Annotated in this window: 77 protein-coding genes, 6 tRNA genes, 1 rRNA gene and 1 pseudogene; 23 read left to right on the plus strand and 62 right to left on the minus strand. The window is 56.1% G+C overall.

What is annotated here, in order from left to right; genetic code table 11:
* Nucleotides 1-338 precede the first annotated feature (338 nt).
* From hemG to pepQ, 4 genes are read right to left on the minus strand one after another with little or no spacing between them, the layout of a single operon-like run.
* Entirely contained in the window at nt 339-890 is a 552-nt protein-coding gene (hemG, locus tag CRO87_RS19060) for a menaquinone-dependent protoporphyrinogen IX dehydrogenase (RefSeq protein WP_097164507.1), read from the minus strand.
* Nucleotides 891-901: 11 nt separating this feature from the next.
* Nucleotides 902-2,353: a Trk system potassium transporter TrkH gene (gene trkH, locus CRO87_RS19065; RefSeq protein WP_097164508.1), complete on the minus strand. Its 1,452-nt coding sequence runs from the start codon at nt 2,351-2,353 to the stop codon at nt 902-904.
* Between the two features lie 40 nt (nt 2,354-2,393).
* A complete protein-coding gene (locus tag CRO87_RS19070) occupies nt 2,394-3,008 on the minus strand; it encodes an IMPACT family protein (protein WP_097164509.1) in 615 nt (204 codons plus the stop codon).
* Complete coding sequence (gene pepQ, locus CRO87_RS19075; RefSeq protein WP_097164510.1) at nt 3,008-4,339, minus strand: Xaa-Pro dipeptidase; 1,332 nt, start codon at nt 4,337-4,339, stop codon at nt 3,008-3,010. Before pepQ ends, CRO87_RS19070 begins: the two co-directional genes overlap by 1 nt.
* 188 nt (nt 4,340-4,527) lie before the next feature.
* Here pepQ and fadB point away from each other — a divergent pair, with 188 nt between their 5' ends.
* Nucleotides 4,528-6,717 carry a fatty acid oxidation complex subunit alpha FadB gene (gene fadB, locus CRO87_RS19080; RefSeq protein WP_097164511.1) on the plus strand — a complete coding sequence of 730 codons (2,190 nt, stop codon included), beginning with the start codon at nt 4,528-4,530 and terminating at the stop codon, nt 6,715-6,717.
* A gap of 9 nt (nt 6,718-6,726) precedes the next feature.
* A complete protein-coding gene (fadA, locus tag CRO87_RS19085) occupies nt 6,727-7,890 on the plus strand; it encodes an acetyl-CoA C-acyltransferase FadA (RefSeq protein WP_097164512.1) in 1,164 nt (387 codons plus the stop codon).
* A 117-nt stretch (nt 7,891-8,007) separates the two neighbouring features.
* Here fadA and fre read toward each other — a convergent pair whose 3' ends face one another.
* Nucleotides 8,008-8,709, minus strand: coding sequence for an NAD(P)H-flavin reductase (fre, locus tag CRO87_RS19090; protein ID WP_097164513.1), 702 nt, complete (start codon nt 8,707-8,709; stop codon nt 8,008-8,010).
* Between the two features lie 40 nt (nt 8,710-8,749).
* Complete coding sequence (gene ubiD, locus CRO87_RS19095; RefSeq protein WP_097164514.1) at nt 8,750-10,234, minus strand: 4-hydroxy-3-polyprenylbenzoate decarboxylase; 1,485 nt, start codon at nt 10,232-10,234, stop codon at nt 8,750-8,752.
* 173 nt (nt 10,235-10,407) lie between these two features.
* Here ubiD and rfaH point away from each other — a divergent pair, with 173 nt between their 5' ends.
* Nucleotides 10,408-10,896, plus strand: a complete 489-nt coding sequence (gene rfaH / locus CRO87_RS19100; protein ID WP_097164515.1) for a transcription/translation regulatory transformer protein RfaH — start codon at nt 10,408-10,410, stop codon at nt 10,894-10,896.
* A 2-nt stretch (nt 10,897-10,898) separates the two neighbouring features.
* Here the strand turns inward: rfaH and tatD are convergent, their stop codons facing one another.
* From tatD to udp, 9 genes and pseudogenes are all read right to left on the minus strand, one after another.
* Nucleotides 10,899-11,681, minus strand: coding sequence for a 3'-5' ssDNA/RNA exonuclease TatD (gene tatD, locus CRO87_RS19105; protein WP_097164516.1), 783 nt, complete (start codon nt 11,679-11,681; stop codon nt 10,899-10,901).
* A 40-nt stretch (nt 11,682-11,721) separates the two neighbouring features.
* On the minus strand, nt 11,722-12,498 hold the full coding sequence (tatC, locus tag CRO87_RS19110) for a Sec-independent protein translocase subunit TatC (RefSeq protein WP_097164517.1): 777 nt from the start codon (nt 12,496-12,498) through the stop codon (nt 11,722-11,724).
* A 2-nt stretch (nt 12,499-12,500) separates the two neighbouring features.
* On the minus strand, nt 12,501-13,037 hold the full coding sequence (gene tatB / locus CRO87_RS19115; RefSeq protein ID WP_097164518.1) for a Sec-independent protein translocase protein TatB: 537 nt from the start codon (nt 13,035-13,037) through the stop codon (nt 12,501-12,503).
* A 3-nt stretch (nt 13,038-13,040) separates the two neighbouring features.
* Nucleotides 13,041-13,304 (minus strand): Sec-independent protein translocase subunit TatA, encoded by a 264-nt coding sequence (tatA, locus tag CRO87_RS19120; protein ID WP_097164519.1) that lies wholly within the window; start codon nt 13,302-13,304, stop codon nt 13,041-13,043.
* 76 nt (nt 13,305-13,380) lie between these two features.
* Nucleotides 13,381-15,021 (minus strand): ubiquinone biosynthesis regulatory protein kinase UbiB, encoded by a 1,641-nt coding sequence (gene ubiB / locus CRO87_RS19125; RefSeq protein WP_097164520.1) that lies wholly within the window; start codon nt 15,019-15,021, stop codon nt 13,381-13,383.
* Complete coding sequence (locus CRO87_RS19130) at nt 15,018-15,623, minus strand: SCP2 domain-containing protein (RefSeq protein WP_097164521.1); 606 nt, start codon at nt 15,621-15,623, stop codon at nt 15,018-15,020. The genes ubiB and CRO87_RS19130 overlap by 4 nt, the downstream gene beginning before the upstream one ends.
* 12 nt (nt 15,624-15,635) lie before the next feature.
* Entirely contained in the window at nt 15,636-16,391 is a 756-nt protein-coding gene (ubiE, locus tag CRO87_RS19135) for a bifunctional demethylmenaquinone methyltransferase/2-methoxy-6-polyprenyl-1,4-benzoquinol methylase UbiE (RefSeq protein ID WP_097164522.1), read from the minus strand.
* A 181-nt stretch (nt 16,392-16,572) separates the two neighbouring features.
* A pseudogene (gene rmuC / locus CRO87_RS19140) lies at nt 16,573-17,910 on the minus strand (DNA recombination protein RmuC); the annotation flags it as partial.
* Between the two features lie 138 nt (nt 17,911-18,048).
* A complete protein-coding gene (gene udp / locus CRO87_RS19145; protein WP_097164523.1) occupies nt 18,049-18,810 on the minus strand; it encodes a uridine phosphorylase in 762 nt (253 codons plus the stop codon).
* Between the two features lie 256 nt (nt 18,811-19,066).
* On the opposite strand from udp, the gene CRO87_RS19150 reads away from it, so the two are divergent.
* Nucleotides 19,067-19,873: a dienelactone hydrolase family protein gene (locus CRO87_RS19150; RefSeq protein ID WP_097164524.1), complete on the plus strand. Its 807-nt coding sequence runs from the start codon at nt 19,067-19,069 to the stop codon at nt 19,871-19,873.
* 99 nt (nt 19,874-19,972) lie between these two features.
* Here CRO87_RS19150 and metE read toward each other — a convergent pair whose 3' ends face one another.
* Nucleotides 19,973-22,234, minus strand: coding sequence for a 5-methyltetrahydropteroyltriglutamate--homocysteine S-methyltransferase (metE, locus tag CRO87_RS19155; RefSeq protein WP_097164525.1), 2,262 nt, complete (start codon nt 22,232-22,234; stop codon nt 19,973-19,975).
* 117 nt (nt 22,235-22,351) lie between these two features.
* On the opposite strand from metE, the gene metR reads away from it, so the two are divergent.
* The gene (gene metR / locus CRO87_RS19160) at nt 22,352-23,305 is read left to right on the plus strand and encodes an HTH-type transcriptional regulator MetR (RefSeq protein WP_097164526.1); all 954 of its coding nucleotides are present in this window, start codon (nt 22,352-22,354) and stop codon (nt 23,303-23,305) included.
* Here the strand turns inward: metR and CRO87_RS19165 are convergent.
* A complete protein-coding gene (locus CRO87_RS19165) occupies nt 23,193-24,092 on the minus strand; it encodes a carboxylate/amino acid/amine transporter (protein ID WP_097164527.1) in 900 nt (299 codons plus the stop codon). The genes metR and CRO87_RS19165 overlap by 113 nt on opposite strands.
* A gap of 183 nt (nt 24,093-24,275) precedes the next feature.
* On the opposite strand from CRO87_RS19165, the gene CRO87_RS19170 reads away from it, so the two are divergent.
* Entirely contained in the window at nt 24,276-25,085 is an 810-nt protein-coding gene (locus CRO87_RS19170; RefSeq protein WP_097164528.1) for an EAL domain-containing protein, read from the plus strand.
* Here the strand turns inward: CRO87_RS19170 and yigL are convergent.
* Entirely contained in the window at nt 25,072-25,878 is an 807-nt protein-coding gene (yigL, locus tag CRO87_RS19175) for a sugar/pyridoxal phosphate phosphatase YigL (RefSeq protein WP_097164529.1), read from the minus strand. The genes CRO87_RS19170 and yigL overlap by 14 nt on opposite strands.
* Nucleotides 25,879-25,908: 30 nt before the next feature.
* Nucleotides 25,909-26,901 carry a lysophospholipase L2 gene (gene pldB / locus CRO87_RS19180; RefSeq protein WP_097164530.1) on the minus strand — a complete coding sequence of 331 codons (993 nt, stop codon included), beginning with the start codon at nt 26,899-26,901 and terminating at the stop codon, nt 25,909-25,911.
* Nucleotides 26,902-27,011: 110 nt separating this feature from the next.
* Between pldB and rhtB the strand changes: the two genes are divergently transcribed.
* Nucleotides 27,012-27,632, plus strand: coding sequence for a homoserine/homoserine lactone efflux protein (gene rhtB / locus CRO87_RS19185; protein WP_097164531.1), 621 nt, complete (start codon nt 27,012-27,014; stop codon nt 27,630-27,632).
* On the opposite strand, the gene rhtC is transcribed toward rhtB, so the two are convergent.
* The 3 genes from rhtC to pldA form a co-directional block, all read right to left on the minus strand.
* Complete coding sequence (gene rhtC / locus CRO87_RS19190; RefSeq protein ID WP_097164532.1) at nt 27,633-28,253, minus strand: threonine export protein RhtC; 621 nt, start codon at nt 28,251-28,253, stop codon at nt 27,633-27,635.
* A 64-nt stretch (nt 28,254-28,317) separates the two neighbouring features.
* Complete coding sequence (gene recQ, locus CRO87_RS19195) at nt 28,318-30,147, minus strand: ATP-dependent DNA helicase RecQ (RefSeq protein WP_097164580.1); 1,830 nt, start codon at nt 30,145-30,147, stop codon at nt 28,318-28,320.
* Between the two features lie 65 nt (nt 30,148-30,212).
* A complete protein-coding gene (gene pldA / locus CRO87_RS19200; RefSeq protein ID WP_097164533.1) occupies nt 30,213-31,082 on the minus strand; it encodes a phospholipase A in 870 nt (289 codons plus the stop codon).
* Nucleotides 31,083-31,229: 147 nt separating this feature from the next.
* Here pldA and yigI point away from each other — a divergent pair, with 147 nt between their 5' ends.
* The 4 genes from yigI to CRO87_RS19220 all read left to right on the plus strand — a co-directional run bounded on the left by yigI (nt 31,230) and on the right by CRO87_RS19220 (nt 34,463).
* Nucleotides 31,230-31,697 (plus strand): acyl-CoA thioesterase YigI, encoded by a 468-nt coding sequence (gene yigI, locus CRO87_RS19205; RefSeq protein WP_097164534.1) that lies wholly within the window; start codon nt 31,230-31,232, stop codon nt 31,695-31,697.
* A gap of 51 nt (nt 31,698-31,748) precedes the next feature.
* A complete protein-coding gene (gene rarD, locus CRO87_RS19210; RefSeq protein ID WP_097164535.1) occupies nt 31,749-32,642 on the plus strand; it encodes an EamA family transporter RarD in 894 nt (297 codons plus the stop codon).
* A 110-nt stretch (nt 32,643-32,752) separates the two neighbouring features.
* A complete protein-coding gene (locus CRO87_RS19215) occupies nt 32,753-33,745 on the plus strand; it encodes a fatty acid desaturase (protein WP_097164536.1) in 993 nt (330 codons plus the stop codon).
* Nucleotides 33,729-34,463: a phosphate/phosphite/phosphonate ABC transporter substrate-binding protein gene (locus CRO87_RS19220; RefSeq protein WP_097164537.1), complete on the plus strand. Its 735-nt coding sequence runs from the start codon at nt 33,729-33,731 to the stop codon at nt 34,461-34,463. The genes CRO87_RS19215 and CRO87_RS19220 overlap by 17 nt, the downstream gene beginning before the upstream one ends.
* Here CRO87_RS19220 and corA read toward each other — a convergent pair.
* The 8 genes from corA to CRO87_RS19255 form a co-directional block, all read right to left on the minus strand.
* Nucleotides 34,441-35,391, minus strand: coding sequence for a magnesium/cobalt transporter CorA (gene corA / locus CRO87_RS19225; protein ID WP_097164538.1), 951 nt, complete (start codon nt 35,389-35,391; stop codon nt 34,441-34,443). The genes CRO87_RS19220 and corA overlap by 23 nt on opposite strands.
* Before the next feature lie 149 nt (nt 35,392-35,540).
* Nucleotides 35,541-35,597 (minus strand): YsgD/CorL family protein, encoded by a 57-nt coding sequence (gene ysgD, locus CRO87_RS22970; RefSeq protein ID WP_366509402.1) that lies wholly within the window; start codon nt 35,595-35,597, stop codon nt 35,541-35,543.
* A 148-nt stretch (nt 35,598-35,745) separates the two neighbouring features.
* On the minus strand, nt 35,746-37,908 hold the full coding sequence (gene uvrD, locus CRO87_RS19230) for a DNA helicase II (RefSeq protein WP_097164539.1): 2,163 nt from the start codon (nt 37,906-37,908) through the stop codon (nt 35,746-35,748).
* 64 nt (nt 37,909-37,972) lie between these two features.
* Nucleotides 37,973-38,689, minus strand: a complete 717-nt coding sequence (gene yigB / locus CRO87_RS19235; protein WP_097164540.1) for a 5-amino-6-(5-phospho-D-ribitylamino)uracil phosphatase YigB — start codon at nt 38,687-38,689, stop codon at nt 37,973-37,975.
* Complete coding sequence (xerC, locus tag CRO87_RS19240) at nt 38,689-39,591, minus strand: tyrosine recombinase XerC (RefSeq protein ID WP_097164541.1); 903 nt, start codon at nt 39,589-39,591, stop codon at nt 38,689-38,691. Before xerC ends, yigB begins: the two co-directional genes overlap by 1 nt.
* Complete coding sequence (locus CRO87_RS19245) at nt 39,588-40,295, minus strand: DUF484 domain-containing protein (protein ID WP_097164542.1); 708 nt, start codon at nt 40,293-40,295, stop codon at nt 39,588-39,590. Before CRO87_RS19245 ends, xerC begins: the two co-directional genes overlap by 4 nt.
* Nucleotides 40,292-41,116: a diaminopimelate epimerase gene (dapF, locus tag CRO87_RS19250; protein ID WP_097164543.1), complete on the minus strand. Its 825-nt coding sequence runs from the start codon at nt 41,114-41,116 to the stop codon at nt 40,292-40,294. Before dapF ends, CRO87_RS19245 begins: the two co-directional genes overlap by 4 nt.
* Nucleotides 41,117-41,152: 36 nt before the next feature.
* On the minus strand, nt 41,153-41,356 hold the full coding sequence (locus CRO87_RS19255; protein WP_097164544.1) for a lipoprotein: 204 nt from the start codon (nt 41,354-41,356) through the stop codon (nt 41,153-41,155).
* A gap of 138 nt (nt 41,357-41,494) precedes the next feature.
* Between CRO87_RS19255 and cyaY the strand changes: the two genes are divergently transcribed.
* Nucleotides 41,495-41,818, plus strand: a complete 324-nt coding sequence (gene cyaY, locus CRO87_RS19260; RefSeq protein ID WP_097164545.1) for an iron donor protein CyaY — start codon at nt 41,495-41,497, stop codon at nt 41,816-41,818.
* Nucleotides 41,819-41,921: 103 nt separating this feature from the next.
* On the opposite strand, the gene cyaA is transcribed toward cyaY, so the two are convergent.
* The gene (cyaA, locus tag CRO87_RS19265; RefSeq protein ID WP_097164546.1) at nt 41,922-44,468 is read right to left on the minus strand and encodes a class I adenylate cyclase; all 2,547 of its coding nucleotides are present in this window, start codon (nt 44,466-44,468) and stop codon (nt 41,922-41,924) included.
* Between the two features lie 334 nt (nt 44,469-44,802).
* On the opposite strand from cyaA, the gene hemC reads away from it, so the two are divergent.
* From hemC to CRO87_RS19290, 5 genes are all read left to right on the plus strand, one after another.
* Nucleotides 44,803-45,744: a hydroxymethylbilane synthase gene (gene hemC / locus CRO87_RS19270; protein WP_097164547.1), complete on the plus strand. Its 942-nt coding sequence runs from the start codon at nt 44,803-44,805 to the stop codon at nt 45,742-45,744.
* On the plus strand, nt 45,741-46,481 hold the full coding sequence (hemD, locus tag CRO87_RS19275; RefSeq protein ID WP_097164548.1) for a uroporphyrinogen-III synthase: 741 nt from the start codon (nt 45,741-45,743) through the stop codon (nt 46,479-46,481). Before hemC ends, hemD begins: the two co-directional genes overlap by 4 nt.
* A gap of 21 nt (nt 46,482-46,502) precedes the next feature.
* Nucleotides 46,503-47,696 (plus strand): uroporphyrinogen-III C-methyltransferase, encoded by a 1,194-nt coding sequence (hemX, locus tag CRO87_RS19280; RefSeq protein WP_097164549.1) that lies wholly within the window; start codon nt 46,503-46,505, stop codon nt 47,694-47,696.
* Between the two features lie 2 nt (nt 47,697-47,698).
* Nucleotides 47,699-48,895, plus strand: a complete 1,197-nt coding sequence (hemY, locus tag CRO87_RS19285) for a protoheme IX biogenesis protein HemY (protein WP_097164550.1) — start codon at nt 47,699-47,701, stop codon at nt 48,893-48,895.
* A 173-nt stretch (nt 48,896-49,068) separates the two neighbouring features.
* The gene (locus tag CRO87_RS19290; RefSeq protein ID WP_097164551.1) at nt 49,069-50,274 is read left to right on the plus strand and encodes an MFS transporter; all 1,206 of its coding nucleotides are present in this window, start codon (nt 49,069-49,071) and stop codon (nt 50,272-50,274) included.
* A 469-nt stretch (nt 50,275-50,743) separates the two neighbouring features.
* On the opposite strand, the gene CRO87_RS19295 is transcribed toward CRO87_RS19290, so the two are convergent.
* The 19 genes from CRO87_RS19295 to trxA form a co-directional block, all read right to left on the minus strand.
* Nucleotides 50,744-50,820 (minus strand) — tRNA-Pro (locus CRO87_RS19295).
* Nucleotides 50,821-50,861: 41 nt separating this feature from the next.
* Nucleotides 50,862-50,947: transfer RNA gene (locus CRO87_RS19300), tRNA-Leu, on the minus strand.
* Nucleotides 50,948-50,968: 21 nt separating this feature from the next.
* Nucleotides 50,969-51,044: transfer RNA gene (locus tag CRO87_RS19305), tRNA-His, on the minus strand.
* Between the two features lie 56 nt (nt 51,045-51,100).
* Nucleotides 51,101-51,177: transfer RNA gene (locus CRO87_RS19310), tRNA-Arg, on the minus strand.
* Between the two features lie 102 nt (nt 51,178-51,279).
* Complete coding sequence (locus CRO87_RS19315; protein WP_097164552.1) at nt 51,280-52,665, minus strand: amino acid permease; 1,386 nt, start codon at nt 52,663-52,665, stop codon at nt 51,280-51,282.
* 203 nt (nt 52,666-52,868) lie between these two features.
* Nucleotides 52,869-53,609 carry a lipopolysaccharide N-acetylmannosaminouronosyltransferase gene (gene wecG / locus CRO87_RS19320; protein ID WP_097164553.1) on the minus strand — a complete coding sequence of 247 codons (741 nt, stop codon included), beginning with the start codon at nt 53,607-53,609 and terminating at the stop codon, nt 52,869-52,871.
* 11 nt (nt 53,610-53,620) lie between these two features.
* Nucleotides 53,621-54,967, minus strand: coding sequence for an ECA oligosaccharide polymerase (wzyE, locus tag CRO87_RS19325; protein ID WP_097164554.1), 1,347 nt, complete (start codon nt 54,965-54,967; stop codon nt 53,621-53,623).
* Nucleotides 54,964-56,043, minus strand: a complete 1,080-nt coding sequence (locus tag CRO87_RS19330; protein ID WP_097164555.1) for a TDP-N-acetylfucosamine:lipid II N-acetylfucosaminyltransferase — start codon at nt 56,041-56,043, stop codon at nt 54,964-54,966. Before CRO87_RS19330 ends, wzyE begins: the two co-directional genes overlap by 4 nt.
* On the minus strand, nt 56,040-57,290 hold the full coding sequence (wzxE, locus tag CRO87_RS19335) for a lipid III flippase WzxE (RefSeq protein ID WP_097164556.1): 1,251 nt from the start codon (nt 57,288-57,290) through the stop codon (nt 56,040-56,042). The genes CRO87_RS19330 and wzxE overlap by 4 nt, the downstream gene beginning before the upstream one ends.
* Nucleotide 57,291: 1 nt before the next feature.
* A complete protein-coding gene (gene rffA / locus CRO87_RS19340; RefSeq protein WP_097164557.1) occupies nt 57,292-58,422 on the minus strand; it encodes a dTDP-4-amino-4,6-dideoxygalactose transaminase in 1,131 nt (376 codons plus the stop codon).
* A 4-nt stretch (nt 58,423-58,426) separates the two neighbouring features.
* Nucleotides 58,427-59,101, minus strand: coding sequence for a dTDP-4-amino-4,6-dideoxy-D-galactose acyltransferase (gene rffC / locus CRO87_RS19345; protein ID WP_097164558.1), 675 nt, complete (start codon nt 59,099-59,101; stop codon nt 58,427-58,429).
* On the minus strand, nt 59,079-59,960 hold the full coding sequence (rfbA, locus tag CRO87_RS19350; RefSeq protein WP_097164559.1) for a glucose-1-phosphate thymidylyltransferase RfbA: 882 nt from the start codon (nt 59,958-59,960) through the stop codon (nt 59,079-59,081). Before rfbA ends, rffC begins: the two co-directional genes overlap by 23 nt.
* An 18-nt stretch (nt 59,961-59,978) precedes the next feature.
* Nucleotides 59,979-61,046, minus strand: coding sequence for a dTDP-glucose 4,6-dehydratase (rffG, locus tag CRO87_RS19355; RefSeq protein WP_097164560.1), 1,068 nt, complete (start codon nt 61,044-61,046; stop codon nt 59,979-59,981).
* Nucleotides 61,043-62,305, minus strand: coding sequence for a UDP-N-acetyl-D-mannosamine dehydrogenase (gene wecC, locus CRO87_RS19360; protein ID WP_097164561.1), 1,263 nt, complete (start codon nt 62,303-62,305; stop codon nt 61,043-61,045). The genes rffG and wecC overlap by 4 nt, the downstream gene beginning before the upstream one ends.
* On the minus strand, nt 62,302-63,432 hold the full coding sequence (wecB, locus tag CRO87_RS19365) for a non-hydrolyzing UDP-N-acetylglucosamine 2-epimerase (protein WP_097164562.1): 1,131 nt from the start codon (nt 63,430-63,432) through the stop codon (nt 62,302-62,304). Before wecB ends, wecC begins: the two co-directional genes overlap by 4 nt.
* A 56-nt stretch (nt 63,433-63,488) precedes the next feature.
* On the minus strand, nt 63,489-64,535 hold the full coding sequence (wzzE, locus tag CRO87_RS19370) for an ECA polysaccharide chain length modulation protein (protein ID WP_097164563.1): 1,047 nt from the start codon (nt 64,533-64,535) through the stop codon (nt 63,489-63,491).
* 20 nt (nt 64,536-64,555) lie between these two features.
* Complete coding sequence (wecA, locus tag CRO87_RS19375) at nt 64,556-65,647, minus strand: UDP-N-acetylglucosamine--undecaprenyl-phosphate N-acetylglucosaminephosphotransferase (RefSeq protein WP_097164564.1); 1,092 nt, start codon at nt 65,645-65,647, stop codon at nt 64,556-64,558.
* A gap of 225 nt (nt 65,648-65,872) precedes the next feature.
* The gene (gene rho / locus CRO87_RS19380) at nt 65,873-67,132 is read right to left on the minus strand and encodes a transcription termination factor Rho (protein WP_097164565.1); all 1,260 of its coding nucleotides are present in this window, start codon (nt 67,130-67,132) and stop codon (nt 65,873-65,875) included.
* A gap of 329 nt (nt 67,133-67,461) precedes the next feature.
* Nucleotides 67,462-67,791: a thioredoxin TrxA gene (gene trxA / locus CRO87_RS19385; RefSeq protein WP_097164566.1), complete on the minus strand. Its 330-nt coding sequence runs from the start codon at nt 67,789-67,791 to the stop codon at nt 67,462-67,464.
* Between the two features lie 151 nt (nt 67,792-67,942).
* Here trxA and rhlB point away from each other — a divergent pair, with 151 nt between their 5' ends.
* Nucleotides 67,943-69,217, plus strand: coding sequence for an ATP-dependent RNA helicase RhlB (gene rhlB, locus CRO87_RS19390; RefSeq protein ID WP_097164567.1), 1,275 nt, complete (start codon nt 67,943-67,945; stop codon nt 69,215-69,217).
* 7 nt (nt 69,218-69,224) lie between these two features.
* Nucleotides 69,225-70,712, plus strand: a complete 1,488-nt coding sequence (gene gppA, locus CRO87_RS19395; protein WP_097164568.1) for a guanosine-5'-triphosphate,3'-diphosphate diphosphatase — start codon at nt 69,225-69,227, stop codon at nt 70,710-70,712.
* A 35-nt stretch (nt 70,713-70,747) separates the two neighbouring features.
* On the opposite strand, the gene rep is transcribed toward gppA, so the two are convergent.
* Entirely contained in the window at nt 70,748-72,772 is a 2,025-nt protein-coding gene (gene rep / locus CRO87_RS19400) for a DNA helicase Rep (protein WP_097164569.1), read from the minus strand.
* Between the two features lie 83 nt (nt 72,773-72,855).
* On the opposite strand from rep, the gene ppiC reads away from it, so the two are divergent.
* Complete coding sequence (gene ppiC / locus CRO87_RS19405; RefSeq protein ID WP_097164570.1) at nt 72,856-73,137, plus strand: peptidylprolyl isomerase PpiC; 282 nt, start codon at nt 72,856-72,858, stop codon at nt 73,135-73,137.
* A gap of 79 nt (nt 73,138-73,216) precedes the next feature.
* On the opposite strand, the gene ilvC is transcribed toward ppiC, so the two are convergent.
* Nucleotides 73,217-74,692 carry a ketol-acid reductoisomerase gene (ilvC, locus tag CRO87_RS19410; protein WP_097164571.1) on the minus strand — a complete coding sequence of 492 codons (1,476 nt, stop codon included), beginning with the start codon at nt 74,690-74,692 and terminating at the stop codon, nt 73,217-73,219.
* A 152-nt stretch (nt 74,693-74,844) separates the two neighbouring features.
* Between ilvC and ilvY the strand changes: the two genes are divergently transcribed.
* Nucleotides 74,845-75,735 (plus strand): HTH-type transcriptional activator IlvY, encoded by an 891-nt coding sequence (ilvY, locus tag CRO87_RS19415; RefSeq protein ID WP_097164572.1) that lies wholly within the window; start codon nt 74,845-74,847, stop codon nt 75,733-75,735.
* Here ilvY and ilvA read toward each other — a convergent pair.
* The 6 genes from ilvA to ilvL all read right to left on the minus strand — a co-directional run bounded on the left by ilvA (nt 75,732) and on the right by ilvL (nt 82,281).
* Nucleotides 75,732-77,276, minus strand: a complete 1,545-nt coding sequence (gene ilvA, locus CRO87_RS19420) for a threonine ammonia-lyase, biosynthetic (protein ID WP_097164573.1) — start codon at nt 77,274-77,276, stop codon at nt 75,732-75,734. The two genes, ilvY and ilvA, sit on opposite strands and share 4 nt — an antisense overlap.
* A 2-nt stretch (nt 77,277-77,278) precedes the next feature.
* Nucleotides 77,279-79,129, minus strand: a complete 1,851-nt coding sequence (ilvD, locus tag CRO87_RS19425; protein WP_097164574.1) for a dihydroxy-acid dehydratase — start codon at nt 79,127-79,129, stop codon at nt 77,279-77,281.
* 60 nt (nt 79,130-79,189) lie between these two features.
* Nucleotides 79,190-80,119, minus strand: a complete 930-nt coding sequence (locus CRO87_RS19430; RefSeq protein WP_097164575.1) for a branched-chain amino acid transaminase — start codon at nt 80,117-80,119, stop codon at nt 79,190-79,192.
* A gap of 17 nt (nt 80,120-80,136) precedes the next feature.
* Complete coding sequence (gene ilvM, locus CRO87_RS19435) at nt 80,137-80,400, minus strand: acetolactate synthase 2 small subunit (RefSeq protein WP_097164576.1); 264 nt, start codon at nt 80,398-80,400, stop codon at nt 80,137-80,139.
* Nucleotides 80,397-82,043, minus strand: a complete 1,647-nt coding sequence (ilvG, locus tag CRO87_RS19440) for an acetolactate synthase 2 catalytic subunit (protein WP_097164577.1) — start codon at nt 82,041-82,043, stop codon at nt 80,397-80,399. The genes ilvM and ilvG overlap by 4 nt, the downstream gene beginning before the upstream one ends.
* 139 nt (nt 82,044-82,182) lie before the next feature.
* On the minus strand, nt 82,183-82,281 hold the full coding sequence (gene ilvL / locus CRO87_RS19445) for an ilv operon leader peptide (RefSeq protein ID WP_001311244.1): 99 nt from the start codon (nt 82,279-82,281) through the stop codon (nt 82,183-82,185).
* 326 nt (nt 82,282-82,607) lie between these two features.
* Here ilvL and CRO87_RS19450 point away from each other — a divergent pair, with 326 nt between their 5' ends.
* Nucleotides 82,608-84,128, plus strand: a complete 1,521-nt coding sequence (locus CRO87_RS19450; RefSeq protein ID WP_097164578.1) for a YifB family Mg chelatase-like AAA ATPase — start codon at nt 82,608-82,610, stop codon at nt 84,126-84,128.
* Between the two features lie 25 nt (nt 84,129-84,153).
* On the opposite strand, the gene CRO87_RS19455 is transcribed toward CRO87_RS19450, so the two are convergent.
* Nucleotides 84,154-84,492, minus strand: a complete 339-nt coding sequence (locus tag CRO87_RS19455) for a DUF413 domain-containing protein (protein WP_097164579.1) — start codon at nt 84,490-84,492, stop codon at nt 84,154-84,156.
* 118 nt (nt 84,493-84,610) lie between these two features.
* Between CRO87_RS19455 and hdfR the strand changes: the two genes are divergently transcribed.
* Complete coding sequence (gene hdfR / locus CRO87_RS19460; protein ID WP_097164581.1) at nt 84,611-85,432, plus strand: HTH-type transcriptional regulator HdfR; 822 nt, start codon at nt 84,611-84,613, stop codon at nt 85,430-85,432.
* 89 nt (nt 85,433-85,521) lie between these two features.
* Here hdfR and CRO87_RS19465 read toward each other — a convergent pair.
* From CRO87_RS19465 to rrf, 3 genes are all read right to left on the minus strand, one after another.
* Nucleotides 85,522-85,597, minus strand: a tRNA-Trp gene (locus CRO87_RS19465).
* Between the two features lie 53 nt (nt 85,598-85,650).
* A tRNA-Asp gene (locus tag CRO87_RS19470) sits at nt 85,651-85,727 on the minus strand.
* A 54-nt stretch (nt 85,728-85,781) separates the two neighbouring features.
* Nucleotides 85,782-85,897 (minus strand): 5S ribosomal RNA (gene rrf / locus CRO87_RS19475).
* Nucleotides 85,898-86,042 lie beyond the last annotated feature (145 nt).

Genomic DNA, 86,042 nt, shown 5'->3' on the forward strand with positions numbered 1-86,042 from the left:
TTACGTATGTTCACTCAGAGACTTGGTATTCATTTTTCGTCTTGCGACGTTAAGAATCCATGTCACTTTGAGTGCCCACACAGATTGTCTGATAAATTGTTAAAGAGCAGTGAAACGCGGCTTTCGCTCGCCGTTTCGAGGTCCCGTATAATACGTTTTCCTCATTCAGAGTCAAGCGTTTATTTTCGCTTTTCTCTGTCAGAATTTCCGAAGAAACCCTGCTGACCCGGCGGCTTGTTTGCCGTTGTTCCGTGTCAGTGGAGGCGCATTATAGGGAGTTATTCTGAGACGGCAAGTCTAAATTCAAAAAAACTTTCTGACTGCTTAAATTCCAGGCTTTACGCTGGTTTTACGCCCTGATTGCGCACAAGTTGAGCGATTTCACGGGCGAAATGGGCAACCTGCCCCCAGTCGGTATACACCACTTCTTTACTCGTATCGGTTTCACCGCCCGTCATTTTCATAATCAGGCGGATCATCATGCGGTCATACCAGCTATAGCGAGGGTAACGCAGCGCTCCGGCAAAGACGGCACAGTGGTCAGGTTCCCATGGCGAAGCCAGCAGGAACTTGCGGGTATAGTTATTCGTTTGCGGGGTACGTTTTTCTGGTTTGCGTGCGACAAGGTTCACGGAATAGAAAGCGCTAGGTAGCTGCTTAAGCGCCTGCTGATGCTTTTTAACAAAGCTTTCCAGCGTGGAATGGAAATGCCCGTAGCGGATCGATGCCCCGATCACCACGCCATCATACTCCTGCCAGTCAATGCTCTCCGCGCGATGCAGGTTAACAACGTCCACGTCGAAGGCTTGCTCTTTTAATTCTGAAGCGAGCGAAGCCGCAATCTCACGCGTTTGCCCATCCCGGGTTGAAAAGAGAATCAATATTTTCACAAACGCTCCTGTTACTCGCGCCAGAAAGTCGGTGTAAAGAGCACCAACAAAGTAAAGACTTCCAGACGACCAAACAGCATGTTGGCGATCAGGATCCATTTTGCCACGGGATTCATGCTGGCGAAGTTATCCGCCACCACGCCCAACCCAGGGCCGAGGTTATTGAGCGTTGCCACGACGGAGGCAAAAGCCGAGAAATCATCAACGCCCGTTGCAATGATGGCCAGCATACTGACGATAAACACCAGGGCGTAGGCAGAGAAGAACCCCCACACAGCTTCGAGTATGCGTTCCGGCAGTGCACGGTTGCCAAGCTTGATGCTGTAAACAGCATTTGGATGCACCAGACGTTTTAATTCGCGATTCCCTTGCTTAAAGAGAAGCAGAATACGAATAACCTTCAGGCCACCGCCCGTCGAACCAGCACAGCCGCCGATAAAAGCTGAGCATAAAAGCAGTACAGGCAGGAACAGCGGCCAGCGCGCAATGCTGTCTGTGGTGAAGCCTGCGGTCGTTGCCATCGACACTACCTGGAAGAACGCCTGGTTAAGCGTCGTGAGCGCTGAGTTATAGACATCATGCAGGAACAGCACCAGCGTACAAATGATCACCAGCGTCAACTGCACGCCGATAAACATGCGGAATTCCGGATCGCGCCAGTACACCTTCAGGTTACGACCGCTTAATAAAGAGAAGTGCAAGCCATAGTTACAGCCAGAGATCAGCAGGAAGATAGCAATAATCGTGTTGATGGTCGGACTATTGAAGTAGCCCACGCTGGCATCGTGTGTGGAAAAGCCACCGATGGCGATAGTCGCAAAACTGTGCCCAATAGCGTCGAACGCTGGCATACCGGCAAACCACAGTGCCAACGCACAGGCGACGGTCAGCAGAACATAAATGAGCCACAGCGTTTTTGCCGTCTCGGCGATTCGCGGGCGCATTTTATTGTCTTTCAGCGGCCCCGGCATTTCTGCGCGATAGAGCTGCATCCCACCCACGCCCAGTATGGGCAGGATGGCCACCGCCAGCACGATGATCCCCATCCCGCCAAACCATTGCAGCATCTGGCGGTAGAAAAGAATCGCATGAGGAAGCGAATCCAGCCCCACAAGCGTGGTGGCACCTGTCGTTGTCAGGCCTGAGAAAGATTCAAAGAAAGCATCAGTGATGGTCAGGTTCGGCTGTTCAGCAAAGATAAACGGCAACGCACCCACGCTGCCCAGCACGGTCCAGAACAGCACGACGATAAGAAACCCTTCGCGGGATTTCAGTTCGCCCTTTTGCCTACGGTTCGGCCACCACAGCATTGAGCCAATCGCCAGCGCAACGAAGAACGTCTGGGTAAATGCCCGCCCGGCCCCGTCTTTATAGATAAGCGCCACCAGTCCAGGCACAATCATGGTGCCTGAAAACAGAATGACCAGCAGGCCAACGATTCGGGTTATGGCACGAAAATGCATCTCTGCCGCTTCCTTTGATAAGCAAAAAGTAGACCGGGGATTATTCGTCAATCCTGCGCAATTGCAATGAACCGCGACTAAAATCCGCCAGCTTTGCGGAGAAAGCCGTCAGTTCGGCCTGCGGAAGTGCCACCCGTAGATGCACATCGGCCTGATAATCACTGCTGACGATTTTTCCGGAAAATTGCGCCAGAAGCGCCTCGATACCGGACAATTGTCCGTACTCGCACTGCAAAGTATATTCGGTCAGCGGCGTCTTGCGCTGAGTCGTGAGTTCAGCCAGCGCCTGATGCACGCCGCCGCCATAGGCCTTCACCAGGCCACCGGTGCCCAGCAAAATCCCACCGTAGTAGCGAACCACCACGGCGGTGATTTCACCGACACCACTTCCCATCAGCTGCGCAAGCATCGGCTTGCCTGCCGTCCCGGCCGGTTCTCCGTCATCGGAGAAACCAAGCTGTTGCGAATCGTTGGGCGGCCCCGCGACCCACGCCACGCAGTGGTGGCGCGCATCCGGGTGCTCTGTCCTGACCGATTCAACAAACGCCTTCGCCGCTTCCACGCCTTCGGTATGGGCGAGTAGCGTAATGAAGCGGCTTTTCTTGATCTCTTCGACCACGGTTACCGGCGCGGCCGGGATCAGCCAGCTCTCCATCAGGCCAGCTTCTGATCCCGGGTCATGTTCTCCACGCTGTTTTCGTGGATCACGACGTTATCTTCGATACGGATACCACCGAACGGCTTCATCGCATCAATCTTCTGCCAGTTGAAGTGCTTGCTGAACTGCCCTTCACGCCATGGCGCCAGCAGGGATTCAATAAAGTAGATGCCCGGTTCGATGGTCAGCACCATGCGAGGTTGCAGAATACGGGTGCAGCGCAGATAAGGATATTTCGACGGAGCCGCCAGATGCGTGCCGGTATCATCCTGCATGAATCCAGCCACGTCATGCACCTGCAGGCCCAGCGGATGACCGAGGCCGTGTGGCATAAACGGCCCGGTGAGGTCGTTTTCGACCATCGCTTCTTCGCTCATATCAGTCAGAATCTGGTGCTTACGCAGCAGTTTAGCGATGCGCTGATGGAACTGAATGTGGTAGTCAACGTAGCTCGTACCGGCTTTCAGGGTGTCGATAAGCGCCAGCTGTTCGGCGTTCACATCTTTGATCAGCTGAGCAAATTCGGTATCGCTGTTGCCCGCCCAGGTGCGGGTTAAGTCTGCAGCGTAGCCGTTGTACTCGGCACCGGCATCCAGCAGGAAGCTGCGCATTTCAGACGGCGCGCGATGATCCAGTTTGGTGTAATGAAGAACGGCAGCGTGCTCGTTCAGCGCGACGATATTGCCGTAAGGCACGTCAGTATCGCGGTGGCCAGTTGCCGTCAGGTACGCCTGGTTGATATCAAACTCACTCATCCCGGACAGGAACGCTTCATGCGCGGCTTTATGTCCGTTCACTGCCGTTTTCTGCGCTTCACGCATGCAGGAGAGTTCATAATCGGTTTTGTAAGAGCGGTAGTAGTGCAGGTAATCCATTACCGCTTTCGGGTTGATGTTTGCCGCCGCAATGTCCAGACCCAGCGCGCGTTCCGCCACTGGCCCGATGTACGCAATGTTGCCACGCGCCGCAGGCAGCTGGCTGCCAATGCCGTCCGCTTTCGGCAGGGCGATCACTTCAATATCTTCCGTCCAGAAAGAGGACGGCAGCGGTTCCACGTTGTGCCAGTAATCCACCGGCAGATAGAACCACAGCTTCGGTTTGTTCACGCCGTCCACCAGCAGCCAGCAATTTGGCACCTGGGTAACAGGCACCCACGCCTTGAACTGCGGATTCACCTTAAACGGATAAGCGTGATCGTCCAGAAAGACGTTGAACAGCTCGCCAGAGTGAATCAGTAAGGCATCAAGCTTGAACTTTTCCAGGACGTTACGCGTGCATTCCTGCAACGTAGCAATATGATTCTTATAGAGTGTGGCCAGTGAGTCCATGTTTTATCCTTCTCTTTTTTTGACGCGAATTCCCGCATCTTAGCACATCGGTTTCAGCCTGCGTGATTTCTGCCGAGCGTGATCCAGACGTCATTTTCTTAATGAGTAATTTGCATTTTATTAACATAAAATCCACACTCCGTTTCATCTGGTAAGACCAGTAACTTTGCTGGATTCAGGAGACTGACATGCTCTACAAAGGCGACACCCTGTACCTCACCTGGCTGGAAGATGGCATTGCCGAACTGGTGTTCGATGCCCCCGGCTCGGTCAACAAGCTTGATACCGCCACCGTGGCCAGCCTTGGCCAGGCGCTTGACGTCCTCGAAAAACAGCAGAATCTGAAGGGCTTGCTGCTGCGCTCCGAAAAAGCCGCGTTTATCGTCGGCGCGGATATCACCGAATTTCTGGGCCTGTTCCAGGTACCTCAGGAACAGCTGAGCCAGTGGCTGCATTTCGCCAACAGCGTTTTCTGTCGTCTGGAAGACCTGCCTGTCCCGACCATTTCTGCCATTAATGGCTACGCGCTGGGCGGCGGCTGTGAATGCGTGCTGGCGACGGACTACCGTCTGGCGACGCCGGACCTGCGCATTGGCCTGCCGGAAACCAAACTCGGCATCATGCCTGGCTTCGGCGGTTCTGTTCGCTTGCCGCGCCTGCTGGGTGCCGACAGCGCGCTGGAAATCATTGCCGCCGGTAAAGATGTGGGTGCCGAAGAAGCGCTCAAACTCGGCCTGGTCGATGGCGTAGTGAAACAGGAAAAACTGCGCGATGGCGCTATCGCTATTCTGCGTCAGGCCATCAGCGGCGATCTGGACTGGAAAGCCAAACGCCAGCCGAAGCTCGACCCGCTGAAGCTCAGCAAAATTGAAGCCACCATGAGCTTCACCATCGCCAAAGGCATGGTGATGCAAACGGCTGGCAAACATTATCCGGCCCCGATCACCGCCGTGAAAACCATTGAGGCCGCTGCCCGCTTAGGCCGCGATCAGGCGCTGGTGCTTGAAAACCAAAGTTTTGTCCCGCTGGCCCATTCAAATGAGGCCCGTGCGCTGGTTGGCATTTTCCTGAACGATCAGTTCGTCAAAGGTCAGGCGAAGAAACTGACCAAAAACGTCGAGACCCCGAAACAGGCCGCCGTGCTCGGCGCCGGGATCATGGGCGGCGGCATTGCGTATCAGTCCGCCTGGAAGGGCGTGCCGGTCATCATGAAGGACATCAACGATAAGTCGCTGACCCTCGGGATGAACGAAGCCGCCAAGCTGCTGAACAAACAGCTGGAGCGCGGAAAAATTAATGGCCTGAAGCTGGCAGGCGTGATCTCCACGATTCATCCAACCCTCGACTACGCCGGATTCGATCGCGTGGACGTGGTGGTGGAAGCCGTTGTGGAAAACCCGAAAGTGAAAAAAGCGGTACTGGCCGAAACGGAAGAGAAAGTCCGTCCGGATACCGTGCTGGCCTCTAACACCTCCACCATTCCTATCGGTGAACTGGCAAGCGTCCTGCAGCGTCCGGAAAACTTCTGCGGTATGCACTTCTTCAACCCGGTGCACCGTATGCCGCTGGTTGAAGTGATTCGCGGGGAGAAAACCTCGGACAAAACCATCGCCAAAGTGGTCGCCTGGGCGAGCAAAATGGGCAAAACGCCGATTGTGGTCAACGATTGCCCGGGCTTCTTCGTCAACCGCGTGCTGTTCCCATACTTTGCCGGTTTCAGCCAGCTGCTGCGCGACGGCGCCGACTTCCATAAAGTCGATAAAGTGATGGAAAAAGTTTTCGGCTGGCCGATGGGCCCGGCCTATCTGCTGGACGTGGTCGGCATTGATACTGCGCATCATGCCCAGGCCGTTATGGCCGCCGGGTTCCCGCAGCGTATGCAGAAGGATTACCGTGATGCCATCGACGCGCTGTTTGAAGCCAGCCGCTACGGGCAGAAAAACGGCCTCGGCTTCTGGCGTTATAAAGAAGACAGCAAAGGCAAACCGAAGAAAGAGGAAGACGCCGCCGTTGAAGCGCTGCTGGCAGAAGTCAGCCAGCCGAAGCGCGACTTCAGCGACGAAGAGATTATCGCCCGTATGATGATCCCGATGGTCAATGAAGTGGTGCGCTGTCTGGAAGAAGGCATTATTGCCAGTCCTGCGGAAGCCGATATGGCACTGGTGTACGGCCTCGGCTTCCCTCCGTTCCACGGCGGTGCCTTCCGCTGGCTGGATACACTCGGCAGCGCGAAGTACCTCGATATGGCGCAGCAATATCAGCACCTCGGCCCGCTGTATGAAGTGCCGGAAGGCCTGCGCAGCAAAGCGCGCCACAACGAAGCATATTATCCACCGGTTGAGCCTGCCCGTCCGGTGGGTGAGCTGAAAACGGCTTAAGGAGTCACAATGGAACAGGTTGTCATTGTCGATGCAATTCGTACCCCGATGGGCCGTTCAAAAGGCGGCGCATTCCGTAACGTGCGTGCGGAAGATCTCTCCGCACACCTGATGCGTAGCCTCCTGGCGCGCAATCCATCTCTGGATCCGGCGGCGCTCGACGACATTTACTGGGGCTGCGTGCAGCAGACCCTGGAGCAGGGCTTCAACATCGCCCGTAACGCTTCCCTGCTGGCTGAAATTCCCCATTCCGTTCCAGCGGTGACCGTGAACCGTCTGTGCGGATCCTCTATGCAGGCGCTGCATGATGCCGCCCGCATGATCATGACCGGCGATGCGCAGGCTTGCCTGGTCGGCGGCGTTGAGCATATGGGCCACGTGCCCATGAGCCACGGCGTAGATTTCCACCCTGGCATGAGCCGCAGCGTGGCAAAAGCCGCGGGCATGATGGGCCTGACCGCAGAAATGCTTTCGCGCCTGCACGGCATCAGCCGTGAAATGCAGGATCAGTTCGCCGCCCGCTCTCACGCCCGGGCCTGGGCCGCAACGCAGTCAGGTGCATTTAAAAATGAAATCATCCCGACCGGTGGACACGACGCCGACGGCGTGCTGAAGCAGTTTAGCTACGACGAAGTGATCCGTCCGGAAACCACGGTCGAAGCACTCTCCGCGCTGCGCCCGGCTTTCGACCCGGTCACCGGCACTGTCACCGCAGGTACCTCTTCAGCGCTTTCCGACGGTGCCGCCGCAATGCTGGTCATGAGCGAAAGCCGTGCTCGCGAGCTGGGGCTGAAAGCCCGCGCCCGAGTGCGTTCGATGGCTGTGGTCGGCTGCGATCCGTCAATTATGGGCTATGGCCCGGTTCCGGCCTCGAAGCTTGCGCTGAAGAAGGCAGGACTGTCGGCCAGCAATATCGATCTGTTTGAAATGAACGAAGCCTTTGCTGCCCAGATCCTGCCGTGCATTAAAGATCTGGGGCTGATGGAGCAGATCGACGAGAAGATCAACCTCAACGGCGGCGCGATCGCACTCGGCCACCCGTTAGGCTGTTCCGGGGCGCGCATCACGACAACGCTGCTGAACCTGATGGAACGCAAAGACGCCCAGTTTGGTCTGGCGACGATGTGTATCGGTCTTGGTCAGGGGATTGCGACGGTGATTGAACGCGTCTGAAAAAACAGAAGCCGGGGCAATGCCCCGGCTGCGAAAGCGTAATGCGTAAGAGTAAAACTGTTTAGTTGCCGTTTTTCCCGCCTGTCAGGGGCGGGTTTTTTATTTCTGCGGCAAAGATCAGATAAACGCGAAGGCGTCGCCAAACAGGCGATCTTCACGCGCGCCGCGCTCATTGCAGAACAGGTCCCGGGCGATTTTCGCCATTTCGAAACGGCCAGCGATATAGATGTCGTGCTCTGCCAGCGTGCCGTAATCCTGCAACACCGCAGTCAGTACGGTGCCGGAACGCCCGCGCCAGCCCTCTTCCGGCTGCTCAACCACAGGTTCAACGCGCAGATTCGGATGAGTCACGCTCAGCGCTTCCAGCTCAGAGAGATCGTACAGATGCTTCTCTTCACGCCCGCCCCAGTAAATCGCAATTTCACGGTTTGGGTTTTGCGCCAGCGCGGTCAGCAAAATGGAACGCACGTAGGAGAAGCCAGTTCCGCCAGCAATCAGCACCAGCGGACGCTCTTCATCGTCACGCAGCCAGGCTTCACCGTGAGGCATGTCGACAACAATTTCACGCTCTTTGAGAATTCTGTCCATCACTGCCATCGCGTACAGATTCAGCTCGGAGGCGCCAATGTGCAGTTCGATGCTGTTCTGTTCGGCAGGCGTAGATGCCAAGGAAAACGGGCGCTTATCACGCTCGTCCATCACTACCATCAGATACTGGCCCGCGCGGAAGGAAAAGGCCGCTTCCGGTTCTAATCGAACGCGGTATACCGTGTCGGTAATGGCATCTACCGAAGTGACTTTACAGCTTAAGGTTGTCATGCGCTCCCTCTGTCGGGTCTGTAAGCAAATACGGCGGCGCTCAGGCGCTCTTACCGTCGTTAAAGATGGCCAGTTCATCCCAGATGGCGTCAATACGCGCCGTCACCTCGGGATCTTTTTTGATAGGACGTCCCCACTCGCGTTGGGTTTCGCCAGGCCATTTATTCGTGGCATCCAGCCCCATTTTTGAGCCCAGACCGGAAACCGGCGAGGCAAAATCCAGGTAATCAATTGGCGTGTTTTCTACCAGTACCGTATCACGGGCCGGGTCCATACGCGTGGTGATGGCCCAGATAACGTCGTTCCAGTCTCGCGCGTTCACGTCGTCATCGCAGACAATCACAAACTTGGTGTACATGAACTGGCGCAGGAAAGACCAGACGCCCATCATGACGCGCTTGGCGTGTCCGGCGTACTGTTTTTTCATCGTCACAACGGCCAGGCGATAGGAACAGCCTTCTGGCGGCAGATAAAAATCGACAATTTCCGGAAACTGCTTTTGCAGAATCGGTACGAACACTTCGTTCAGCGCGACGCCCAGCACAGCCGGTTCATCCGGCGGACGACCGGTATAGGTAGAATGGTAAATGGCATCTTCACGCTGGGTCACATGGGTCACGGTAAACACAGGGAAGCTGTCCACTTCATTGTAGTAACCCGTGTGGTCGCCGTAGGGCCCTTCCGGTGCCATCTCGCCCTGTTCGATATACCCTTCCAGCACGATTTCAGCGCTGGCAGGCACTTCGAGATCGTTCGAAAGACATTTCACTACTTCGGTTTTGGTGCCACGCAGCAGGCCCGCGAAAGCGTACTCGGAAAGCGTGTCCGGTACTGGCGTGACTGCGCCAAGAATGGTTGCCGGATCGGCGCCCAGCGCTACGGAGACCGGGAAGCGTTCACCCGGATGCGCCGCACACCACTCCTGGAAATCCAGCGCGCCGCCACGATGGGAGAGCCAGCGCATAATCAGCTTATTTTTGCCGATGAGCTGCTGGCGATAGATACCCAGATTCTGGCGCTCTTTATGCGGCCCACGCGTCACCGTCAAACCCCAGGTGATCAGCGGAGCGGCATCTTCCGGCCAGCAGGTCATAATCGGAATGCGGGTTAAATCGACTTCTTCACCCTGCATCACTTTTTGCTGACAAGGCGCGCCGCGCAGGCGTTTGGTCGGCATGTTCAGCACCTGCTTAAACTGCGGCAGCTTGTCGAACAGGTCACGGAAGCCTTTTGGCGGTTCCGGCTCTTTCAGGAAGGCCAGCAGTTTTCCCACTTCGCGCAAGGCGCTGACGTCTTCCTGGCCCATGCCCAACGCCACGCGCTTAGGTGTGCCGAACAGATTGCACAGCACAGGCATGTCGTAACCTTTCGGGTTTTCAAACAGCAGCGCCGGGCCACCCGCACGCAGAGTACGATCGGCAATCTCGGTGATTTCCAGATGAGGATCAACCGGCAGGGAGATGCGTTTGAGTTCGCCCTGCTGTTCCAGCTGTGTCAGAAAGTCGCGTAAATCGTGGTATTTCATGGGTCAGTCATGGCCTCTGTGTAAGCGCCTCATTATACGGCCTTCAGCCGCGGGATGCTGTAATTTTGTTAAATTAGCGTGAAGCTCTGACACCTGTAAACGGCGACAAACCCTTTCGCTATCGGGCCAGGCTTTTGTTATGCTTTCCCACAGATCCACGGAAAAGAGCCATTATGCAAGCCTGGTATTTACTGTACTGCAAACGTGGGCAACTTCAGCGTGCCCAGGACCATCTTGAACGCCAGGCAGTGAATTGCCTGATGCCGACTATTGCGCTGGAAAAAATCGTCCGGGGCAAACGCACCACCGTGGATGAACCTTTATTTCCCAACTATCTGTTCGTGGAGTTTGACCCGGAGGTCATTCACACCACCACCATCAATGCCACCCGCGGCGTCAGCCATTTCGTTCGCTTCGGTATGCAGCCCGCGACGGTGCCTTCAGATGTTATTCATCAGCTCTCCATCCATAAACCGGAAGGGATCACCGACCCTGAAACACCCTATGCGGGGGACGATGTGGTGATCACCGAAGGCGCATTTGAAGGCTTACAGGCTATTTTCACCGAGCCAGACGGCGAAGCACGCTCTATGCTGCTGCTTAATCTGCTGAATAAACAGGTTTTACAGAGCGTCAAAAATACCGACTTCCGCAAAGTCTGAGCTCAAAAATCTATCCCAAACAGCGTCTTCACGTTTTGATCGAGGGAATCGGACAGCGTCTGCGCATCTTCACCACGCCATTCAGCGACGCGTTGCAGAATATGCGGCAGATGCGCAGGTTCGTTCCGCCGGGACGAAGGTTTTGGCGACAGATCCCGCGGTAACAGCCAGGGTGCATCGGTTTCCAGCAGCAGCCGCTCAGCAGGGATCAACGGCAGCATTTCCCGCAGCTCAAGACCGCGACGCTCATCGCATACCCAACCGGTAATGCCGATGTACAAGCCGTGAGCCAGACACTCCTCAAGCTCTTCCCGCGTACCGGTAAAGCAGTGCAGCACCGCACCGGGCAGCTTTCCAGACCAGGGCTTTAACAACGCCATAAATCGCTCATGCGCTTCGCGACAGTGCATAAAGACCGGCATATTCAGCTCCGCCGCCAGTGCCAGCTGAGCGTTGAATGCCGCTTCCTGCTCCTGTGGCGTGGAGAAATTGCGGTTGAAATCGAGCCCACACTCCCCCACTGCCACCACGCCGGGCAACTGAGCCAGACGACGAATCTTCTCCTCCACCTCAAGGGACCAGCTACTGCTGTCGTGCGGATGGACGCCCGCCGTTGACCAGCAATGTGCATAGCGCCGGGTCAGCTGCTGCGCTGCTTCACTCTCTTCGAAGTTGGTGCCGGTTATCAACATGCCCTTAAGGCCTGCTGAATTCGCCCTGGCAACGACCTCGTCACAATCGCGGGAAAACTGGGAACTGGTGAGGTTAACGCCAATATCAAACATGGTGACTCCCATACAACAACCGCCCTTTCGGGCGGCTGGATTACTCTTCTTTTTCGGCGGCTTCGTCTTCTGCAGCGGCGTCTTCATCACGCGATAGTCGTTTGCCGGTATAGAAGCGAGCGAAGAAAATGCCCACTTCAAACAGGCAATACATCGGGATCGCCAGCAGCGTTTGGGAGAACACATCCGGCGGCGTAAGCAACATCCCGACCACAAATGCCCCGACCAGAACGTACGGGCGCTTCTTGCGCAGATCGTCCGGCGTGGTTACACCAACCCAGCACAGCAGCACGATGGCAACGGGCACCTCAAACGACACCCCGAAAGCCATAAACAGCGCCATAACGAAATCGAGGTAGCTGCGAATGTCCGTTGAAACCTGCACGCCAATCGGCGCGGTGTGCGTCAGGAAACCAAACGCCAGCGGGAAGACCACAAAGTAGGCGAACGCCATACCAATGTAGAACAGCAGCGTACTGGACACCAGAAGAGGGACAACCAGACGGCGCTCGTGCTTATACAGCGCAGGTGCAACAAAAGCCCATACCTGATACAGAATGACGGGTGCCGAGAGGATCACCGACACCATGAACGTCAGCTTAATCGGCGTAAAGAACGGCGAAGCAACGTCGGTGGCGATCATCGTTGCGCCTGCCGGCATCTGGTTGATCAGCGGTGCAGACACCAGCTGGTAGATGTCGTTAGCAAAATAGACCAACGCCAGGAAAATAACGAATACCGCAATAATGCAGTTGATGAGGCGCTTGCGCAGCTCAATCAAATGCGAGATCAGCGGTTGAGTCTCTTCTACGCCCATGGTTACGGTTTTTCGCTGTTTGCAGGAGATGAATCAGTAGCCGGAGCGGCTTTCGGCTTAATGTCAGAAACCACCGTTTCCGGTACTTTCTCAGCAGGCTCTGGAGAAGCTGCGGGTGCCTGGGGTTCCGCGCTGGCCTGATGTTCCGCCGTCACCGGCGTGACGCCTTCGCGCTGCGCCTCGCTCCCCTTCACTACCGGGTTGAGGATGGTGTTCGCTTCGTCACTGGTGCGCTCAGCATCGTGCTGGCTGTAAGAGCGTTTCATGGATTCAGCGGCTTCACGCAGTTCGTCCATCGACTCTTTCAGCTCAGGCGAAAGATTACCGAGACTCGCCTTTTCAACCTTTTTCAGGCTGTCCTGGAACTCCTGGAGCTTGAGCTCCTGAGCCAGCTCGTTTTGCACCGTCGTGGCCAGCGAGCGTATTGCCCTGATCCAGCCTGCGACGGTTTTCACAGCTACAGGTAAACGCTTTGGCCCAAGGACAATCAGGCCAATCACGAAGACCAGTATCAGTTCACTGAAACCAATGTCGAACACGAATTACACCTGCTCTTTATCGTGGCGTTTTGCATCGTCTTTGCTGGCGTCATCCTGCTTTTCGGAGAGTGATTTCGCAGGGAAATCAGCGTCCTGTGCGGATGTCTCTTTCTTGTCCTGCTTGTCGTCTTCATCACCCATGGCTTTTTTAAAGCCTTTGATAGACGCACCCAGGTCAGAACCCAGCGAGCTCAGCTTCTTCGTCCCGAAAAGCAGAACCACAATCACGACGACAATCAACAACTGCCAAATACTGATACCACCCATACTTACTCCTCCGTGTCAGATGATAATGAAAATAGTGGCGTGTAGCTTACACGCCCGTCTCTGAATGATGCAAAAATCAGCGGCTTTTAAACCACCCAAGCAGCCAGACTACGATCCCCGCGCCCATCAGCCCGGTGGGCTGATAGCCTAAGTCGGGTCGGGCGATCATTAATACCGTTCCGCTAAGTAAGAAAACGGCACCCACGCCAAACAGATAGCGGGATTGCCCCTGTCGAACGCGGCCGGAACCCAATTCGTGAGCGATTTTATCAATGCTTCGCTGAAGACTTTTGCCCTGGCGCAAGCTGTCGTAAATCAGCTCCGGCATTTCTGGCATTTTCTCGATCCAGAACGGCGCTTTTTCTTTAAACGCACGCACCAGAGCCGGGATGCCCACCTGATCTTTGAGCCACGACTCGAGGAAAGGTTTCGCTGTCTTCCACAAGTCTAACTGAGGATAGAGCTGGCGTCCTACCCCCTCAACGTAAAGTAGTGTTTTCTGGAGTAAAACCAACTGCGGCTGCACTTCCATATTAAAACGACGCGCCGTGTTAAACAGATTCAGCAGAACGTGGCCGAACGAAATCTCCGCCAGCGGCTTCTCAAAGATAGGCTCGCAGACGGTACGGATAGCGAATTCAAACTCTTCCACGTTGGTGTCTGGCGGCACCCAGCCAGAATCCACATGCAGCTCTGCCACTTTGCGGTAATCGCGATTAAAGAAGGCGATAAAGTTTTCGGCCAGATAGCGCTTATCGTCTTTGTTCAACGAACCCACGATGCCGCAGTCGATGCCGATATACTTTGGATTTTCCGGGTGCTCATAGCTGACAAAAATGTTTCCCGGGTGCATGTCTGCGTGGAAGAAGCTGTCGCGGAACACCTGGGTGAAGAACACCTGCACGCCGCGCTCGGCCAGCAGTTGCATGTTGGTGTTTTGCTTTTCCAGCATCTCGATATCGGACACCGGAATGCCGTAAATGCGCTCCATCACCAGCATGTCTTCACGGCAGTAGTCGGAATAGACTTCCGGCACGTACAGCATCGGACTGTCTTCAAAGTTGCGGCGCAGCTGGATGGCATTGGCCGCTTCGCGCAGCAAATTCAGCTCATCGAGCAGCGTTTTTTCATATTCCCGAACCACTTCCTGCGGACGCAGGCGACGACCGTCTGGTAGCAGGCGTGGCACCCAGCGAGCCAGGCGGTAAATCAGCTTCATGTCTGCTTTGATGACCGGCAGGATATCCGGGCGGATCACCTTGATGACCACCTCTTTGCCGTTCTCTTTCAGGCGCGCCGTATGCACCTGGGCAATAGAAGCCGAAGCCAGAGGCTCAACCTGAAAATCATCAAACCAGCTTTCGACGGGAATATCGCCCATCGATTTTTCGATTTGTTGCTGGGCGAGCCTGCCGTCAAAGGGTGCGACACGATCCTGCAACATGGCGAGCTGATCGGCGATAAGCGGCGGGAAAAGATCGCGGCGGGTAGAAAGCATCTGCCCGAACTTGATCCAGACCGGGCCAAGCTCCTGCAGAGCCAGGCGCAGGCGTTCGCCTAACGGCTTATTTTTGTGGCGGTTGGGCATCCAGAACAGCATCCGCCGCCAGACTCGCAGCGGCAGGGTGATACGCATTTTGGGAATGAGCTCGTCGAGCCCGTAACTCAAAAAGGTGTGGATGATAAAATACAGGCGCCGAATTTCCCCTGGCGTCATTTCCCCTCCAGTTTTTCCAGCCGCTTTGTTAACGCCTCTGTCGCGCGCACAACGGCAGCACTCTCTTCAGCAAACCAGGCAATTTCCAGCGAACCAGGCGCCATACGCCACTCTTCGGTAATCACTTCAGAGACATAGCGTTGCTGGCGTTGCAGGCCGCGCTGCAGAAACTTAGCGCCCCCGCGCAGCACTTTGCTGACGCCTTCAGCGGCAATATCACCGGTGTAAGGAGCCAGCAGCTCGGCCGGGTCAAACTCGGCTAAATCAGCCAGGGCGACAACGTTTTGCACCACCTGAAGATCGCCCTGCACTTCCAGATCGCCTGATTTAATCAAGGTGGTGAGCTGCTGACGATTTCGCAGCTGTGGCAGCACGCCGATACGCGTAGTCACCGTGCAGTCAGCCTCACCTTCCCACGCGCTCAGCACGTCAATTTGCTGCTCGCTGAAAACCAGCACCAGCGGCGAGGTGAACTCTTTCAGTTCGATACGCAACACCTTGCCCAGCAAACGCTGTCGGGCCGGTTTTAGCGCCCGATCGCGCCACAGAAATCGGTTGAGCGCACTCTCAATGCCTGCGGTGACCAACGGTTGAAAAGGCATGGCAAACTCCTGTCAGAACTTATAACCGCGATGCAGCGCGACGATACCGGCCGTCAGGTTGTAGTAATCCACGTTTTCAAAACCCGCTTCCTGCATCATCGCCTTCAGCGTGTCCTGATCGGGATGCATGCGGATAGATTCCGCCAGATAGCGGTAGCTTTCGCCATCTTTCGCCACGATTTCACCCACCTTAGGCAGGACATGGAAAGAATACGCGTCGTAGGCTTTGCTCAGTGGATCAATAATCGGTTTGGAGAACTCCAGCACCAGCAGGCGTCCACCCGGTTTCAGCACGCGGTACATTGAGCGCAGCGCTTTGTCTTTATCGGTAACGTTACGCAGGCCAAAAGAGATGGTGATGCAGTCAAAGGTGTTGTCCGGGAACGGCAGCGCTTCGGCGTTGGCCTGAACGTACTCGACGTTGCCAATCACGCCGATATTGCGCAGCTTCTCACGGCCCATTTTGAGCATGGATTCGTTGATATCCGCCAGCACTACGCTCCCGGTTTCACCGACCAGACGCGAGAACTTCGCCGTCAGGTCGCCCGTACCGCCCGCCAGGTCCAGCACCTTCTGACCGCGACGCACGCCGCTGCAGTCAATAGTGAAGCGCTTCCACAAGCGGTGGATCCCGAACGACATCAGGTCGTTCATGACGTCATACTTAGCGGCAACAGAATGGAAAACATGTGCCACCATGTCCTCTTTCTGCGATTTCGCGACCGTCTGGAAGCCAAAGTGCGTCGTGTCCTGTGAATCCTCAACCATCTCAATGCCTGCCCTTGAAGAAAAGATTCCCCGGAGTGTAACAGATTGAGCGCATTTCCCCTACGCCTCAACCGTGCCGCGACACCCGCAGAGCCTCATCTTGAAGGGACTCTTCCGGCGCAGCTAAATTGTCTTCAATATCATTGCGCGCCACGCGTTCCGGGCCGTGAGTCGTCTCATCGGCGGTCGCCTGCTCCACTAAATCGGGATTAATCTCACGCTTCACCTCCACGCCCAAATCGCGGAACGACTCAGCCTGAGCCAGCAGATTGCCGCGCCCGGATGCCAGTTTTTTCATCGCCTGGCGGTAGTTATCCTGCGCCTTGTCGAGCCCCTGACCGATGGCAGACATATCGTCCACAAACAGGCGCATTTTGTCGTACAGACGGCTCGCACGGTCCGCAATCTGCTGCGCGTTGCGGCTCTGGTGTTCATAACGCCAGAGGTTGGCAATGGTGCGCAACGCCACCAGCAAAGTGGTGGGGCTGACCAGCATGATGTTGTTTTTCAGCGCTTCGGTGATGATCTCCGGCTGCCTGTCGATTGCGAGGAGGAACGCTGGCTCAACAGGGATAAACATCAGCACGTAATCGAGCGAACGTAGCCCCGGAAGCTGCTGGTAATCTTTGCGCCCCAGCAGGCGAATGTGGTTGCGGATGGAGGCGATGTGCTCTTGCAAAGCGGCTTCGCGGGTATATTCGTCTTCCGCATTAAAGTAGCGTTCATAGGCAACCAGCGTCATTTTGGCGTCGATCACTACGTCCTTACCCTGCGGCAAACGCACAATCACATCAGGCTGCATGCGGGCGCGGGCTTCGGTTTCGATACTGACCTGAGTCTGGTACTCATAGCCTTCACGTAGCCCCGAGGCTTCCAGCACGCGCGTTAGCACCACTTCGCCCCAGTTGCCCTGGGTTTTGTTATCCCCTTTCAGGGCTTTGGTGAGGTTCACGGCTTCCTGCGTCATCTGCGCATTCAGCTGCTGAAGATTGCGGATCTCGTGGGACAGCGTGTGGCGCTCCTGAGCCTCTTTGCCGAAGCTGTCCTGCACCTGACGACGGAAGCCATCAAGCTGTTCACGCAGCGGCGTCAGCAGGCCATGCAAACTCTGACGGTTCTGTTCATCCACGCGACGATTGCTGTGTTCAAAAATACGGTTGGCGAGGTTTTCAAACTGCTCGCTCAGGCGCTGCTCGCTGTTGATCATTTGGCGGATTTTGTCTTCCGCATGCAGCTGGGTGGATTCGAGACGGGTGGTGACTTCGCGCAGATCGGCTTCCAGCGAGGTATTAATCTCCCGCAGGCTGCGCAGCTCGTTGTTCAGCAGTTCGCATTCGTCGCGCCAGTGCGCATGCTGGGCCAGCTGCTGCCTGGCGCTGCTGAGGTCCAGCTCCAGTTCGTGCCGCTCTTCAAGGAAATCGGCCCGCAGCCTGTCGGTCTGGGCTTTGGTGGCCAGCCAGCCAAACACGCCCCCGGCCAGCAGTGCGACCACTGCGCTAATGATGATTGAAATGTCCACCGCTCCCCCTGGGTCAACGACTTACCGGCACAACATAGAATTGTGCTGTATAAACGTCCAGTTGGAAAGGGCTTTCCTGCGAGGAAGCACGCAAAAAGAAAGGCCGAACGCGTCGGCCTTTTCTCGGGGAGAGGAAAACTAGAGCAGGCGACGGGCCGCTTCAACCACGATTTTCACCGCGTGGCTTTCCGTTTTCTTCATGGTTTCCGCATTCGGAATTTCTTGCTGGGTGCGGTTCACAATGACGCCCGCCACCATCCCGGCACGCAGACCCTGGCTGGAGCACATGGTCAGCAGCGTGGCGGATTCCATCTCATAGTTCATGACGCCCATGGACTGCCACTCTTCCATAGAGCCTTTGTAGCGGTTCACCACGCGGCCTGAGAAGGTGTCATAGCGTTCCTGGCCCGGATAGAAGGTGTCAGAAGAAGCTGTCACGCCGATGTGAGTGGTCGCGCCCACAGCTTTTGCGGCTTCCACCAGCGCGGTCGTACAGGCGAAATCGGCAACCGCCGGGTATTCCATTGGCGCGAAGTGCAGGCTCGCACCATCGAGGCGTACGGAGGCGGTGGTGACCAGCACGTCACCCACATTAATGTTTGGCTGAATGGCGCCAGTGGTGCCGACGCGCAGGAACGTGCGGATACCGAGCTGGGCCAGTTCTTCTACTGCAATGGAAGTAGATGGGCCACCGATGCCGGTTGAGCAGACGATAACCGGTTTGCCGTCCAGCTCTGCACGCCAGGAGGTGAATTCACGATGTGATGCCAGCTTGACCGGCTTGTCCATCAGCGCGGCGATCTTTTCCACACGCTCCGGATCGCCCGGGACGATAGCGAGCGTGGCTCCCTGCAAATCACTTTTGGTGAGGCCGAGATGAAAAACATCAGACTTAGACATATAAAACTCCTCTCTGGATCGGTTTGTCAGCAGAAGCAAAAACGCACTTTACCGAAGCTTACGGCATAATTTAGTGACAGCCATCACTCTGAGTGAAAATGATTGCATTGAATTTCTGTTGAAAAGTGATTTACATCACATTAACAAGTGATAACGATAACCACTGCACATAAGATAGCCGTTTTCTGGCACTGTGAATCGTTAACCTGCGGGCTATAGTTACTTTTGCGCTAATTACACTGGTACGGAGAATGCCATGACCGAAAAAACTGGCTTTGCACCTGCTGCTGCCCCTCACGCCACGACGGCGGTTCATACCTCTGATGCCGCTATTGTCGCGGGCGAAACGTCGATTCCTTCTCGCGGCGAAAATATGCCTGCGTATCACGCCCGCCCAAAAAACACTGACGGTCCGCTACCGGTGGTGATTGTGGTGCAGGAGATCTTTGGCGTGCATGAACATATTCGCGATGTTTGCCGCCGTCTGGCCAACGAAGGCTATCTGGCGATCGCGCCAGAGCTCTATTTCCGCCAGGGCGATCCGAATGATTACGCCGATATCCCGACGCTTTTCAGCGGGCTGGTAATGAAAGTCCCTGATGCTCAGGTGCTGTCCGATCTCGATCACGTCGCCAGTTGGGCCTCACGCAACGGTGGCGATGCTAACCGCCTGCTGGCAACCGGCTTCTGCTGGGGCGGACGAATTGCCTGGCTGTACGCCGCACATAACCCGCAGCTCAAGGCCGCCGTGGCCTGGTACGGCAAACTGGTGGGCGAAAAGTCGCTGAATTCGCCAAAACACCCGGTGGATGTGGCAACCGATCTTACCGCTCCGGTACTTGGCCTGTACGGCGGCCAGGACACAGGCATTTCACTTGAGAGCGTAGAAACCATGCGCCAGTCGCTGCGGGCCGCCAATGCGAAGGCAGAAATCATCGTCTACCCGGACGCCGGACACGCGTTTAACGCCGACTATCGCCCGAGCTACCACGAGGAGTCCGCGAAAGACGGCTGGGAAAGAATGCTGGCGTGGTTTAAGCAGTACGGCAATAAAAAAGCGTAAAAGCAAAAAGCCCGGTGGCGGCTGAGCCTTACCGGGCCTGGGATGATTTGCACCTTCCAGTAGGCCGGCACCGCCCGGCAATACAGTTCCTCTATTCCTCTATGCCTGGCGCAAATTCTGCGCCGCCTGCACCATATTCGCCAGCGCGGCGCGGGTTTCAGGCCAGCCACGGGTTTTCAGACCGCAGTCCGGGTTCACCCACAGGCGCTCGGCTGGAATACGCTGGGCGGCTTTCTGCAACAGGGCTTCAATCCACTCGACGCTGGGCACGTTCGGGGAGTGAATGTCATACACGCCCGGCCCGATTTCGTTCGGGTAGTCGAACTCTTCGAACGACTCCAGCAGCTCCATGTCGGAACGAGAAGTTTCGATGGTGATCACGTCCGCATCCAGCGCGGCAATGGAATCCATGATGTCGTTAAACTCGCAGTAGCACATGTGGGTGTGGATCTGCGTTTCATCCTTCGCCACGGCGGCGTTGATGCGGAAGGCTTCGACGCCCCACGCCAGATAGGCGTCCCAGTCGCTGCGCTTAAGCGGTAATCCTTCACGCAGGGCAGGTTCGTCAATCTGGATGATGCCGATGCCCGCGTCTTCCAGATCCGCCACTTCATCACGCAGCGCCAGCGCAATTTGTTTGGCGATGGTTTCGCGGGAAACGTCTTCGCGCGGGAATGACCAGCAGAGAATAGTCACCGGGCCGGTCAGCATGCCTTTGACCGGTTTGTCGGTCAGGGACTGGGCGTACTTCGCCCACTCCACGGTGATGGCTTCCGGGCGGCTGATGTCGCCGATAACCACTGGCGGCTTCACGCAGCGCGAACCGTAGCTCTGCACCCAGCCGTTCTGGGTGAAGACGAAACCGTCGAGGTGTTCGCCGAAGTATTCCACCATGTCATTCCGCTCGGCTTCGCCGTGTACCAATACGTCCAGACCTAAGCGCTCCTGCTCGGCAATCGCCTGCTTGATGTGCTCAGCGATCCCGGTGCGATAGTGATTGGCATCCAGCGTCCCCTTTTTGAAGTCCAGGCGCAGGCCACGGATTTCAGTCGTCTGCGGGAAGGAACCGATGGTCGTCGTTGGCCAGGCTGGCAGCTTAAAACGCGCCCGCTGAGCTTCAGCACGCACTTCATACGCATTTTCACGCTGGCTGTCTTTGGCGACGATCGCCGCCAGGCGTTTTTCCACAGCGGCATTATGCACGCGGGTGGAGTGACGACGAGCCTGAATCGGCGCGCTCCATTCGCTAATCGCTTTGGTGTCACCGCTGTTCAGCGCATCGCGCAGCAGGGCCAGCTCTTCGCATTTTTGCAGGGCGAAGGCGAACCAGCTTTTTACTTCTGCATCCAGGCGAGTTTCGACGCTCAGGTCTATCGGGCTATGCAGCAGCGAGCAGGAAGAGGCCACCCACAATTCACGTTTGCCGACGATGTCTTTAATTTGTGCATATTTTTCTGTCAGATCGGCACGCCAGACGTTCCGGCCGTTGACCAGTCCGGCGGAAAGTAACCAGCCATCGGGCAGGCGCCGGTGCAGCTCTGCCACATCATCTTTGCCGTGAACCAGATCGACATGCAGGCCCTGCACCGGCAGCGCAGTAATAGTGTCCAGGTTTGGCGTCACGCCCTCAAAATAGGTGGTCAGCAGCAGCTTCGTTTTGCCCTGCAAGGCTTCGTATGCGGGCTGGAAAGCATCGAGCCACTCACGCGGCAGTTCGAGCACCAGAGCAGGCTCGTCAATCTGCACCCACTCCACGCCTCGTCTGGCGAGCTCAGCCAGCACCTGCTGATAAACAGGCAGAATGTCTTTCAGCAGGCTAAGGCGGTCGAACTGCTCGCCTTTCACTTTGCCGAGCCACAGATAAGTTACCGGGCCGAGCAGCACAGGTTTCACCTTATGACCCAGCGCCAGCGCTTCGTCCACCTCATCCAGCAGCTGCGTCCAGGTCAGTTTGAACGCCTGTCCTTGAGTGAACTCCGGAACCATATAGTGATAGTTGGTGTTAAACCATTTGGTCATTTCTGCCGCTGCCGCAGGTTCACCCGTTGGTGCGCGACCACGGCCGATGCGGAACAGAGTATCGATATCCACGGATCCGTCTTTGTTCTGATGACGAGCCGGCACGTTGCCTAACAGCAGGCTGGTGGTCAGAACATGGTCGTACCAGGCGAAATCGCCCACCGGCAGCAAATCCACCCCGGCCTCTTTTTGCTGTTGCCAGTGACGGGTGCGCAGCTCGCGCCCGGCGTTCAGCAGTTCTTCACGGGAGAGGTTGCCTGCCCAGTAGCTTTCCTGAGCTTTTTTCAGCTCGCGGCGCAGTCCAACGCGAGGAAATCCGAGGGTATGGTTTTTGATGGTCATATCGTTGCCCCTTGAGGAAATTCGTTATTTAGCCGTCCAGATGTTTACACATCCATAATTGGCAGTTACTGTATATTCCTCAAGCGCAACATTTTCATGCCGAAGTGAAGGACTTTCATGATCGAAATTAAACACCTGAAAACGCTGCAGGCGTTGCGGAACAGCGGTTCGCTTGCAGCAGCGGCGGCCATGCTGCACCAGACGCAGTCGGCGCTTTCACACCAGTTCAGCGATCTGGAACAGCGCCTTGGCTTCCGGCTTTTTGTGCGTAAAAGTCAGCCGCTGCGCTTTACGCCGCAGGGCGAAATTCTGTTGCAGCTGGCCAATCAGGTATTACCGCAAATCAGTAGTGCGTTGCAGGCCTGCAATGAGCCGCAGCAGACAACCCTGCGCATTGCCATTGAGTGCCACAGCTGCATCCAGTGGCTGACGCCCGCCCTGGAAAACTTCCGCGCAGTCTGGCCGCAGGTGGAGATGGATTTCAAATCCGGCGTAACGTTCGATCCGCAGCCTGCCCTGCAACAGGGCGAGCTGGATATCGTCCTGACCTCCGACATCCTGCCGCGCAGCGGCCTGCACTATTCGCCGATGTTCGATTATGAAGTGCGCCTGGTGCTGGCCCCGGATCACCCGCTGGCGACGCGGGCGCGCATTACGCCTGAAGATATCGCCAGCGAAACGCTGCTGATATACCCTGTGCAGCGTAGCCGACTGGATATCTGGCGGCACTTCCTGCAACCGGCAGGCGTGAGTCCGTCGTTGAAAAGCGTGGATAACACGCTATTGCTGATTCAGATGGTGGCCGCGCGGATGGGCATAGCGGCCCTGCCGCACTGGGTTGTGGAGAGTTTTGAGCGCCAGGGTCTGGTGGTGACCAAAACCCTGGGCGAAGGATTGTGGAGCCGACTGTACGCCGCAGTGCGCGATGGCGAGCAGCGTCAGCCGGTCACAGAGGCGTTTATTCGCTCAGCGCGGAACCACGCCTGCGATCATCTGCCGTTTGTGAGGAACGCGGAGCGACCCAACGGCGATGGACCCACAGTGAAGCCACAATCACCAGCGCCCCTGTGATAAAGCTCGGCCAGTGCGGCTGCTGTTGCCAGATAGCGAGATTGACCAGCAGGCCCGCAGGTACGTGCATGTTATTCATGATCCCAAGCGTTCCGGCGTCCACCTGGGTGGCGCCGTAGTTCCACATAAAGTAGCCAATCCCGGAAGCCGCCACGCCAAGCCAGACCAGAATGCCCCACTGCAGCGTTGTCGTCGGCAGTTTGTTTGGGTTGCCGAGCAGGAACCACGCCACTACCGCCACCAGAAACGCGCCCATATAGAACCAGGCAAAGGCGTTGTGCTGCGGCATCGGATGGATCTCCATCAGGCGCTTGTAACCCACCATGCCGATGGCAAAGCTGATGTTGGACAGCTGCACCAGCAGCAGACCCGTCCAGAAATGCGGACTGACGTGGTCATAACGAATGATCGCCGCCCCAAGAACCGCCAGCCCAGCGCTCAGCAGATAGCCCCATCGCAGCCTGCGCTTACTCATCAGGTCATAAATCAGCGTGATATAGAGCGGGGTCAGCACGGTAAAGAGCAGGAACTCCGAAACGGTCAGATACAGGTAGGCACGGAAGGCCAACAGATACATGATGCCAAGCTGCATCGCACCCACCAGCATGTACATCAGCAGCACGCGCAGAGACTGCGAGCGTGCCCGCAAAAACGGCAGGAAAACCAGCGCCGCGAGGCCTACTCGCATCAGCACGGAAAAACAGCTGTCGACGCTGCCGGCCAGGTATTCGCCGATAAGGCTGAAGGAAAACGCCCACAGCACGGTGGTGATAATCAGTAACGCCACGTTGAGACTCTCTCAGGTTAGTGAGCGCTCATTGTAGCGGAGTCCACGGTTGACAACTGGACAAATAAAAAGCAGTCGTATTACGCAGTGGTCTTTTCCCGGCATTAAATAAGCCATTACTGATGGTTAAACATCCTTTTTAAGGGAATACTTGGTCCTCTTCCCCCTCAGGAGCGTGTCAGGATGGACCCTGTGATCGACGGCAGTTTTATTCCGCTCTTTCTGACTCAGCTGAATGCTTCACGCGCCAGGCTGAAAAAAGCGATTCACACCCGTCAGCTGGAGATGTGGTACCAGCCGATTGTTCAGCTGGATACCGGCCGCGTGGTGGGCGCTGAAGCCCTGGTTCGCTGGCCGCAGCCGGACGGCAAGCTGCTCCCGCCGGACTGTTTTATCCCCTTCGCGCGCGAAACGCAGCTGCTGAGCACCATGACGCAGTGGGTTATCGGCCAGGTATTTAACGATCTGGGCGCATGGCTGCGCCAGCATCCTCAGCACTATATCTCCATTAATATTGAACCTGACGATCTGCAGTCCGCCGACCTGCTGTCACACCTGGCACTGCTCTGCCAGGGTTATGGCGTACGCCCCCAGCAGATCACGCTGGAGATCACCGAAAGCAGCATGATCGATCCGCAGGTTATCGCCCCGATGGTCGAACGCTACCGCCGCGCCGGGCACGCCATCTATCTGGACGATTTTGGCACCGGCTACGCTAATCTGAATTACCTGCAGGCAGTGACCTTCGACGTGCTGAAAATTGATAAGACGCTGATCGACCCGCTGCCGGGCAAAAGCCTGTTGCCGCAGGTGATTGCGCTGGCGCGGTCGCTGTCGCTGGAGCCACTGGCGGAAGGCGTTGAAACGCAGGCGCAGGCCGCGTGGCTGAAGTCCCACGGCGTGAAATACGCCCAGGGCTGGTTATACAGTAAAGCCCTGACCAGCAGGGCTTTTATTCACTGGTGCGAACCGCGCTGCGTTACGGCTGATTAAGATACAGACGGCGCAGGTAGTGCGGGACGGCGTCATCGGCGTTGCTGCCAATCACTTCCAGTTCAGGGTGTAAATCTTTCAGGCGCTGATGCGCATTTTCCATAATGCAGCCTTTGCCTGCCATGGAGAGCATTTCGGCATCGTTCATGCCGTCGCCAAACGCGACGCAGTCCTGCAAACCGTAACCCATCATTTTCGCCACGGCCTCCAGCGCGTGCCCTTTCGACACGCCGCCCGCCATCACTTCCAGACAGGTTAAGGTTGAGAAGCTCACGTTCACCCGATCGCCCCAGCGCGCATTGATGGCCTGCTCCAGCGGCAGCAGCACCTCATGGTCTGGCGACGTGAAGAAGACTTTGCTGACGCCTTCCGCTTCCAACAGGCCCGGCTCATACAGGGTGTAGTTGAAAATCGCTTCCTTGAAGAAACGCATCTCTTCCGGACGGTGGCGGTTCATAAACCATTCGTCATTGCGATAAACATTAGTGACGATATCCGGATTGTTATGCACCACGCCAAACAGGTCGGAGGCGATGTCGGTATCGAGGTTATGGGCAAACACCAGATTGCCGTCGGTGTCATGCACGCGGGCACCGTTGGAGGTGATCATAAACGCCTGGATGCCCAGGCCGTCGCGGATCTGCCCAACGTCAATATGGTGGCGGCCGGTCGCGAAGACGAAATTCACGCCTTTCGCAGTCAGCAGTTGCAGAGTTTCTTTGGTATAGGGAGACAGACGATGGTCGGGATTAAGCAGCGTGCCATCTAAATCAGACGCAACAACCTGGTACATAGAAAATTTAACCTCTGGGTAAGAGCAGCATTAATTATGTCGATCAAAAAACTCGACGATGGTCTGGAGCGCGACTGAGCGCATATCGTCCTTTTCGAAAAGGATCTCATGATAGGCACCTTGTATGACAAGCGGGCTGTCGCTTTCACAAGGTTTGCCCGCCGCGGTGCGAAGCTCGCAGTAGCGGTTGTGCATGCGGTTGTCCACCACCCGCTCTTCTTCTGCCTGAATCAGCAGCGTGGGTAAGTCATCATCCGCCGCCCCCGCCAGGATCTGTTCTCCGGCAAGCACGCCTTCACGCACCCAATGATACGTTGGCCCGCCGACGCGAATATAGGGATTATCCGCATAGAAGCCCAGGTTTCGCCGGTAGCGCTCCCGGCTGTGGGTCAGGATATTCATGCCAAACGGCAGCGCGTGCCAGCGCCCGGTGCCCATGGCGTAGCTCTCTCTTATCCGCCGATGGCCCTCGGCAAAATCGAGAATGTGCCGCACCATCCAGTCGGGCAGGCGCATTATGATACCGAACATTGGCGCGCAAAGCGCGAGCGCATCGCACTGCTGAGGATTGTTACGGGCAAACAGCGTAGCAATCGCGCCGCCCATGGAATGCCCCAGAATGTAGCGCTTGCGCCACGGGCCTGGCTCAACTTCCTGCTGCCAGAAGGCGGTGAGATCGTCGACGTAATCGCTGAAATTCACCACGTGCCCGCGGTGGCTGTCATTGAGCATTCGCCCCGACAACCCCTGACCGCGGTGATCGATGATCAGCACGTCAAAACCGCTGTGGAACAGATCGTAGGCCAGTTCGGCGTATTTCACATAGCTTTCGATTCGCCCCGGGCAAACCACAATCACCCGATCGTGATTTTCGGCGCGAAAGCGGACAAAGCGCACTGGAACCGTGTCCACGCCTGTAAATTCAGCCTCTTCACGCTGGTGCCAGAAGGTATTCAGCGGCCCCATGGTGAACGCGGCATACGCGTTTTCTCTTGTTTTCCAGTCCATTTTCTGCCGAAACATCGGCTATCCACCCTTGCTTGCCGCGGAAGATCGTATTTTGAATGGCGTGACATACAACACCTGCACAATAGCGTATTGTGGCATAAAACCAGATATTTCGGGAGTTTCGCATGACCTTTGAGTGGTGGTTCGCATACCTGCTAACGTCCATAATCTTGAGTCTTTCCCCCGGCTCCGGGGCCATTAACACGATGACCACCGCCATCAATCACGGCTATCGCGGTGCGGCCGCGTCCATTGCCGGGCTGCAAACCGGGCTCGGCATTCACATCGTGCTGGTTGGCGTCGGGCTGGGCACGCTTTTTTCCCGCTCCGTGCTGGCGTTTGAAGTGCTGAAATGGGCGGGTGCGGCGTACCTGATCTGGCTTGGCATTCAGCAGTGGCGTGCTGCGGGTGCGATCGATCTCAATACCGTTGCGAAAACCCAGACGCGTGGGCATCTGTTCAAACGCGCTGTATTTGTGAATCTGACCAACCCGAAAAGCATCGTGTTTCTGGCCGCGCTCTTTCCGCAGTTTATCGTGCCGCATCAGCCTCAGGTGATGCAGTACGTGGTGCTTGGCGTGACCACCATTGTGGTCGATATCATCGTGATGATTGGCTACGCGACGCTTGCCACGCGCATTGCAGGCTGGATCAAAGGCCCTCGGCAGATGAAGGCCCTGAATAAGATTTTCGGTTCGCTGTTTATGCTGGTTGGCGCGCTGTTGGCTTCCGCGCGCCATGCCTGATTAGCGGGAGATGATGAGATGGATGCCGAACCCGGCAAACAGGGTACCGGCCACGCCGTCAATCCACTTGGCCATGCGCTGATAACCGCGGCGCATGGCGGGCATCGCAAACAGACTCGCCACCACGGTAAACCACGCGAAGGTTTCGACGATAATCAGCAGGAAAATGCCCCAGCGCTCTGCGCCACCAATATCATCGCCGACGAACAGGGAAAATACCGAGCCAAAATAGATAATGGCTTTCGGGTTGGCGAGGTTGGTGAGCAGCCCTTTCAGGAAACTTTTGCCGCCCTGCGCCAGCTCCACTTCCGGGGCTTCCACAGGCGCTTCGCTTTTCTTCAGCGCGCCGCGCAGCATCTGATAGCCCATCCAGCACAGATACAGGCCACCGCCGACCATAATGATGTTGTGCAGCCAGGCCATTTTTTCGAGGATCAGATGCAGGCCGAGCAGCGCCACACCTGCCCAGACCATAACGCCTGCGGTAATGCCAAGCACGCCCATCATCGCTTCTTTACGGGAGCGGCTAACTGCGGTCTGTGACACGAAGAAAAAGTCCGGGCCCGGGCTCATCAGCGCAATCAGATGCACCATTGCCACGGTAAGAAAAAGCATCAGCATAGAAATAACTCGCGGGGGGAATGATTCAGTGAGTGATTATCCTGACACTTTTTTGTTCGTTTGCCTACTCCTCATCATCGCCATCGACGTGAGAACGAATCAGCGCAAGAAACTCCTGCCCAAAGCGCTCCAGCTTGCGCACGCCCACGCCGTTGACGCTGAGCATTTCGCCAGGGCTGGTCGGCATCTGTTCGGCCATCTCGATAAGCGTGGCGTCATTGAACACTACGTAAGGCGGAATGTTCTCTTCGTCGGCGATGACTTTACGCAGCTTGCGAAGTTTGGCAAACAGCTTACGGTCGTAATTTCCGCCGTAGGATTTCTGCGCCACGCGTGGCTTGAGCGCCAGCATACGCGGCACCGCCAACTGCAGCGGCGTTTCGGCACGCAGGACGGGACGCGCAGCTTCGGTGAGCTGTAGCGCCGAATGCAACGCAATGTTCTGCGTCGCAAAACCAAGATGAATCAGCTGACGAATGACGCTCACCCAGTGCTCGTGGGTTTTATCGCGCCCCATACCGTAGACCTTGAGTTTGTCATGGCCCATTTCACGGATGCGCTGGTTATTGGCTCCGCGCAGCACTTCCACCACGTAGCCCATACCAAAGCGCTGGTTGACGCGGCCAATGGTTGAAAGCGCAATCTGCGCGTCGTTCACGCCATCGTACTGCTTCGGCGGGTCGAGGCAGATATCGCAGTTGCCGCACGGCTCCTGACGCCCTTCGCCAAAGTAGTTGAGCAGCACCAGGCGGCGGCAGGTTTGCGCTTCTGCAAAGGCGCCCATTGCATTGAGCTTATGGCGTTCAATGTCCTGTAGCTGCCCGGCAGGCTTCTCTTCGAGACAGCGGCGCAGCCACGCCATATCAGCCGGATCGTAAAAGAGCATCGCTTCCGCAGGCAGGCCATCACGCCCGGCGCGGCCCGTTTCCTGATAGTAGGATTCGATGTTGCGTGGGATGTCGAAATGCACCACGAAGCGCACGTTCGGCTTATTGATACCCATGCCGAAAGCCACGGTCGCCACCACGATTTGCAGATCGTCGCGCTGGAAGCGTTCCTGCACGTCGGCGCGCACGTTGTTTTCAAGCCCTGCATGATAAGCGCCCGCGCTGATGCCACGGCTTTGCAGACGTGCGGCTGTGTCCTCCACCTTCGAGCGGCTATTGCAGTAAATGATGCCGGATTTGCCGCGCTGCTCCTGCACGTAGCGCATCAGCTGATCGAGCGGCTTGAACTTCTCCATCAGCATGTAGCGGATGTTTGGGCGGTCGAAGCTGCTGATCTGGATATAAGGATCGTTCAGGCCCAGCAGGCGGACGATATCGCTGCGGGTGGTGTCGTCCGCCGTGGCGGTGAGCGCCATAAACGGCAGCTTCGGGAAGCGCTGGCGCAGCTGGCCGAGTGCGGCATATTCAGGGCGGAAATCGTGGCCCCACTGAGAAATACAGTGTGCTTCATCGACCGCCAGCATCACCGGGTTCCAGTGACCAAGGGTGTCGAGGAAGTTGTCGAGCATCAGGCGCTCGGGGGCGATATAAAGCAGACGGATTTTACCCGTACGGCAGCCCGCCATCACTTCCTGCTGCTGCTCACGGGTCTGGGTCGAATTGAGACAGGCCGCCGCCACGCCGTTGGCGAGCAGCTGATCGACCTGGTCCTTCATCAGCGAAATCAGCGGCGAGACGACCACCGTCAGGCCATCGAGCACCAGCGCGGGGATCTGATAGCACAGGGATTTTCCGCCGCCGGTCGGCATCACCACCAGACAGTCGCGCCCTTCGAGCACCGTCTCAATAATGGTTTCCTGCCCCGGGCGGAACTGCTGGTAGCCAAAGGTTTCCTGCAAAACCTGCCTGGCCAGCGTTACCTGATTCATCACTTCCGCCTGCGTCACGCTCACCCCAATCCTGAAATAAAAACAGGCGCTATTTTCAGCGCCTGAGGCTCAGAGTGCAACGATTAAAACAGATCGTTGAGCATTACGCCGACGCCGACGCGGGTCTGATTGAAGTTGTAATCAATCAGCGACTCGCCGTAACCGCTATAGACCTGAGTGTAGAGACGCATATGTTTCGTCACCGGGTAGCTGATACCAAGCTCTGCGCCGCCGTAGCCGGTGTTCCAGTTGTACTGGCCTTTGGCGCTCAGCACCGCTTCGCCCAACTGATAGCCGACCTTCAGCTGGTAGTAGCCCATGTATTTGGTGATATCCGGGTTGTCGTCGGTGTCGCCAATCACAAACCACGGCTTCACTTCGACCATCAGGTTGCCGTTTTGCGCCATCAGGCGGGTGTACATGCGGTTCCAGCTGCGCGATGTCGGGTCGGAACGTCCGTTCGAATCGTGGTTATAGCCGACTTCGACATCCCGTAGCGTCCAGTCACCCAGACGGTAATCGGTGGCAAAGCCGACGAACAGCTGCGGCTCATAGTTGGTTTCGCGGAATGGGGAAGACTCCTCGGTGTTCGAGAGCTGCCACCACGACTTTTGCGTGTAGGACGCGCCAAGGACGGAGTTATCGCCAAAAATTCCGCGCCAGATGGGGAACGCCAGGCTGAGCTGATACTTCACCTCATCCTTACGCGCATTGTCCGACCAGTTATAGGTCTGGATCGCTTCTTTATTGATGTCGCTGCTCCAGGTGTAGAGCAGATAGTTGGTGTCGTACGGATAGAGCGTGAACGGATTGTCGTGCTCCTGGAGTAAGTTCGCAATGATACTGCCGCGCACGGCGGGCGCATCATGCACATCCTTAATCGTCGCTTCCTGCGCGTAAACGCTAAGCGGCAGTCCTGCTACTGCCAGTAACCATCCCAGCCTGGTTTGCATTGCAAAAATTCCCCTGAAAATGCTGAATAATTATCCGGCCCATTCTACAGACTTCTGCCTGCCATTGAGTGGTTATCGTTTCTGAAAGTAGCATTCAACATTTCATAGGCATAAAATCAACATTTCATTAACCAATGGAAAGGTGTTATGTCCCGAGAACTGAGCGCCGAAGAAGCGCTAAAACTGGTCGGCGATATTTTTGTCTACCACATGCCGTTCAACCGCGCGCTGGGGCTGGAACTGGAGCGCTATGAAAAGGCTTTTGCACAGCTCAGCTTTAACAATCAGCCAATGATGGTCGGCAACTGGGCGCAAAGTATTCTGCACGGCGGCGTGATTGCCTCGGCGCTGGACGTGGCGGCAGGCCTGGTCTGCGTGGGCAGCACGCTCACCCGCCATGACACAATTAACGAAGATGAACTGCGCCAGCGCCTGTCCCGAATGGGCACCATTGATTTGCGCGTTGATTACCTGCGTCCGGGCCGCGGCAACCGTTTTACAGCGACCGCCAGCCTGCTGCGAGCGGGCAATAAAGTGGCCGTGGCGAGAGTGGAATTACACAACGAAGAGCAGCTCTACATTGCCAGCGCCACCGCCACTTATATGGTGGGTTGAAGGCGTAAAATCAGGTAAAATCGGTTTACTTTTTTGTAACGGATTTTACCCATGGATGCTAAACAAACGCGGCAGGGCGTACTTCTCGCTCTTGCCGCTTATTTTATTTGGGGCGTGGCACCCGCCTACTTCAAGCTAATTCATTACGTACCCGCCGATGAGATCCTGACGCACCGCATCATCTGGTCGTTTTTCTTTATGGTGGCGCTGATCTCCATCAGCCGCCAGTGGGCCGGCATCAAACGCCTGTGCCAGACACCGAAAAAAATCCTCTGGCTTGCCGTCTCCGCCGTGCTGATTGGCGGCAACTGGCTGCTGTTTATCTGGGCGGTGAACAATCAGCACATGCTGGAAGCGAGCCTTGGCTACTTTATTAACCCGCTGGTGAACGTTGTACTGGGGATGATTTTCCTTGGCGAGCGCTTCCGCCGTATGCAGTGGCTGGCGGTGATCCTGGCCGCCTGCGGGGTGCTGGTTCAGCTCTGGACGTTCGGCTCCCTGCCGGTTATTGCCCTGGGGCTGGCCTTCAGCTTTGCGTTCTATGGCCTGGCCCGTAAAAAAATCGCCGTCGATGCGCAGACCGGGATGCTGGTCGAAACCTTGTGGCTGCTTCCCGTGGCAGCGATTTACCTGTTCGGCATTGCCGACAGCGCCACCAGCCATATGGGCAGCAACCCGTGGTCGCTAAATCTCCTGCTGATGGCGGCAGGCGTGGTCACCACTATTCCGCTGCTGTGCTTCACCGGCGCGGCGACGCGACTGCGGCTTTCCACCCTGGGCTTCTTCCAGTACATCGGCCCGACGCTGATGTTCCTGCTGGCGGTAGTGTTTTACGGTGAAACCCCGGGCGCGGATAAAATGGTCACCTTTGCCTTCATCTGGGTCGCCCTGGCCGTCTTCGTGATGGACGCGATTTACACCCTGCGCCGCACGCCAAAAGGCTGATGCTCAAGGCTTTGCCGGTTTCCGGCAAAGCTCTTGCGGTAAAATTCTTTGTGATTTCAAACGGCTTCTCACATCTTCAGCGCATGAACCCTTAACGATGTGAAAGCCGGATGTTGCTCCCCAATACAGATAAACGCGCCGCCTGGCTCGACGACGAACAGCGTCAGGCCGTACACCTCCTCGCCAGAAGCTGGCTGTGGCGCAGCGAACTGCCCACCTGGCTGCTGATGGGCGTGATTTATAGCGGCTGGTTTACGACGCTTATCTTTCACGCCACGCTGGGGCTGTTCGCTTCCACCGCGTTACTTATCCTCTTCACCACCTGGTATATGTCCTTTCAGCACGAGCTGATTCACGGCCACCCGACACGCTGGCCGCGCGTCAATCAGTTGTTCGGCCTGCTGCCGCTGGCGGTGTGGTATCCGTTTGGCCTGTATCGCGATTCTCATCTCGCCCATCATCGCAATCAGCTGCTGACGGTGCCGGGTGAAGATCCGGAAACCTATTACTTCTCCGCCGGGCGCTGGCAGCGATTCAGCGAGTGGCAGCAGCGCGTAATCCACCTGCGTAATACCTTTCCTGGTCGCCTGCTGCTGGCACCGCTGCTGGATATCGCTGGCGTGCTGGCGGGCATGGTGACGTCATTTCGCCAGGGAGATCGCCGTGCCATCACCATGTGGCTGGTGCACTTTTCGCTTTTGGGGTTGCTCTTCGCATGGCTGACGCACCATGGGTTCTCCGTGTTCTGGTATCTTTTGGCGGTCAGCTATCCGGCGCTGGCGGTGACCAAAGTGCGTTCGTTCCTCGAGCACCGCGCGGCAGACGATCCGCTCGCCCGCTCCGCCATTACCGAAACCTCGCTCCTCTGGCGTCTGCTGTTTTTAAATCTGAACTATCATTCGGTACATCACGATTTGCCGGGCGTGCCCTGGTACGGTTTACGCAAAGTGTGGCTGCGAGACAGAGCCCGCTACGCCGAGCGCAATCAGGGTTTCGTGGTGAAGGGCTATCGCGAATGGTGGCGTAATTACCGGTATCGCCCGGTGGACGTCACCGTCCATCCGTCAGGCAGCGGAGAAAATCAGCATGAGCGCCAGGATTAGCTTTCCAATGTACGACATTTTGCCTGCCGCCACCGACGCGCTGGCAAACGCCGTGCTGCGCCATTTTCCCGATGCACATTTTCAGCGCCCGAAGGAACTGCTTTCACACTGGCGTGATGACGATATGCTGCTGAGCCAGACCTGCGGCTATCCGCTGGTCACGCTGCTGCCGGAGGTTCAGGTGGTCGGGCAGTTTCACTACACCGCTCCGGGCTGCGAGGCGGGAAACTACCGCAGCAAGCTGCTGGTCAGGCAAGAAGGCAAAGGGAAAACGCTGGTCGATTTCCGCGGGCGCGTGGCCGCCGCCAACTCTTCAGATTCACAGTCGGGCTATCACGCACTGCGAAACAGCCTCGGACACGACGACACATTTTTTCAGTCAATTGTCTGGAGCGGCAGCCATCGCCAGTCGCTGGCTTTGCTGCAAAGCGTAAAGGCGGACATCGCTGCGATTGACTGCGTCAGCCTGACGCTCTTTGAACGTTATCTACCGCAGGTGCTCTCTGGCCTGACAACAATCGGTGAAACGGCACTCACGCCGGGCCTGCCGCTGATTACCTCAAAGCACACTTCAGCCGCAACGCTCGCGACTTTGCGGGAAGTTTTAGGCAGCCTGGCAAGGGAGAAGGAGATAGCAGAGCCGTTGCTCATCGGCGGCTTCAGTCCTGCAAGCCGCCGTGATTACGACGTGATACTTAAAGCCAGTTCTTGCGCTTAAAGTAGAGGTACGGCGCGAGGCCCGCGAGGATCATCACCACAATCGCCGCCGGGTAGCCGAAGCTGAAGTGCAGCTCGGGCATAAACTCGAAGTTCATGCCGTAGCTTGAAGCCACCAGCGTCGGCGGCAGGAACACCACGGAAACCACCGAGAAGATCTTGATGATGCGGTTCTGCTCGATGTTGATAAAGCCCATCGCCGCCTGCATCAGGAAGTTCACCTTCTGGAACAGGGATTCGTTGTGCGGCAGCAGGGATTCGATATCTCGCAGAATCTCACGCGCCTGCTCCAGCTGTACCGCCGGCAGACGCGCTTTGCGCACGAGGAAGTTCAGCGCGCGCTGGGTATCCATCAGACACAAACGCACCTTCCAGCCGATATCTTCCAGCTCCGCCAGGGTGGAGAGCGCTTCGTCGTACTCGTCGCCCTGATGGCCTTCCATGATCACCCGGCTCAGCTTTTCCAGATCGCTGTAGATGTTTTCAATTTCATCCGCCAGCTGTTCGATTTTGGTTTCGAACAGATCCAGCAGCAGCTCGAACGCGTTGCCGTCCACCATCTCCTGGTTGCGGGCTCGCATACGATACAGGCGGAAAGCAGGCAGCTCACGTTCGCGCAGGGTAAACAGACGCCCTTCGCGAATGGTGAACGCCACGGTGGAGTTCCCCGCGTGATCGTCGGCATCTTCAAAGAAGAAGAAGGAGTGAATGTGCAGCCCGTCTTCATCTTCAAAGAAACGGGCCGACGCTTCGATGTCTTCCAGTTCAGGGCGTGTTGCCAGGTTCTGACCGAGCTCTGTCTGTACGCGGTTACGTTCTTCGTCGTCCGGCTCCACCAAATCGACCCAGACAGAGCTGCCCAGGTGTTCGATGTCATCGGACTCAAGACGCGTTAAGCGATTGTTTTCCAGTTGAAATGCGCTCAGCATGACCGGGACTCCCAATGCAAAAAATGATCGGACAGTACGTTGGGCACACAGAAACAATGGGGGTTTCAGACCATTAAGCCTGACTCAGAGCGACGGGAGAAACGCGTGTCGCTGACAACCTCTAAGGCCATCAGCGTTGGGTGATAGCCTTAGGAGTTGTTCCTGGATTGCAGGAAGTTGAGCCAGCATCTACTGGGTGTGTCCAAGGTATCAGTCCTCTTAGCGTAATCGTGGGCGCATGTTACGCCAGCCTAAATGCAGCGTCAACACGCAACGAAACGCCAGAGAAGTTTTCATCCCCTCTGGCCTGTAAGATTAGCAGAACGTTACAAATTTATGATGATTTTCTGAAAGTTACACGTTTTCGAGACGCGCGTAGGCGGCCACCAGCCATTTGATCCCCTGACCCTGGAACGCTACCTGCAAACGGCTGTGCTCGCCGCTGCCTTCCAGATTCACGATGGTGCCTTCGCCGAATTTCGCGTGGCGCACACGCTGGCCGAGCTTGTAACCGGTGTCGTTTTCCGCCATCGGCGTGCCCATGCGCTGATGGCTAACCGGGCGGCTGACCGTGGCGCGCAGACGGACTTCCTCCACGCAGGCTTCCGGCAGCTCGCCGATAAAGCGCGACGGACGATGATAAACCTCTTTGCCGTACAGACGACGGGTTTCCGCATACGTTAGCGTCAGCTTCTGCATCGCACGCGTCACGCCAACGTAGGCCAGGCGGCGCTCTTCTTCCAGACGCCCGCCTTCATCAAGCGACATCTGGCTCGGGAACATCCCCTCTTCCATGCCGACGATAAACACCTGCGGGAACTCCAGCCCTTTCGCCGAGTGCAGCGTCATCAGCTGCACGGCGTCCTGCCAGGTGTCCGCCTGCCCTTCCCCCGCTTCCAGCGCGGCGTGGGAAAGGAATGCCTGAAGCGGCATTAAATCTTCTTCTTCGTCGTTGTAGCTGAACTGGCGCGTTGCCGTCACCAGTTCCTCTAAGTTTTCGATACGGGTCTGGCCTTTTTCGCCCTTCTCCTGCTCGTACATCATGAACAGGCCGGAATCTTTTATGACGCGGTCGGTCTGCACGTGCAGCGGCATGTCTGCCGTTTCCTGGGAGAGCGCTTCGATAAGCTCCATAAAGCGCTGTAACGCGCTGGCCGCACGCCCGGCGAGGGCCTTATCTTTCAGCAGCTCACGGCACGCCTGCCACAGAGTCAGCTGACGTTCACGCGAGGTTTGGCGTACGACGTCTAACGTGCGATCGCCAATGCCGCGCGTCGGCGTGTTAACCACACGTTCAAACGCTGCATCGTCGTTGCGATTGGCAATAAGACGCAGATAAGCCAGCGCGTCTTTGATTTCCTGACGTTCGAAGAAGCGCATGCCGCCGTAGATGCGGTACGGCATGCTGACCTGCAACAGCGCCTCTTCCAGCACGCGCGACTGGGCGTTGCTGCGGTAGAGAATGGCGCACTGCTCCAGCGCACCGCCGTTGTCCTGCCAGGTTTTGATGCGGTTCACCACGAAGCGGGCTTCGTCGAGTTCGTTGAAGGCGCAATAGAGTGAAATCGGTTCGCCGTCGACGCCATCGGTCCACAGCTTTTTGCCGAGGCGCCCATTGTTGTTTTCAATCAGGGCGTTGGCGGCGCTGAGGATATTGCTGGTCGAGCGGTAGTTTTGCTCCAGGCGGATGGTTTCCGCGCCGGGGAAATCATTGAGGAAGCGCTGGATGTTTTCCACCTGCGCGCCACGCCAGCCGTAGATCGACTGGTCATCGTCGCCAACGATCATTACTTTGCCGGTGTCGCCCGCGAGCATGCGGATCCAGGCGTACTGAATATTGTTGGTGTCCTGGAACTCGTCGACGAGGATGTTGGTGAAGCGTTCGCGGTAGTGCTGCAGAATGTGCGGCTTGTTGAGCCACAGCTCATGGGCGCGCAGCAGCAGCTCGGCAAAATCCACCAGCCCCGCGCGGTCGCACGCTTCCTGATAGGCCTTGTAAATACTCTGCCAGGTCTGTTCGACCGGGTTGCCAAAGCTCTGAATATGATGCGGGCGCAGGCCTTCATCTTTCTGCCCGTTGATGTACCACATCGCCTGACGCGCGGGCCACTGCTTCTCATCGAGGTTCATCGCCTTCATCAGGCGCTTCAGTAAACGCAGCTGATCTTCGCTGTCGAGGATCTGGAAATCCTGCGGCAGATTGGCGTCCAGATGATGCGCACGCAGCAGACGGTGCGCCAGCCCGTGGAAGGTGCCGACCCACATCCCGCCCTGAGATGAACCCATCAGCTGCGCGATACGATGACGCATTTCCGCCGCCGCCTTGTTGGTGAACGTCACCGCCATGATCGAATAGGGCGAGCAGTTCTCCACGCTTTGCAGCCAGGCGATGCGGTGGACCAGCACGCGTGTCTTGCCACTGCCTGCCCCTGCCAGCACCAGCAGGTTAGTGCGGTTGGCCGCTACGGCTTCGCGCTGTTTGTCATTGAGGCTGTCGAGCAGGTAAGAAACGTCCATTGGCACCGCCGGAGAAAGTCGGGGTTCCACGAACCCCTGTTAATATATACAGAGTTACTGGTGATTATATCAGCGTGGTGAGGGATGCCAACCGCGAAATTTCGATGTGTGGCAGCAGGCGGCTGTCGTGGATTTGCATCAAATCGCCGTCAAGAAGGTTGATCCAGCAAGCCTGCATCCCGCAGCGAACGGCCCCGGCGACGTCCGTCGTCAGATCATCGCCAACGTGCAGGATCTGTTCCAGCGGCACGTCTAAACGTTCTGCCGCCAGATGGTACATGTCACTGAACGGCTTCGAACGCCCGTCCGGGCCCGCGCGCAGGACAAACTTAAAATAGTCGTTCAGGCCGAACAACTCAGGCTGCGCGTTGCCGTTGGTTATCGCCACCAGCGGCCATTTCTCTGCAAGCTTCGCCAGCGTGTCATGGGTTTCCTGCGGCACGTCAATGGCGCTGCGCCATCTGGCGAAGTTCGCCATCGCCGCGTTGGCGCCCACGTCGGCTTCGCTGGCGGAAAGCCCGGCGTTGAGCATCGCCTGCTCGACTGCCCGGCGACGCCATTCGGTCACGTCGTGGTAAATCTCCGGTTCTGACTGACGCAGCGCGGTGCGCAGCTGCTGAAAATCACTGTTTTCAAGCTCACTCAGGGCGGGATGGTAGCCGCGAACGAAGGCCAGAGACTCTTTCTCCGTGCGGCGGATGACCTGGCGGTTGTCGTAGAGCGTGTCGTCAAGATCGAACGTCAGGGCAGCAATCTGGCCCAATGGACGGTAAAAACGCATTATTTCCCCCGTTTCGCGCGTGGATGCGCCTGGTCGTACACCGAGGCAAGGTGTTGAAAATCAAGATGGGTATAGATTTGGGTGGTCGACAGATTGGCGTGCCCGAGCAGCTCCTGCACGCCTCGCAGATCGCCGCTCGATTCCAGCATGTGTGTGGCAAAAGAGTGGCGCAGCTTGTGCGGGTTCACGTGGCTGTTCAGCCCTTGCTTGATGCCCCACTCCGCGAAGCGCTTCTGCACGTTGCGCGCCGAAATACGCTTGCCGAGCTTCGACAAAAACAGCGCATCTTCTTCCATGCCAAACAGCCCGCGTAAATCCAGCCAATGCTCAATCCAATGAACAGCATTGCGGCCAATTGGCAGACGGCGCTCTTTGCTGCCCTTGCCCATCACCCACACTTCGCCGGACTCCAGATCGAGATGCTTCAGATCCAGCCCCACCAGCTCCGATAAACGCAGGCCCGCGCCATACATCACTTCCAGCATCGCGCGGTCGCGTACCGCCAGTGGGTCGTTGAGATCAATATCCAGCAGACGGTTCACGTCGTCGACGTCGATGTTTTTCGGCAGATGGCGCGCGGCCTTCGGCGCAGAAACGGCTTTGGCCGGGTTGGCCGGAAGCTCACCCTGGCTGACCATCCAGTCAAAGAAGCTACGCAGAGCAGAAAGACGTAATGAGAGGCTGGCCGGACTCAGGCCTTTACGGCGGCTGCGCACGGCAAAACCACGCACGATAGCCACATCGCACTGCTGCCAGGTCGCAATCCGCATCTCTTCCGCCAGCGCAATGATGGTGTCGAGCTGACGCTGATAGTTGAGTAAGGTGATCGGGCTGAGCTGGCGTTCAACGCCAAGATAGCGCAGGAAGCGCGTGGTAGGTTCCGTCAGCGCAGAGAGCGTCATACGCGCTCGACCCAGCGCTCCAGCAAACCAGGCAGCAGCAGGGAAATTTCCTGCAAAAGGTGCGTGCCCTGGCCCGCCTGATAGTGTTGCGCATCGCGGCTGCTGAACAGCATCACGCCAAGATCGCCGTCGCTGCCGAGCATCGACATGGCCACTGAGCCAATCGCCTTCGCTTCAGGCATCATCACCAGCAGCTCCGGGCCGTTCAGAGAGCCCAGGAAGTGCCGCTCGTGGCCTAAGCGCTGAATACGGATGGGTTCGAACGCCTGGCGCGACAACGCCAGCTGAGTAAATTTAGACGGTGCGCCAATGCGCCAGCGATCGGCAAACAGACGCACGGTGGCGCCCGCAAGCCCAAGTTCACGTGCCCAGCGGTGAAAACGATTGAGCATGTCATCAAGGCTTTCGGCCGCCGCCAGCCGCGTTTGCAGCTCCAGCAGACGGTAGAACAGGCTTTCGTTGGCCGTCGCCTGCTCCACCAGCAGCGACATGTTCTCTTCCAGCGCATTGATGTGATTTCGCGCGCGCGCCATGTGCCACTCAACCAGCGACACCGTGCCGCGCACCGGATGCGGGACACGCATCTGCTCCACCACCGGCGCGTTGCGGATGAAAAATTCAGGATGTTGCAGCAGATAATCGACCACCGCCCGATCGTCGAGCGAGTTCAGTTCTGTCAGCTGCTCTTCCCCTGGCTGTTTCATAAATGAATAAATCCGTCGTAGACGTGTGCCGCCGGGCCAGTCATAAACAGCGGCTGACCCGCTCCCTTCCAGGCGATATCTAGCCGACCGCCTGGCAATTCCACGCGTACCTCTTCGGCCAGCAGGCCCTGCTGAATGCCGACAGCAACCGCTGCACAGGCACCGCTGCCGCAGGCCTGAGTTTCCCCCGCGCCGCGTTCATAAACGCGCAAACGGATATGGTTGCGGTTTACCACCTGCATAAAGCCGATATTGGCACGTTCCGGAAAACGCTCATGGCTTTCCAAAACTGGGCCTAATGTTTCCACCGCGGCGGTGTCGACGCTGTCGACCTGAACCACACAGTGCGGATTGCCCATTGAGACTACGCCGCACAATACTGTCTGTTCGGCCGCACGCATAATATAGGTCTTTTCCGCTTTGTTAGCGCGGAACGGCACCTGAGAAGGCTCAAAGTTAGGCTCGCCCATATTCACCCGCACCAGGTCGTCATCGGTAACGCTTAATACCATGCGCCCGTTGGCGGTGCTGACGCGAATGTCACGTTTATTGGTCAGGCCTTTGATTCTGACAAAACGGGCAAAACAGCGCGCGCCGTTGCCGCACTGCGACACTTCGCTGCCGTCGGCGTTAAAGATGCGGTAGTGAAAATCGAGGTCCGGATCGTAAGGCGGTTCAACCACCAGCAGCTGATCGAACCCGACGCCAAGATGCCGATCGGCCAGGCGGCGGATCAACTCCGGAGAAAAGAACACATTCTGCGTTACCGCATCGACGACCATAAAATCATTGCCAAGGCCGTGCATTTTAGAGAACTGCATCATTGACTCCACCCATGCAGAAAAAAGGCCTTTGGATCAGTAGTTCACCTGGGTCGGGCCGCCGTTGTCGCCACGATCGTTGCGGGTCGGCTCGGTGCTCTGGGTTCCCGGATTGACCGGTTTCGTTGGCGGTGCAGCCGTTTTATCTGCCGGCGGGAAATAGAGCGGCCCCTTCAGGCCACACCCTGCCAGGGTCGTTAACGCAGCCAAAAGGATCAGCGGTCGAAAGAGATTGTTCATGCTTAGCGTGCCTGTGGTTAATGCTTTCTGCTTTCTATCATCGCAGGAGAAGACGTAAAAGCAAGCGTTTAGCACCTGACTGCAACCGGAATTGTTTCGCGTTATACTGCCGCCATCACCTGATAATGGAAAAGAACAATGAACGACAGTGAATTTCATCGCCTCGCAGACCAGCTGTGGATGACCATCGAAGAAAGTCTCGATAACTGGGATGGCGACAGCGATATTGATTGTGAGATTAACGGCGGCGTGCTGACGCTAAGCTTCGAGAACGGCAGCAAAATCATCATCAACCGCCAGGAGCCGCTGCACCAGGTGTGGCTGGCAACCCGCCAGGGTGGCTATCACTTTGATCTGAAAGGAGATGAGTGGATTTGCGATCGCAGCGGTGGGCGATTCTGGGATCTGCTGGAACAGGCAGCGACGGCGCAGGCCGGGGAAGATGTCAGTTTCCGTAGGTAAACTGCAAAAACCTTCTTTATATGAAGGTTTTTTAGTATTTGCTCCCTCTCCCTGTGGGAGAGGGTCGGCAGAGGGCATCAAACAGCAGGGGACGACTAAGAGACTAAGAGAAGTACTGCTGTAACAGCGGTGCCGCGGCATCCTGATTTGCAGGCGTGACGGCCGCAACGGCCTGAGCGCGGAACGGAATGACCTGCGCACGGTTGTCCACTTTCACAATCTGATAGAACTGCGGCAGGTTGAAGTTGATAAAGCTTGAACCGTAGGTGAACCGGTCGTGCGACGAGGAGTAGAAGCGGCTGACGTCGCGCACCAGCTCCTCTTTGCTACCTTCGCAGTGGTGATAAACCTCCGCACGGTTGCTCTCATCCAGAATGTAGATGTTGAAGCCGTTGTCATCGCTGGTGTCTTCGAAGAAGAACTGAATGATCCCTTCGCTGGCAAACCCGTCCACCACCGGCGGCAGCTGAACGTGGTTGGTTTCCACCTGCACCGACAGCCCATGCAGCTTGTTGTGGGAAATCGCGCCGTAAAACTCTATAGCATTTTCCAGTTTCTGCACGGAAACGTTCAGGCGTTCGAAGAACAGGCCCCAGGTTTGCCCCGCCACGCGCAGCGCTTTGAAGCGCCCGGTTTCCTGACGGGTGCTGGAAAGGCGCAGCTCAATACACTCTGAAACCAGCTGCTGGACGCGGGTACGGATCAGGCCACGCAGGTGCTGGCTGTAGCAGAAGACTTCGACGCTGTCCGGCGGCGCAGCATCCTGATGCATTTTGCCGAGGATGGTTTTCAGCGCTTCAATCATCGCCTGCTCGCCGTTGAAGTGCAGCGTACGCACTTCGTTCCACGAGTTGCGGTAGAGCAGATCGACGCTGCCCACCAGGCAATTCTGTTCTTCGCCAAAGCTGAATACGTCGAGCTTACGGAAATCGAAATGCACAACCTGATTGCGGAACGCCGCGGTCGGGTCATATTCAAGGTTGACGATAATCGCCAGATGACGAATTTCGCACGGGCTGTAGAGCGCTTTTGGCGTTGGTGCCGGCAGGCGCAGCGGGAAGTGGTGCGACACGTCGGCCACCATCTCCTGCAGCTTGGCCAAATCGGCAATGCCGTTGCCCTTAATAAACAGGCGGGTACGGGACGTCAGCAGGCCGTTGAACCAGGCCCACGCCACCAGTTTATTAAGATAACGGTTATATTCCAGCGGCTGATGACTGACGATCGATTCCATGTTCGGCGCACGGTTGTAAAGATACCAGCCTGTGCGGTTGGCACGGCCCGGCGGCACATGGATAAAGGTCAGATTCGGCTCGGAAAGGTCGGGGGAAATCTGCGGATTCACCAGCGTGACTTTCCCCGGCAGTGCTTCGAATGCGGCGTACAGCTTGCGGGTCAGCACGCCGATGTCCTGCGGGCTGGCGGAAACGCTGAGGTTGTTGCGGCGCGCGAAGCGAATCAGATTGCGGTAGCTCTGCATCATCGCGTCGAGCAACTCGTTGTGCGCGTCACGCACTTCGTCAATCTTCCAGTTAGCGCGGTTATCGAGCATCGACAGGCGCTCTTCGCTCCAGCCCCAATCTTTCACTAACTGACCAACAACTTCACGACGCCAGCCTACACAAGCGCGCTCGCGGCTCAGTTTTTCACACACTTTCAGGTAGAAACATCGACGCACCAAATCCAGACGGGTGGTGTCATCAATGGCCTGCAGATAATCGGTGACGCGTTCAAGCATCATGCAGTACGGATCGAGCCCGAAGGAGACAATCTCGCCGTCGTGCAGGCGCTGTTTAATGTCTTTCGCCAGCAGGCGGCTGTTCGGGTATTCCCAGGAATAGGCTTCGAGCAGCAGGGTCTTCAGCACCGCTTTGTACGGTGAGTCGATGCTTTTATACAGCTGCCACAGGCTCGCGCCGAAGTACTCTTCCGCGGAGAGCGTGCTCAATCCGCCAAGGTCGAGCCATTCGTTTGGCGTCAGCACGCCCTGGGCATAGAGCTTCATGACGTACTCGTCGTAGTGCTCTTCTTCTTCGCAAGGCACCATATTCCACAGAATACGTTTGCCCGCGAGGCGCACGGCGGTACGGTAAAATTCGTCGAGCAATAAAATATGCTGCGTGGAGCCGCAGTCTTCACCGCCGAGGCTGCCGCTTTCGTTGTGACGGAAACGGTTTTCGTCGATCAGGAAGAAGCTGACCTCGACGCCAAGCGACGCGGCCCAGCTCTCCAGCAGGCTACATTTACGCTGCAGCAGCTGGCGCTCTTCGTTATCAAGCCAGGCCTGATGACAAACCCAGATATCAAGATCGGAAGAACAGCTCTGGCCAACAGAAGAGGTGCTGCCCATGGAGTAGACGCCGGTGATCGGCAGTTCACCTTTGGCGGTGTCCTGACGCGGCATACCGCGGTGCAGTTCCAGCTCATCAAGGTAGTGGCGTTGGGTTTCATCAGGCGTGTAGAGGCAAATGCCTTTGGGTACGTTACCGTCGAGGTAACCCGGCATCAGCGGATGGTGGTAGTGAAGCAATGTCGGCAGAAGACTGTAGACCTGCTGAAAAGCCGGCCCCATGGCAGCAAGCGCGCGATCCACACGCAATTGATTGATGGCATCCAGTCTCTGTTTCAGTGTCTCAATATAGAGGTACAAGACATATCGCCTGATGTTAAACCTGAGTACTGCAAGGCGGTGTAAGGCCTGGAATACGAAGGCTTTTAGAATTTCAACAAGAACCGCTACCGTCAGTCGCCATGATGGTGGTGGTGCGGGCTAACAAACGGTTTAAAACGTGATCAATTTAACACCTTGCCGTTTGACCGTAAAGAAAGTTGCGCTACTCATTAGTTTAGCACCGATTAACGGCTGTAAATTCTTCGCCACGCCTTGGCTCGCCTGAATTTCAGATTTTCAAAAAACTCGAAAACTAACATCCTTATAGCAACAATGTTAGGATGGCTGGCGGACGATAACGACGGTAACAAGCATGTTAGACAAAGTTTTAAGAATTGCCACACGCCAAAGTCCTCTCGCACTTTGGCAGGCACATTATGTGAAAGACAGGCTGATGGCGTGCCATCCAGGGCTCAGGGTTGAACTGGTGCCAATGGTCACGCGAGGCGATGTGATCCTTGATACGCCCCTGGCAAAAGTCGGTGGTAAGGGCCTGTTTGTCAAAGAGCTTGAACTTGCGCTGCTTGAAAACCGCGCCGATATCGCCGTGCATTCGATGAAGGATGTCCCCGTGGAATTTCCACAGGGACTTGGCCTGACAACTATCTGCGAACGCGAAGATCCGCGTGATGCGTTTGTCTCAAACCACTTTGATTCCATCGACGCCCTGCCGCCAGGCAGCGTGGTTGGCACGTCAAGTTTACGCCGCCAGTGCCAGCTGGCCGCCGAACGTCCGGATCTGCAGATTCGCTCTTTACGCGGCAACGTCGGTACGCGCCTGAGCAAACTCGATAATGGCGATTATGATGCGATTATTCTGGCAGTGGCCGGGCTGAAGCGCCTGGGTCTCGAAGACCGCATTCGACAGGCGCTTTCGCCTGAGCAATCCCTCCCTGCCGTTGGCCAGGGCGCGGTCGGCATTGAATGCCGCCTCGACGACGAACAAACCCACGCGCTGCTCGCTCCGCTCAATCATGCGGATACTGCCGTGCGCGTTTGCGCCGAGCGTGCGATGAACACCCGCCTCGAAGGAGGCTGTCAGGTGCCAATTGGCAGCTATGCTGAACTGAACAACGGTGAAATCTGGCTACGTGCATTAGTTGGCGCGCCGGATGGCAGCCAGATGGTACGCGGTGAACGTCGCGGCCCCGCCGATCAGGCTGAAGCCTTGGGCATTTCGCTGGCGGAAGAGCTGCTGAATAACGGAGCCCGCGAGATCCTCGCCGACGTCTATAACGGAGAAGCGCCCGAATGAGTATTCTGGTCACTCGCCCGTCTCCCCAGGGAGAAGAACTTGTCAGCCGCCTGCGCGCGCTGGGGCGAGAGGCCTGGAGCTTTCCGTTAATTGAATTTACCCCCGGTCGCGAGCTGGCAACGCTTTCCGGGCATCTTGCGGATGTAAAGGAAGGTGATTTGCTTTTCGCCCTTTCGCAGCATGCCGTCGAATTCGCTCACGCGCACCTGCAACAACAGGGGAAAAGCTGGCCGCCTGCGCCAGGCTATTTTGCCATCGGGCGAACCACTGCCCTCGCGCTGCATAAAGTCAGCGGCATTGATGTTCGCTACCCGCTCGATCGGGAAATCAGCGAAGTCTTGCTACAATTACCGGAATTACAAAACGTTGCAGGAAAGAAGGCGCTTATCTTGCGCGGCAACGGTGGACGAGAGCTGCTTGGCGAAACGCTGCAAAGCCGCGGTGCGTACGTGACGTTTTGTGAATGTTACCAGCGCAGCCCACGTCATTATGACGGGGCGCAAGAAGCCATGCGCTGGCAATCCCGCGGCGTGACCCGACTGGTCGTGACCAGCGGTGAAATGCTGCAACAGCTTTGGGCGTTAATCCCACAATGGTATCGCGAGGGTTGGTTGTTAAACTGCGAACTGCTTGTGGTGAGCGAGCGTCTGGTGCAACAGGCCCGGGAGTTGGGCTGGCGGAATATCAGGGTGGCCGATAGCGCCGACAACGACGCGCTGCTGCGTGCTTTACAATAACTCTCAACATTGGAAGCCATAATGACGGAACAGAAAGAGAACGCCGCCGTGGTTGAAGAGACCAGGGAGGCCGTGGACACGACGCCACAGCCAGAAAATACGGAAAAAAAGAGCGCTGAGAAGAAAAACGGCAGCAGTAAAGCCCCTCTGGCGCTGAGCGTAATCGCGATTGCTATTGCGCTGGCCGCGGGTGCGGGCCTTTATGGCCTGGTGAAGCAGCAGGGTACCAGCCAGACGTCTGCCAATGACACGCTGGGCACTCAGGTCACCGCCCTGCAAAAAGCGCAGGAATCGCAGAAAGCAGAGCTGGAAGGCGTGATCAAACAGCAGGCAGACCAGCTGACGGCCGCGAAACAGCAGCAGGATGCGATGGCGAAACACCTTGATGAGCTGCAGCAAAAAGTCGCCACCATTTCCGGCAGCGATGCCAAAACCTGGCAGCTGGCGCAGGCCGATTTCCTCGTCAAACTGGCGGGCCGCAAGCTGTGGAGCGATCAGGACGTTACCACCGCCGCCGCGCTGCTGAAAAGTGCCGACGCAAGCCTGGCGGACATGAATGACCCGAGTCTGATTAACGCCCGCCGCGCAATCACCGAAGACATCGCCAGCCTCTCCGGCGTGGCGCAGGTCGATTACGACGGCATCATCCTGAAAGTGAATCAGCTTTCAAATCAGATTGATAACCTGCGTCTGGCGGACAACACCGACGACGATTCCCCAATGGATTCTGACAGCGGCGAGCTTTCAAGCTCCCTCGGCGAGTGGCGCGTCAACCTGCAAAAGAGCTGGCAGAACTTTATGGACAGCTTTATCACCATTCGTCGTCGTGACGAAACGGCGGTACCGCTGTTGGCACCGAATCAGGACGTTTACCTGCGCGAAAACATTCGCTCACGCCTGCTGGTGGCCGCTCAGGCAGTGCCACGTCATCAGGATCAAACTTACAAACAGGCGCTGGATAACGTCTCCACCTGGGTTCGCGCGTACTACGACACCGATGATGCCACGACCAAAGCCTTCCTCGATGAGCTGGATGCGCTGAGTCAGCAGAGCATCAATATGGACGTGCCGGAAACGCTGCAAAGCCAGGCGATTCTGGAAAAGCTCATGCAGACACGCGTGCGTAATTTGCTGGCGCAGCCGTCTGTTACACCAGGTGCCGAACCTCAGGCTGAAGCTGCACCTGCCGCCGCCGCCGCACCGCAGGGAGAATAAGTATGTTGAAAGTATTATTGCTCTTTGCACTGCTGATCGCCGGGATCGTGATCGGGCCGATCGTCGCCGGACACCAGGGCTACGTGCTGATCCAGACCGACAACTACAACATTGAAACCAGCGTCACCGGCCTGGTGATCATCCTGATCCTGACCATGGTGGTGCTGTTCGCCATCGAATGGCTGCTACGCCGCATCTTCCGCACCGGGGCGCACACCCGTGGCTGGTTTGTCGGCCGCAAGCGTCGCCGCGCTCGGAAGCAAACCGAGCAGGCGCTGTTGAAGCTGGCAGAAGGTGATTACCAGCAGGTTGAAAAGCTGATGGCGAAAAATGCCGATCACGCAGAACAGCCGGTGGTGAACTACCTGCTCGCGGCAGAAGCCGCCCAGCAGCGCGGGGACGAAATGCGCGCCAATCAGCATCTGGAGCGAGCAGCAGAAAGCGCCGGTAACGATTTGATCCCGGTCGAAATCACCCGCGTTCGTATTCAACTGGCCCGTAACGAAGATCATGCGGCACGCCACGGCGTAGATAAGCTGCTGGAAATCTCTCCACGCCATCCGGAAGTGCTGCGCCTGGCCGAACAGGCCTACATCCGTACCGGCGCCTGGAGTTCGCTCCTCGACATCATTCCTTCCATGGCGAAAGCCAACGTGGGTGATGAAGCGCATCGTGATGCTCTGGAACAGCAGGCCTGGATTGGGCTGATGGAGCAGGCGCGTGCCGATCAGGGCAGCGATGGCCTGCGCGAGTGGTGGAAAAACCAGAGCCGCAAAACCCGCCAGCGCATTCCGCTGCAGGTCGCCATGGCCGATCACCTCATTGAGTGTGACGATCATGACACCGCCCAGCAGATCATCATCGACGGCCTGAAACGCCAGTATGACGATCGACTGCTGCTGCCGGTACCGCGCCTGAAAACCAACAATCCTGAACAGCTCGAGAAAGTGCTGCGCCAGCAGATCAAAAGCGTTGGCGATCGCCCACTGCTGTGGAGCACGTTGGGTCAGTCGCTGATGAAGCACGGCGAATGGCAGGAAGCGACCATCGCCTTCCGTGCCGCGCTAAAACAGCGCCCGGATGCGTTTGACTACGCCTGGCTTGCCGACGCACTCGATCGCCTGCATCAGCCGGAGGAAGCAGCGACTATGCGCCGCGATGGGCTGTTGCTGACGCTTCAGAACAACCCTCCTTCCTGAGTGATTCTGTGACAAGGGGCCGATAAGGCCCCTTTCTTTTTTCCGCATCCCGTGCCAAAGTTTCCGCTCTGCTTCCTGCCTGCGAGCTTCCCAATGTAACGATTTCTTAGCTCTGTCCGTTTTCACTCACGCGTTTCATTGCGTGGATAACGCTTTGCTGGAGATCGTCTCATATGAATTCTCTGCTGTTTGCGCTGCTGCGCGCACTGCGGAGCCATGCCTGGTTTCGTCTGCTGGCTTGCGCTTTTGTTTTGTCGTCGCTGGGTAATGGCCTGACGCAGGTGGTGGTTTTTGGCCAGCTCCTGCGCTGGCAGGCTTCGCCCACTCTACTAACCCTTGCCTGGCTTTTGGCCACCCTTCCCGGCTTTCTGGGCAGTCTGGCTGGCGAAAGGCTATGTCGTACTTTTCCGCCTTTGCAACTGCTTCTCCTTTGTGAACTGCTGGGCCTGTTCGCGCTGGTTATGCCATGGCAGGGAATCAATCTGCACAACATCCCTTTGCTGCTGGCCGTTCAGTCCGTTGAGTCACTCCTTGGGGGAATGGCATGGCCCGCTCTGGCGCTGACGTTTAAGCGCGGGCTGAGTGCGGAGGAGCTTCCGGCAGCCACCGCGATGGAAAACATGATCTTCGCCTCCCAGGTTTTGCTGGGTACCGGCATGGGCGTGCTGCTGTTCGGGCGAGTTAGCCCGCAGACGCTGCTGCTGGTTGATGCCCTTAGCTTTGTCGCCGCTGCGTGGCTACTGTGGCTTGCTTCACGGCAAACAACCATGCTCCCTGAAACACAGCAACATGCAGCCATGGTGTCGCCGCAATGGGAGACATTGAGCATCGTGCAAAAGCGGAGTCTGTTGCTGTTACCTTCGCTCGCGGCCGTTGGCGCTCCCGCTATGGCACTTTTGCCTGCCCTGGCCCAGCAAATGCGGCCGGAGGACAGCGCCGGCCTGGCATTACCGCTACTGTTCAGCCGCAGCCTGGGGCAACTTTGCGGACCAATGCTGCTTAACAGCCAGAAGATGGTGGAATATACCCGTCGTAATCACCTGCTGCTGGGCTGCCTGGCGCTGTTTCTGCTGGCTTATATCTTAATGCCCACGCTGTCAGCTTTTACCGGCGCGTCGCTGGCGGCGATTTTCATCGCGCATCTGGCATCAAACGTGGTTTTCGCTCTGGGAACATTCGGCGTGCTGCATCAGTTCGATGAGAAGGAGGTTTCGGGAGCCAGCGCGAAAGCCTGGCGATGGCAAACGATCAGCGCAACCATCACAACCTCCATTGCCGTTCTGCTGACGGGTATGCTTGGGGCAGTTCACACACTCTGGTGTGTTTCATTTTGCTCGTTGATTCTGGTGGGAGGAATTCTATTCCGCTACCGGAATTAACCCATAAAAAAACGCCTGCTCTGAAATCAGGGCAGGCGTTAAAACAGGTCTGATTGACAACAATTGGTGCTTCACTCAACGTTATGTCCATGGTGTCTGATGAGGCCGAAGCGACATCTGTCGGTGGACGATAAGCACCGTAAACGGCTCTGCGTCATTCCTGGATTTATGAGGCGTAAACGCGAACATAAGAGATGGAATGAGCATCTACACGGATATTATTGCACAGGTTATGCCACTCTTGCACCCCTGAATATCAGGGAGTTAAGGTAATTCAGATAAATGGAGATGTCGCTGAATAGCGACGCCAGAATAATAAAAATATGAATCAACTTAAAATCAGAGAATTAGATGTCGCCATACGGAGACATATTTCCCGGACAAGAATGACCGGAAAGAAAAGTTTATATCGTAGGAAGAAAATCTGAGTTCAGAATAGAAAAAACCCCGCCGAAGCGGGGTTCAAAATTGGTCGGCGAGAGAGGATTCGAACCTCCGACCCACTGGTCCCAAACCAGTTGCGCTACCAAGCTGCGCTACTCGCCGATGTACTGCTTTTTGAATTTTCGTTCAATGCTTTAGAGTTATGGTGCGAGGGGGGGGACTCGAACCCCCACATCCTAAGGACACTAACACCTGAAGCTAGCGCGTCTACCAATTCCGCCACCTTCGCATGCCACAAACTCTTAAATAATGGGGTGGCTAATGGGATTCGAACCCACGACAACTGGAATCACAATCCAGGGCTCTACCAACTGAGCTATAGCCACCACTGCAAATCTTTTCTACGCGGTCATAAACCACCGCAGCTCCAGCACCGGGTAAATGGTGCGCCCGACAGGATTCGAACCTGAGACCTCTGCCTCCGGAGGGCAGCGCTCTATCCAGCTGAGCTACGGGCGCTTAGCGCCGTTGCGGGGTCGGATAATACGGGCTTCGTGCAAAGCTGTCCAGTCTCTTTTTAAAGAAATTTTCCGTTTGGTTATGCTTTGCACGTTTTGCTGCTTAATCCTGCGAATTATGGGCTTCGCCAGCCTGTCCCAGGCGTAAAACCTTGTACAGCGCTGTCACCACCGCCAGGAAGATGATCCCGACAAACAGCGACATGCGCGTATCTTCGTTGAACCCCATGCCGATCAGCACGCAGATCAGGAACGCCATCGTCAGATAATTCGTCCACGGGAACAGCACCGAGCGGAACGGATGGCTGAGCAGCGCCTGCTTGTGCGCTTCACGAAAGCGCAGCTGGCTAATCAGGATAACAAACCACGGCACCATGCCCGGCAGCACGCTGGCGCTGTAGACATACACAAACACCCGCTGCGGGTTGGGAATAATGTAGTTCAGGCACGACCCCAGCAGCAGAACGACAATGGACACCGCAACGCCCATCACCGGCACGCCATGGCGCGACACTTTCGCCATCGCCGCAGGCAGTTGACGGTTCTTCGCCAGGGCATACAGCATGCGGCCACAGCTGTACATGCCGCTGTTACAGCCGGAGAGCGCCGCCGTCAGTACCACAAAGTTAATGATGCCTGCCGCCGCAGTAATACCGATTTTGGCGAAGGTGAGGACGAACGGACTGCCGTTGTTGCCAATCTCATTCCACGGAAAAATCGTGACGATAACGAAGATGGCGCCCACATAGAAAATCAGGATACGCCAGAGCACTTTGCCCACCGCGCTACGCAGCGTGACCTGCGGGTTTTTCGCTTCCCCGGCGGTGATGCCAATCAATTCAACACCCTGGTACGACGCAACGACGATGCAAAGCGCGGTCAGAAAGCCTTTCCAGCCACCAGCAAAGAATCCACCGTGTTCGGTCAGGTTACCAAAGCCAATGGCGTGCCCGCCGTTGCCAAAGCCAAAGAAGATCACGCCGACGCCGATCACAATCATCACGATAATGGTCGTCACTTTGATCATCGCAAACCAGAACTCCAGCTCGCCATACAGACGTACGGCCGCCAGGTTTGCCAGCCCTACCAGCGCCACGGCGATCAACGCAGGTATCCACTGCGCCATTTCGGGGAACCAGAACTGCGTGTAGACGCCAATGGCGGTGATTTCGGAAATCCCTACGGCCAGCCACATAAACCAGTAAGACCAGGCGGTAAGATAGCCGAAGAACGGGCTCATATATTTGTGGGCGTAGACAGCGAATGACCCGGTGACGGGCTCGAGGAACAGCATTTCGCCCATTGAACGCATGATAAAGAACACAAACAGGCCAGCAATGATGTAGGCCAGCAGCACCGACGGGCCTGCCCATTTCAGGGTGCTTGCCGAGCCCATAAACAGGCCAACGCCGATGGTGCCGCCAAGGGCAATTAACTCAATATGTCGCGCTTCCAGCCCTCGCTGTAGCACCGGTTGTTTCTCTGCCATAGATCCTCATGTGTTCGCAATTTTCCGGTCGATGCCGGTTATTGTTATCAGCAGTTTTATCTGCCATTTAGCCTCCGAAACGCATGCTTGCGCAGGCCTCAGGGGGGCGAATGGTTAAATAAAATAGGTGAAATGGCAAACAAAGTATTAAATATACGAATGTATTGCACAAATGATGTGCAATACATTTTTAACGGAGAAGATCAGAGCTGGCCGGTATAGTGCCAGCGAAGGTAGCGCAGGAGGCGTAGCTGACGAGTGATGCGGCTCGGTTGCGAAAGCAGGCGATAGAGCCATTCCAGGCCCAGCTTTTGCCATATTTTCGGTGCCCGCTTAACGTGGCCGGTGAAGACGTCATACGTTCCGCCGACGCCCATGTAGAGCGCTTCAGGATGCACCAGGCGACAGTCGCGCATAAAGATTTCCTGCTTCGGCGACCCCATGGCGACGGTGACAATTTTCGCCCCACTGGCACGAATGCGTTCAAACAGCTCTTCACGCGCCTCTGGTTTAAAGTAGCCGTTCTGGCTGCCCGCAATATTCACATTCCACTGCTGACGGAGCTTTGCCTCCGTTTGCGCTAACACTTCGGGCTTTCCGCCGACCAAAAACACCGGCGTACCCTCCGCACCAGCCCGCGCCATGAGCGCTTCCCACAAGTCGGCCCCCGCCACGCGCGAAACGTTGGCCTCAGGGTATTTCTTGCGAATGGAACGCACCACGCTGATGCCGTCAGCATATTTAAACTCCGCGGCGTCGATCAGCGTGCGGACTTCGGCGTTGTCTTCCGCCGTCAGCACTTTCTCGGCGTTGATTGCCACCAGCGTGCCTTGTCGCATTTCACCATCGGCATAGAGGTAGTCCAGCGCATGCTGCATATCGCGCCAGCCGATAAGCTGCATGCCGCGCACAGTATAAAGCGGCGCGGCGGTTGAATCCGTCATGTGTTTCCTTTTCAAACCAGAGGTTGTGGCTGTGACCTTGCGCGCTTATGAATGAGCCCGGCGCTGTCCAGCAGCCAGTAAAGCAATTTGGCGACCAGCAGGCACAGCCCGAAAATCACCAGGAAAAAGACCACGCGGGAGACGAACGAATCGAGTCCCTCACGGGCCAGCACAATCATGTTGAAGATAGCGCCAAAACAGAAACTGTGCAGAATTGCCGCTTTATAGCGGTTCGTTTCACGGTTGCCCAGCAGGTAAAGCCAGTCAAACCATTTAATAATCAGCCCGACCACCACGGCGCCTAGCGGGATAAACCAGCCGCCGCCCATCACCAGCAGCGAGCCAATCAGCGTTGGGGAGATAGCCAGCCCCGAGTGGTTGTTCAGCACTTCCCAGGTGAAGTAGTTGGCGGTGTTCAGCACCACGCCCGGGCGGTCTGGCCACAGCCAGGTAGGGATAAACACGTAGAAATCACGCACGATCGGCGCGAGGCCCTGGAAATCGATTTTGTCGTAGTTTTGCAGCAGCAGCGCGAGGTTTTCCCACGGTGAGAAAGTGTCGCGGGTCAGATAGAGGAACGTGTAAAACGCCTCATCACCGCTGACGTTCAGGCCGTAGCGCTTCAGTGCCAGCCAGAACATGCCGACGATGCCCAATACACCCGCCGCCACCAGCATCCACAAAGAGATCCAGCCACGAATAATGCCGATAAACAGGAAGATGGCGAAGGCGATGATGATGTTCGCGCGAGTCCCACCGACGATGACATAGGTCAGAAGGCCGAATGCCACGGTGCTGACCAGAAAGAACAGCCACGCTTTGCTGTCCTGGCGCAGGAAGTACACCACCAGCATCGCAGGAATAAAGAAGTAGAAGAAACGCTTCAGGGCCACGCCAGAGACTTCGCTGGAGAATATCTGGCTGTAGGAGTGCAGCTTGAACAGCAGGAAGCCGTTATGCATAAAGAAGATGCCGACGCTCACCAGCGCAATCAACGCCAGAAGACACCCTGTGAGATGGGTTTCCACCCGGTTCATGGTAAACAGCGGGCGACGCTCAACCTCACTGCGCGCCGCGCGCAGCCGCGTTTTATACGCCACGTAATACATGGCATAGAAGCACGCCGCTGAGAGCTGCGCCTGGAGCAGGATTTCAGGCGGCGCGATACCGACGTCAAAGCGAAACACCAGCGTCATCGACAGCGGGAAACCGAAGAAAAAGGTCAGTAAAAACAGCAGGGAGAAGAATACGTTAAAGTTAAAGCGCACGCGGCGAAACTCGAAGTACGTCAGCGTTGCGATAAACAGCGATGAAAACAGCCAGACCACAAACAGGCCGGTAAACTGAATCAGGCTCATTGCGCCTCTCCTGCTGCAATCTGCAGCGCGCGATGCCACGGTTGAAGATAGTTTGGACGGAAAAACGCAATCGCTGTTTTATCGACGCTGGCCAACTGGCGTTGAGCTTCACGCACAACGGCGACATCCAGCGTATCGGTGGTAAACAGCACCGGAATATGCTGCTCCGTCATATCCTGCCAGAACGGATTTTCCCGATTTAGCACGCAGGGAATCCCCGCCTGAATCAGCAGGCAAAGCGTACCAATGCCCTGCTGGCGCGGGAAGAGGAAATAGCCGAGGTCGCAGCGGCGTAGCAAGGCAAGATATTCATCAAATTCCAGCTTCTCACTAAGGATATGCAGGTGCCCGGCGCTGAACAATGCTTCGCCTGCCTCACGCACTTCTGCAATGTAGCCGTCGTTATTAGCAGGATAGCCCATCGGCACGATCACGTTCACGGTATCGCCAAACTGCTGATAAATGGCTTTTAGCGCGGCGATATGATCGTTACTGCGATCGCCGGAGTTGCCTACCAGAATCGTCAGCGTGGCCGTGTCGCGCAGTTCCGGTGCCATCGCGTTCAGCGCAGGATCCATTCTTGTGGGGAAATAGAGAAGCTCTTCCCGCACATGAGGATGCGCTTTCGCAAAAGTATTTAAATCACCACGTGTGGCAAACACGCAGCCAACGCGCCCCTGCGCGAAACGGCGAAGCGGGTAAAACAGACGGAACTTCAGGCCACGGGAGACTTCGTACAAATCCGCTCCCCAAACGTGCCAGTTAAACTGCGCGGGCTTGATACCACCATTCAGCAGCGCCAGCCACAGCCCGGTATTAAACTGACCATGAAAGAAGAAACGCTGCTGGCGATTTGCCCGGGCTTTAGCCACAACCGCCGTCGCCAGCGCTTTCTTATCCTTAAAAAAATGCAGCGAAAGGTTTGGCGCCGCGGGACGCAACGCGCTTTCCTCGCCTACGACCATAAACTCGCGCGCATGCCCGCTGTCCGCGGCCAGTTCTTCGCTGAAAAACCGCAGGACGGTCTGGTTGTGGTGCGGGATATCCGATCCCAGTACGTGTATCAGTGCAGTCATGCCCGTTTACGCCAGATTAAAAATACGCTGCTACAGAGCGCAAAATAAACAATATAGGTGGCCATATAGGCCTGCGCGGCACCCAGTGCGCCATGCGCCGGGATCAGCCAGTGTGAAAACGCGGTCAGCAGCGTGAACTGGCTGATTTCCGTCAGAATGTAGAACCGCAGCGAGGCTTTGGCGATCACCAGGTAGCCGTAGACGTAAGCGCCTACTTTCAGCACATCACCGACCAGCTGCCACGCGAAGAGATCGCGCATGGCGGTGAACTTAGCGGAAAACAGCAGCCAGATGGCGAAGTCCCGCAGCAGCCAGACCGTCAGGCTTGCTGCCGCCACGGCCGGAAGCACAAACCTCAGCGCTTTGCCGATTTCGCGGGTGATGTCCGCTTTTGCCGTCAGGCGCGCTAACGTAGGCAGAAGATAGACGCTGAACGAGGCAGTGATGAACTGCAGATAGGCATCGGAAATACTGCTGACGCCCTGCCAGATCCCCACCTCATCCCAGTTGTAGTGCGCCGCCAGCAGGTTTCGCATCATCACGTAGGCCACAGGCAACGTCACCGAGGTTATCAGTGCCATCAGGGTAAATTTACCCAGTTGCCCGGCATAGAACGCATCCCAGCGCGGCTTCAAATACGCTAACGGAATGGCTTTGCGCTTCGCCAGCATGATGCCAGCCGGCAGCACCACCAGCGCAGGCACCAGCGCCAGGCCGAACAATGCGCCTTCGTAACCGCCAAGATGCCAGCTTAGAAAATAGGCCGCGACGCCAATAAGACTCCCGGCAATCAGCGCCAGCGCGTTGCCGGACGCATCGCGAAAGCCCTTCAGCAGCGCCAGCAGCAGGTTTGCCCAGGCGATGCCCATCTGCACCAGCGCGACCAGGCGCACCAGCCCCTGATAATGGGTGTGCCCGAACAGCCCCTGGCTAATAGGCGCGGCGGCGAGGACGAAAATGACCGCCAGCAGCGTCGAGAAGCCCAACACCATCGCCGACGAAGTGCCGACCACTTTGCGCAAATGATCGGGGTCGTCGTGATACTGCGCCACATACTTGGTGACGCCGTTGAAAATCCCCGCGCCAGCCAGCACGCCAAGCACGGTCACCAGTTGGCGGAAGTTACCTGCCTGCCCAACACCCGAAGGGCCATACGCGACGGCGAGCAGTTTAACAACCAGCAGGCCCGCACCGATTTTGACCAGCGTACTGGCCGCGGTCCAGACTGAAGCTTTTGCCAGCGACATTTCAGGCGAAGTAGCTTAGCAGGGAATTAATGACCGTACGCTGGTTCACCACCGTCAGGTTGTAGAACAGCGGCAGGCGGAGCAAACGCTCACTTTCCTGAGTGGTGAAGCGGTCTTCGCCATGGAATGCGCCAAACGCTTCACCAGCGGGTGAAGAGTGCAGTGGAATGTAGTGGAACACCGCCATGATCTCGGCTTCTTTCAGCCACGCAATCAGCTTGCCGCGATCGGCCTCGTCACGCAGTTTGATATAGAACATGTGTGCGTTGTGAACACAGTCTGCCGGAAGGATTGGCAACTCAATGCGCCCGGCATCCGCCAGAGGTTTCAGCGCATCGTAGTAGGTCTGCCACAGGCTGAGACGCTGCTGGTTGATGCGGTCTGCAGCTTCCAGCTGTGCCCAGAGATAGGCGGCCTGCAAATCGGCCATCAGGTAGCTTGAACCGATATCGCGCCAGGTGTATTTATCAACCTGCCCACGGAAAAACTGGCTGCGGTTGGTGCCTTTCTCACGAATCACTTCGGCGCGTTCCACCAGCTTGCGATCGTTAATCAACGTCGCTCCGCCCTCACCGCCCGCGGTGTAGTTTTTGGTTTCATGGAAGCTGAAACAGCCGATATGGCCGATAGTCCCCAGCGCGCGGCCTTTATAGGTCGACATCACACCCTGAGCTGCATCTTCCACCACAAAAAGATCATGCTTTTTCGCGATCGCCATGATGGTGTCCATCTCACAGGCCACGCCTGCGTAATGCACCGGCACGATGGCGCGGGTTTTATCGGTGATTGCCGCTTCAATCAGCGTCTCGTCGATGTTCATGGTGTCTCGGCGAACATCAACAAAGATGATTTTTGCCCCACGCAGCACGAAGGCATTGGCGGTAGATACAAAGGTGTAGCTCGGCATGATCACTTCGTCACCGGGCTGAATGTCCAGCAGCAGCGCTGCCATTTCCAGCGAGGCGGTACAGGATGGCGTCAGCAGGACTTTGGCGCTGCCGAAACGCTGCTCCATCCACTGCTGACAGCGGCGGGTAAAGCCGCCGTCGCCGCACAGCTTGCCGCTGCCCATGGCAGATTGCATATATTCAAGTTCTGTACCGACAACCGGCGGAGCATTAAAAGGAATCATCGTGTCACCTGTAGAGCCAGTAAGCGGTGCTTTCGAGCGAAGCACCGCTTTGAATGTAACGGTTAAGCGCTGCGGTGTTGCCCATCTGGGTGCTCACCCGCAGCGTTGTCAGTTGTCGCGAGTACGCCCAGCGTGCAGCGGCCTGCATCAGGATTTCTCCGGCGCCACGCCCGGCCAGCAGCCCGATACGGGCTTCGCCGTCATTGAGCTGGCGCAAAGAGACAAAAGCGCGAATATCGGCGCTATCGTCACGGAAAATCAGACATTCATGGTCGAACGTGCCACGAACGGCATTTTCGATCCACTGTGCATAGAAACGACCACTGGCATCCGCGTCATACCACGGCGCGCGAAAGCGGCTTTGGGAAAACGCCTGCGCCGCAAGCTCACGCAGTCGGGGGATATCCTGTTCTGTGGCTCTTTCTGCCTGGGGATCGGTGCCGTCCGTCACCTCGAGTTTAAAATCGACTTCGCCTTCCACCAGCTGAAAACCGAGCTGCTGCAACGCATCCAGCCAGTCCGTCTGCTGAGCAGGAATTTTCACCTGCACGCGCGGGAAGTTAGCCAGTGCTTCGGCACGCAGCTCGGGCGCATCGTCGCTGATGTGCAAAATCGCGCTATCGATGCCGAAAAACTCACTCTCCCACTTGAGGGGATTAATACTGGCGCGGACGGGCACGGAGCAGCTCCAGAAGATACTGGCCGTAGCCGGTTTTCGCCAACTGATTCGCCGCGCGTTTTACGCCCTCGTCATCCAGCCAGCCGTTGCGCCAGGCGATTTCTTCCAGGCAGGCAATTTTGAACCCCTGGCGTTTCTCCACCGTTTGCACAAAGGTACTGGCTTCAATCAGGCTGTCATGGGTGCCGGTATCAAGCCACGCAAAACCACGGCCAAGTAGCTCTACGGTCAGCTTGCCATCGTCGAGATACATCTGGTTGATGGAGGTAATTTCAAGCTCGCCGCGCTCGGAAGGCTTCACGCGCTTCGCATACTCCACCACGTTGTGGTCGTAGAAATAGAGGCCAGTGACCGCCCAGTTAGATTTCGGCTGCTTTGGCTTTTCTTCCAGCGAAATCGCCCGGAAGTTATCGTCAAATTCAACAACGCCAAAACGCTCTGGATCCATCACCTGATAGCCAAACACGGTTGCGCCTTCGGTACGCGTCGCCACGCTGCGTAATTTCGGGCTAAAGCCCTGTCCGAAGAAGATGTTGTCGCCCAGCACCAGGCAAGAAGGCTCTCCGGCAAGGAAAGTTTCGCCGATGATAAAGGCCTGCGCGAGACCATCCGGGCTGGGTTGTTCAGCATAGGTCAGCGCAATACCAAACTCCGATCCGTCGCCCAGCAGTCGCTGGAAATAGCTTTTGTCTTCCGGCGTGGTGATGATAAGAATGTCACGGATCCCCGCCAGCATCAGCACCGACAGCGGATAGTAAATCATCGGTTTGTCATAGATGGGCAGCAGCTGTTTTGACACACCGCGGGTGATGGGATGCAGTCGGGTGCCGGAGCCCCCGGCGAGAATAATGCCTTTCATATGTCCTCCCAGGGCGTATTAGCCCTTCAGGCCGAGACGTTCGCCCTGATAGCTGCCGTCCAGCACCTGTTGCCACCAGGACTGATTCTCGAGATACCATTGCACGGTTTTGCGCATGCCGGTTTCAAACGTCTCTTCCGGCGTCCAGCCCAGCTCACGCTCAATTTTGCTGGCGTCAATTGCATAGCGAACATCGTGCCCGGGTCTGTCTGTGACAAAGGTAATCAGATCCTCGTAGCGCTCTACGCCTTCCGGCTTGTGCGGCACCAGCTCTTCGAGCAGCGCACAAACGGTGCGCACCACATCAATATTCTTGCGCTCGTTATGTCCGCCGATGTTATAAGTCTCGCCCACAGCGCCTGTCGTCGCTACGCGATACAGAGCTCTGGCGTGATCTTCAACATAGAGCCAATCGCGAACCTGAAGCCCGTTACCATAAACCGGCAGGGGCTTGCCCGCCAGCGCATTAAGGATCGTCAGCGGGATAAGCTTTTCAGGGAAATGACAGGGGCCGTAATTATTGGAACAGTTGGTGACCAGCGTCGGCAAACCATAGGTTCGCAGCCAGGCCCGTACCAGGTGATCGCTGCCGGCTTTCGAGGCAGAATATGGGCTGCTTGGCGCATAAGGCGTAGTTTCCGTGAAGAAATCATCGCTGCCGTGCAGGTCGCCATACACTTCATCCGTGGAAATATGGTGGAAACGAAACGCCGCTTTCTTTCCGGCGTCCAGCTCACTCCACCAGTTTCGTGTCGCTTCCAGCAGCTGGTACGTGCCGACGATATTGGTTTCGATAAATGCCGCAGGCCCATCGATAGAGCGATCGACATGGCTTTCTGCCGCAAGATGCATAACGCAATCTGGCTGATATTGCGCAAAAACCGCGTCCAGGGCAGCCCTGTCGCAAATATCAACGTGCTCGAAGGCAAAACGCTCGCTTTGTGCCACGGAAGCCAGCGAGGCGAGATTTCCAGCATAGGTCAGCTTATCAATGACGACGACACTGTCCGACGTTTCGTTGATGATATGTCGCACAACGGCAGAGCCAATAAATCCCGCTCCGCCGGTCACCAGAATCTTTTTCAACGCCAGACTCCTTTGGTATCAACCACAAACGCCTGCGAGATATTTTCACCGCTGACCGCCTTAAACTGCTGGTGATCAACCAGCATTACCAGCACGTCGGCCTGAGCCAGCGCATCGTCGAGCGATGCGAGCGTGGCTTTTCCTGCCAATTTTTTCGGCAGCTGATGCACGTTAGGTTCAACCACCAGCGTTTCACCGCCGTGCCAATTGGCAATCAGCGTGGCAATTTCCATCGCCGGGCTTTCGCGCAGGTCATCAATATTGGGCTTGAACGCCAGACCAAAACACGCAACGGTGATTTCGCTGGCTCGTTTACCGCTGGCTACCAGGCAGTCCGCTACTTTGGCTTTCACCTGATCCATGACCCAGTGTGGTTTGTGATCGTTCACTTCCCGGGCAGTACGAATTAAGCGCGCCTGCTCAGGGTTCTGCGAAACGATAAACCAGGGATCAACCGCGATGCAGTGCCCACCGACGCCAGGGCCAGGCTGCAGAATATTGACGCGCGGATGACGGTTTGCCAGGCGAATGAGCTCCCAGACGTTGATGCCCTGATCGGCGCAGATAAGTGACAGCTCGTTTGCAAAAGCAATATTGACGTCGCGGAAGCTGTTCTCGGTGAGTTTGCACAGCTCGGCGGTGCGTGCGTTGGTTACCACGCATTCGCCTTCGAGGAAAATGTTGTAAAGCTCGCTGGCCCGCGCAGAGCATACCGGCGTCATCCCACCGATCACGCGATCGTTTTTGATGAGTTCAACCATCACCTGCCCAGGCAACACGCGCTCCGGGCAGTAGGCGATATTCACATCAGCCTGCTCGCCCGCCTGCTGCGGGAAGGTCAAATCCGGGCGCATCTCCGCCAGCCACTGCGCCACCATTTCAGTCGCGCCGACCGGCGAGGTGGATTCGAGAATCACCAAAGCACCTTTCTTTAAAACAGGCGCAATGGAACGGGCGGCGGCTTCGACATAGGCCATATCAGGCTCATGATCGCCTTTAAACGGCGTCGGGACGGCAATCAGATAAGCGTCCGCTTCGACAGGCACCGTACTGGCCTTGAGATGCCCCGCCGCAACCGCTTCCTTCACCACTTTGTCGAGATCGGGCTCAACAATGTGAATTTCGCCGCGGTTGATGGTGTCCACAGCATGCTGATTAATGTCCACGCCCACCACCTGCTTCTGACGGGAGGCAAATGCTGCTGCCGTCGGCAGTCCGATGTAGCCAAGGCCAATCACAGAGATGGTTGTAAAACTCATAGCGTTACCTGATTGTTTTTAAGGGCTGACAAAATTCTTTCACAGGCCTGACCGTCACCATACGGATTGTGCGCGCGGCTCATGGCCTGATAATCCTGCTCGTTTCGCAGCAGACGCGTCACTTCATTGACGATATGCTGCCGATCGGTACCCACAAGGCGTACCGTTCCGGCATCTACGGCTTCCGGACGTTCGGTGGTGTCACGCATCACGAGCACAGGTTTGCCAAGCGAAGGGGCTTCTTCCTGGATGCCGCCAGAGTCAGTCAGGATCAGCCAGGCACGGTTCATCAGCCAGACGAACGGCAGGTAATCCTGTGGCTCAATAAGGTAGACGTTATCCACATGCCCGAGGATGCGAGTGACCGGCTCGCTGACGTTCGGATTAAGGTGAACCGGGTACACAACCTGTACATCCGGATTCTCAGCGGCAATCTCAGCCAGAGCATGGCAGATCTGCTCAAAGCCCTGTCCAAAGCTTTCACGACGGTGCCCGGTAACCAGAATCAGTTTTTTGCTGTCATCCAGGAAAGGATAGCGTCCGGCCAGACTGGCCCGCAGAGATTCATCTGCAAGCACCCGGTCACGCACCCAAAACAGCGCGTCAATGACTGTATTGCCGGTTACTACAATCCCTGCTTGCGGGATATTTTCACGCAGCAAATTTTGACGTGAATTCTCCGTCGGGGCGAAATGGTACATCGCCAGATGGCCGGTCATGGTGCGGTTGGCCTCTTCTGGCCATGGCGAGTAGAGATCGCCAGTACGCAGTCCCGCTTCTACATGTCCAACAGGAATGCGCTGGTAAAAGGCCGCAAGGCTTGCCGCCATGGTTGTGGTTGTGTCACCGTGCACCAGCACAACATCTGGTTTGAAAGATTCAAGAACAGGTTTTAAACCCTGCAAAATTCGGCAGGTGATCTCTGTCAGCCCCTGTCCAGGGCTCATGACGTTGAGATCGTAATCCGGAACGATGGAAAACAGCTTCAACACTTGATCCAGCATTTCCCGATGCTGTGCCGTGACGCAAACTTTCGCCTCAAAATGAGGATCCTTTGCCAGTGCATGAACCAGAGGCGCCATTTTGATGGCCTCCGGACGCGTGCCAAATACAGTTAATACTTTCACATCAGTTCTCTATAGCTGGACGATGGAGGCAAATGCCTCCATCCAATAAGGTGCGGTTACTGTGTGCGACGGCGTGCTAATGCAACACCCGCGCCAATCAGCGCCCCCACGATACCCCACATCACCATCAGAAAGACTCGGCGAGGGCTATCGCGTTTTACCGGTTCTTCAGGCGTTCGCAAATATCTGTAGGTCTGAAAACGAGGGTCCATACTTGGGCCGACGTTGAGCGTTGTAAGCATGGCGCGGTTTTGATCGTAATCGAGGTCGAAATCAGGGCCAACGGATTGCAGGCTTTCCAGCCTTGCCTGCAGCATAGGGCGCCCAAGCAGGAACAGTTCTGAGTCAGGAAGCTGTTCGGCCGGGACATCGGTTTCACTGCGGGAAATATTGTTTTGCTGCGCCACTTTCAGAGCCTGCTGGACGCTGTGAATTTTCCGATTAAAGATCGATTGGGCGACCTCTTCCTGACGCTTCACCTGTGCTTTCATCTGGATAGTGCGGGCAGCCCATGCGCCTTTCAGTTCATCATTCAGATGCCCTGCGGCGCGCTGGCTTGCAAAGGCAACATACTGGCGTAACAGATTGTTGGCATCCGGGGCCGTTTCAGCCTCCAGCTTGATGCTGTCATTAACGTTTTTTAACGCATCACCCGGCGTAAAAAGAATATCGTTAATCAGGTCGTCCAGTAACGCGGCATCCGCGCGTGCGTTGCCCGATTTGCGCTGTTTGAAGTAGTCCGTCTGCAGCCAGAAATCACGGCGGGTATCCCAGGACGCAAGCTGCATGATGAACTCTTTGTAGGACTCATCCATTACCGAGGGCTGATCTGTGCTGGCCAGATTGGCCTTGATATCCAGGTTGCGTAAAAATTGCTGCTGAGAGTAATAGCCTCCCAGCATATTGACCGTAGGCTTATCGGTAATAGCCGTTGCACTCCACTCCTGCCGGGCAAAGAAGGTGTAGACAAGCACAATCAGAGCAAACAGAACCGCCATCCCTATAATCCAGCGTTTTCCCGCCCATAACGTACAAAACAGACCGCGAATATCCAGTTCATTTTCAGCGCTCACTGAGCTTGCTCCCGGTAGTGGTTGTGTCATCTCTCTTCCAGATTGTTGAGTTAAATTGGACGAGCGCTCTTGCGGCGCATTCTGCGTTTCAAACGTTTAATGAAGCGAGCAACTTTCCACGCGCGTTTAATACAATAGCCATAGAGGAAGAAAGCAACCAGGAACAGCAGCAGCATTCCCCACTCAGGCACGATGTGCGTGTACTCTCCCAGCACACCTATTCCCGCCAGGATAGCAGCTGAAAGCGTAATGAGAACAAAGGCCTGCCGCGAAGTAAAACCAGCACGCATAATGAGATGATGAATGTGCTGACGGTCGGGAGAGAAAGGGCTCATGCCTTTACGCAAACGACGGTACATGATTGCCACCATGTCCATTAGCGGAATGGCAATAATCCACAAAGCAGTGACAGGGCTAATCGGATGGGTCTTACCTTGGGTTGTTTCCAGCAAAATCCAGATAACAGTAAACCCAATCAGGGTGCTCCCTGCGTCCCCCATAAATACTTTGTAGCGTCTTCCCAAAATACCCAGATTGAGCATGATGTAAGGAACAATCGCCGCGATCATCGCAAAACACCATAGAGAGAGGCTGGCCTGGCCATCAAACCACAGAATTAGCCCCATGGCCGCAAACGAGACACAAGACAGCCCGCCCAGCAGACCATCAATCCCGTCAACCATGTTGAAGGCATTAATGGCGGCCCAAACAGCGAACAGCGTCAGGAAGTAGCCGAATGGCCCTAACACCATTTCCCAGGATCCGAAGAGGTAGCCGAGGCTGCGTAAATAGAGGCCACCGACATACATCATCACAATGCCAATCAGGGCCTGGACAGTCGCACGGAATTTTACGCTGATATCAAACCGATCATCCAGGGCACCCACCAGCACCAGTACGCCCGCGCAGGAAAGATAAAGCAACGCATGGGGGATATAGACGTTGACGATAGCAAATGTGAAGCAAATACCTGCATACACTGAAATACCGCCAACGAGAGGAATCAGCCCCTGATGCCGTTTACGGAAGTTCGGCTTATCTACCAGACCCACTTTTTTTGCCACTTTCCGGGCAAAAAACAGAAACAGGGTTGTGAACAAAAAAATACTGATCAGATCAGTACTGGCGGTCAGTAAATTCACAATTGGTGCTCTCAGGAAAAAATATTAACGAAAGTATACTCACGATAGTCGCTCGCCTGAAGTGGAATACGACTGAGTTTAAAGGAATTAGTTGCTTTTTTGGCCAAATAGCTGACGTGCTCAACAAAAACACCCTTTTCTGGTGGTCTTGAGCGATTTCAGAAAGTGGGAGCTAAAAACAAAAACGCCACGCGATTGCGTGGCGTTTTGGGGCAAAACGAGACCTTAGGAACGCTTCATCATGTCGAAGAAGTCATCATTGGTTTTGGTCATCGCCAGCTTATTGATGAGGAATTCCATCGCATCAATTTCACCCATTGGATGGATGATTTTGCGCAGAATCCACATTTTCTGCAGCTCTTCCTGAGTGGTGAGCAGCTCTTCTTTACGGGTACCGGAACGGTTGTAATCGATAGCCGGGAAGACGCGTTTTTCCGCAATCTTACGAGAGAGATGCAGCTCCATGTTACCGGTGCCTTTGAACTCTTCGTAGATAACTTCATCCATTTTGGAACCGGTATCGATCAGCGCAGTCGCGATGATCGTCAGGCTGCCACCCTCTTCCACGTTACGAGCCGCACCGAAGAAGCGCTTAGGACGATGCAGGGCGTTAGCGTCCACACCACCGGTCAGTACTTTACCGGAAGCAGGTACCACGGTGTTGTAAGCACGTGCCAGACGGGTAATGGAGTCGAGCAGAATGATAACGTCTTTCTTGTGCTCAACCAGGCGCTTGGCTTTTTCGATGACCATTTCAGCAACCTGCACGTGGCGGGAAGCGGGTTCGTCAAACGTTGAGGCAACCACTTCGCCTTTCACCAGACGCTGCATCTCGGTTACTTCTTCCGGACGTTCGTCGATAAGCAGCACCATCAGCACGCAGTCAGGATGGTTATAGGCGATGCTCTGCGCGATGTTCTGCAGCAGCATGGTTTTACCGGCTTTTGGCGGTGCAACAATCAAACCACGCTGACCGCGGCCGATTGGCGAAGCCAGATCCAGAACGCGTGCGGTTAAGTCTTCGGTAGAACCGTTACCACGCTCCATACGCAGGCGTGAATTTGCGTGCAGCGGCGTTAAGTTCTCGAACAGGATCTTGTTACGTGAGTTTTCCGGCTTGTCGTAGTTAACTTCGTTAACTTTCAACAGCGCAAAGTAACGCTCACCCTCTTTTGGAGGACGAATCTTACCGGAAATGGTGTCACCTGTGCGGAGGTTGAAACGGCGGATTTGGCTAGGGGAAACGTAGATATCATCGGGACCGGCGAGGTAGGAGCTGTCTGCTGAGCGGAGGAAACCAAATCCATCCTGCAGAATCTCCAGCACACCGTCGCCAAAGATATCTTCGCCACTCTTCGCGTGCTGCTTCAGGATAGAGAAGATGATGTCCTGTTTGCGCATGCGGGCCTGATTTTCCAGCCCCATATTTTCGCCGAGAGTGATCAGTTCAGAAACCGGCGTATTCTTTAATTCGGTAAGATTCATAGTGGTGTGAGGGGTAAATCTCGAACGTATGTGTGAATGGTATGGCAGGATCATCCATGCCTGTTTACGGCCACCTACTTATGTCTGTACGCTGCCTGGTCAAAGGAAAGAACGCAGAACTGAAACGACGAGACGGAAAAAGTGATGAGCCTGGAATCTATCAACTTCACGCGTAAATGTAGTGGTACGGGAAGGTATTGGCTAAATCAGAGTCAAACTACATAAGGTATGTTTAAAACGAAGTCAACTTAACTTAGCACGACTCAGGACGGGCGTCCAGCGGTCCCGACATTTTCAGAACTGCGGACGCCACATCAACCTTGCAGGGTTCAGGCGAGGTTTGCTTCGAGGAATTCTTTCAGCTGACCTTTAGACAGTGCGCCAACTTTCGTTGCTGCCACTTCGCCGTTTTTGAACAGCAGCAGAGTCGGGATGCCACGGATGCCGTATTTTGGCGCCGTGCCCGGGTTCTGGTCGATGTTCAGTTTTGCAACGGTCAGTTTACCTTCGAACTCTTCAGCGATTTCATCCAGAATCGGAGCAATCATTTTGCACGGACCGCACCACTCTGCCCAGAAATCAACGAGGGTAACCCCGTCAGCTTTGAGTACGTCCGTGTCAAAACTATCGTCAGTCAGGTGAATAATTTTATCGCTCATATATAACTCCACAGGAATAAGCCTGGTGTGTTGGTGTAGCATTAATCAACAATCAACGTCATGTTGATGTTGCTTTAGCCAACTAAAGGTTGACGTTATTTCACCGGATACGCTTTCTTAATGCAATAGTAAGCTGATATTCTACCACACTATGAGCAAAACACATTTAACAGAACAGAAGTTTTCCGACTTCGCCCTGCACCCAAAAGTCGTCGAAGCCCTTGAAAAGAAAGGGTTTCATAATTGCACACCTATTCAGGCTCTGGCGCTACCGCTGACGCTTGCAGGTCGTGACGTTGCAGGTCAGGCGCAAACCGGAACCGGCAAAACGATGGCGTTTCTTACGTCAACGTTCCATTATCTTCTCTCTCACCCGGCCGCAGAGAACCGCCAGGTCAACCAACCGCGTGCGCTGATCATGGCCCCGACGCGCGAATTGGCCGTGCAGATTCATGCGGACGCAGAACCGCTGGCTAACGCCACCGGTCTGAAGCTCGGCCTCGCCTATGGCGGTGACGGCTACGACAAACAGCTGAAGGTGCTGGAAAGCGGCGTCGATATTCTGATCGGCACCACCGGGCGCCTCATTGATTACGCAAAGCAGAACCATATTAACCTTGGTGCCATCCAGGTCGTGGTGCTGGATGAAGCAGATCGCATGTACGATCTGGGCTTTATCAAAGATATCCGCTGGCTGTTCCGCCGCATGCCGCAGGCCAATCAGCGTCTGAATATGCTGTTCTCTGCCACCCTTTCTTACCGCGTACGCGAACTGGCGTTCGAGCAAATGAACAACGCCGAGTACGTAGAAGTCGAGCCGGAACAAAAAACGGGTCACCGCATTAAAGAAGAGCTCTTCTACCCTTCCAACGAAGAGAAAATGCGCCTGCTGCAAACCCTGGTGGAAGAAGAGTGGCCGGATCGCGCCATTATTTTCGCTAACACCAAGCACCGCTGTGAAGATATCTGGGGCCACCTGGCGGCCGATGGCCATCGCGTGGGTCTGCTGACCGGCGACGTTGCGCAGAAAAAACGCCTGCGTATTCTCGAAGAGTTCACCCGTGGCGATCTCGATATTCTGGTCGCGACCGACGTTGCGGCCCGTGGCCTGCATATTCCAGCCGTTACGCACGTCTTTAACTACGATCTGCCGGACGATTGTGAAGACTATGTCCACCGCATCGGTCGTACTGGTCGTGCGGGCGCCAGCGGCCACTCCATCAGCCTCGCCTGTGAAGAGTACGCGCTGAATCTGCCGGCCATCGAAACCTACATTGGTCACTCGATTCCGCAGAGCAAGTACAACCCGGATGCGCTGATGACCGAACTGCCAAGAGCTCTGCGTCTGACGCGTCCATCTCGCCCTGGCAACGGCCCGCGCCGTTCTGGCGGTGGCGCACCACGTAACCGTCGACGTTCAGGTTAATTGCCCTATGCTCAGCGCCGCCTCTTCGCTTTATGCAGCTATCGATCTCGGTTCCAATAGTTTTCATATGCTGGTTGTGCGCGAAGTGGCGGGGAGCATTCAGACCCTGACGCGTATTAAGCGCAAAGTCAGGCTGGCCGCCGGGCTTAACAGCGATAACACGCTGTCACCGGAGGCCATGGAACGGGGCTGGCAATGCCTGCGTTTGTTTGCGGAGCGCTTGCAGGATATTCCCCACGCGCAAATTCGCGTAGTGGCCACAGCCACGCTTCGTCTCGCCGTCAACGCCGATGAATTTATTGCCAGAGCGCAAGAGATCCTCGGCTGCGCGATACAGGTTATTACTGGTGAAGAAGAGGCGCGTCTGATTTACCAGGGCGTGGCGCACACCACGGGCGGGGACGATCGCCGTTTGGTGGTGGATATCGGCGGAGCCAGTACCGAACTGGTGACCGGCAAAGGCGCACAAACCACTTCTCTGTTCAGTTTATCGATGGGCTGCGTCACCTGGCTCGAGCGTTTTTTTACCGATCGCAATCTCGAACAAGCACATTTTGACGCCGCCGAACAGGCCGCGCGCGAAGTTCTTCGTCCTGTAGCCGCTGAGTTAAAACGCCACGGCTGGAAAGTCTGCGTGGGTGCGTCAGGCACCGTACAGGCGCTGCAGGAAATCATGATGGCGCAGGGTATGGATGAGCGCATCACGCTTGCCAAGCTTGAACAGCTTAAACAGCGCGCTATTCAGTGCGGCCGTCTTGAAGAGCTGGAAATTGAAGGGCTGACGCTCGAACGTGCGCTGGTCTTCCCGAGCGGGCTCGCCATTCTGCTGGCCATTTTCAACGAGTTAGGCATCACCTGCATGACGCTCGCGGGCGGCGCGCTGCGCGAAGGCCTGGTCTATGGCATGCTGCATCTGGCCGTCGATCAGGATATTCGCAACCGCACGCTGCGCAACATTCAGCGCCGCTTTATGGTCGATACCGAACAGGCTCAGCGTGTGGCGCAACTGGCCTCGCACTTTGTCGATCAGGTAGGAAACAGTTGGGAAATTGAACCGTTAAGCCGTGATTTGCTGCTAAGCGCCTGCCATCTGCATGAAATTGGCCTGAGCGTGGATTTCAAACAGGCACCGCAGCATGCCGCCTATCTGGTCCGCAATCTGGATTTGCCTGGCTTTACCCCCGCGCAGAAAAAACTGCTGGCGACGCTGGTACTGAATCAGACCAACCCGGTAGACCTTCCTTCGCTTCATCAACAGAATGCCGTCCCCCCGCGCGTCGCAGACAGGCTTTGTCGCCTGCTGCGCCTGGCGATCCTGTTCGCAGGCCGTCGCCGGGACGATCTGCTACCGGAGATTGCACTCAGTGCTGAAGGGGAAACGCTGACGCTCACGCTGCCAACGGGCTGGCTGGCGGCCCATCCACTAGGCGCAGAGTTGGTGTTGCAGGAAAGCCAGTGGCAGGGTTACGTGCACTGGCCTTTGATAGTCCAATAGTATCGAAATAACCCGATAGTGCCGCGCTATCGGGCCTACTGCTTAGCCTTCGCTCTTGCCAGCATCTCTTTGATATTCGCCACGTTCGTCTGCCCTTTGTGCATCCGCTCTTCTGCCGATACCACCTTACGTTCCTGCTCCCAAATAATATCGTCCTGCGGTAATTCCAGCAGGAAGCGGCTCGGCTCCGGGCGAACCAGCTCGCCGTACTGACGCCGCTCTTTGCACAGCGTAAACGTCAGCTCCTTTTGCGCGCGGGTGATACCCACGTAGGCCAGGCGTCGCTCTTCATCCACGTTATCTTCGTCAATACTGCTCTGATGTGGCAGCAGGCCTTCTTCCATGCCGACCAGATAGACGTAAGGGAACTCCAGCCCTTTGGAGGCATGCAACGTCATCAGCTGAACCTGATCGAGGTCTTCATCACTTTCACCGCGCTCCATCATGTCACGCAGGGTGAAACGGGTGACCACCTGCGTCAAGGTCATCGGCTCTTCAAGATCGGAGCCTTCCAGCATCTCCGTCATCCAGCCAAACAGCGTATTGACGTTTTTCATCCGCATTTCAGCGGCTTTCGGGCTGGGTGAGGTTTCAAACAGCCAGGATTCGTAATCGATGCCATGAATCAGATCGCGCACGGCAGCAATGGGCTCGCGCTCGGCCAGGCGCTGCACTTCACCCAGCCAGTGAGTGAAGCGGGTTAACGATTCATAGCCACGCCCGGTCAGGGTTTGAGTCAGGCCCATATCAAAACTTGCGGCGAACATGCTTTTGCTGCGCGTGGTCGCCCATTCACCGAGCTTTTGCAACGTTGCCGGGCCAATCTCACGCTTGGGCGTATTAACAATGCGCAGGAAAGCACTGTCGTCATCGGGATTGGTCAGCACACGCAGATAGGCCAGCAGATCCTTAATTTCAGGGCGTGAGAAGAACGACGTTCCGCCCGATATACGGTACGGAATGCGGTTTTGCATCAGCAGCTTCTCAAACACGCGAGACTGATGGTTGCCGCGATAGAGGATCGCGTAATCCTTGTATGCCGTCTTATTAACAAAGTGATGGGCGATAAGTTCCCCCGCCACTCGCTCGGCCTCATGCTCTTCGTGATTGGCGCTCAGCACTTTCAGCTCTGTGCCATACCCGAGTTCAGAAAAGAGTTTCTTCTCAAACACGTGCGGGTTATTGGCGATCAGGATGTTGGCGGCTTTCAGGATTCGGCCAGAGGAACGGTAGTTCTGCTCGAGCTTAATCACCTGTAATTTCGGGAAATCCTGGCTCAGCAGCACCAGGTTTTGTGGCCGCGCACCGCGCCAGGAATAAATGGACTGATCGTCGTCGCCCACCACGGTAAAGCGCGCCCGGCTGCCCACCAGCAGCTTCACCAGTTCATACTGGCTGGTGTTGGTGTCCTGGTATTCATCCACCAGCAGATAGCGAATCTTGTTCTGCCAGCGCTCGCGCACCTCTTCATTGCGCTGCAACAGCAGCGTCGGCAGCAGGATGAGATCGTCAAAATCGAGCACGTTACAGGCTTTCATATGCGCATCGTACAGCCCGTAGCAGTGGGCAAAAATGCGATCGCGTTCTCCTTTGGCCTGGGCCGCCGCTTGCGACGGCGTCATCAGATCGTTTTTCCAGTTGGAGATCGTCGAGATCAGCTGCTGCAATAAAACCTTATCGTCTTCAATCAGCCCTTCCGTCAGCTCTTTGAGCAAGGCCACCTGATCGGTGTCGTCAAACAGAGAGAAGTTAGATTTCATCCCCAGCGCCGCAAATTCACGCTTGATGATTTCCAGCCCCAGCGTATGGAACGTCGAAATCATCAGGCCACGCGCTTCTTTGCGCCCCATCGTCTGGGCGACACGCTCCTTCATTTCGCGGGCCGCTTTGTTGGTAAACGTCACCGCCGCGATGTGCTTCGCCTGGTAGCCACACTGATGGATAAGATGGGCGATTTTATTGGTGATCACGCGCGTCTTACCGGATCCCGCTCCCGCCAGCACCAGGCAGGGTCCGGTGACGAATTCGACGGCTTGTTGTTGTCCGGGATTTAAACGCATAGGGTCACTCAATGAAAAACGGGAGGGCAGAAATAGAGCATGGTAGTATAGCGAGCCTGAACCACACCACTCAAGGCACGATCATGGCAAAAACAGCAGCAGCACTGCATATCCTTGTAAAAGAAGAGAAACTGGCAATCGATCTTCTGGAGCAGATTAAAAACGGCGCCGATTTCGGCAAGCTGGCAAAGAAACACTCTATCTGCCCGTCAGGCAAAAGAGGTGGCGATTTAGGTGAATTCCGCCAGGGCCAGATGGTACCGGCGTTCGATAAAGTCGTGTTCTCCTGCCCGGTGCTGGAACCAACCGGCCCGCTGCACACTCAGTTCGGTTATCACGTGATTAAAGTGCTGTACCGCAAATAAAGTGCAAAAGCCTTCCCGCGGGAAGGCTTTTTAGTTTCGTTGACCGGGTAAGCACTGGTCCCACCCGACACGCTTTCAATTAACCCGCTACGGCAATACGCTTCATGTCAGTCATGTAGCCACGCAGTTTTTTACCCACTTTCTCGATCTCATGGCTGCGAATCGCTTCGTTCACGTCGCGCAGCTGAGCGTTGTCTACCGCACCTTCCGCAATCGCTTTACCCAGATCGCCGGTTTGCAGGGTCGTCATGAACTCTTTCAGCAGCGGTACGCAGGCGTAAGAGAACAGGTAGTTACCGTACTCAGCGGTATCAGAGATAACCACGTTCATTTCGTACAGGCGCTTACGGGCGATGGTGTTCGCAATCAGCGGCAGCTCGTGCAGGGATTCGTAATAAGCAGACTCTTCGATGATGCCGGAATCGACCATGGTTTCGAACGCCAGCTCAACGCCTGCTTTCACCATCGCGATCATCAGTACGCCTTTATCGAAGTACTCCTGCTCACCGATCTTGCCGTCAAACTGCGCGGCGTTTTCAAATGCGGTCTGCCCGGTTTCTTCACGCCAGCCCAGCAGTTTCTTATCGTCGTTAGCCCAGTCGGCCATCATACCGGAGGAGAACTCACCGGAGATGATGTCATCCATGTGTTTCTGGAACAGCGGGGCCATGATCTCTTTCAGCTGCTCGGACAGCGCATAAGCACGCACTTTCGCCGGGTTGGACAGGCGATCCATCATCAGCGTGATACCGCCCTGCTTCAGCGCTTCGGTGATGGTTTCCCAGCCGAACTGAATCAGTTTTTCAGCATAAGACGGGTCAGTGCCTTCCTGCACCAGCTTGTCGAAGCAGAGCAGAGAACCGGCCTGCAGCATACCGCACAGAATGGTTTGCTCGCCCATCAGGTCAGATTTCACTTCTGCAACGAAGGAGGATTCCAGCACGCCCGCACGATGACCGCCGGTGGCCGCGGCCCAGGCTTTAGCAATCGCCATGCCTTCGCCTTTCGGATCGTTTTCCGGGTGAACGGCGATCAGGGTTGGAACACCAAAGCCACGTTTGTATTCTTCACGCACTTCCGTACCCGGGCACTTCGGCGCCACCATCACTACGGTGATGTCTTTACGGATCTGCTCGCCAACTTCCACAATGTTGAAACCGTGGGAGTAACCCAGCGCAGCACCATCTTTCATCAATGGCTGAACGGAACGCACTACGTCAGAGTGCTGCTTGTCCGGCGTCAGGTTAACAACCAGATCCGCCTGTGGGATCAGCTCTTCGTAAGTGCCAACCTTGAAACCGTTTTCGGTAGCTTTACGCCAGGAAGCACGCTTTTCAGCAATCGCTTCGTTACGCAGTGCGTAAGCGATGTCCAGACCGGAGTCACGCATGTTCAGGCCCTGGTTCAAACCCTGAGCGCCACAGCCGACGATGACCACTTTTTTACCCTGAAGGTAGCTCGCGCCATCGGCGAATTCGTCGCGGCCCATGAAGCGGCATTTGCCCAGCTGTGCCAGCTGCTGGCGCAGGTTCAGTGTATTAAAGTAGTTAGCCATGGTGGTGTACTCCGTGATGTTGTGCGTCTTATTGTTCGGTTCGCGTTTTGCGAGAATGAACCCACATTACAACAGGAAATTTATTGCTGAAATTGATATATTCACAACGTCACATTGCAAAAAATGCAACGTAAAAATAGGGTGACCCGCTTATGGATTTACGCGATCTGAAAACGTTCCTGCATCTGGCCGAAAGCCGCCACTTTGGCCGCAGTGCGCGGGCGATGCACGTCAGCCCTTCCACGCTTTCCCGGCAAATTCAGCGGCTGGAAGACGATCTCGGTCAGCCGCTGTTTGTTCGCGATAACCGCACGGTCACGCTTACCGAAGCCGGCGATGAGCTGAGAGTTTTCGCCCAACAGACGCTGTTGCAGTATCAGCAACTGCGCCACACGCTGGACCAGCAAGGTCCGTCGCTCTCAGGCGAACTTCATATTTTCTGCTCAGTGACCGCCGCCTACAGCCATCTGCCGCCAATTCTGGATCGATTCCGCGCGGAGCATCCGTCAGTCGAAATTAAACTCACCACCGGCGATGCCGCCGACGCGATGGACAAAGTCGTCACCGGCGAAGCCGATCTGGCGATTGCGGGCAAACCTGAAACGCTGCCGGGTGCGGTCGCCTTTTCCATGCTGGAGAACCTGGCGGTCGTCCTCATCGCCCCGGCCCTGCCTTGCCCTGTGCGCACTCAGGTGTCACAGGAAAAACCTGACTGGTCTACAGTGCCGTTTATCATGGCCGACCAGGGCCCGGTCCGCCGCCGTATTGAGCTGTGGTTCCGCCGCCATAAAATCAGTAATCCATCGATTTACGCCACGGTTGGCGGGCATGAAGCGATGGTTTCAATGGTGGCGTTGGGCTGTGGCGTGGCGCTCATTCCGGAAATTGTGCTGGAGAACAGCCCGGAACCGGTGCGCAACCGCGTGATGATTCTCGAACGCAGTGATGAGAAAACGCCGTTCGAGCTTGGCGTTTGCGGACAAAAAAAGCGGCTACATGAGCCGCTGATTGATGCTTTCTGGTCGATTCTGCCGAATCACTAGCCCGCGAGGAAGAACCTGAACGCCGGGTTATTGGTTTCGTCGTGGCAGTCGTAGCCCAACTCGTTGAGGCGGGTTTCGAAATCGGGCTCATGCTCGCCCAACTCAAACGCCGCCAGCACGCGGCCATAATCGGTGCCGTGGCTGCGATAGTGGAACAGGGAAATATTCCAGTGTGTGCCGAGCGTGTAGAGGAACTTCAGCAGCGCTCCTGGCGATTCCGGAAACTCGAAGCTGTAAAGACGTTCCTGCAACGGCTTTGATGGACGCCCGCCAACCATGTAGCGAACGTGCAGCTTCGCCATTTCATCGTCTGACAAATCCACCACGCTGTAGCCGCCATCGCGCAGCAGGCTGAGGATCTCTTTGCGCTCCTCCAGCCCACGGCTTAACCGCACGCCCACGAAAATGCAGGCGTCTTTGGCATCGGCAAAGCGGTAGTTAAACTCCGTCACCGAGCGCCCGCCAAGCAGCTGGCAGAATTTCAGGAAGCTGCCTTTCTCTTCCGGGATCGTCACCGCCAGCAGGGCTTCACGCTGCTCGCCAAGCTCACAACGTTCTGACACATAGCGCAAACCGTGGAAGTTGACGTTCGCGCCCGAAAGCACGTGCGCCAGGCGTTCACCGCGAATGTTGTGCTGTGCGATATACTTTTTCATTCCCGCCAGCGCCAGCGCGCCTGAAGGCTCTGCCACCGCACGCACGTCTTCGAACAAATCCTTCATCGCCGCACAGATGGCGTCGCTATCCACGGTGATGATGTCGTCGAGGTATTCCTGACAGAGGCGGAACGTTTCGTCGCCGATGCGCTTCACCGCCACACCTTCAGCAAACAGCCCGACGCGGGGCAAATCCACCGGATGGCCTGCGTCCAGCGCCGCTTTCAGGCAGGCTGAATCTTCGGCTTCCACCGCGATGACTTTGATCTGCGGCATCAGCTGCTTGATCAATACCGCCACGCCCGCCGCCAGACCACCGCCGCCAACCGGCACGAACACGCGATCGAGATGCGCATCCTGTTGCAGCAGCTCAAGCGCCAGCGTGCCCTGGCCGGCAATCACCATCGGGTGATCGAACGGTGGCACCCAGGTAAAGCCCTGCTGCTGCGCCAGTTCGATGGCTTTGGCTTTCGCCTCATCGAAGTTTGCGCCGTGCAGTAAAACTTCACCGCCGAAGCCGCGAACGGCATCGACTTTGATATCAGCCGTCGCTACCGGCATCACAATCAGCGCTTTGATGCCAAGGCGTGCGGAAGAAAACGCAACGCCCTGAGCATGGTTGCCCGCCGACGCAGTAATCACCCCACGCGATTTCTGCTCTTCGGTCAGGCCCGCCATCATCGCGTACGCCCCGCGCAGCTTGAAGCTGTGCACCGGCTGGCGGTCTTCGCGTTTCACCAGCACCACGTTGTCGAGGCGCGATGAAATTTTTTCCATTTTCTGAAGCGGTGTGACCTGCACGGCTTCATAGACCGGCGCGCGCAGCACCGCTCTGAGATATTCCGCCCCCTCAGGGGCGGCGGATAGCGGCTGGGATTCGGCCATGATTAGCCCCCGAGTTTGGATTTATCGCGCACAGCGCCTTTGTCCGCACTTGTGGCCAGGCTTGCATAGGCACGCAGGGCGAACGATACCTGACGTTCACGATCGCGTGGAGTCCAGGCTTGTTCACCCCGAGCTTCCTGCGCTTCACGGCGCGCGGCAATCTCCTGGTCGCTCAGCTTCAGCTGAATGCCGCGATTCGGAATGTCGATTTCAATCAGGTCGCCATCTTCGATAATGGCAATGTTGCCACCGCTCGCCGCTTCCGGAGAAACGTGACCGATAGACAGACCGGAGGTGCCGCCGGAGAAGCGCCCGTCAGTCACCAGCGCACAGGCTTTGCCGAGGCCCATAGACTTCAGGAACGTGGTCGGGTAGAGCATTTCCTGCATGCCCGGCCCACCTTTCGGCCCTTCGTAACGGATAACAACGACGTCGCCCGCCACAACTTTCCCGCCGAGGATCGCTTCTACCGCATCGTCCTGGCTTTCGTAGACTTTCGCCGGGCCGGTGAATTTCAGGATGCTGTCGTCCACGCCTGCGGTTTTCACGATACAGCCGTTTTCCGCGAAGTTGCCGTACAGCACTGCCAGGCCACCGTCCTGGCTGTACGCATTTTCCAGCGAACGAATACAGCCTTCGGCGCGATCGTCATCCAGCGTGTCCCAACGGCAGTTCTGCGAGAAGGCCTGGGTGGTGCGAATGCCTGCCGGGCCTGCGCGGAACATGGTTTTCACCGCATCGTCTTTGGTCAGCATCACATCGTATTGATCGAGCGTCTGCGGCAGAGAAAGCCCAAGCACGTTTTTCACTTCACGGTTCAGCAGGCCGGCACGGTCCAGCTCACCGAGGATACCGAGCACGCCGCCCGCACGGTGAACGTCTTCCATGTGATATTTCTGGGTGCTTGGCGCCACTTTGCACAGCTGCGGCACTTTGCGGGAGAGCTTGTCGATATCACTCATGGTGAAGTCGATTTCCGCTTCCTGCGCTGCCGCCAGCAGGTGCAGAACGGTGTTGGTGGAGCCGCCCATGGCGATATCGAGCGTCATGGCGTTTTCGAATGCCGCTTTGCTGGCAATGTTACGCGGCAGCGCGCTGGCATCGTCCTGCTCGTAATAGCGTTTGGTCAGCTCGACGATACGCTTGCCGGCGTTGAGGAACAGCTCTTTACGGTCGGCGTGGGTCGCCAGCAGCGATCCGTTGCCCGGCTGAGACAGACCCAGCGCTTCGGTCAGGCAGTTCATCGAGTTGGCGGTGAACATCCCGGAACAGGAGCCGCAGGTCGGGCACGCGGAGCGTTCGATTTGATCGCTCTGTTCGTCGGAGACTTTCGGGTCTGCGCCCTGAATCATGGCATCAACCAGATCCAGCTTGATGATTTGATCGGAAAGTTTGGTTTTCCCGGCTTCCATCGGACCGCCGGAAACAAAGATCACCGGAATGTTGAGGCGCAGGGAGGCCATTAACATGCCCGGGGTGATTTTGTCGCAGTTGGAAATACAGACCATCGCATCGGCGCAGTGGGCATTGACCATGTACTCCACGGAGTCGGCGATGAGCTCGCGCGACGGCAGGGAATACAGCATGCCGCCGTGGCCCATGGCGATGCCGTCGTCCACGGCGATGGTGTTGAACTCTTTCGCGACGCCGCCGGAGGCTTCGATTTGCTCTGCAACCAGTTTACCGAGGTCGCGCAGGTGAACGTGTCCCGGCACGAACTGGGTAAACGAGTTTACGACGGCAATGATCGGCTTGCCGAAATCGGCGTCGGTCATTCCGGTGGCGCGCCACAGCGCGCGGGCACCCGCCATATTACGGCCGTGGGTGGTGGTGGCGGAACGGTACTTAGGCATGCTCTGTTTACTCCCGTCTGACAATTTAGCGGGACGGTGCGTGCCGTCCCGAATTTATACTTATGGATTAACCTGGTCCAGCCAGCCGTATTTATCTTCGGTTTCGCCGGTGAAGAGGCCGAAGAAGGCTTGCTGAATGCGTTTGGTGACCGGGCCGCAGCGGCCTTCGCCTACCTGGATACCGTCGACGCTGCGCACCGGGGTGATTTCTGCCGCGGTACCGGACATAAACACTTCATCCGCCAGGTACAGCGATTCGCGGGACAGCACCTGCTCACGGACTTCAATATTCAGGTCTTTCGCCAGTTTGATGATGGCGTCACGGGTGATGCCCGGCAGTGCAGAAGAAGTAAACGGAGGCGTGAACAGAATGCCGTCTTTCACTTCGAACAGGTTTTCGCCTGCGCCTTCGGAGATATAGCCGTTCACATCCAGCGCGATCCCTTCCTGGTAACCATGACGGCGCGCTTCGCTGCCGACCAGCAGAGAGGAAAGGTAGTTCCCGCCTGCTTTCGCCGCAGTTGGGATAGTGTTTGGTGCCACGCGATTCCAGGAAGAAACCATTGCGTCGATGCCCTGATCCAGCGCTTCAGCGCCGAGGTATGCGCCCCAAGGGAAAGCGGCAATGATCACGTCTGTGGTGTAACCGGCTGGCGGGTTCACGCCCATGCCCACATCTCCCACGAACACCAGCGGGCGAATATACGCGCTGGTGAGGCTGTTTTTGCGGATCACTTCACGGCAGGCTTCCATCAGTTCATCGACGCTCTGAGAAACCGGGAAGCGGTAGATTTTGGCTGAATCATGCAGACGCTGCATGTGTTCACGATGACGGAACACCACCGGGCCTTTGTGAGAGTCGTAGCAACGGATGCCTTCGAACACCGACGTTCCATAGTGCAGCGCGTGGGACATCACGTGTACCTTCGCCTCGCCCCATGGAGTCATCTCACCGTTAAACCAGATGTAATCAGCTTTTTTCGTGGTCATTGTTCTTCCTTTTGCGCTCAGGCGCGGATTTGTTGTGATGATGTTGTTCGTTGCTGGATCTCGACGCGAGCGACGTCCACCAGTTTGCTTAACTGGCTAAACAGTAATTCGACTGGGCGAAGGCTGGCAACGGTCAATTCGATATTTATGTTCTGTGCATCGGTGGCGGTTTCCATATTCATGGCACAAATCTGGAAGCCGCGGTGACGGACAACGCGCAAAACGCGCTCTAAGGTTTCGGGGTTGAAGCGAGCCTGAACGGCAACCTGATGATGCATCATGATAATTTCTCCAGCATTTCTGCATTACTGGCACCCGGCGGTACCAGCGGCCAGACGTTTTCGAGTTCGTCAATTGAGACATGAAGCAGGTAAGGCCCTTTGCTGTTCAGCATCGCGTCGAGTGCCGCTTCAACCTGATCTTTACGGGTGATGTGCTGGCCAGGAATGCCAAAGGCGCTGGCGAGCGTAAGGAAATCGGGGTTATCGGTGAGCGTTGTTTCGCTGTAGCGCTCCTGGAAGAAAAGCTGCTGCCACTGGCGAACCATGCCTAAGCGCTGGTTATCGAGCAAAACGATTTTCAGCGGCAGCTGTTTGCGTTTGACGGTGCCGAGCTCCTGCACGTTCATCATGAAAGAGCCGTCACCGGAGATACAGATAACCGTATCCTCCGGACGTGCTACTTGCGCACCTACCGCAGCAGGCAAACCGAAGCCCATCGTGCCAAGTCCGCTGGAGGTGATGAAGTTTTCAGGGCGGGTGTAGGTCATGTGCTGTGCCGACCACATCTGATGCTGACCCACGTCAGTCGTAACCACGCTGTTGGCTGGCTTACGATCGGAGAGCTGTTTGAGCAACAGCGGGGCGTAAATAGCCTCACCAGGGTGATCGTAGCGCCAGGCGTGCTCAGCCCGCAGCTCGGCGGTATGTTTGCGCCATGCGTCGATACTCAGCGGCTGCTGCAAGGCAGGCAGCAATGCGTTCAAATCCCCCTGCAAGCCCACATGCGCCTGGCGCAGTTTGTTCAGCTCCGCAGGATCGATATCCATATGAATAACTTTGGCATTCGGCGCGAACGTATTCAGCTTGCCCGTGACGCGGTCGTCAAAGCGCGCCCCAACGGCAATTAGCAAATCACACTGCTGCACCGCGAGGTTTGCCGCTTTGGTACCGTGCATGCCCAGCATCGCCAGATAGTACGGATAATCGGCCTCTACGGCCCCCAAGCCTTTCAGCGTACAGGTGACAGGCATCTGTGTGGCTGCAATAAATTCGCGCAGTGCAGGCACCGCGTTTGCCATGCCAACACCACCGCCCACATAGAGCATCGGCTGGCTGGCCTGTGCAACCATCTGACGCGCCAGCGCGACGTCTTCATGCGGGAACTCGCTTTCGTCTGCAACGGTGGAGAAATGCGGTTCGAGGTCCGCGCAAGCCACCTGAATATCTTTCGGGATATCAACCAGAACAGGGCCAGGACGGCCTGAGTTTGCCACCTCGAAAGCTTCAGCCATTATGCGCGGCAGCTCTTCCAGCGACTGCACCAGAAAACTGTGCTTGGTGCAGGCAAGTGATAAACCGAGAACGTCGACTTCCTGAAACGCATCAGTACCAATGAATGGCGAGGCGACCTGGCCGGTGACAGCAACGACCGGGACAGAGTCCAGCAACGCATCAGCAAGACCGGTGATGAGGTTGGTAGCGCCTGGGCCAGAAGTCGCCATGCACACACCCGTTTTACCCGTAGCACGAGCGTAGCCAATGGCCGCCATGGCAGCACCCTGTTCGTGTCGACACAGCAGATGTTCCACGCCGCCGTCATACAACGCATCGTAGATCGGCATAATCGCGCCGCCTGGATAGCCGAAAACGGTTTCGACTCCCTGCGCTCGCAACGCATGTACCACCCACTGAGCCCCATTCATAGTTACTTCCCCGTTGCAGTTTGCGAGAAACAGAATTTTATGCTGGTTATCATCTTCTGCCTCTCATTGGTTTTATTCGGCCATAAAAAAACCCCCGGACCTTTCGGTGCGGGGGTCTTAGTTCGTTAAGGCTTGATTACTAAGCCTTTCCTCGTCCAAGTGCAGCCCCGCACGGTGGGATAATAATCACCACCACGCTAATCACGACCAGGCTAATCACTCGTAGAAGGGCTGTCATTTTCTGTACTTTAGCTTCATGTTTCGAAGGAATACCTAAAGAGTTATCACAGGCAGGGCTGAAAAAGCAATGATTTTTTATATTGAGATTTTCGATCGGGCTAACGATATTGGCAAAAAGTATTGTTTTTTATAAGAAACTCCGATGATGAAAATTCTTCACGGCTTTGATGCACAAGGAGCCTATGAATATTTCTCGATCGCGCTCCAGTTTGCGTGCAACAGGAATGAAAAAACGAAAAAACACAGGAAACGCGCTCGTAAAATCCACATTATTTATTTGCTGGTGTGGCACGCAACGGCATACTGAACCTTCACGGAGGCATTATGTCATTGTCGATTATTTACACACGCGCCGCACTCGGCGTGAATGCGCCCCCTATAACTGTCGAAGTGCATATCAGTAACGGGCTGCCGGGTTTAACCATGGTGGGTTTGCCGGAAACGGCAGTCAAAGAGGCCCGGGATCGGGTCCGAAGCGCAATAATAAATAGCGGTTATGAATTTCCAGCAAAGAAGATAACCATCAATCTGGCGCCGGCGGATTTACCCAAGGAGGGCGGACGCTATGATCTACCTATCGCGATTGCACTTCTGGCTGCATCTGAGCAGCTGAATACGTCGCAACTGAGTCAGTATGAGCTTATCGGCGAACTGGCGCTGACCGGGACGATACGCGGCGTTACCGGCGCGATTTCAGGGGCGATGGAAGCCATTAGAGCAGGCAGAAAAATCATTTTTCCCGCAGAGAATACTGCTGAAGTCGGTCTGATTGGCGGAACAGATTGCTTCATCGCGGGTCATCTGCAGGAAGTTTGCGCCTTTCTGGAGGGCCGGGCTGAGCTGCAACATCCTGAACCGTTGTCTGAGATATTACCCACGGCGGAAGCCGATTTAAATGAGGTTATTGGGCAGCAACAGGGCAAGCGGGCCTTAGAGGTCACCGCCGCCGGTGGGCACAACCTGCTGCTTATCGGACCGCCAGGAACGGGAAAAACGATGCTGGCCAGCCGCTTACCCGGCATCCTCCCCTCTCTGAGCAACCATGACGCTCTGGAGAGTGCCGCTATTCTGAGCCTGACCGAAACCAGTCGGGTGCATAAACAGTGGCGTAGACGCCCCTTCCGCTCGCCTCATCACAGTGCATCACTCACAGCTATGGTTGGCGGTGGCGCGATTCCCGCCCCTGGCGAAATATCGCTGGCCCATAACGGTATCTTATTCCTCGATGAGCTGCCCGAATTCGAACGTCGGGTGCTGGATGCTTTGCGTGAGCCGATCGAGTCCGGGCAGATTCATATCTCACGTACCCGGGCGAAGATTACCTACCCTGCCCGCTTTCAACTCATAGCTGCCATGAATCCCAGCCCGACAGGTCACTATCAGGGAAACCATAACCGCAGCTCGCCAGAACAGGTTCTGCGCTATCTTGCGCGGCTGTCCGGACCCTTCCTGGATCGTTTTGATTTATCGCTTGAAATCCCACTCCCTCCACCCGGGCTGCTAAGCAAGCCTCCGGAAAAGAGTGAAAGCAGTCAGGCAGTAAAAAACCGAGTGGTAGCGGCTCAGCACATACAACTGACACGTCAGGGGAAACTCAACGCGCTTCTGACAAGCCATGAGATGAAAATACACTGTGAGCTTCAGAGCGAAGATGCTGCATGGCTGGAGCAGGTTTTAACGCAGCTGGGATTATCAATTCGCGCCTGGCAGCGATTGATTAAAGTTTCACGAAGCATTGCGGATCTGGCGGGCGAGGAAAAGATAACACGGATGCATTTACAGGAAGCGCTGGGGTATCGGGCAATAGAACGGTTGCTTATTCACTTACAGAAAATGATGGCGTAAAAAAGGGGCTTTCGCCCCTGTCTTATCAATCGTCGCTTTCGGTGTAATCTTCAGCACCTTCAGCCTGCGGCTTACCGCCAGACAGCGTGTGAAAACGCTTAGGACGTTTGATTCGCGCCATATATTTGATCCATACGCGCTCAATCTCTGTAGCCGGTTCACGTTCGCCACGGCAGACAGCAACAAACTGCTTTTCATCTTCGGTTACAGGTTCACGGTTACCCAGTTCCAGCTCATTAAACGCATAACCGTGGCGCTCCAGCAGTTGAGCCTCTTTGATGGTGAAGTCACCATGACGAGAGAACCCACGCGGATAATTTTTATTGTCGAAAAAACGATTAGTCGTCGTAAAGCTTTCCGCCATCCTACACGCTCCTGATTCTTTGGCTGAGCTATTTATGGCGCGGAGTATTAGTTACGCTTGACAGAGCGTCAAACAAAACATTTAAATCAACACGACAAATATTTTTGTGGAGATGGGTGTGGATACGGAATTGCTAAAAACTTTCCTCGAAGTGAGCCGAACGCGTCACTTTGGGCGTGCGGCAGAAGCTTTGTACCTGACGCAATCGGCCGTCAGCTTTCGTATTCGTCAGCTCGAAAACCAGCTGGGCGTGAATCTCTTCACCCGCCATCGTAATAACATTCGTCTGACAGCCGCCGGTGAAAAGCTTCTGCCCTATGCAGAAACATTGATGAGCACGTGGCAATCGGCCCGAAAGGAGGTTGCCAATACGTCCCGGCATAATGAGTTTTCCATCGGGGCAAGCGCTTCACTTTGGGAGTGTATGCTCAACGGTTGGCTGGGAAGGCTTTATCCCGCTCACAGCACTTTGCAATTTGAGGCGCGTATTGCTCAGAGACAGTCACTGGTAAAGCAACTTCACGAACGGCAGCTCGATCTTCTAATCACCACTGAAGCGCCTAAAATGGATGAGTTCAGTAGTCAGCTGTTGGGGCAATTTACCCTGGCACTTTACTGCGCGGCTCCGTCACAGATGAAAGCAAACCTCAATTATCTGCGGATTGAATGGGGTCCTGATTTTCAGCAACATGAAGCAGGCCTGATTGCACCTGATGACATTCCGCTGCTGACAACCAGTTCCGCCGAACTTGCCCGCCAGCAGCTTATGCCGCTTGAAGGTTGCACCTGGTTACCTGTGAACTGGGCAAACATGAGGGGTGGGATACACACGGTGTCTGACAGCGCGACGCTTACGCGGCCTCTGTATGCAATTTGGCTGCAGAACAGCGATAAACAGAATCAGATACGTGAGATCTTAAAAGTCGCGGTACTTGAGTGATATTTGAACTCGCCCGGAAAATGGCAGCGGATAAAATCCGCTGAATTTCAGGCAAAAAAAATCCTTTGCCGAAGCAAAGGATTCTTAAATGGCAGGGGCGGAGAGACTCGAACTCGCGACACCCGGTTTTGGAGACCGGTGCTCTACCAACTGAGCTACGCCCCTAAATTTTTCTTACTATTAAGCCTGCAACGAAGCAGGCTTAATATTTTAATAAGTGGCGGAACGGACGGGACTCGAACCCGCGACCCCCTGCGTGACAGGCAGGTATTCTAACCGACTGAACTACCGCTCCACCGAATTTCTTTGTCACTACCCGGATTCTCATCCCGGTTTACTGCAATTTGATGCCTGGCAGTTCCCTACTCTCGCATGGGGAGACCCCACACTACCATCGGCGCTACGGCGTTTCACTTCTGAGTTCGGCATGGGGTCAGGTGGGACCACCGCGCTAGTGCCGCCAGGCAAATTCTGTTTTCAACATGCACGTCTTACTCTGTGCACATCGACTAATCTGTTATCAGGCTGAAAATGTGTCTGTCTCTCACGCCAAAACAGCTTCGGCGTTGTAAGGTTAAGCCTCACGGTTCATTAGTATCGGTTAGCTCAA

It is taken from the genome of Enterobacter sp. CC120223-11 (assembly GCF_900215375.1).
Classification (GTDB): domain Bacteria; phylum Pseudomonadota; class Gammaproteobacteria; order Enterobacterales; family Enterobacteriaceae; genus Scandinavium.

Excerpts from the sequence above, each read along its gene's own strand:
- trkH (WP_097164508.1), bottom strand. The coding sequence starts at position 2,353 with ATGCATTTTCGTGCCATAACCCGAATCGTTGGCCTGCTGGTCATTCTG.
- CRO87_RS19070 (WP_097164509.1), bottom strand. The coding sequence starts at position 3,008 with ATGGAGAGCTGGCTGATCCCGGCCGCGCCGGTAACCGTGGTCGAAGAG.
- pepQ (WP_097164510.1), bottom strand. The coding sequence starts at position 4,339 with ATGGACTCACTGGCCACACTCTATAAGAATCATATTGCTACGTTGCAG.
- fadB (WP_097164511.1), top strand. The coding sequence starts at position 4,528 with ATGCTCTACAAAGGCGACACCCTGTACCTCACCTGGCTGGAAGATGGC.
- fadA (WP_097164512.1), top strand. The coding sequence starts at position 6,727 with ATGGAACAGGTTGTCATTGTCGATGCAATTCGTACCCCGATGGGCCGT.
- fre (WP_097164513.1), bottom strand. The coding sequence starts at position 8,709 with ATGACAACCTTAAGCTGTAAAGTCACTTCGGTAGATGCCATTACCGAC.
- ubiD (WP_097164514.1), bottom strand. The coding sequence starts at position 10,234 with ATGAAATACCACGATTTACGCGACTTTCTGACACAGCTGGAACAGCAG.
- rfaH (WP_097164515.1), top strand. The coding sequence starts at position 10,408 with ATGCAAGCCTGGTATTTACTGTACTGCAAACGTGGGCAACTTCAGCGT.
- tatD (WP_097164516.1), bottom strand. The coding sequence starts at position 11,681 with ATGTTTGATATTGGCGTTAACCTCACCAGTTCCCAGTTTTCCCGCGAT.
- tatC (WP_097164517.1), bottom strand. The coding sequence starts at position 12,498 with ATGGGCGTAGAAGAGACTCAACCGCTGATCTCGCATTTGATTGAGCTG.
- tatA (WP_097164519.1), bottom strand. The coding sequence starts at position 13,304 with ATGGGTGGTATCAGTATTTGGCAGTTGTTGATTGTCGTCGTGATTGTG.
- ubiB (WP_097164520.1), bottom strand. The coding sequence starts at position 15,021 with ATGACGCCAGGGGAAATTCGGCGCCTGTATTTTATCATCCACACCTTT.
- CRO87_RS19130 (WP_097164521.1), bottom strand. The coding sequence starts at position 15,623 with ATGCCTTTTCAACCGTTGGTCACCGCAGGCATTGAGAGTGCGCTCAAC.
- ubiE (WP_097164522.1), bottom strand. The coding sequence starts at position 16,391 with ATGGTTGAGGATTCACAGGACACGACGCACTTTGGCTTCCAGACGGTC.
- udp (WP_097164523.1), bottom strand. The coding sequence starts at position 18,810 with ATGTCTAAGTCTGATGTTTTTCATCTCGGCCTCACCAAAAGTGATTTG.
- CRO87_RS19150 (WP_097164524.1), top strand. The coding sequence starts at position 19,067 with ATGACCGAAAAAACTGGCTTTGCACCTGCTGCTGCCCCTCACGCCACG.
- metE (WP_097164525.1), bottom strand. The coding sequence starts at position 22,234 with ATGACCATCAAAAACCATACCCTCGGATTTCCTCGCGTTGGACTGCGC.
- metR (WP_097164526.1), top strand. The coding sequence starts at position 22,352 with ATGATCGAAATTAAACACCTGAAAACGCTGCAGGCGTTGCGGAACAGC.
- CRO87_RS19170 (WP_097164528.1), top strand. The coding sequence starts at position 24,276 with ATGGACCCTGTGATCGACGGCAGTTTTATTCCGCTCTTTCTGACTCAG.
- yigL (WP_097164529.1), bottom strand. The coding sequence starts at position 25,878 with ATGTACCAGGTTGTTGCGTCTGATTTAGATGGCACGCTGCTTAATCCC.
- pldB (WP_097164530.1), bottom strand. The coding sequence starts at position 26,901 with ATGTTTCGGCAGAAAATGGACTGGAAAACAAGAGAAAACGCGTATGCC.
- rhtB (WP_097164531.1), top strand. The coding sequence starts at position 27,012 with ATGACCTTTGAGTGGTGGTTCGCATACCTGCTAACGTCCATAATCTTG.
- rhtC (WP_097164532.1), bottom strand. The coding sequence starts at position 28,253 with ATGCTGATGCTTTTTCTTACCGTGGCAATGGTGCATCTGATTGCGCTG.
- pldA (WP_097164533.1), bottom strand. The coding sequence starts at position 31,082 with ATGCAAACCAGGCTGGGATGGTTACTGGCAGTAGCAGGACTGCCGCTT.
- yigI (WP_097164534.1), top strand. The coding sequence starts at position 31,230 with ATGTCCCGAGAACTGAGCGCCGAAGAAGCGCTAAAACTGGTCGGCGAT.
- rarD (WP_097164535.1), top strand. The coding sequence starts at position 31,749 with ATGGATGCTAAACAAACGCGGCAGGGCGTACTTCTCGCTCTTGCCGCT.
- CRO87_RS19215 (WP_097164536.1), top strand. The coding sequence starts at position 32,753 with ATGTTGCTCCCCAATACAGATAAACGCGCCGCCTGGCTCGACGACGAA.
- CRO87_RS19220 (WP_097164537.1), top strand. The coding sequence starts at position 33,729 with ATGAGCGCCAGGATTAGCTTTCCAATGTACGACATTTTGCCTGCCGCC.
- corA (WP_097164538.1), bottom strand. The coding sequence starts at position 35,391 with ATGCTGAGCGCATTTCAACTGGAAAACAATCGCTTAACGCGTCTTGAG.
- uvrD (WP_097164539.1), bottom strand. The coding sequence starts at position 37,908 with ATGGACGTTTCTTACCTGCTCGACAGCCTCAATGACAAACAGCGCGAA.
- yigB (WP_097164540.1), bottom strand. The coding sequence starts at position 38,689 with ATGCGTTTTTACCGTCCATTGGGCCAGATTGCTGCCCTGACGTTCGAT.
- xerC (WP_097164541.1), bottom strand. The coding sequence starts at position 39,591 with ATGACGCTCTCTGCGCTGACGGAACCTACCACGCGCTTCCTGCGCTAT.
- CRO87_RS19245 (WP_097164542.1), bottom strand. The coding sequence starts at position 40,295 with ATGAAACAGCCAGGGGAAGAGCAGCTGACAGAACTGAACTCGCTCGAC.
- dapF (WP_097164543.1), bottom strand. The coding sequence starts at position 41,116 with ATGCAGTTCTCTAAAATGCACGGCCTTGGCAATGATTTTATGGTCGTC.
- CRO87_RS19255 (WP_097164544.1), bottom strand. The coding sequence starts at position 41,356 with ATGAACAATCTCTTTCGACCGCTGATCCTTTTGGCTGCGTTAACGACC.
- cyaY (WP_097164545.1), top strand. The coding sequence starts at position 41,495 with ATGAACGACAGTGAATTTCATCGCCTCGCAGACCAGCTGTGGATGACC.
- hemC (WP_097164547.1), top strand. The coding sequence starts at position 44,803 with ATGTTAGACAAAGTTTTAAGAATTGCCACACGCCAAAGTCCTCTCGCA.
- hemD (WP_097164548.1), top strand. The coding sequence starts at position 45,741 with ATGAGTATTCTGGTCACTCGCCCGTCTCCCCAGGGAGAAGAACTTGTC.
- hemX (WP_097164549.1), top strand. The coding sequence starts at position 46,503 with ATGACGGAACAGAAAGAGAACGCCGCCGTGGTTGAAGAGACCAGGGAG.
- hemY (WP_097164550.1), top strand. The coding sequence starts at position 47,699 with ATGTTGAAAGTATTATTGCTCTTTGCACTGCTGATCGCCGGGATCGTG.
- CRO87_RS19290 (WP_097164551.1), top strand. The coding sequence starts at position 49,069 with ATGAATTCTCTGCTGTTTGCGCTGCTGCGCGCACTGCGGAGCCATGCC.
- CRO87_RS19315 (WP_097164552.1), bottom strand. The coding sequence starts at position 52,665 with ATGGCAGAGAAACAACCGGTGCTACAGCGAGGGCTGGAAGCGCGACAT.
- wecG (WP_097164553.1), bottom strand. The coding sequence starts at position 53,609 with ATGACGGATTCAACCGCCGCGCCGCTTTATACTGTGCGCGGCATGCAG.
- wzyE (WP_097164554.1), bottom strand. The coding sequence starts at position 54,967 with ATGAGCCTGATTCAGTTTACCGGCCTGTTTGTGGTCTGGCTGTTTTCA.
- CRO87_RS19330 (WP_097164555.1), bottom strand. The coding sequence starts at position 56,043 with ATGACTGCACTGATACACGTACTGGGATCGGATATCCCGCACCACAAC.
- wzxE (WP_097164556.1), bottom strand. The coding sequence starts at position 57,290 with ATGTCGCTGGCAAAAGCTTCAGTCTGGACCGCGGCCAGTACGCTGGTC.
- rffA (WP_097164557.1), bottom strand. The coding sequence starts at position 58,422 with ATGATTCCTTTTAATGCTCCGCCGGTTGTCGGTACAGAACTTGAATAT.
- rfbA (WP_097164559.1), bottom strand. The coding sequence starts at position 59,960 with ATGAAAGGCATTATTCTCGCCGGGGGCTCCGGCACCCGACTGCATCCC.
- wecC (WP_097164561.1), bottom strand. The coding sequence starts at position 62,305 with ATGAGTTTTACAACCATCTCTGTGATTGGCCTTGGCTACATCGGACTG.
- wzzE (WP_097164563.1), bottom strand. The coding sequence starts at position 64,535 with ATGACACAACCACTACCGGGAGCAAGCTCAGTGAGCGCTGAAAATGAA.
- rho (WP_097164565.1), bottom strand. The coding sequence starts at position 67,132 with ATGAATCTTACCGAATTAAAGAATACGCCGGTTTCTGAACTGATCACT.
- trxA (WP_097164566.1), bottom strand. The coding sequence starts at position 67,791 with ATGAGCGATAAAATTATTCACCTGACTGACGATAGTTTTGACACGGAC.
- rhlB (WP_097164567.1), top strand. The coding sequence starts at position 67,943 with ATGAGCAAAACACATTTAACAGAACAGAAGTTTTCCGACTTCGCCCTG.
- gppA (WP_097164568.1), top strand. The coding sequence starts at position 69,225 with ATGCTCAGCGCCGCCTCTTCGCTTTATGCAGCTATCGATCTCGGTTCC.
- rep (WP_097164569.1), bottom strand. The coding sequence starts at position 72,772 with ATGCGTTTAAATCCCGGACAACAACAAGCCGTCGAATTCGTCACCGGA.
- ppiC (WP_097164570.1), top strand. The coding sequence starts at position 72,856 with ATGGCAAAAACAGCAGCAGCACTGCATATCCTTGTAAAAGAAGAGAAA.
- ilvC (WP_097164571.1), bottom strand. The coding sequence starts at position 74,692 with ATGGCTAACTACTTTAATACACTGAACCTGCGCCAGCAGCTGGCACAG.
- ilvY (WP_097164572.1), top strand. The coding sequence starts at position 74,845 with ATGGATTTACGCGATCTGAAAACGTTCCTGCATCTGGCCGAAAGCCGC.
- ilvA (WP_097164573.1), bottom strand. The coding sequence starts at position 77,276 with ATGGCCGAATCCCAGCCGCTATCCGCCGCCCCTGAGGGGGCGGAATAT.
- ilvD (WP_097164574.1), bottom strand. The coding sequence starts at position 79,129 with ATGCCTAAGTACCGTTCCGCCACCACCACCCACGGCCGTAATATGGCG.
- CRO87_RS19430 (WP_097164575.1), bottom strand. The coding sequence starts at position 80,119 with ATGACCACGAAAAAAGCTGATTACATCTGGTTTAACGGTGAGATGACT.
- ilvM (WP_097164576.1), bottom strand. The coding sequence starts at position 80,400 with ATGATGCATCATCAGGTTGCCGTTCAGGCTCGCTTCAACCCCGAAACC.
- ilvG (WP_097164577.1), bottom strand. The coding sequence starts at position 82,043 with ATGAATGGGGCTCAGTGGGTGGTACATGCGTTGCGAGCGCAGGGAGTC.
- ilvL (WP_001311244.1), bottom strand. The coding sequence starts at position 82,281 with ATGACAGCCCTTCTACGAGTGATTAGCCTGGTCGTGATTAGCGTGGTG.
- CRO87_RS19450 (WP_097164578.1), top strand. The coding sequence starts at position 82,608 with ATGTCATTGTCGATTATTTACACACGCGCCGCACTCGGCGTGAATGCG.
- CRO87_RS19455 (WP_097164579.1), bottom strand. The coding sequence starts at position 84,492 with ATGGCGGAAAGCTTTACGACGACTAATCGTTTTTTCGACAATAAAAAT.